The 115,343-nt window shown below is 54.1% G+C and carries 95 protein-coding genes and 1 riboswitch (2 of these 96 cut by a window edge); of the genes, 73 read left to right on the top strand and 22 right to left on the bottom strand.

Going from position 1 to position 115,343, the window contains the following annotated elements:
- The 8 genes from DNH61_RS18930 to rnhA all read left to right on the top strand — a co-directional run.
- Positions 1–326, top strand: the 3' end of a protein-coding gene (locus DNH61_RS18930) for a hypothetical protein (RefSeq protein WP_111148273.1). 799 nt of this gene lie to the left of the window's left edge; 326 of the gene's 1,125 nt are visible here — the last part of the coding sequence; its start codon lies beyond the left edge, outside the window; its stop codon occupies positions 324–326.
- Positions 327–676: 350 nt separating this feature from the next.
- Complete coding sequence (locus tag DNH61_RS18925) at positions 677–2,989, top strand: glycoside hydrolase family 65 protein (RefSeq protein WP_111148271.1); 2,313 nt, start codon at positions 677–679, stop codon at positions 2,987–2,989.
- Complete coding sequence (pgmB, locus tag DNH61_RS18920) at positions 2,986–3,657, top strand: beta-phosphoglucomutase (RefSeq protein ID WP_111148269.1); 672 nt, start codon at positions 2,986–2,988, stop codon at positions 3,655–3,657. The genes DNH61_RS18925 and pgmB overlap by 4 nt, the downstream gene beginning before the upstream one ends.
- A 556-nt stretch (positions 3,658–4,213) precedes the next feature.
- Entirely contained in the window at positions 4,214–4,948 is a 735-nt protein-coding gene (locus tag DNH61_RS18910; RefSeq protein ID WP_111148265.1) for an NAD-dependent protein deacylase, read from the top strand.
- 12 nt (positions 4,949–4,960) lie between these two features.
- Entirely contained in the window at positions 4,961–5,344 is a 384-nt protein-coding gene (locus DNH61_RS18905) for a (deoxy)nucleoside triphosphate pyrophosphohydrolase (protein ID WP_111148263.1), read from the top strand.
- Between the two features lie 455 nt (positions 5,345–5,799).
- The gene (locus DNH61_RS18900) at positions 5,800–6,783 is read left to right on the top strand and encodes a X2-like carbohydrate binding domain-containing protein (protein ID WP_146241086.1); all 984 of its coding nucleotides are present in this window, start codon (positions 5,800–5,802) and stop codon (positions 6,781–6,783) included.
- 307 nt (positions 6,784–7,090) lie between these two features.
- On the top strand, positions 7,091–8,239 hold the full coding sequence (locus DNH61_RS18895) for an N-acetylmuramoyl-L-alanine amidase family protein (protein ID WP_111148259.1): 1,149 nt from the start codon (positions 7,091–7,093) through the stop codon (positions 8,237–8,239).
- 63 nt (positions 8,240–8,302) lie between these two features.
- On the top strand, positions 8,303–8,962 hold the full coding sequence (rnhA, locus tag DNH61_RS18890) for a ribonuclease H (RefSeq protein ID WP_111148258.1): 660 nt from the start codon (positions 8,303–8,305) through the stop codon (positions 8,960–8,962).
- Between the two features lie 92 nt (positions 8,963–9,054).
- Here rnhA and DNH61_RS26865 read toward each other — a convergent pair whose 3' ends face one another.
- Together DNH61_RS26865 and DNH61_RS26470 are read right to left on the bottom strand one after the other, a co-directional pair.
- Complete coding sequence (locus DNH61_RS26865) at positions 9,055–9,195, bottom strand: hypothetical protein (protein ID WP_181438782.1); 141 nt, start codon at positions 9,193–9,195, stop codon at positions 9,055–9,057.
- A 274-nt stretch (positions 9,196–9,469) separates the two neighbouring features.
- On the bottom strand, positions 9,470–9,640 hold the full coding sequence (locus tag DNH61_RS26470) for a hypothetical protein (RefSeq protein ID WP_181438781.1): 171 nt from the start codon (positions 9,638–9,640) through the stop codon (positions 9,470–9,472).
- A 209-nt stretch (positions 9,641–9,849) separates the two neighbouring features.
- On the opposite strand from DNH61_RS26470, the gene DNH61_RS18885 reads away from it, so the two are divergent.
- Positions 9,850–10,059, top strand: coding sequence for a hypothetical protein (locus DNH61_RS18885; protein WP_111148257.1), 210 nt, complete (start codon positions 9,850–9,852; stop codon positions 10,057–10,059).
- A 24-nt stretch (positions 10,060–10,083) separates the two neighbouring features.
- Here DNH61_RS18885 and DNH61_RS18880 read toward each other — a convergent pair whose 3' ends face one another.
- Together DNH61_RS18880 and DNH61_RS18875 are read right to left on the bottom strand one after the other, a co-directional pair.
- A complete protein-coding gene (locus DNH61_RS18880) occupies positions 10,084–10,464 on the bottom strand; it encodes an aminoacyl-tRNA hydrolase (protein ID WP_245948251.1) in 381 nt (126 codons plus the stop codon).
- A gap of 130 nt (positions 10,465–10,594) precedes the next feature.
- Positions 10,595–13,024: a beta-propeller domain-containing protein gene (locus DNH61_RS18875; RefSeq protein ID WP_111148253.1), complete on the bottom strand. Its 2,430-nt coding sequence runs from the start codon at positions 13,022–13,024 to the stop codon at positions 10,595–10,597.
- Positions 13,025–13,257: 233 nt separating this feature from the next.
- Here DNH61_RS18875 and DNH61_RS18870 point away from each other — a divergent pair, with 233 nt between their 5' ends.
- A complete protein-coding gene (locus DNH61_RS18870; RefSeq protein ID WP_111148251.1) occupies positions 13,258–14,205 on the top strand; it encodes a proline dehydrogenase family protein in 948 nt (315 codons plus the stop codon).
- Positions 14,206–14,346: 141 nt separating this feature from the next.
- Here the strand turns inward: DNH61_RS18870 and DNH61_RS18865 are convergent, their stop codons facing one another.
- Positions 14,347–14,775, bottom strand: coding sequence for a PH domain-containing protein (locus tag DNH61_RS18865; RefSeq protein WP_111148250.1), 429 nt, complete (start codon positions 14,773–14,775; stop codon positions 14,347–14,349).
- A 325-nt stretch (positions 14,776–15,100) separates the two neighbouring features.
- On the opposite strand from DNH61_RS18865, the gene DNH61_RS18860 reads away from it, so the two are divergent.
- Positions 15,101–15,625, top strand: a complete 525-nt coding sequence (locus DNH61_RS18860; RefSeq protein ID WP_111148248.1) for a PadR family transcriptional regulator — start codon at positions 15,101–15,103, stop codon at positions 15,623–15,625.
- Positions 15,625–16,470, top strand: a complete 846-nt coding sequence (locus DNH61_RS18855; RefSeq protein WP_111148246.1) for an alpha/beta fold hydrolase — start codon at positions 15,625–15,627, stop codon at positions 16,468–16,470. Before DNH61_RS18860 ends, DNH61_RS18855 begins: the two co-directional genes overlap by 1 nt.
- Here DNH61_RS18855 and DNH61_RS18850 read toward each other — a convergent pair.
- On the bottom strand, positions 16,420–18,042 hold the full coding sequence (locus DNH61_RS18850; protein WP_111148244.1) for a carbohydrate binding domain-containing protein: 1,623 nt from the start codon (positions 18,040–18,042) through the stop codon (positions 16,420–16,422). The two genes, DNH61_RS18855 and DNH61_RS18850, sit on opposite strands and share 51 nt — an antisense overlap.
- Before the next feature lie 306 nt (positions 18,043–18,348).
- Here DNH61_RS18850 and DNH61_RS18845 point away from each other — a divergent pair, with 306 nt between their 5' ends.
- Positions 18,349–19,422 (top strand): sensor domain-containing diguanylate cyclase, encoded by a 1,074-nt coding sequence (locus DNH61_RS18845; protein ID WP_245948250.1) that lies wholly within the window; start codon positions 18,349–18,351, stop codon positions 19,420–19,422.
- A 110-nt stretch (positions 19,423–19,532) separates the two neighbouring features.
- Here DNH61_RS18845 and DNH61_RS18840 read toward each other — a convergent pair whose 3' ends face one another.
- On the bottom strand, positions 19,533–19,883 hold the full coding sequence (locus DNH61_RS18840) for a DUF2642 domain-containing protein (protein ID WP_111148240.1): 351 nt from the start codon (positions 19,881–19,883) through the stop codon (positions 19,533–19,535).
- 152 nt (positions 19,884–20,035) lie between these two features.
- On the opposite strand from DNH61_RS18840, the gene DNH61_RS18835 reads away from it, so the two are divergent.
- Entirely contained in the window at positions 20,036–21,442 is a 1,407-nt protein-coding gene (locus DNH61_RS18835; protein WP_111148238.1) for an outer membrane protein assembly factor BamB family protein, read from the top strand.
- Positions 21,443–21,573: 131 nt separating this feature from the next.
- Here the strand turns inward: DNH61_RS18835 and DNH61_RS18830 are convergent, their stop codons facing one another.
- Complete coding sequence (locus tag DNH61_RS18830) at positions 21,574–23,475, bottom strand: rhamnogalacturonan lyase (RefSeq protein ID WP_181438780.1); 1,902 nt, start codon at positions 23,473–23,475, stop codon at positions 21,574–21,576.
- A 408-nt stretch (positions 23,476–23,883) separates the two neighbouring features.
- Positions 23,884–26,892, bottom strand: a complete 3,009-nt coding sequence (locus tag DNH61_RS18825; protein ID WP_181438779.1) for a PAS domain-containing protein — start codon at positions 26,890–26,892, stop codon at positions 23,884–23,886.
- A 220-nt stretch (positions 26,893–27,112) separates the two neighbouring features.
- Between DNH61_RS18825 and DNH61_RS18820 the strand changes: the two genes are divergently transcribed.
- The 9 genes from DNH61_RS18820 (at position 27,113) to DNH61_RS18780 (ending at position 41,568) form a co-directional block, all read left to right on the top strand.
- Positions 27,113–28,072, top strand: a complete 960-nt coding sequence (locus DNH61_RS18820) for a calcium/sodium antiporter (protein WP_111148234.1) — start codon at positions 27,113–27,115, stop codon at positions 28,070–28,072.
- A gap of 224 nt (positions 28,073–28,296) precedes the next feature.
- A complete protein-coding gene (locus DNH61_RS18815) occupies positions 28,297–30,744 on the top strand; it encodes a helix-turn-helix domain-containing protein (protein WP_111148232.1) in 2,448 nt (815 codons plus the stop codon).
- 167 nt (positions 30,745–30,911) lie between these two features.
- Positions 30,912–31,889, top strand: coding sequence for an ABC transporter permease (locus DNH61_RS18810; protein WP_281272418.1), 978 nt, complete (start codon positions 30,912–30,914; stop codon positions 31,887–31,889).
- Positions 31,890–31,943: 54 nt separating this feature from the next.
- Entirely contained in the window at positions 31,944–32,795 is an 852-nt protein-coding gene (locus DNH61_RS18805) for a carbohydrate ABC transporter permease (protein WP_111148362.1), read from the top strand.
- A 66-nt stretch (positions 32,796–32,861) separates the two neighbouring features.
- Positions 32,862–34,448: an extracellular solute-binding protein gene (locus DNH61_RS18800; RefSeq protein ID WP_111148230.1), complete on the top strand. Its 1,587-nt coding sequence runs from the start codon at positions 32,862–32,864 to the stop codon at positions 34,446–34,448.
- Positions 34,449–34,591: 143 nt separating this feature from the next.
- Positions 34,592–35,896, top strand: a complete 1,305-nt coding sequence (locus DNH61_RS18795) for a hypothetical protein (protein ID WP_425452278.1) — start codon at positions 34,592–34,594, stop codon at positions 35,894–35,896.
- On the top strand, positions 35,893–38,136 hold the full coding sequence (locus DNH61_RS18790; protein ID WP_111148358.1) for a glycoside hydrolase family 88/105 protein: 2,244 nt from the start codon (positions 35,893–35,895) through the stop codon (positions 38,134–38,136). Before DNH61_RS18795 ends, DNH61_RS18790 begins: the two co-directional genes overlap by 4 nt.
- Positions 38,129–38,887: a DUF1961 family protein gene (locus DNH61_RS18785; RefSeq protein WP_111148228.1), complete on the top strand. Its 759-nt coding sequence runs from the start codon at positions 38,129–38,131 to the stop codon at positions 38,885–38,887. The genes DNH61_RS18790 and DNH61_RS18785 overlap by 8 nt, the downstream gene beginning before the upstream one ends.
- Positions 38,884–41,568, top strand: coding sequence for an exo-rhamnogalacturonan lyase family protein (locus DNH61_RS18780; protein WP_181438777.1), 2,685 nt, complete (start codon positions 38,884–38,886; stop codon positions 41,566–41,568). The genes DNH61_RS18785 and DNH61_RS18780 overlap by 4 nt, the downstream gene beginning before the upstream one ends.
- An 84-nt stretch (positions 41,569–41,652) precedes the next feature.
- On the opposite strand, the gene DNH61_RS18775 is transcribed toward DNH61_RS18780, so the two are convergent.
- The 4 genes from DNH61_RS18775 to DNH61_RS18765 form a co-directional block, all read right to left on the bottom strand.
- Entirely contained in the window at positions 41,653–42,840 is a 1,188-nt protein-coding gene (locus DNH61_RS18775; RefSeq protein ID WP_146241084.1) for an S-layer homology domain-containing protein, read from the bottom strand.
- A 100-nt stretch (positions 42,841–42,940) separates the two neighbouring features.
- Positions 42,941–46,918 carry a S8 family serine peptidase gene (locus tag DNH61_RS27050; protein ID WP_111148225.1) on the bottom strand — a complete coding sequence of 1,326 codons (3,978 nt, stop codon included), beginning with the start codon at positions 46,916–46,918 and terminating at the stop codon, positions 42,941–42,943.
- 412 nt (positions 46,919–47,330) lie between these two features.
- The gene (locus tag DNH61_RS26465; RefSeq protein WP_181438776.1) at positions 47,331–47,498 is read right to left on the bottom strand and encodes a hypothetical protein; all 168 of its coding nucleotides are present in this window, start codon (positions 47,496–47,498) and stop codon (positions 47,331–47,333) included.
- A gap of 151 nt (positions 47,499–47,649) precedes the next feature.
- On the bottom strand, positions 47,650–48,765 hold the full coding sequence (locus DNH61_RS18765; RefSeq protein ID WP_245948248.1) for an AI-2E family transporter: 1,116 nt from the start codon (positions 48,763–48,765) through the stop codon (positions 47,650–47,652).
- A gap of 933 nt (positions 48,766–49,698) precedes the next feature.
- On the opposite strand from DNH61_RS18765, the gene DNH61_RS18760 reads away from it, so the two are divergent.
- From DNH61_RS18760 to DNH61_RS18750, 3 genes are all read left to right on the top strand, one after another.
- On the top strand, positions 49,699–50,964 hold the full coding sequence (locus DNH61_RS18760) for an AAA family ATPase (protein ID WP_111148352.1): 1,266 nt from the start codon (positions 49,699–49,701) through the stop codon (positions 50,962–50,964).
- Between the two features lie 95 nt (positions 50,965–51,059).
- Complete coding sequence (locus tag DNH61_RS18755; protein WP_111148223.1) at positions 51,060–52,286, top strand: RtcB family protein; 1,227 nt, start codon at positions 51,060–51,062, stop codon at positions 52,284–52,286.
- Between the two features lie 45 nt (positions 52,287–52,331).
- Positions 52,332–52,541: a hypothetical protein gene (locus DNH61_RS18750; protein ID WP_111148222.1), complete on the top strand. Its 210-nt coding sequence runs from the start codon at positions 52,332–52,334 to the stop codon at positions 52,539–52,541.
- A gap of 398 nt (positions 52,542–52,939) precedes the next feature.
- Here DNH61_RS18750 and DNH61_RS18740 read toward each other — a convergent pair whose 3' ends face one another.
- Positions 52,940–53,851: a helix-turn-helix transcriptional regulator gene (locus DNH61_RS18740; RefSeq protein WP_111148220.1), complete on the bottom strand. Its 912-nt coding sequence runs from the start codon at positions 53,849–53,851 to the stop codon at positions 52,940–52,942.
- A gap of 99 nt (positions 53,852–53,950) precedes the next feature.
- On the opposite strand from DNH61_RS18740, the gene DNH61_RS18735 reads away from it, so the two are divergent.
- The 3 genes from DNH61_RS18735 (at position 53,951) to DNH61_RS18725 (ending at position 56,264) form a co-directional block, all read left to right on the top strand.
- Positions 53,951–54,415 carry a VOC family protein gene (locus DNH61_RS18735; RefSeq protein WP_111148218.1) on the top strand — a complete coding sequence of 155 codons (465 nt, stop codon included), beginning with the start codon at positions 53,951–53,953 and terminating at the stop codon, positions 54,413–54,415.
- A 63-nt stretch (positions 54,416–54,478) separates the two neighbouring features.
- A complete protein-coding gene (locus DNH61_RS18730; protein ID WP_111148216.1) occupies positions 54,479–55,672 on the top strand; it encodes an MFS transporter in 1,194 nt (397 codons plus the stop codon).
- Positions 55,673–55,694: 22 nt separating this feature from the next.
- Positions 55,695–56,264, top strand: a complete 570-nt coding sequence (locus DNH61_RS18725) for a YdeI/OmpD-associated family protein (RefSeq protein WP_111148215.1) — start codon at positions 55,695–55,697, stop codon at positions 56,262–56,264.
- Between the two features lie 164 nt (positions 56,265–56,428).
- On the opposite strand, the gene DNH61_RS18720 is transcribed toward DNH61_RS18725, so the two are convergent.
- On the bottom strand, positions 56,429–57,208 hold the full coding sequence (locus DNH61_RS18720; protein ID WP_111148213.1) for an HAD family hydrolase: 780 nt from the start codon (positions 57,206–57,208) through the stop codon (positions 56,429–56,431).
- Between the two features lie 190 nt (positions 57,209–57,398).
- Between DNH61_RS18720 and DNH61_RS18715 the strand changes: the two genes are divergently transcribed.
- A complete protein-coding gene (locus DNH61_RS18715) occupies positions 57,399–62,588 on the top strand; it encodes an S-layer homology domain-containing protein (RefSeq protein WP_111148211.1) in 5,190 nt (1,729 codons plus the stop codon).
- An 81-nt stretch (positions 62,589–62,669) separates the two neighbouring features.
- Positions 62,670–63,005: a DUF1904 family protein gene (locus DNH61_RS18710; RefSeq protein WP_111148209.1), complete on the top strand. Its 336-nt coding sequence runs from the start codon at positions 62,670–62,672 to the stop codon at positions 63,003–63,005.
- 78 nt (positions 63,006–63,083) lie between these two features.
- Here DNH61_RS18710 and DNH61_RS26845 read toward each other — a convergent pair whose 3' ends face one another.
- Positions 63,084–63,302, bottom strand: a complete 219-nt coding sequence (locus DNH61_RS26845; protein WP_245948247.1) for a cold-inducible protein YdjO-related protein — start codon at positions 63,300–63,302, stop codon at positions 63,084–63,086.
- A gap of 231 nt (positions 63,303–63,533) precedes the next feature.
- Between DNH61_RS26845 and DNH61_RS18700 the strand changes: the two genes are divergently transcribed.
- Complete coding sequence (locus DNH61_RS18700; protein WP_111148205.1) at positions 63,534–64,310, top strand: apurinic/apyrimidinic endonuclease family protein; 777 nt, start codon at positions 63,534–63,536, stop codon at positions 64,308–64,310.
- An 11-nt stretch (positions 64,311–64,321) separates the two neighbouring features.
- Here DNH61_RS18700 and DNH61_RS18695 read toward each other — a convergent pair whose 3' ends face one another.
- Positions 64,322–64,600 (bottom strand): hypothetical protein, encoded by a 279-nt coding sequence (locus DNH61_RS18695; RefSeq protein ID WP_111148203.1) that lies wholly within the window; start codon positions 64,598–64,600, stop codon positions 64,322–64,324.
- A 253-nt stretch (positions 64,601–64,853) separates the two neighbouring features.
- A riboswitch (PreQ1 riboswitch) is annotated at positions 64,854–64,897 on the top strand.
- Between the two features lie 53 nt (positions 64,898–64,950).
- On the opposite strand from DNH61_RS18695, the gene queC reads away from it, so the two are divergent.
- The 5 genes from queC (at position 64,951) to DNH61_RS18670 (ending at position 69,421) form a co-directional block, all read left to right on the top strand.
- Positions 64,951–65,613, top strand: coding sequence for a 7-cyano-7-deazaguanine synthase QueC (gene queC / locus DNH61_RS18690; protein WP_111148201.1), 663 nt, complete (start codon positions 64,951–64,953; stop codon positions 65,611–65,613).
- Complete coding sequence (gene queD / locus DNH61_RS18685; RefSeq protein WP_111148199.1) at positions 65,610–66,047, top strand: 6-carboxytetrahydropterin synthase QueD; 438 nt, start codon at positions 65,610–65,612, stop codon at positions 66,045–66,047. The genes queC and queD overlap by 4 nt, the downstream gene beginning before the upstream one ends.
- Positions 66,044–66,826, top strand: a complete 783-nt coding sequence (gene queE / locus DNH61_RS18680) for a 7-carboxy-7-deazaguanine synthase QueE (protein WP_111148197.1) — start codon at positions 66,044–66,046, stop codon at positions 66,824–66,826. Before queD ends, queE begins: the two co-directional genes overlap by 4 nt.
- Before the next feature lie 73 nt (positions 66,827–66,899).
- The gene (gene queF / locus DNH61_RS18675; protein ID WP_111148195.1) at positions 66,900–67,376 is read left to right on the top strand and encodes a preQ(1) synthase; all 477 of its coding nucleotides are present in this window, start codon (positions 66,900–66,902) and stop codon (positions 67,374–67,376) included.
- A 128-nt stretch (positions 67,377–67,504) separates the two neighbouring features.
- Positions 67,505–69,421: an MFS domain-containing histidine kinase gene (locus DNH61_RS18670; protein WP_111148194.1), complete on the top strand. Its 1,917-nt coding sequence runs from the start codon at positions 67,505–67,507 to the stop codon at positions 69,419–69,421.
- Here the strand turns inward: DNH61_RS18670 and DNH61_RS18665 are convergent.
- Both DNH61_RS18665 and DNH61_RS18660 read right to left on the bottom strand, forming a co-directional pair.
- On the bottom strand, positions 69,398–69,634 hold the full coding sequence (locus tag DNH61_RS18665) for an NHLP leader peptide family RiPP precursor (protein WP_111148193.1): 237 nt from the start codon (positions 69,632–69,634) through the stop codon (positions 69,398–69,400). The two genes, DNH61_RS18670 and DNH61_RS18665, sit on opposite strands and share 24 nt — an antisense overlap.
- 73 nt (positions 69,635–69,707) lie before the next feature.
- Positions 69,708–70,643 carry a hypothetical protein gene (locus DNH61_RS18660; RefSeq protein WP_111148192.1) on the bottom strand — a complete coding sequence of 312 codons (936 nt, stop codon included), beginning with the start codon at positions 70,641–70,643 and terminating at the stop codon, positions 69,708–69,710.
- Positions 70,644–70,912: 269 nt separating this feature from the next.
- Here DNH61_RS18660 and DNH61_RS18655 point away from each other — a divergent pair, with 269 nt between their 5' ends.
- The 3 genes from DNH61_RS18655 (at position 70,913) to nirB (ending at position 75,646) form a co-directional block, all read left to right on the top strand.
- A complete protein-coding gene (locus DNH61_RS18655; RefSeq protein WP_425452275.1) occupies positions 70,913–71,476 on the top strand; it encodes a ribonuclease H-like YkuK family protein in 564 nt (187 codons plus the stop codon).
- Between the two features lie 348 nt (positions 71,477–71,824).
- A complete protein-coding gene (locus DNH61_RS18650) occupies positions 71,825–72,679 on the top strand; it encodes a formate/nitrite transporter family protein (RefSeq protein WP_111148190.1) in 855 nt (284 codons plus the stop codon).
- A 165-nt stretch (positions 72,680–72,844) separates the two neighbouring features.
- A complete protein-coding gene (gene nirB / locus DNH61_RS18645; RefSeq protein WP_111148189.1) occupies positions 72,845–75,646 on the top strand; it encodes a nitrite reductase large subunit NirB in 2,802 nt (933 codons plus the stop codon).
- Positions 75,647–75,775: 129 nt separating this feature from the next.
- Here the strand turns inward: nirB and katA are convergent, their stop codons facing one another.
- A complete protein-coding gene (gene katA, locus DNH61_RS18640; protein WP_111148188.1) occupies positions 75,776–77,242 on the bottom strand; it encodes a catalase KatA in 1,467 nt (488 codons plus the stop codon).
- A 355-nt stretch (positions 77,243–77,597) separates the two neighbouring features.
- Here katA and DNH61_RS18635 point away from each other — a divergent pair, with 355 nt between their 5' ends.
- The 3 genes from DNH61_RS18635 to DNH61_RS18625 all read left to right on the top strand — a co-directional run bounded on the left by DNH61_RS18635 (position 77,598) and on the right by DNH61_RS18625 (position 81,424).
- Positions 77,598–80,381: a chitinase N-terminal domain-containing protein gene (locus tag DNH61_RS18635; protein WP_111148187.1), complete on the top strand. Its 2,784-nt coding sequence runs from the start codon at positions 77,598–77,600 to the stop codon at positions 80,379–80,381.
- A gap of 193 nt (positions 80,382–80,574) precedes the next feature.
- Complete coding sequence (locus DNH61_RS18630; protein WP_111148186.1) at positions 80,575–80,940, top strand: zinc ribbon domain-containing protein; 366 nt, start codon at positions 80,575–80,577, stop codon at positions 80,938–80,940.
- Positions 80,941–80,992: 52 nt separating this feature from the next.
- Positions 80,993–81,424 (top strand): hypothetical protein, encoded by a 432-nt coding sequence (locus DNH61_RS18625; protein ID WP_111148185.1) that lies wholly within the window; start codon positions 80,993–80,995, stop codon positions 81,422–81,424.
- A 55-nt stretch (positions 81,425–81,479) separates the two neighbouring features.
- Here DNH61_RS18625 and DNH61_RS18620 read toward each other — a convergent pair whose 3' ends face one another.
- Positions 81,480–81,833 (bottom strand): hypothetical protein, encoded by a 354-nt coding sequence (locus DNH61_RS18620; protein ID WP_111148184.1) that lies wholly within the window; start codon positions 81,831–81,833, stop codon positions 81,480–81,482.
- Positions 81,834–82,096: 263 nt separating this feature from the next.
- Here DNH61_RS18620 and chvE point away from each other — a divergent pair, with 263 nt between their 5' ends.
- From chvE to DNH61_RS18555, 13 genes are all read left to right on the top strand, one after another.
- Positions 82,097–83,203, top strand: coding sequence for a multiple monosaccharide ABC transporter substrate-binding protein (chvE, locus tag DNH61_RS18615; protein ID WP_111148350.1), 1,107 nt, complete (start codon positions 82,097–82,099; stop codon positions 83,201–83,203).
- A gap of 175 nt (positions 83,204–83,378) precedes the next feature.
- Positions 83,379–84,920, top strand: a complete 1,542-nt coding sequence (gene mmsA, locus DNH61_RS18610; RefSeq protein WP_111148183.1) for a multiple monosaccharide ABC transporter ATP-binding protein — start codon at positions 83,379–83,381, stop codon at positions 84,918–84,920.
- The gene (gene mmsB, locus DNH61_RS18605) at positions 84,917–86,110 is read left to right on the top strand and encodes a multiple monosaccharide ABC transporter permease (protein WP_111148182.1); all 1,194 of its coding nucleotides are present in this window, start codon (positions 84,917–84,919) and stop codon (positions 86,108–86,110) included. The genes mmsA and mmsB overlap by 4 nt, the downstream gene beginning before the upstream one ends.
- Positions 86,111–86,211: 101 nt before the next feature.
- Entirely contained in the window at positions 86,212–87,228 is a 1,017-nt protein-coding gene (locus DNH61_RS18600) for a substrate-binding domain-containing protein (protein ID WP_111148181.1), read from the top strand.
- Positions 87,229–87,261: 33 nt separating this feature from the next.
- A complete protein-coding gene (locus DNH61_RS18595) occupies positions 87,262–89,079 on the top strand; it encodes a cache domain-containing sensor histidine kinase (RefSeq protein WP_111148180.1) in 1,818 nt (605 codons plus the stop codon).
- The gene (locus DNH61_RS18590) at positions 89,079–90,287 is read left to right on the top strand and encodes a response regulator transcription factor (RefSeq protein WP_245948246.1); all 1,209 of its coding nucleotides are present in this window, start codon (positions 89,079–89,081) and stop codon (positions 90,285–90,287) included. Before DNH61_RS18595 ends, DNH61_RS18590 begins: the two co-directional genes overlap by 1 nt.
- Positions 90,288–90,408: 121 nt before the next feature.
- Complete coding sequence (locus tag DNH61_RS18585) at positions 90,409–90,717, top strand: ArsR/SmtB family transcription factor (RefSeq protein ID WP_111148178.1); 309 nt, start codon at positions 90,409–90,411, stop codon at positions 90,715–90,717.
- Between the two features lie 14 nt (positions 90,718–90,731).
- Positions 90,732–91,805 (top strand): cation diffusion facilitator family transporter, encoded by a 1,074-nt coding sequence (locus DNH61_RS18580; protein WP_111148177.1) that lies wholly within the window; start codon positions 90,732–90,734, stop codon positions 91,803–91,805.
- A gap of 223 nt (positions 91,806–92,028) precedes the next feature.
- Positions 92,029–94,428, top strand: coding sequence for a putative bifunctional diguanylate cyclase/phosphodiesterase (locus DNH61_RS18575; protein WP_181438775.1), 2,400 nt, complete (start codon positions 92,029–92,031; stop codon positions 94,426–94,428).
- A 69-nt stretch (positions 94,429–94,497) separates the two neighbouring features.
- On the top strand, positions 94,498–95,319 hold the full coding sequence (locus DNH61_RS18570) for a glycosyltransferase family 2 protein (RefSeq protein WP_111148175.1): 822 nt from the start codon (positions 94,498–94,500) through the stop codon (positions 95,317–95,319).
- Between the two features lie 91 nt (positions 95,320–95,410).
- Positions 95,411–95,887 carry a MarR family winged helix-turn-helix transcriptional regulator gene (locus DNH61_RS18565; protein ID WP_111148174.1) on the top strand — a complete coding sequence of 159 codons (477 nt, stop codon included), beginning with the start codon at positions 95,411–95,413 and terminating at the stop codon, positions 95,885–95,887.
- Between the two features lie 9 nt (positions 95,888–95,896).
- Positions 95,897–97,663, top strand: coding sequence for an ABC transporter ATP-binding protein (locus DNH61_RS18560; protein ID WP_111148173.1), 1,767 nt, complete (start codon positions 95,897–95,899; stop codon positions 97,661–97,663).
- Positions 97,656–99,500: an ABC transporter ATP-binding protein gene (locus DNH61_RS18555; protein ID WP_111148172.1), complete on the top strand. Its 1,845-nt coding sequence runs from the start codon at positions 97,656–97,658 to the stop codon at positions 99,498–99,500. The genes DNH61_RS18560 and DNH61_RS18555 overlap by 8 nt, the downstream gene beginning before the upstream one ends.
- 99 nt (positions 99,501–99,599) lie before the next feature.
- Here DNH61_RS18555 and DNH61_RS18550 read toward each other — a convergent pair whose 3' ends face one another.
- Entirely contained in the window at positions 99,600–100,136 is a 537-nt protein-coding gene (locus DNH61_RS18550; RefSeq protein ID WP_111148171.1) for a hypothetical protein, read from the bottom strand.
- A 297-nt stretch (positions 100,137–100,433) separates the two neighbouring features.
- On the opposite strand from DNH61_RS18550, the gene DNH61_RS18545 reads away from it, so the two are divergent.
- From DNH61_RS18545 to DNH61_RS18465, 17 genes are all read left to right on the top strand, one after another.
- Positions 100,434–101,132 (top strand): response regulator transcription factor, encoded by a 699-nt coding sequence (locus DNH61_RS18545; RefSeq protein WP_245948245.1) that lies wholly within the window; start codon positions 100,434–100,436, stop codon positions 101,130–101,132.
- Positions 101,129–102,598 (top strand): sensor histidine kinase, encoded by a 1,470-nt coding sequence (locus DNH61_RS18540; RefSeq protein ID WP_111148169.1) that lies wholly within the window; start codon positions 101,129–101,131, stop codon positions 102,596–102,598. The genes DNH61_RS18545 and DNH61_RS18540 overlap by 4 nt, the downstream gene beginning before the upstream one ends.
- Positions 102,599–102,687: 89 nt before the next feature.
- Positions 102,688–103,779, top strand: coding sequence for a TolB family protein (locus DNH61_RS18535; RefSeq protein ID WP_111148168.1), 1,092 nt, complete (start codon positions 102,688–102,690; stop codon positions 103,777–103,779).
- 35 nt (positions 103,780–103,814) lie between these two features.
- A complete protein-coding gene (locus DNH61_RS18530; RefSeq protein WP_111148167.1) occupies positions 103,815–104,060 on the top strand; it encodes a hypothetical protein in 246 nt (81 codons plus the stop codon).
- Positions 104,061–104,186: 126 nt separating this feature from the next.
- A complete protein-coding gene (locus tag DNH61_RS18525) occupies positions 104,187–105,182 on the top strand; it encodes a Gfo/Idh/MocA family protein (RefSeq protein WP_245948244.1) in 996 nt (331 codons plus the stop codon).
- Positions 105,183–105,244: 62 nt separating this feature from the next.
- A complete protein-coding gene (locus DNH61_RS18520; RefSeq protein ID WP_111148165.1) occupies positions 105,245–105,898 on the top strand; it encodes a fumarylacetoacetate hydrolase family protein in 654 nt (217 codons plus the stop codon).
- A 469-nt stretch (positions 105,899–106,367) separates the two neighbouring features.
- On the top strand, positions 106,368–107,288 hold the full coding sequence (gene ehuB, locus DNH61_RS18515; RefSeq protein ID WP_425452274.1) for an ectoine/hydroxyectoine ABC transporter substrate-binding protein EhuB: 921 nt from the start codon (positions 106,368–106,370) through the stop codon (positions 107,286–107,288).
- A gap of 4 nt (positions 107,289–107,292) precedes the next feature.
- Positions 107,293–107,949: an ectoine/hydroxyectoine ABC transporter permease subunit EhuC gene (gene ehuC / locus DNH61_RS18510; RefSeq protein WP_342771460.1), complete on the top strand. Its 657-nt coding sequence runs from the start codon at positions 107,293–107,295 to the stop codon at positions 107,947–107,949.
- Positions 107,950–107,952: 3 nt separating this feature from the next.
- Entirely contained in the window at positions 107,953–108,696 is a 744-nt protein-coding gene (gene ehuD / locus DNH61_RS18505; RefSeq protein WP_111148163.1) for an ectoine/hydroxyectoine ABC transporter permease subunit EhuD, read from the top strand.
- Complete coding sequence (ehuA, locus tag DNH61_RS18500; protein WP_111148162.1) at positions 108,693–109,541, top strand: ectoine/hydroxyectoine ABC transporter ATP-binding protein EhuA; 849 nt, start codon at positions 108,693–108,695, stop codon at positions 109,539–109,541. The genes ehuD and ehuA overlap by 4 nt, the downstream gene beginning before the upstream one ends.
- Before the next feature lie 62 nt (positions 109,542–109,603).
- Complete coding sequence (ectA, locus tag DNH61_RS18495; RefSeq protein ID WP_111148161.1) at positions 109,604–110,236, top strand: diaminobutyrate acetyltransferase; 633 nt, start codon at positions 109,604–109,606, stop codon at positions 110,234–110,236.
- Positions 110,199–111,500 (top strand): diaminobutyrate--2-oxoglutarate transaminase, encoded by a 1,302-nt coding sequence (gene ectB, locus DNH61_RS18490; protein WP_111148160.1) that lies wholly within the window; start codon positions 110,199–110,201, stop codon positions 111,498–111,500. Before ectA ends, ectB begins: the two co-directional genes overlap by 38 nt.
- Positions 111,501–111,564: 64 nt before the next feature.
- The gene (locus tag DNH61_RS18485; RefSeq protein ID WP_111148159.1) at positions 111,565–111,972 is read left to right on the top strand and encodes an ectoine synthase; all 408 of its coding nucleotides are present in this window, start codon (positions 111,565–111,567) and stop codon (positions 111,970–111,972) included.
- 84 nt (positions 111,973–112,056) lie between these two features.
- On the top strand, positions 112,057–112,959 hold the full coding sequence (thpD, locus tag DNH61_RS18480) for an ectoine hydroxylase (RefSeq protein ID WP_111148158.1): 903 nt from the start codon (positions 112,057–112,059) through the stop codon (positions 112,957–112,959).
- A complete protein-coding gene (locus DNH61_RS18475) occupies positions 112,959–113,480 on the top strand; it encodes a DUF2179 domain-containing protein (protein WP_111148157.1) in 522 nt (173 codons plus the stop codon). The genes thpD and DNH61_RS18475 overlap by 1 nt, the downstream gene beginning before the upstream one ends.
- A 171-nt stretch (positions 113,481–113,651) precedes the next feature.
- A complete protein-coding gene (locus DNH61_RS18470) occupies positions 113,652–114,467 on the top strand; it encodes a hypothetical protein (protein ID WP_111148156.1) in 816 nt (271 codons plus the stop codon).
- Between the two features lie 344 nt (positions 114,468–114,811).
- Positions 114,812–115,343: the 5' portion of a 3D domain-containing protein gene (locus tag DNH61_RS18465; RefSeq protein WP_245948243.1), read on the top strand. The gene runs 140 nt beyond the window's last position; the window shows 532 of its 672 coding nt (coding positions 1–532); it begins with the start codon at positions 114,812–114,814; its stop codon lies beyond the right edge, outside the window.

Below are 115,343 nucleotides of genomic sequence, written 5' to 3'. Positions count from 1 at the left end.
TTGCCAGACAGGACGAGGCGGCGATGAAGCCGTTCGCAGACTGGGTCAATCGTATCGGTACGGTGGAATCCCTGGTCATTGAGCCGCTTTACCGGGAGGAACTGGTGGAAAGCCGTGTCCAGGACTATGATGTCCGCTATGGGGATAACTGGCACTTCGTGGTCGTATGGGACAGTCTGGATGAGGCGGGTGCACGGGGCACCTACTGGATTCTGACGACAGAGCCTGACGGAACAGGCTACCGGGTGGAGCTGGCTTTCACAACGGAGCTGAACAGTATGTTATCAGCGGAATATTACAGGAATAATGAAGAGCTGGCTGGCTGAGGGAATAGGAAGCCGGAAAGCGGAATACCCAGGTGATATAGGTGAAGGGGGCGCTTCTACAGGGTGCTCTCTTCGACGTTAAGGCACCTGCAGCTTTGATTTTGTCCGGGGGCTGGAGCGGTTGCTGTCCAGGGATGACTGCGGACGGGCAGGGAAATCCACCTTTAATCAAACGTTTGCACAAAAGGGGGTTTAGTTTCGAGAGAAAATAAAAAAATCTAAGAATTTTTGTAGAAAAGCATTCTATTTTTGCTGTGAATTCATTATAATCGGTCTTAGAAACGAAAAAGCTGCACTGTTTAATGCAAACGTTTGCCTAATTGCTAATTAGAGAAAAGGGTGTGCAAACCATGAAGAGACTTAATCAAGTGGACAATTGGAAAATTATTGAGGAAGAGCTTCATAAGGAAGATTTTCGCTTGGCGGAGAGCTTAATGAGCCTTGGTAACGGACACATGGGCATGCGCGGGAACTTCGAAGAAGCGTATACTGGTGATTCGCACCGCGGTTCTTATATTGCGGGTGTCTGGTTCCCGGACAAAACACGCGTGGGCTGGTGGAAGAATGGCTATCCTCACTACTTCGGCAAGGTGATCAACTCGGTCAATTATATCGGTATCCGCGTATTAATCGACGGAGAGGAAGTGGACCTGCACAATGCGACAGTGAAGAACTACTACCGGGAGCTGGATATGCAGCACGGCGTTCTGAAGCGTACCTTCACGATTCTGCAGGGTGAGAAGGAAACCGACATAACAGCTGTTCGCTTCCTGTCTCTTGCGGAGAAAGAACTGGCGGTGATTCGTTACTCGGTGACACCGAAAAATTATAGCGGGACAGTTACCTTCATACCGTATTTGGATGGGGATGTGCGGAACGAGGATTCCAACTATGAGGAAGACTTCTGGCTCGGGGTAGACAGAGATGCAGGGGAATATGAAGCGCACCTGTCCGTCAAGACAAAGGAAAATCCGTTCGAGGCGCCAAGATTCCAGGTATCAGCTGCTATGAAGGTTGCCGTTGATGCTCCTGTCACTAGTGTAACCCATGCTCAGCAGGAGAAATATGTAGAGAACCGTGTAGACGTGAAAGCCGAGCAAAACCAGATGGTGACGCTTTATAAGTATGTGGCTGTAACGACTGACCGGGACCACGAAGCTGGCTTGTTGACGGCTAAAGGCAGGGAAATTCTGGCGCGTGCAGAGGGCAAGGGCTATGCGAAGCTGCTGGATGAGCATCAGCAGGCCTGGCTGCAGCGCTGGGAAATCGCCGATGTCGAAATAGAAGGCGATGCAGAAGCACAGCAGGGGATCCGCTTCAATCTGTTTCAGCTGTTCAGCACCTATTACGGGGAAGATGCACGCCTGAATATCGGTCCTAAAGGCTTTACAGGGGAGAAATACGGCGGTGCAACCTACTGGGATACGGAGGCTTATGCCATTCCGCTGTACCTGTCCACTGCCAAGCCGGAGGTAGCCCGCAATCTGGCGATCTACCGTCATAACCAGCTGGATGGGGCTTATCATAATGCGCGCCAGCAGGGCCTGCAGGGAGCGCTGTATCCGATGGTGACCTTCACGGGCGTAGAGTGTCATAACGAGTGGGAAATCACCTTCGAGGAAATCCACCGCAACGGCGCAATCGCTTATGCCGTGTACAACTATGTGAATTATACGGGAGATCACGACTACCTGCATCAATACGGCATTGATGTTCTGACGGGCATTTCCCGGTTCTGGACGGATCGTGTGCATTATCATGAGAAGAAGGGCCAGTATATGATTCACGGTGTGACAGGTCCTAATGAATATGAGAATAATGTCAATAATAACTGGTATACGAACCGCATTGCAGCCTGGACGTTGGAATACACACTGAAGGTTGTCGGGGAGCTGAAGAGCGGCGGCTACGGCGACCGTGTGCGCAACCTGTATATTACGGACGAAGAAACCGCCAAGTGGCAGGAGATTGTCGATAAAATGTATTACCCGTACAGCGAGGAGCTGGGGGTATTCGTTCAGCATGATACGTTCCTTGATAAAGATTTGAAGACGGTAGATAAGCTTAGCCCGGAGGACCGGCCGCTTAACCAGAAGTGGTCCTGGGACAAAATCCTTCGCAGCTGCTTTATCAAGCAGGCGGATGTACTGCAGGGCATCTACTTCCTGAATGATCAGTTCACAATGGAGGAGAAGCGCCGCAACTTCGAATTCTATGAACCGATGACCGTTCACGAATCCTCTCTTTCCCCTTGTATTCATGCCGTGCTGGCTGCAGAGCTGGGCATGGAGGAGAAAGCCTATGAAATGTACAACCGGACTGCACGGCTTGACCTGGACAACTATAACAATGATACCGAGGACGGCCTGCACATTACGTCCATGACAGGCTCGTGGCTGGCAATTGTCCAAGGCTTCGCGGGCATGCGTACAGCGAATGAGTCGCTCTCCTTTGCACCGTTCATTCCGGATGCATGGGACCGTTACAGCTTCAAGATTGTATACCGGGGGCATTATCTCACGATTAACGTGGATAAAGAGAATGTCACAATATCTCAAGAAGGTCCGGAGCTCATCTTCAGCTTGTACAATGTCAGCTGTACGCTGCCAGCGAACGGTGAGGTTAAAGCAGCCATTGAACGTAAGGCAGAGGTGGCGCTATGAGCAAGCTTCTGCAGGCATTTATCTTTGATCTCGATGGCGTCATTACAGAGTCGGCGGAATATCACTATCTGGCTTGGAAGGCGCTGGCCGAAGAGCTTGGCATTACATTCGACCGGGCATTCAACGAAGAACTGAAGGGTGTATCCCGAATGGAATCCCTGGAGAAAATTCTTGTGCTGGGCGGCCGTCAAGACGAGTTTACGCCTGAGCAGAAGGCCAGTCTGGCGGCGAAGAAGAATGATCATTACGGTACGCTGATCCAGCAGATTACACCGGCGGATATACTGCCGGGAATCGCGCCGCTGCTGGCTGAGATCCGCAGCCGGAATTTGAAGCTTGGGCTTGCTTCGGTCAGCAGGAATGCCTTTACGGTTATGGCATCGCTAGGGCTGAAGGATGAATTTGATGTCATCGTGGATGCTGCCGAAATCAAGAGAGGCAAGCCGGACCCGGAGATTTTCCTGACAGCCGCGCAGCTGCTTGGCGTAGAGCCATCGGCATGTATAGGTGTAGAGGACGCGGTTGTAGGCGTTGAAGCCATTAAAGGCGCAGGCATGTTTGCGGTAGGCATAGGGTCAGAGGAAACGCTGGCGAAGGCCGATCTGGTCTATGCGCACACGGGACTGCTGTCCTATGCGGAGATTGTAGAGAAATTCGATCAGGCCTAGTCTATACACAAAAAACAAGCGCTCCCCGGCATGTTCATTGTCCGGGGGCGCTTCTTTTGTACCCGGTGTGTGGGTTGTTAGAGGAAGATCATACCGAACAGCACCATGATAGAGCAGAAGGCGCTTAAGACGATACTAAGTACTATCGCTGCGGTAGAGACTGCCGCGGTTCTCCCGTTTCTCACTCCGAATAACCCCGCGACGCTGATCACAAGAGCCATTAAACTAAGATACAGAAGTACGTTGAACGGGGGGAGACCTGTCGCCTCTTCGAGCTGCCAAAGGACACTGCCGGACCTGGTCCCCGCATCCAGGAGAAGGAGCACACAGGCTAAAGGAAGAACCAGCGAGCCTATAGAGAGATGCCGGGCATAAGACTGAATAAATTTAGATATGGTAATCACCGCCTATTATTTCCTTATGCTGATCATACCGTGAAGGCTCCCATGGTACAAGGAGGAAAAGGAGGGTTTGCTGCGGATAAGCCGTATTTTTTGGCTCCTGGGATGTGGGGTGATACAATAGCTCTATAGGCTAGGTTAAGGAGGGAACGTCAGTGGAGGATCGGTATAATGAATTGAAGCAGCTTGTTGATGGCGGGGGCACGATCGTGTTTTTCGGAGGGGCGGGTGTTTCGACCGAAAGCCATATTCCGGACTTCCGCTCTGCCACCGGTTTGTATCAGATGGAGAACCAGCAGGCGTATCCGCCTGAGCGGATCTTGAGTCATAGTTTTTTTATGGAGCATACGGCGCAATTTTATGACTTTTACCGCAGCAAGATGATTTACCGGGATGCGAAGCCCAATCCTGCCCACCTGGCGCTTGCCAGACTTGAACAGGAGGGCCGTTTAAGTGCGGTCGTTACGCAGAATATAGACGGGCTGCACCAGGCGGCAGGCAGCAGGCGTGTATTAGAGCTTCATGGCTCCGTACAGCGGAATTATTGTATGGACTGCAAGGCCTTTTACAGCTTGGAAGATGTATTGGAAATGTCTGGCGAGATACCGGTTTGCTCCAAATGCGGAGGGACAATCAAGCCGGATGTCGTCCTGTATGAAGAGATGCTGGACATGGACGTGCTTGAGGAAGCAGCCAACGCAATAGCAGCAGCGGATATCCTGATTGTGGGCGGGACATCGCTTACAGTTAACCCTGCGGCAGGCCTTGTCCGTTATTACCCAGGCAATAAGCTGGTGCTTATTAATCAGTCGGAGACACCGTATGACAGCCGGGCGCGGCTGCTGATCAAGGACCGGATTGGTGCGGTTCTTGGCTCGTTGTTCAACTAAGGAGATGATCAAGTGATTGACGTAGGAGCGGCAGTTATAGAGGATGAACGCGGTTATATCCTTATTGCCCGGCGCAAGCAGGGAAAGCCTGAGGAGGGACTCTGGGAGTTTCCCGGCGGCAAGCTGGAAGAGGGGGAAACGGTACAGAGCTGCATTAAGCGGGAGCTTCTGGAAGAGATGAACCTGGACGTTGAGCCCGGCGAGCTTCTCGGTACGAATATCCATGCTTATGGGGAGCGTGTCATACGCCTGCATGCCTGCATGGCTGCCTATAAGGGGGGAGAAGTGCAGCTGACGGACCATGACCGGTATACATGGGTTGCGCGGAATGAGCTTCGCATGTTTGATTTTGCCCCGGCCGATATCAAGTTTGTCGACATGCTGGCAGCAGAATAAGATCCTCCTTGAAGAATGAATGATGGGCCGCATACATAATTGATTGATGAAGGTGTCAGACGGGAGGGTCTGATGACACATGAATGTCGAAGATCGCGGACACCAGTTCGGGGTTAGTGAGGAGATAAGAGGCTGGTAAGCCGGTCAAGCAGGGGCTGTCTCAGAAGTCATAAGGACCTAGGGACGCCCCTCTTCCATTGTCAAAATCTGAAGAAGACGTTGCTTAGCAAAGTGAAACCGGCCGAAAACTTTGATGAACCTTACCATCGCTATTCGCCTTCAAAAGGCCGATTCTGTTCTGTAACGAAAGTGAGCGTTGTTAGAGAAGTTCAGTGAAGAGGAGAGTTTCCTGAGAACATCTTAAATAATTGGGAAATCTGTAATTTACTAATGAAAATTGTAGAATTATGAAGGCACTTAATGAATGCGCTTACATGATATAGCGGCTTGTTGTTGTGTGCGGCGAGTGGAACGACCCGGAGAAAATGCTGGCGTCCTTCACCGCACCGAATGACCCCAATGTAGCTGTAACGGTACATTACTATCCGTATCAGTTCGCCTCGAACAGCTGGAATATGCCGGTATGGAATACGCCGGAGAACAAGGCAAGCGTGGCGGGCATCTTCAAGCAGCTGCATGACAAATATGTGGCGAAGGGCATTCCTGTTATCCTTGGCGAATATGCGATGATGAGCGACATCGTCTATTGGCCGGAAGCACGCTTCTTCATGGATAACGTGAACAAGGAAGCCTACAAGAACGGCATTACCACCATGTTCTGGGATGACGGCTGGAACAGCGGCTTTGACCGAGTGAACCTGAAGATGAAACCGGATAACTATATCAAGTACATTCTTAACGCCGCGCAGGGCATCCCGAATTCCTTCGTCTGGCCGGGTGAGTTCTATATCCGCGAAGGCAGTCCGGTAACGGATATTACAGCAGCGCTGGATCTGTACGGCAACACGCTGACAGATGTATACAATGGTACGGCCAGGCTTACGCGCGGTATGGATTACACGGTAAGCGGCACAACGTTTACCTTGAAGGCAAGCTATCTGAACAAGATTCTGGATGCGAGCAAGCTGGGCCAGCAGGCGGTGCTGACCTTCAAGTTCAGCCAGGGCGCGGATAACGAGGTCAATGTCATCCGTTACAAGCCAGCAACGGTGCAGCCGCTCCTTATTAATAAATCACAGCCGTTCACCGGCGATCTCGTGGTGCCGTTCAACTATAACGGCATGAAGATCAAGCATGCATGGGCGGTGGATGAGACCGGCCAGCCAGTGGATAAGGTGAACAACTGGACGAAGTATCTGGAATGGGGCGGCGACTATACGTATGACAATAAGAGCACGGTTACCTTCCGTAAGGATTTTGCGAACATGTTTGACCGCAATGCTACAGTAACCTTCGAAATGTGGCCGTCTGGAACGTAATGACTGGAGCACCTACACCCAGACCGATGACTATTCCTTCAATGCCACTGCGGCGAGTCATGTGGATGCAGCCAGGATTACTGGCTATATATCTGGCAGTCTGGAGTGGGGGATAGAGCCCTAAATAGAATAATTTATACTTGAGCCGATTAGAGGATGGTCAATTCTGGTTAATTCCAGAAGGGCCGTTCTCTTTTTTTTTTGCCGTCACGGAAGTAATTTGGTCAATTGGAATCTACGAACCTTTTGACCCTGCGGCCAAGATTGATATAATGATAGAACATTCTACCAACAAAGCGAGGTAATTATGCGAGCATTCATGTTGACAGTCTTTGTTGTATGCGTAGTTGTGAGCTTGACATGGTCTTCGTTCGGCGCAGCCGGAACAACGGGCACTCTGTACAAGGTTTATGCAGATTCACTTAATGTACGAAGTGAACCGGCCAAAGGCGCTGAGGTTGTCGGAAAGCTGAACAGTGGCGACTTGGTGAGAGTAACCAAGGAAACGCATGGGTGGATGAACGTAACGAACGAGCATGTAACCGGATGGGTGGCAGGCTATTATCTTAAGAAGGTAAATGGTGCCGCCGTTCAGACAGCAGCTGTTACAACCGCATCTGGAAGCAGTAAGGCATCCACAGCGGCGGCTGTAAGCACGAGCAGAACAAACGCCACCGTAACAGCGGATACGCTGCGTGTCCGGTCGGGCCCTGGGCTAGGGTACCGGGTTGTAACCGGGGTGAAGAAGGGAGACCTTCTGATCGTGCTGGAAAGCCGTGAAGGCTGGCTCAAGATACGTACGGAAGCAAAGGAAGAGGGCTGGGTGTCAGCGGATTATGTGGCGCTCACCAGCACATCAGCCGGCTTGGCTGTGACCACAGCCTCTATAAGCGGTGGAGGTTCCACAGGTTCTCTCAGTGGAAGAACGATCGTGGTCGATCCTGGCCACGGGGGCAGTGACCCCGGCATGATCGGTACTACATATGAAACTGTTGAGAAGGAAATTAACCTGTCCACTTCCATGTATCTGGCAGAGGAATTAAGAGCACGCGGTGCTAAGGTAGTTATGACACGGACAAGCGATGATGGCAAGCCATCTCTTGCCGAGAGGGTCAGATTAGCTTCAACCTCAGGCGCTTCTGCCTTCGTAAGCATTCACTATAATTCCTCTCCGAAGCAAACATCAGGAACGCTCACCTTCTACTACTCGAAGGATAAGGATGAGCCGCTTGCGCGGGCAATCGAAACCCGGCTTGGCCAAGCAGACACAGGCATCAAGAGCAATGGCATTGCATTCGGCGACTACCATGTTCTGCGGGAAAATGCTGTTCCGTCCGCCCTCGTGGAGCTTGGATTCCTTACCAACGAGCGTGATGAAGCACAGGTTCGTACAACGTCCTACCAGCGTAAGGCAGCAGCCGCCATTGCGGATGGACTGCAGGACTATTGGAAATGATGGGATCAAACGGGTCAGAAGCGATTCCGACCGCAGCCGGAATAAAAGGAGCCGAACAACCTAATGGCGCAGAGTAAATATTATGTTGTATGGGCCGGTCATAAACCGGGCATCTATACGAGCTGGGCGGAATGCCAGAAGCAGGTCAATAAGTTTCCGCAGGCAAAGTTCAAGTCCTACGGCTCGCAGGCTGAGGCAGAGAAGGCATTTAAGGAAGGGGCCGGAGCCCATTGGGGACAGGGAAGCGCCAAGAGCGGAGGCGGTTCTGCCAGCGGCTTCAGACGGCCGGCGGCTGTCACCCTGGAGGAAGCCGGTGAGATCGATTACGACAGCATCTCGGTCGATGTCGGCACGCGCGGCAATCCTGGGCCAGTAGAATACAAGGGCGTTGACACACGTACCGGTGAGATTCTGTTTGCATACGGACCGGTCAGCAAGGGGACCAACAATCTCGGTGAATTTCTGGCTATTGTCCATGCGCTGGAATATCTTCAGGAACGCGGCAGCAGCAAGACGGTGTACAGCGATTCGGTTAACGCGATGAAGTGGGTCAGGCAGAAGGCGGTAGCCACCACGCTTCCCCGCGATGCATCGACCCGCGAGATCTGGTTCCTGATTGATAAGGCCGAGCAATGGCTGCGGACTCACACCTACCCGAATAAGGTTTTAAAGTGGCAGACTCACCTGTGGGGCGAAATAAAAGCGGATTATGGCAGGAAGTAAGAAGGAGCCATGGACTCTTAAGACAAGAAGGCTGTCTCAGGCAGGAACCTGCCCGAGACAGCCTTCTTTGCGGTATACTCAGTCCGTCTGCATTAAATTACGAATGCGCGGGAGATGATTACCAGCAGAATGAACAGAACCAGAATTGCACCAGTCGATGTCCACAGACCTGCACCTGCTACTGGGGCACAACCTGCACCTACACCTGCACCTACGCCTGCTCCGTATGCCATTTGAGAATCACTCCATTCTTTAAGTTTAGAAGCTCTCACTTCTCAACACAGCATATGTGGAGGCATAGCTGCCGGTATAGACACATGACGGGGGATTTCTTATTTGGGCAGCAGCAAAAGAGTCAGCCGGCTGGGTGGGAAGCGTGCGGCACAAAAAGCGCCTGTATTCCGTGTACCGGAACACAGGCGCTTTTTTTTGGCATACATAGAGAGGGTTTGACACACAGGCAGCGGGGCTTCTAAAGGCGGCCGCTCTCTGTCTGCGAACACATCATTATTCAGTCAGCGTATTGTTTTGATTCAACTCGTACGAGGTATCCGGTTGTGTATCCGGACCATCCAGCGTCACATCATTATCGGCGTTACCGCAAGCGGCCGCACCGAAAGCAAGTGATACACTCATGACGGCGGTCAGAAGCAGCTTCGACCATTTCATTTTCAGCATCGGAACAACCTCCTTTCCAGAGTAAGGATTATCTGCTCTCTATAGATATAACCGCGCACCGTTTCCTCAAACTCAACTCACAGTTAGAAATGATTAATGTTTCAGTGCGCCCGCGGATGGATATCGCTGTCCGGCCCCCAGGATGCAGTGTCCAGGTTTTCATGATATGGTAATAAACAGGCGAATATAATGGTAAAGGAGAATACAAAGTGGTTCAGTGGCTGATTTATGCGGGTTTTGCATGCCTGGCGGTATCGGGCTTTGCGTTAAGGGGATTCTCAGGGGTAGACCGTGAGCAGGGACAGTACCGGACGGAGGAGCCGCAGGACCGGCAGCTGAAGCAGAAGCTTGTCAATTGGTCGGCACTGCTGGCCGTTGTCTTCTTCCTGTTGGCCGGTCTGGCGGCTTGGCTGATGTAGACAGCAAACGATATGGTGAACGTGCTACAGCAGAGAAAAGCGGCCGGTCAGCTTCTGTGCCTCGCTCTTCAGCATCGGAGGCAGCACGACAACTGTCAGGGAGCCCGAGGGGACCTCGGTATGCCCGGCGTCACGGATGGCCAGGTAACCGCTGCCGGCAAGCTCGGCTAGCTCATTGGCCTTGCCTTTCAGCACGATCTTGCGCTGTCCCGATTCGAGCCAGGCGCGGAACAGCTCCTGGCTGCCACCCTTTTCATTGAGCAGGGCATGCAGGGTAAGGGTAGTAGCGGCATGCGCTGTTTGAGCGGCAATTTTACCGGCTGACATGCCAAGATCATGGTTAACGATGTAATACTGTACGATGGGGTTATCCTTGCTGGCAGCTGAATCCATTAACAGGCTCATTCCTTTCGTGTCTCAGATCTATTATTCTATTACCAGTATACGACAGAGGACATAGATTTATGAGTGCCCTAGAAAACAGGGGGCCGTCGGGACAATGGATGTCCCGACGGCCCTTTTCGAATACAGCAGCTTATTCGATCTTCATGCCCGGGCTGCCGGAGCCCTCCTTCTCTGCAGGGTAGTGCAGTGTCCCCTGCTCTTCCATGGTCTTCAGGCTGTTCGCCTTCAGTACCTGCTCAGACAGGGTATACAGGGTGTCCCCCGCATACAGAATACGGCGTACGGATTTCTGGTCATTCAAGCCGTAATGCCCGCTTCTGGCATAATCCTTCTCTGTCAGATGGGTAATGCGCTCCCGCAGCTCGAAGCCCTTCTCCGTATCGATCCTGTAAACATAAGCGCCTTGGTACGTAAACTCCCCGTAGGCGGGAATGCCGCCGGTCTCAATTTCAGGAGAATCCTCCTTGATTTCCATTACGGTAACCGGGAAGGCGAGAAGTCCCTTGCTGCGCGAGAAGAGAAGCGCTCTGTGGTCATTCAGAAGCTCGGAATGAGTTCCCCGGTCGCCGATCACAGTCTTGAACTTCTCCTTCGGCTGCGAGACATCGGTGACATCGAATAAGGCGATCTTCATGCCTTGGTAGAAGGCCGTAACCTCATCCGGCCCGCTTCCCTTGGCAGGAAGGGTAATGGTTTCCTTGCCGAAGCCGATCAGGTGGTGTTCGTCATAAGGATGCAGATAGTCGCTGTAGCCCGGTATCTTCAGCTGGCCCAGAACGGAAGGCTCGAACGGATTCCGCAGATCAATGGCGAACAGCGGGTCGACATTTCGGAAGGTGACCATGTAGGCGCGTTCCCCCATGAACCGAACGGAATAGATTCGCTCCCCTGGCGCCAAACCCTCAAGTGTCCCGGCTCTGGCAAGCTGCTCATCGAGCACATAGAGATTGTTCCTCGAGGCAGCTTCCCCAGAAGCCCACATGTCACCGCTGGTCGTGGCGATACGGAAATAACCGTTGTGCTCATCCATGGAAAACTGATTCAGCACGCCTCCCGGTACAGAGCCTTCTCCAATATAAACCGTTTTACCCTGATCCAGCCTGAACTTGTGAATAACGGTCGTTTGTTTGACTGTATTGTGGCCATCCTCATACTTGGCAATTGCCACATAGAGGTGCCTGGCGGAAGCATAGACCGTCTGGCCAGAGCCCATATAGGCGGAGACCTGCAGCTCCTCTTCCGGCTTGCTCAGGTTGACAGAACCGACCAGGAGCATACTGCTTTCAGGCGATTCCGGAAAATAGCGGATTTTATCGAGAGGCAGAAGCCTCTGATCTCCAGTCCCGCCGGAGAGTGAATCGCTGTAGACCGGCTCATAGGCTGCGCTGTTGTTTTCTTCCCCTTCCAGTGCCCGGTAAGGATAATTAAATTTGTTCGTAAGCACATACAGCGAGCTGCCGATCTTGCGTGAGGTCAGATAATTTCCTTCCATCTGGGTCTGCCGCTTCAATGCGGGCTGCCCGCTGCCGGATATCTCATAGATAAGCGTGCGGATACTGCTTCTCATGGGCATCCACAGTTCACTGCTCCGCGTGCGCAATACCTCATTGTCCGCCGTAACAGCTTTATCGGTGCTGCCATCCCCGGGGCCCGGCTCAATAGCGATAGGCTGTTGATATTGCCCAATGACAATCAGATGCTTGCCGTCGGCGTACAGCTGCTGGGGGTAGAAATGGTCTTCTTCCTTGTAGGTCAATGTTGCGGCGAGCTTGGGGTCTGCCGCGTCACGGATATCGGTGATGAATACACGGCTGCCGCTGAGCTGATAGATGAACCTGCCGTCCGTCTTCGCCCAGTCCGCTTCATCCACACCCTCCACCTGCACATTCGTGGACGAGTGACTGTCTGTAACGCCCGCCGCTGGCGCAGCCGTGTCGGCCGCATTCTTGCTGCTTCCGCCGTCGGCCGCTCCAGCGCTCTCTTCTTTGACTGGCCCTCTGTCAAAAGCCTGGACGCTGCGCTGCTCAGATGCCTCCAGGAGCTCATTCATCTTCTCCATCGTACCGACGACAGGGAGCTCAGCCGGCTCCGAGATCTGCACTGTGCGGCTCTTCGCCTCCCAGGCCACAACAGCACCGAGCGATTCCGTAATGGCCCGCAGAGGAACCATGGTAACGCCAGCCTTTACGTATGGAGGCTGGTCCAGCTTAACCGTTACGCCGTCTGTCTTCAAGGTGGTCCCGCCAATTGTCAGAACGGCGGTCCGCCCTTGCCGGGCAAGCTGTACGGAAGCAGGAGTCCTATCATCTCCATGGCCGGTCCACTTCACTTCCGCCTGCATCGCTTCTGCTATCTGCCGAAGAGGCACCATTGTCGTGCCTTGATGCTTAACCGCCGGCGTGCTTAGCGCAAGCTCCTGGCCATTCACTACAATCCTTATGCCGGTTTCTGCCGCTGAGATGTGGGACTGTGTCCGCGGAGCTGATGCGGCTGCAAGTATCAGCAGTACAGCGAGAAGCGCCGCAAGGACTGGCTTGCTAAACCTTTTACCAATTGACATTTCAACATCAACCTCCCTATTAATGGATGCGGGTTTGCTATGCTCATGTCTGGTTTCTATTGTCTCTTACAGATGTCTCTTACAGGTACAGACGTTTAAGGGGAGGGGATTGTTGCAATTTATGGATTGGTTGTATACACAGGTTTCCTAGCCTACCCGGCCCGCTGGGCGCATACACTACGGTGAGGATCAGAACAGGGCGTAGACATGAATGAACCAAAGGGGGCAAACGGATGGGCCGTGTGCTATTGTTTCGCAAAGCGATATTGTCGGTGACGGGCAGCCGGCTGGTCAAGGGATTTGTTACCACATACGGCATGCGTCTAGGCGCAGGGAGATTTGTGGCGGCGGAATCGCTCGAGAATACAGTGGATAAGGTCAAGGAGCTGAATGCGCGGGGACTTGCGGTAACGCTTGATTATCTCGGGGAGAGCGTGGACAGCAGGGAGATGGCGGCAGAAGCGGCTGAGGTGGTGCTGCAGACGCTTGATGCCATTCATGCGCACAGGCTGGATGCCAATGTGTCCGTCAAGCTGACACAGCTTGGACTGCTGCTTGATGAAGGTTACTGCATAGAACTGATGGACCGGATTGTGGGCAGGGCGAGGGAGCTAGGCAATTTCATCCGGATTGATATGGAGGACAGCTCGGTAACCGAGGTTACCCTGCAAATCTATGAGCGCCTAAGGGAACGTCATGGCGGCGAGCATGTGGGAGTCGTCATTCAATCCTACTTGTACCGCACAGCCAGGGACCGGAAGCGCCTGGAGAAGCTGGATGCGAATCTGCGTATTGTAAAAGGGGCCTACAGCGAGCCTGCCGATATCGCATTCCCGGACAAAAGGCAGGTCGACAAGCAGTATATCGCATTGGCAGAGGAGCATATGCGGTCAGGCTGCTACACGGCGATTGCCACGCATGACCGGAAGATCATAGAGCGTCTGAAGAAGGTGAAGAGGACCCATTCCGGCAAGCCGGTCCGCTGTGAGTATCAGATGCTGTACGGCATCGCGGAGGATTTGCAGGATGAACTGCTGAAGGACGGTTATAAGGTAAGGGTGTACACTCCCTTTGGCGAGCAGTGGTACGCTTATTTCACCAGACGGATCGCAGAGCGGCCCGCCAACCTGTTCTTTGTGATGCGCGGTATGCTGGGCAGGAAGAGGAGGAGGGCGCGTTAACAGAGGCATCATGGGCACCCGGTGGTTGATGCGGATTTATACAGCTAGGCTGTCTGGAACGGCCCAAAAGAAGAGGGGCTGCCCGGTTGTCAGCAGGTCTGACAACGGGCAGCCCCATGCCATTGCCTGGTGCGGCAGGGGTTATCCATTCAAGCGCTTATGGTTATGGTGTGCAACCGTTAGGAGCGCTACATAGACAGGCTGGACATTAAATTTCTTGCCAAATTCAAACTTGTAAGTGCTCTGCTGAATGCTGCTGCCCTTATGGTAAGGACTCGAGATGTAGGTAATCGTAATTTCGCTGTCATCAAAGCCGGTGCCGCCTGTTTCCAGGGTAACCTCAAAGATGGAGCTCAGCGGTATGGAAGCGACTCTTGTCTTACGGCCTGTCACACCTTGGTGGTCAATGAAAATCAGCCGCTCGTCGGTAATCATGAATGTGTCTCTGACCAGCTTGAAGCCCATCTGAATTTGCTCATTCGGCATGAGATATTGGCCGTACTGACTGCCCAGCTCCTGCACCGAAACATCCGAATAGTTGCCTAATAGTCCGCTGAATAAATTTGCCATGATGTTCATCCCTTCAGGTCTTTAAGAATAATTGCTCCACATATCCAGGTAGGCAGCAGGCTGCGTGCTCGGATATACCCCGATTGTATTTCATGCCCACGATATTGTAAATCCGTAAGTTTTTAGGCCCCGCTGATGGGCTGCTGAAGACAAAGTGCCCGGATGAACGAATCGAGTTCGACAGCCTGCCGTACAGGCTGTCTTTTATTATAAAATAGAGGAAACGATTGACAATGGAGGCGGCTCTTATTAATATGTATCTAACAGATATATCTGTTAGATACATTGATAAGCGGGTGATTTTTTGGCCAGGAAGAACAACACAATGTTTGCCATTATCGGGATATTAACGCGAGGTCCGCAATCCGGTTATGACATCCGCAAGCAGTTCACCGAATCGCTAAGTTACTTTTGGAGTGAGAGCTATGGACAAATTTATCCCATGCTGAAGGAAGCGGTGAGCAAGGGATATGCCGAGATGCGTGTAACCGGCCATCCTCGGCAGAAGAAGGTCTACAGCTTAACGGATGAGGGACGTGCCGTATTTCGGTCATGGCTGGCCGAGCCTGTAAATCCAATTAATTACCGGGATGAACTGCTGCTGAAGGTGTCATTCGCGGGGATGGAGGAGGATGAGATTATCATGGGGCTGCTTCGCCAGGAGAAGGTGGAGCTGCAGCAGCGACTTGATATTCTTAGACTGCAGGAAGAAGATTTGAAGGCTGTGTATGAGACAAGAGAGTTCCCGACCTGGCTGCTCACGCTTCGCTATGGGATTCTCTCGACGGAGGCCAGACTCAGCTGGTGCAGGGAAGCCCTGCAATTATTGGAAGGGAGAGTGGGTAGCTAGTGGAATGGAGCGGATTCTGTGAAGTAAACGGCACGAAGCTAAGAACAGAGGTAAAGGGAGATGGGGAGGTGCTCCTGCTGCTGCACGGCGGGTATTCGAACATGACGGTATGGGATGGGCTTGCAGATCAGCTGGCCGTAAGCTATACCGTTATCCGGTATGACCAGCGCGGCTATGGAGAAAGCGCAGCCCCTTCAGAGCCATTTTTCTACTATGAGGATATCAAGGCCGTTCTCGACTACTTCGGCATCAGCAAGGCACATATCGCCGCTTCTTCCTTCGGGGGAGCAGCAGCACTCGATTTTACGCTGGCAAATCCAGAATATGTTGGCAAGCTTGTGCTTGTCGCTCCTTCAATCCACGGCTTGAAGTATCCGCTGCGCATGCAGTGGGAGGGCATGGCCGATTACCTGCTTGTGAACCGGGTGGGGATCGAGAAGGCTGCCCAGCGGTTTATGAACAGCAGGTTCTGGCGCTACCTCATACCGCGTAACGAGAGCCGGGCGCAGAAGCTGCTGGAGATGTACACAGCGAATAAGGTATTCTACAGCAGCCGCCCAACGCTTGCAAAGCCGCTGCAGCCTCACGCGCTTGGACGGCTTGAGGAGGTCAGGCAGCCGGTGATGATAATCGAAGCAGGGAGTGATCATCCCTTCAACAGAAAGGCCTGCCAGCTGTTGGATACCCGGCTTCCGGACTCGAGGAAGATCGTCCTGGCGGGAAGCGGCCACTATCCGCATCTTGAGTATCCTGTAGCAACAGTTGAGCTTTTGGCGGCTTTCCTGAACGGCTCCTTAGACCACATTGATAATGATATCATCCACCCAGAAATCAATTTGTCCTGAATCACAGACCGCACGAAGAATAAGCCGCGCCCTGCAGGCTCCCGCAGGTACAACGGAGAAGAAATTGGTGCTCTTGTTCTCCCAATCGCTGGACGACTCATATTTCGTGTAAATGGCTGTATCCATCATTTGTCCCGCATAGTTAAAGTACTTGATATCAACTTCGGCACGGCCTCTGCCGGTAAGCCGGACTTTTCTCCACAGCTGTCCGCACAGCAGCTTCTGAGGCAGAACGGGGAAGTCCTGGTAAACGCTGGAGGCAGCCCCGGCTGTGGAGGAAAGGTTGAAGGAGCCCCCGCCAAATTTCTTCTCCGCAAGGTCTACGGCAAACGACGAGCCCTCTGTGACAAACCAGCCATCCGTGCCATTGCTTGCATCCCCGTTATAAATCAGGTTTAACGATTCAGCCACTGCGAAGCTGTTGGAGTGGCTGCCTATGGAGAGGCCGTCCGCCTGTACACGTCCCCTGCCGCTGACCAGCAGCTGCCGGCCGCCACCGCTTTTCTCCATGCTTTTAAAGGGCAGGTAATTGCTGGATGGTGTTAACCGGATATTATGCAGGGTTAGGCCATGCTGCGTGTTATCGTCTGTGACATAGAACATCGTATCGAGGAATTCATCCACCTGGTCACCAGGAGGAACGATTACCGTATTATTTACATACACGGAGGCGCCAGGATGCTCGATGCGGATTCGGTGCGAGGTGGAAGCTTTGCTTCCCGGCCGTTCCAGGTGGCACTGCTCAAGGGTGACGACTGCATCCCCGTTGACCGTAATATTTGAGTTGTTGAAGGAGGTCATATGGAAATGAAAGGTGCCTGTCCCGATCACCCAATGGGCACCGTTATCGAAGAACGCACAGCGTTCAAAGCTGATATTCTCTCCCATATTCTTCAGCACGGGCGGCACATAGTGAGCTCCCCAGCGGCTGATGACCCGCACGAAGTTAACCCGCCAGGCATTATGCGTAAACCGGATATTGTAGGCGAAGCCCTCCAGATTAACATCCGATACTTCAAACATGGAATTGTTCGGCAGCTTTGAGTCGCCAATGAGCAGGCCGGTTGTTCCTTTGAGCGGGCTGTCCTGCTGGCTGGCGGCCTTAAGTGTAACCCCGTGAAGGGCAACATGCGTGTTCTGATACTGCTTCATATAGTCGGCAGAGGCAAACAGATGGATGGCGACAGAATCCCGCAGCTTCTTAAAGTTCAGCACGGTTCCAACGCCTGAGATGGCATAACGGGATACGTCGATCTTCACGGTCCGGGTCAAAACAAGCTCAGCGGCATCCAGTTGAATGACCGCGTACGGATACGACAGCGCTTGACGGATTGCCCGCTCCAGGCGGCTGTCATCCGTCCGTTCCTTGGTGAGCCGCCTGCCTAACGTTATGACAGCATTAGAGTTGGCTCCGGCGGGGGTCCGGGCACTCTCAGCATAGACCATATTCCCGGTTTCCATCCCTGTATCCTGCAGCACCCTATTTGAGGGAAAGAACCTTCCGCCTAGAAAGCTGGCCCCGGCTACACCAAGCAGGGCAACAAACTGTTTTCGTGTAAATTTCTTGGCCAAACCGCACACTCCTTCCACTTTCCATTACCATACCATGAGCGGCGGGCAATTCCGATGGGCTTTAGGCAGGATGTTTACGGTGTTGTTCTGGCTTGTTCGACAAAATGGGCTATTGACCTTCACGGGGGTTGGCGAATATCTGCTGCCGCGTCAACGCATTTAGTGAAGTGACGCATCCATATAACATTTGAGGAATCGTTATACAGGCGCAGACAAAAAGGTGTAGAAGTTGGTAAATTTTAAATGGGTGAAGGAGCTGGTATATGCTAAAATCAGGTATTGGCACCAAGGAGGCACATGATGGCTATGCATAATGAGAGGGTTGAATATTCATTAATTCCCGGCGAGCTGAACAGGCTTCAGGAGCTAAGAGAACTGAATTTAGTCGGGACCCTGCCTGAAGAATCGTTTGACCGTATAACCCGGATTATACAGCGGGTTTTCCATACTGGCGCTTGCGCCATATCTCTGATTACAGAGGACAAGCAGTGGTTCAAATCCTGCATGGGCCTGCCTCCAGAGCTGGAGGAAGCCCGTTCAACCAAACGGGAACAATCACTCTGTCAATATGTGGTTGCCTATAGAGAACCGCTTATCGTGAATAATGCGCTTGAAGACCCGAGATTCAGGCACAACCAGCTGCTGCAGAAGTATACCGTACGCTTCTATGCGGGTGTTCCGCTGATTTCCTCCAAGGGCAATGTGCTCGGCAGCCTGTTCATTATGGACGGGGAAAACCGGGAATGGACGGAAGCGGACACGAACCTGCTTGTGGAATTCAGCCGGTGGGTGATGTCTGAGATTGAGCTGCGGCACAAGAACCGCCTGCTTGACCGGGTGTCCGGTCAGCTTCGCGTACTTAGCTATACAGACCCGCTTACGGGGATGTATAACCGCAGATTTCTGGAAGAGCTGCTGGACAGCAGCAGCTATGCGGCAGAAGGCACAGCTGGCCCTGTTGCGGCTGTTATGATCGATGTGGATCACTTCAAGCAGTTCAATGATACCTATGGGCATATTGCGGGAGACCAGTGTCTGAAGCAGATTGCACAAGTCATGGCTTCTGTATTCCATCAGGATACCTGCAAGGTGGCACGGTACGGCGGAGAGGAGTTCGTCGCGGTGCTGGACAACACGTCTGCAGAGGCGGCCATGGAGCTAGCCGAGCTTGTCAGAACAGAGGTCCGCTCTCTGCAAATCCCGCATGCAGCTTCCCCTGTCAGCAGCTTCGTAACCTTAAGTATAGGGGTTGCGGCTGTCAACGCCTCGGCAGAGCCCGTATCAGAGCAGTTAATTTACCTGGCAGACCAGGCTCTGTATGCGGCCAAGCAGGCTGGCAGAGACCGGATCAGCTTGTTTGGCAGAGAAACGATTAAGTAGCCTATACATAGGAGAAAAAGAGGGAAGCAAGGCGTCCATAAGCCCTGCTTCCCTTTAGTTTGCCCGCATGGGCATGCCTTTAGGGCGGGCCCATATGCTGCCGCGGTCTTCTATGGATGAAGACCGCCATTCGCCGGATGTTCGTAGGTGATGGGCAACCCCTCGAAATAGACGATCTGGGCGATTCGCATATGTAATGCTTTTCCCCCTGCATTCAACTGGATATGGTCGACAGCCACGCCGCTTAAGATTCCTTCCACCCGGCCTGCTGTGGTCACGACGCCAATCTGCTGGCCGGTATGCCTGCTTAGATGGTCTACGAAGACAGGTTCGTAGCTTAGCCCATAGTGATGAGGCTGAGGCACAACCGGGATTGCACCGATCACGGTTCCGGCAGCCGGCTGATAGCCGACCTGCAGCGGCTGCACAACGGGACTCAGAGGTGCTGCTGTTTCGTCCATTGCTATTCCCCCTCGACTGCTTATTCTCCATTATATATGCCGCGGGAAAGCGGGTTATGTAGCTCAGAGCCGCAGGTCATGAAACCTTCCGCTTGGGCTGGGCGTCAAATGATTGGCGGCAGGTGCCGCAAGATAAGAATGGAGGCGCTAATATGAATGAGCATTCATCTGTGGCAAGCGATAAGAAGAACAGGAGCAAGAGGTTGTGGGCTAGAACGCTGCTGGCGGGTGCTGCGGCAGGCATCCTGCTGGTTCAGGCAAGCGTAACAATGATGACGGGCACAGCTCGGGCCGAGCAGGCTGATATTTCGGTGAGGCATAACTATCCGGGGCCTACACACTCTTCACCCGTCGTTAAACCCGTATGGACCGCCCAGGTCGATAATTATAAGAATCATGAAATGCAGTATGGACCAGTTCCACAAGCGGCGGCGGCGGATGGGAGGGTCTTTGCTTTCTCCGGCGGGAAGCTGGCTGCGTGGGACGCTTCAAGCGGCAAGCGCATGTGGACCTATGGCAAGGATTTGGTGCCGATGGTCACGTATGGTAAAGGAACTGTTTATGGGTTTACGGTTGACCACAAGCTGTATGCTGTTAATGCCAAGACCGGCAAGCAGAAGTGGGTATCGAAGGAATCCACCTGGATTGACACACGGGTACGGACTGAAGCGATTATCCCGGCGGAGGACACCATCTATGTGATTAAGGGAAGCATGACCTTCGCCTTTGATGCTACCAGCGGCAAGCTGCGCTGGAAGGCCAATGAGCCAATGGCCGATGATAATGGAACCGAGTATCTCGCGGAAGTGGACGGGGTTGTGCTTCGGACCTTTATGGTTCAGGGGGCGCTTACTTCGGTTCAGCTTGATGCCTTCGACAAGAAGACAGGCAAGAAGCTGTGGGGGCATTTTGGACAGGGAGAAGGGATCAAGGTAGAGAATGGAATAGTGTACTCTGTACACTACCGCTATATGCAGGATGAGGAAGATAAGCCGGAACACAGTGTCGTGATCAATGCTTTTAACCTGAAGACCGGAGACAAGAAGGGTGAGCGGGTATACAGCTGGAAGCTGGAAGGCGAGCCCCCATATTCGTACAGCTGGGGACAGATTTTACTTGAGGGGGATGACCTCTATGTCGAGCAGGATGACAAGATCGCTGTATATGATTTCGGAAGCTATAAGGAAGGTTCCAAGCCGGTTCGTACCTTCACCAAGCCAAATGACGACAAGCTGCAGCTGCTGGGGATAGCGCAGCAACGGCTTATGTACCGGGACTTTGAGACGGGTGAGCTAACGGGCGTTAAGACGGTAAACGGCCAGAAAATTGATTTGCGGGCGGAAGGGATGCCCGTGCAAATCGATATTTATGGTAAGGCATTGTTCAGAGGCCAGCAGAATGGTATTTTGCACGGGATGGATCTGATGTCCGGCCAATCGTTATTCCAGGTAAGAACGGGAGCAAGTGAATATGCACCTACTTTAAAGACAGATGGCATCATCATTATTCAGACACCGGGAAAGCTTACAGCCGTGAAGCTGCCGAAGGCACTTAGGTAGTGGGTTTTAAGGCGATCTGGCGGGCATATCCAGCTTACTCGCCTCTTTGATGGCTTTGATTCTACCTGAACTAACAAAAAGAGGGGACCCCACAGCTCATCTCTGATGACTGATGGGTCCCCTCCACGCAGTTACGGGGTATAAATATTAGGCTGGCCGGGTGCCGTCATGCCTTCGCCAAGATAGAAGCTGGTGTGCGGCGGCTGATTGTACCCGGTGTTCTGCCAGGCGATGCCGAGCCGATAGACCGGATCATGCATCAACGTGTGCAGCTTGTGGGAGGTTGCGGCAGTTGTCGTATACAGCCGGAGTGCATTGCCATCCGAACGCGGCCAGATAACCTCTTCCCGCCAGTCGCCGAGCAGGTCGGCCTGCAGACTTGGATTTCCCTTGGTATGATTGATGGAGTTGGTGCCTGAAGCGGTCAGAATGGTATTAAGGCGCTGGCTGTTGTAATCCCACTTGTCGATCCTGCCGACTCCTGTGGCACTGGAGCCGGACCAGTTGTGATCAAGCAGCTCACGCAGCAGATCACCGTCCCACCAAATGGCGAAGTTGTAGGAGGCGGGAGCGGTTGTGCTGATCCGCACGCCTTTAACCGTATGCAGACCGACTCCTCCGGAGGCCCACATTTCGGCGCCCTTGTGGCGGGGATCTATATCAGCCGCCATGCCGCGGCCGGTATCCGTGCCAGTATGCACACCCCAGATGATACGGCCGCTGCCTGCGTCATGCATCTCCGCACCATACTGTGCGCCTGCAGACTCATGAACCTGGAACGCCTCCAGTCCAGGACGGTCCGTGTCGAAATCGCTTACATGCATGGCGTCGCCGTGGCCCAGACGGGTGGAGTACAAGCCCTTTCCGTTATCGTCGACCGCCATTGAGCCGTAGATGATTTCGTCTTTGCCGTCGTTATCCACATCTGCAGTACTCAAGCTGTGATTGCCCTGACCGGCATAGGCTGAATTGCCCGAGCTGCTGCTGTCGAAGATCCAGCGCTTGGTCAGCTGGCCGCCCCGCCAGTCGTAAGCGGCAAGTACAGTTCGCGTATAATAGCCGCGTGCCATAACGATGCTTGGCCGCACCCCGTCAAGGTAGGCAACCCCGGCAAGGAAACGGTCAACACGATTGCCATAGCTGTCCCCCCAATCGGAGACCTTGCCGCGCGGAGGTTCATAGTTGGCAGTTGTGAGAGCGCGTCCGTTAGTACCGGCGAATACGGTAAGATACTCAGGTCCGTCCAGGACATAGCCCCCCGAATTCCGGTAATCCGCATTGGCATTGCCAATTGTAACGCCTGTGCCATCGACGGTTCCGTCAGCGGTTTTACAGACAACCTCAGCCTTGCCGTCTCCATCAAAGTCATAGACTAGGAACTGGGTATAATGGGCTCCTGCACGAATATTGCGTCCCAGGTTGATCCGCCATAAGCGGGAGCCGTTCAGTTCATACGCATCCAGATAGACCGGTCCGGTATACCCGCTCTTCGAATTGTCCTTGGCATTGGTCGGCTCCCATTTGAGAACGATTTCATAATCGCCGTCGCCATCCAGGTCGCCCGCGCTTGCATCATTCGGTAGATAGCTGTAGCTTACACCGTCAGGCGTTATACCGCCGTCCGGCTTCTGGACCGGAATATCCAGAAAGTGCTGCCCCCATACCGAAGCAGCAGGGGAGGCAGCCTGCTCCTGGCCGTTCACAACAGCCCGCACCGTATAGCTTGATGACGTGCTGCCCTGCGGATCGGTAAAACTGGTGCTGCCGGTAACCGGGCTGCTGTTCAGCTTCGTGCTTCCCCGGTACACATTAAACGAGGTAGAGGCTGCTTCGGTGCCGAGCAGCCGCCAGCTTAAGAATACGCCAGAATTAACCTTGACGGCTACCAGGCCGCGGTTCAGCTTCTCCATCTGGCGGGCATTGGCTGCGGAAGCAGTATCCGCGGCGGACAATGGAAGGGTACCCAGCGCAACAGCGGCCGCCAACAGCATCTTTGCTGTCAAGCGGTAAGGAGATGATAAACGGCCAAACATGAACATTCCTCCTTTAGAGTATTCGTTTTGAATAGCGGCTGAAAGTCTACAAAGTGTAATTTCCCTCCTTTCAGGATGAAATAAGGAAAAGACGGGAGACAGCCTGAACGGGCAGGTACAGGCTGTCCCATCATGCACGCACGGCATGATGGAGGGCGGTTGGCTCTCCAATTGTTACAGAAGCGTGACATGATATTCCGTCTTGATCGTATTGTAAACGATTACAAAAAGATGGAGTAATGGAAAATCAGACATAATTGTTCAAATATCCGAGATCTGCAGCAGTAAATAGGGGCTGTCCCTAAGTCCTAAGAACTTAGGGACAGCCCCGAACCAGCCTATGGGCTCTCCCGCCTGGCAAGCGAACTGATCCCAACGCTTCTCCATAGGTTTGGTGGTCCTGACGGCTTAAGCGATTGTGAAGGGGAGGATGAAGGTGAAGGTCGAACCGATCCCGTCCTCACTCTCTGCCGATATATGCCCGTCCATCAGCTCAATCAGCTTCTTGCAGATTGCAAGCCCAAGTCCCGTTCCGCCGTACTTTCGGTTCAGCGAAGGATGCAGCTGGGTGAATGACTGGAACAGCCGGGCCTGCTTATCCTCGGGAATGCCTATGCCGGTATCACTCACGCTGAATGCCAGCAGGCAGGTATGACTGCCGCTCAGCGCTTTAAGCGATACATCCACGGATACCGAACCTTCCTCTGTAAACTTCAGGGCATTGCCGACCAGATTGACGAGAATCTGGCGCAGCTTCATTTCATCTCCGGTTAACAGCTCCGGAATCCCGGTCCCAATGGAGCAGGACAGGGTAAGGTCTTTCTCAATCGCCCTGGCTGTGAACAGCTCCACAACCCCTTCGATTGTCTGCCGGATGCTGAACGGCCCCGCCGCAAGCTCCATCTTGCCCGCTTCCATCTTGCTGAAATCCAGAATTTCATTCAGCAGCCGCAGCAGTGCATCGTTGCTGTCCCGGATAATATGGACAAATTCGTGCTGCTCCTCGCTTAAGGGGGTATCGGCCAGCAGGTCGGTCATGCCGATGATGCCATTCAGCGGTGTGCGCAGCTCATGGCTCATAACGGCCAGGAATTCGGATTTTGACCGGTCAGCCTGTTCAGCATATTCTTTGGCCCGTATAATCTCCTTCTCGCCGGTCTTATCCCGGAAGACAATCACGGCGCCCTTGCGCTGGCCGCGGTCAGCCAGCGGTGTCACTTCATATTCAGCGAAGAAGCTGGACCCGTCCTTGCGCCAGAAGATGGCATCGCTGCTCTCAAGGGCAGTTCCATTACGCACCGCCTTGACCAGCGGAGATTCGCCGGGAGCATAGTGGGTTCCATCTGCATGGGTGTGCTGCAAGGAGTATAGAATCTGTTTGTTATGCCAATCTTGTGCTTCCAAGCCGAGCAGAGAGGAGGCTGCGGGATTAAAGAACATTACCGTGCCGTTCGTATCTATGCCCACAATCCCCTCGGATACCGAGTTGAAGATCAGCTCTCGTTCATAGCTCAGCTTCTCAACCTGCTCCAGATAACGTTTGCGTTCGGTGATATCGATTGCGATGCCGTAAACGCCGACGATATGATCATCCACAATGATAGGGACATTGGTAATGCTGGCCTCAAAATGCAGCCCGTCCTTGTTCGTAATACGAATCTCATAGGACTGGGGCTTTCCTTTCTTCACTTCTTCAAAGTGCTGGAGGGCGCGCGGCAAGTGAGCTTCATCGACCAGCTGCCGGAAATGCATGCCTGTCAGCTGCTGCCTGCTGTATCCGGTCATCAGCTCCATATTCACATTGCTGGAACGGAAATGGCCGTCAAGATCCAGAGAGAATACGCTGGACGGGTTGTACTCGAATAATGATTTAAAGCGCTGCTCGCTCTCCTGCAGACGCAGCTCGGATTGGCGGCGCTCGGTAATGTCACGGGAAACCGCAATAATATCCTGAACCCGGCCCTCTTCATCTCTGGTATACCGGATTGTTGATTCAAACCATATATGACTGCCGTCCTTCTTCATAAAGCGGAATATAATGGTACTGTTTGGTGCATTGTCCGATTGGCTGGCAGCCAGGAATTCCTGGACTGCATACCGGTCATCCGGATGGACATGTGTATAGCCGCTCGTGCCGACGAGCTCCTGCGGCATGTAACCGAGCAGAGGCAGGCATGCCGGAGATGCGTAGAGAAAGGTGACCTCATCATTGACGGCATGCCTGGAGATCATATCTCTGGAATGATCCGAAATCAGACGATAGTTGCGTTCACTATTCTTGATCTGCTCTTCCATGGCAACATGGGCTGTTATATCCTGTACCATTCCAATGACTTGAACGGGCTGCCCATGGTCACCGTACGTAACCTCCCACTGTGAATGGATGGTCTTGACTGTGTTGTCTGGCAGTACGATCCGGTACCGTGTTTGGGTGGTAGGCTCACCCTCAAGTGTCCGCCCGATAACATGCCCGACCTCCCGGGCGTCCTCCGGATGAATAGCAGCAATGAAAGATGCATAATCTTCTTCGACCGGCTGAATCGTATAGCCGAAGATTCGGCGTATTTCAGCTGAGAAATACAGTTTATTTGACAGCAGGTCCCATTCCCAGGAGCCGATTAGAGCAATCTGCTGGGCTCGGGCAAGTGTCTGTTCATTCTTAATTCGTGCCGTAACGTTGCGTCCAATCGCGAGCACCCGCGTAACCTCTCCTGCCGGGCTGCGCATCACCTTGAAGGATGTCTCAAACCACAGATAGTGCCCATCCTTATGGCGGAGTCTGCGCGTGAATACATCCGAGTCGGAGAATAGCGAGGTTTCACGCATAACCTTAGCATCCTCGGGATGGTAGAACTCCAGCCGATTCCGTCCAATGACTTCATCAGCAGCATAACCGAGTGTTTCTTCTGTGGAAGGTGAGATATACAGGATTGTGCCATCCGGGCTGCTTAATGAGATAAGATCCTGCGCATTCTTCGTAATCAAGTCATACAGGTCGCGGGCTTCCAGCAGCTTTTGGTCGTCAGCCTTCCGAGCGGTCGTCTCAATAAAATGGGTAACCAGATAGATTGGCATCCCGGTATCCTCGTCACGGATAAGCGAAGTATGCAGCTCAGCTGATATGATTGAACCATCCTTGCGGACATAGCGTTTCTCGGTTTGCATCACACCATCCGGGCTGTTCAAAAGGTAGGCCAGCGCTTCGTGGTGATTGGTTACTTCACGGTCTTCCGGGTAAGTAACATCTATATAAGAAAGCTTGAGAAGCTCGGATTCTGGATAACCAAGCATCCGGCAGAAGGCGGGATTAATCATTCGCCAGCGGCCGTCTTCCGGCGTCATGACGATAATACCGCCGGGTGCGTGACGATATATATATTCGTAGATGGATAATCGGTTCTTCGTTTGATCCCTCACATGATCCCTCCTTAGGATGCGGGACTGACGGAACATGGTGTTATACTCTATTCAGTATACGATATTTTCGAATATTTCCTAGGGCAGCATGAAGATATTCGGGAGGGAAAGAGCGGAAACTACGGCTTGGATTTATCCGGAAAAGTGGTTTAGTCTTGCCTGCTTGGGATCATAATAAGCTCATGTTATCGTTCAATATTTGGAAATGGGGTGAAGCAGCATGTCTTACGTTCTGCTGGTCATTGGATTTGCTCTATTGATCAAGGGGGCGGACTGGTTTGTCGAGGGTGCATCCAGCATAGCGGCCCTGCTGCGGATATCGCCAATGCTGATCGGACTTACCATTGTGGCATTTGGAACAAGCTCGCCGGAAGCGACCGTTAGTATACTCGCTGCGTTGAAAGGAAATGCAGATGTGGCGCTTGGCAATATCGTGGGCAGCAATATATTGAACACGACGCTTGCCATCGGGCTGACAGCCTTTCTAATACCAATGAAGGTGGAGAGTGCGACAATCCGCAAGGAAATCCCGTTTACAGTCCTCGCGAGTGTAGCGCTGCTGGTGCTGATTAGTGATGCTGCGCTGCAGGGGGCGGAGGCAGGAAACAGCTGGATTACCCGGGGGGATGGCATCATCCTGCTGCTGTTTTTTGCGATCTTCCTGTACTACATAATTGAAGCTGCGCTCAATAACAGGGAGCAGCCCAGTGAAGATTATGCGGCGGGGGCCAAGGGATGGGGGCGTAACATTCTGTTTACGCTGCTTGGACTGGCCGGCATTATTATCGGCGGTGAGCTGGTTGTCCGCAGCAGCACCCAGATTGCTCTCGCGCTTGGCATGAGCGAGACGCTGGTGGGGCTGACAATTGTGGCAATCGGCACCTCGCTGCCGGAGATTGTGACCTCGGTTACAGCGGCTCTTAAGAAGAGGGGAGATATCGCTCTTGGCAATATTGTGGGCAGCAACATCTTTAACCTGCTGTTCGTGCTGGGAACGGCCGCCACTGTTGCCCCGCTGGGCGTGGACCCCAAGATTGCGTCAGATATGCTGATTATGATCGGCTTGATGATCGTACTGTTCATCTTCTCCCGGACACGCTACACCATAGCCCGGTCGGAAGGGATCATCCTGGCCGCCTCGTACGTGGTTTACCTTGTCTACATTATTATTCGCAATTAGCGGAACGGTGCGGCTGTGCTGCCTGTCCGGGAAGACACTTAGACTTCCGGCAGGCCAGCACAGTCGCTCTATATTGTTGACCGGGAAGGGCCAGACCTCTGAATTTTGAACAAATATATCTGATTTTTAACGGCTCTTTCCTATTCATGGCACCATATAATTGAAGGAGGTATTCATTTCAATGTAAAATGTAAGCGCTTAACTAATATCGACGGGGTGATTCTGTGAAGTTTAACCAGCTTCTTGTCAAGCTTCCTGAGACAGCATGGCGCAGGTTGGGGGACAGGGGAAGATTCTACCGCCAGAGCTTGATTCTGTTTTTGCTCATCGCCAGTATTCCGGGCTTTATCACCGGTGTCTGTATCTATTTCTTTGGCGTCGGCGGAATGGAGCGGGATCTTAGCGATATGCACAGGGGCCAGGTCGCGGAGCGGGTGCGCAATATTGATGACCAGCTTGCCTATCTGGAGCTGGATTTGTCTCATTGGGCCTTCAGCCCGCGCTTCGGCTCAGAGCTTAAGGAGCTGGATTACGTGTACAGCTTTCAGGAAACCTACGACATTACGAAGACGCTGGTCATTGTGAACGGCTCACATCCGCTGATTGATAATGTCGAGCTGTTCATTGACCGTAAAGATCCGGTGCTGTTCAAGCCCGGCTACTATAAGTTGGCCGACACACAAGTCATACAGGCCTACCGGGGATTGCTGGCGGACCCGCGAAGCATTTATTGGACGGGCCGCACAGTACCGGGAGGCGTCTCTCGGGGCAATGAGAGAGGAGGCGGGGATGCGAGCGGGATCGAAGCCGTGACCCCTGCCGATGCCGCCAGGCCAGGAATGGATGAGCTGACCCTTGAGGCTGAGGCTGCTTGGGAGGATGCTGAGAATGAACCCATTCGGCTGGTTCACCGCATTCCGGGTGAAAGTCCAGCCCCGTTCGGTGTTCTTGTCGTGACGCTGAAGCAGGACAGACTCGCCAGCCTGCTGAAGACGATGACCCCCTACAACGAGGGGGCAACCTTCCTCCTTGATGAGGGAGGGCAATATGTTATCTCGGACAAGTCCGGGGGCAAGGAGCTTCAGGCCCATCTGCGTGAGGAAGTGCTGAAGCGCAAGGAGCGGGCAGGTACCTTCTTGTGGGAGGATGGCGGGGTAACCTATTCCGTATCCTATGGTCCCATGAGACGGGTGGAAGCAGAGTGGACCTACATATCGGCAGCGCCCGTAACGGCGATAACTTCGCCTGTTGTTACCCTCTCCAATATCATTCTGCTGATTAGCACGACGGGTCTGCTGCTTGCGCTGCTGCTCTCCTGGCTTGCATCTCGCCGGATGTACTCGCCTGTGGAGCGGCTTATCAGGCGGTTTGACAGCGATACAGGCCAGGCGCCCAGAGGCTTAGATGAATTTCAATATATAGAAAGTCAGTGGAGTCAGGCCGCTTCGGTCAGGCGCGACCTGGAGAACCGCTTGAATGACCAGCTGCCGAGCCTGCGGACCGGGTTTCTCTTCCAGCTTGTGCAGGGTCACCTGTACACACATTCCGAAGAACATCTGCGGGAGCGAATGAAGCGTTACGGCTGGGAGACGCCGGGCAGCCGGTTCTATATTGTCCACTTTCAGCTGACGGGCTGGGAGCAGGAAGGACGGTTCTCCTACGGGGATGAGAGCCTGCTGACCTTTGCGGCGGCCAACATTATGGAGGAGCTGGCGGCGGCACGGCTGGAGCAATACAATGTTCTCAACTTTCATGATCTTTCGGTTGGCTTGTTCGTTATTATGCCTGAAGAAGATGAGGGTACGGAACTGCTCAGCCAGCTTGCCGGAGAAGTAACATCTGCTGTGAACCGGCTGCTGCGTGTTCAGGTGGCGGCAGCTATTAGCCGGCCGGTGGATACGATAAGCCGTGTTACCGAAGCGTATATGGAGCTTGAACGGGCAGCGGGCTTCCGCCGCCTTATCGGACGCAACCAGCTGCTTAATATGCAGGACCCGGACAATTACGACCTGCCGGATGGCGGGGCGGAGTATCCGTTCGGCACGGAGCTGGAGCTTGTGCAGGCCATGCGCCAGGGCAAACGCGAGGAAGCGGAGGCAGCTGCCGGACGTTTCCTCGGGGAGGCTGTCAGGGCATGCCGGACGGAGACGGAGCTGCAGCAGACGATGCTGCAGCTGCTCGGAAGCATTCGCCACATGATGCTGGAATCGGGTGTGAACCCCCTGCGCCTGTCCGGCGGCGCCAATCTGTTCGGCCGGCTGTCCCAGCTGCGTGATCCGCAGCGGATGCTGAAGCTGTTGAAGGAGAAGGCGATTCTGCCGTTCTTATCCGAGCGGGAGGCACTGGCCGGTGTTGAACTGAGACGGCTGGTTGAGCAGACCATAGAATACATTCAGAGTCATTTCGCTGAGGATATCTCGCTTGAAAGCTGTGCTGATCTGGCCGGCACTAGCTCCTATACGCTGAGCAGGCTGTTCAAGCAGGTTACCGGCGTTAATTTCATCGACTATGTGACCGAGCTTCGCATTAACCGGGCGAAGGAGCTTCTGCGATGCACGGATATGAAGGTTACCGAGGTGGCGGAGGCGGTCGGCTACCAGCAGCGCTATTTTAACCGCATATTTAAGAAGCAGTCTGGTGTTACGCCCACCCAGTACCGCGAGATGGCCTGACAGGCAACAAAGTACAGGGTTGCAAAAGAGTACCACCAAGAGCGGAAAATCCTTATGGAACAAGGATTTCCGCCTGCAAAAATGTAGAATTGTAAGCCCTTACATTCATCCCTCATAATCGGTTCAAGGGGTTGCAACCACACACTCCAAACCGAAAGGATGAGCCGATGAAAACGACGATGCTGCCTGCCGAGCCCGTTATTGCCGCGGAACGTGCGGACCCGGTCCCGGTGAAGAAGAAACGTGGCTTAGCTGGCAGGCTGAAGAAGGACAGATGGCTGTATGTGCTTTTGCTGCCTGGGCTGCTTTACTTCCTTGTATTCAAATATTTGCCCATGTGGGGCGTGCTGATTTCCTTTCAGAACTATCAGCCGTTCATAGGCTTCTGGAACAGTGAATGGGTCGGCTTCGAGCATTTCCGCAACTTCTTCTCCAATCCGGACTTTGGAAGGCTGCTGCGCAACACCTTTATATTGGCCGTCTATGACCTGGTTTTCTTCTTCCCGGCTCCAATCATTATTGCGCTGCTGCTTAATGAGATCCGGGTGGGAATTTTCAAGCGGGTCGTCCAGACGATGGTCTATGTGCCGCATTTCATCTCGATGGTTATCGTGGCCAGCATGACCTATGTGTTCCTGACCACGCAGGGCGGCGTGATCTACGAGCTGGTTGTTCAATTGACCGGCGCCAAAATCAATTTCCTGTCCGATCCGGACTGGTTCCGGCCGCTGATTATTCTGCAGATTATGTGGAAGGAGACGGGCTGGGGCACGATTATTTTCCTGGCGGCATTGGCATCGGTCGATATGGAGCAGTATGAAGCAGCGGTTGTGGATGGTGCGAGCCGCTTCCAGCGGCTGTGGCATATCACCCTTCCGGCCATCAGCGGAGTTATTGTAATTCTGCTTATCCTGCGGCTGGGGAACTTCCTTGATAACGGCTTTGAACAGATTTTTCTGATGACCAACTCGCTTAACCGCACCGTCGCGGACGTGTTCGATACGTATGTCTATTTTGTCGGCATCACACAAGGCGCATTCAGCTACAGCACGGCGATCGGGCTGTTCAAGTCAGTGGTCGGAATCATTCTGATCTTCGGCAGCAACTGGCTGGCCAAGCGGTTCGGCAAGGAAGGGCTCTATTAATGGGAAAGGGGGCGTCTGCTCTTGAGAAGCAAGCATGACTCACTCGCGGAAAAAATGTTCGACGGGCTGAATTATCTGTTCCTTGCGGCTCTGGCGCTGGTCACCGTACTGCCGTTCATCTACATTATCGCCGGCTCGTTCGCAACCGAAGCGGAGCTGTCGGAGCGTTCCTTCTTCCTCATTCCCCGTGACTATTCGCTTAGCGCCTATCATTATATCTTCTCATCGGAGACGATCTTTCGGGGAATGGGGGTGTCGATCTTCATAACGGCAGTCGGCACGCTGGTCAATCTCGCATTCACGCTGACAATGGCTTATTCCCTGTCCCGGCGTGATCTGATTGGCAGGCGGCTGATTATGAATCTGATCATCTTCTCCATGCTGTTCAGCGGGGGGATGATCCCAACCTATCTCGTTGTGAAGGAGCTTGGTCTGCTGGACAGCTACGCTGCAGTTATTTTGCCCGGTGCGATCAGCGCATTCAATCTGATTATTATCCGCAACTTCTTCCAGGAGCTGCCGCCTGGCCTGGAGGAGTCAGCCCGAATCGACGGCTGTACTGATCTCGGCGTGCTGTGGCGCATCGTGCTGCCGCTGTCCAAACCGATCATCGCCACCTTCGGGCTGTTCTACGCGGTAGGCCATTGGAATAATTTCTTCTCTGCGCTGCTGTACCTCAATGATCATACGATGTGGCCGCTGCAGGTGCTGCTCCGGGAAATTGTCATGCTGTCGCAGATGGCGATAGGCGATGTGGGGAGCATGGACCCGAATTATGTGAAGCCGCCCGAGCAGTCGGTCAAAATGGCCGTCATCGTGGTGGGTACGATCCCGATTCTGCTGGTCTACCCGTTCCTTCAGAAGCATTTTGCCAAAGGTATGCTGCTGGGCTCCATTAAGGGGTAACAGCTGTTCATCCGTATGAAGCTGAACACCGGCCTTGGGCCGTAAAACAACCGAGGAGGACGATTCATGAACCTGTATGCGAACAAGAAGGGCCGTAAGGCCAAGGGCTTTGCTGTGCTGTTGTCTGTAGTTATGCTGCTGTCGGTGCTTGCAGCCTGTTCTGGAGGGGGCGGGAACAGCGGCGGGACCCAGCCGGCGGATACGAAGGCCGAGACGGCCGGGGAAGGCGCTGCCGCAGGCAGCACGGCAGAGGAGTCACCGCTGAAGCTGAGCATTATGGTACCGTCGTTCAAGACCGATCTGCCGGATAAGAACAGCCCGGTGCTGAAGGAGCTGGAGTCTTACACGAATACAGACATCACGATGCAGTTTGTGCCGAACAGCTCTTACCCTGACAAGATGAATATTACGCTTGCCTCCGGTCAGCTGCCGTCGGTCATGGTGGTTGACCGCACGCCGAGCTTCATTAATGCAGCACGGGCGGGAGCATTCTGGGAGCTGTCCCCTTACTTAAAGGACTATCCGAACCTCAGCCAGGCGAATGACGTGGTGCTGGCCAACTCCTCGATAGACGGCAAGCTGTACGGCATTTATCGTGCCCGGACGCTTGGACGGATGGGACTGACGATCAATAAGGATTGGCTTGAGAAGGTCGGCATGGAGCCGCCGAAGACGATTGATGAGTTCTACAGCATGCTGAAGGCGTTCAAGGAGCAGGACCCGGACGGCAATGGCAAGGATGATACCTATGGCCTTGTCGTCACGAAGTATGCAGGTCCGTGGGATATCATGCAGGTCTGGTTCGGCACGCCTAACAAGTGGGGCGTGGGGGAGGACGGCAAGCTGGTGCCGACTCATATGACACCGGAGTACAAGGATGCGCTGGCTTTCTTCCGCAAGCTGTATGAAGAAGGGCTTGTGAACGAAGACTTTGCGGTCATGGACCCTGCCGTCTGGATGGACCCGCTGGTCAACGGCCAGGCTGGCGCTGTGGTGGACGTTGCTGATATGGCCCGCCGGATCGACGGCCGGATGCAGGATAAGGCGGAGCGCGAGTCCTCCTATATGTCGGTGCACCAGGCGCCGGTCGGTCCGAAGGGCCATCGGGATATGCCGACACAGGGCTATTCCTCGATGCTTGCCATCTCCAAATCCGCGGTCAAGACTGAGGAGGAGCTGAAGCGGGTGCTGAAATTCCTCGACCAGATCAATGATCCCAAGATGCAGCTGCTGCTGTCATACGGCATGGAAGGACGTCATTACGAAATGAAGGACGGGTTCCTGGTCTCGACTGTTACAGAAGCTGATGTTGCGCTGGTGAAGGAATATGAAGCGATGAATCAGATGCTGATGTTTATCCCGCAGGTTCTTCCGCCTCTGGAGCAGACGGACGTGAATAAGCAGATTGAAGAGGTTTATAAGGCGAACGAAGCGATCATCGTGGCCAATCCGGCTGAACCGCTTGTGTCTCAGGTCTACGCGCAAAAGGGCCAGCAGCTTGACAACATCATCGCTGACGCAAGGATTAAATATATCGTTGGCCAGCTTGATGAGAAGGGCCTGGACGAAGCAATTGCCCTCTGGAGAAGCAGCGGAGGGGACGATTATATTGCTGAGATTAATAAGCTGTATGAGGAATCCAACTCTAAATAAGATCGCTTGTGCAATCTAACGGATAACAAGCAATAGGATGCAGGAAGGATTGCCTGCGGGACACGCGCTGCCGGGCAGCACACTCCCGCAGGCAATGCTGCTGTCAAGGCACGAACAATGAAGGGAGAAGGGCGATGAATACGATGAATACGATGAATACGGTAAGCAGGGATGCGGTTCTGCTGCGCAAGCTCGATATCCGGCAGGCTGGCGTGCGATGCAAGATGCTGCTCGGTGACATCAATGGCGACGGGCGTATGGAGATCGTGATGGTTCAGGCGGACGGGGGCATTGATGACCGGTATGTACCGCATCAGGTGCAGTGTATGACTGCCTATGACCTGGATGGAGGGCTGCTCTGGCAGGTTGGCACACCTGACCCGGATGCCGGCCGGCCCGGTTCGGACTACCCGGCGCAAATATGCGATATTGACGGGGATGGCATCTGTGAAATCGTATGCGTGATGAACAAGCGGTTCCGGGTGCTGGATGGCGCAACCGGAGAAGAGAAGCGCTCATGGGAGCTTCCGGGAGAGGAAGCCCATGACTGTATCGTCGTGGCTAACTTAACAGGAGGCAGTCATGCCGGGGATGTCATTCTGAAGGACCGCTACAAGAAGCTGTGGGCGATGGACCGGGATTTTCGCCTGCTGTGGACGCATGATGGCAACCCGGGTCACTTTCCCTGGGTATTTGATCTGGACGGCGACGGCCGCGACGAGGTGATGGCGGGTTATGATTTGCTGGATCATGACGGCACAATGCTGTGGTCCTGCCAGGAGCTGGAAGATCATGCGGACTGCATTTGGGTAGGGGATGTAGACGGTCAGGACGGCCGCGAGGAGATTGTAGTCGGCGGCAGCGTCACCGTTATGTATGACAGAGAGGGACGGGAGCTCTGGCGGTATGAAGGGTCGATTGAGTCGCAGCATGTGGCGCTTGGCAAGTTTCGTTCTGATCTGCCGGGCCTTCAGGTTGCCGGTCTCGACCGGATGGAGCGCGGGGACACGACCGGCGTGCTGACGGAGTCCGGGAAAGATGCACTCTTCCTGCTTGATGCGCAGGGACGGGAAATCTGGAAGGAAGACCGGAAGACTAGCGGCTGGCTGACCATCATTGAGACCCTCCGCAATTGGGACGGGGGGCCGCTCGACTACATTCTCGCTTACCGGCGGGGAGGCGGTGTCCTGCCAACCCTCTATGACGGATATATGCGGGAAAGCACAGTGTTCCCGGTTGACGGTTACGCGGCGCATGCGGATTTGACGGGCAGCGGACGGGAGCAGGTGCTGATCTATACGGATGAAGCGGTATCGGTTTTTGGCTCGGAGGCTGTAGAATTGACAGCCGCAAACCCGGGCGTTCCGCTGCCTCAGCCGAAGCGGCTGTACAGCTCTACCCTGTACCCAGGAGGGGAGTATCTGTGGAAGGGGGAGCCGGCGGAATGAATGAATGGACGGCCGAGACATACAGCAGCCCGGCGGAGAGCTTCGTTCGAGACGGGAATGACCCCCGCGAGACCATGCAGCTGGTGGCGGAGCGATATATCGCTGATCAGCCTGAAGCGCCGTTCGTATACAGGGGTTATTGGAAGGGCGGATTCCGGCGGGGAAGTGATTTCCGGTACACCTTCGACCTGGCATCCAGGTTCCCGCAGATGCGGGAAGGCCAGGCCGTGTATGTATGGGCGCAGCTCTGGAGCGGGGAGGCTGGCATGCGGCCGTTCAGCATCAGCTGCTTCGGTCCGGCTGTGCTGTATATAAACGGGGAGGAAGCGTTCAAGTCGAATATCGAGCAGGAGGTGTTTCCTGACCGCCGCTACTGGTTCCGGCATGGACTCCGGCAGGGCTGGAACCAGCTTGTGCTGCGGTTCATCAAGACCGGGATCGGCTGCGGGGGGCTCTTCGGCACGGGCTCGATCAAAGGAATGCCGTTTCATGTGATCATTCCCGCAGGAGGACGTGAAGGACAGGAGGGCTGGCTGTTCACAGAGCCGGTTGACTACAATGGCACCGACAGCCCGACGGACGCCCTTCTGCTGAACCCGGCGGTTGCTCAGCCCTCTCCGCTCAAGTGGCTGCCCGAGGCAGCTTGGACGGAAGAGGAGCTGGCAGTCGGCTCGTTTGTCAGGCTGTTCGGCAGGCAGGAAGGGAGGTCGGCTTACGGGTGGTCCCGGCTTGTGGCTGACTGGGATGCCGCTGAGGAGCGGCAGGTCCGGCTTCAAGGGTATGTGGCTGGCCAAGTCCGGGTATTCGTGGGAGGCCTGCCAGTCTATCAATCGGCTGGACCCGAGCGGCGCATGGTCATGCTGGAGCTGCCCGTCCGCGGCGGCACTCATGATGTGCTGATACATGCTGTATGTGCAGGTGGAAACTGGGAAGCAGAGCTGGCGGCTCTGCAGGCTTCAGGAGACTATCAGCTGGTCAAGCCGGTTGAGGTCCGTGGCGCGGACGCGGGACCCTGGCTGTTTCTTGGTCCTTGTGCAGCTGGAGCGGAGCCGGAGCTTGAGGCACTGTGCAGACTGGATATCCCTTATGAAGGGGAAGGGAGTGCCCTGGTATATTGGCAGGCGGACCAGCCGGATACAGTCATCCGTCCTTATGTGGAGACCACTCATTACGGGCGCTGGAATTATCCGCTCGGGGTAACGCTGTACGGCCTGCTGGCGGCGGCCGAAGAGCTTGGACGAACAGACTTCTCCGCTTATGCGCGCCGTCACATCGGTGCGTGCACGCAGATGGACCGTTATGCCTGCCGGGACAGGGAGCTCTATGGCGCACCAGGAATTAATCACCAGCTGGCCGCGATTGACAGCCTGGACGACTGCGGCTCCTTCGGGGCTGCGATGCTGGCGGCGATGGAGAACGGGGAGCTGCCGGGTGCACGTGCCGCTGCTGACCGGATTGCCGGGTACATAAGCCGGCGGCAGGACCGGCTGCCGGACGGGGCGCTGTACCGCGTGCGGGGCAGCACAGATTTCATGCAGCATACGATGTGGTGCGACGACCTGTACATGAGCGTGCCCTTCCTCACCCGTTATGCCGGGCTTACCGGCGATCCGTCTTATCTGGATGACGCAGCGAAGCAGTTCAGGCTGTACCGGCGTTACCTGTTCTTACCGGAGCAGAAGATCATGTCGCATGTCTATGACTTCAAATTCGGCAGGGCGACCGGCGTGCCATGGGGCCGGGGGAACGGCTGGGTGCTGTTCTCCCTGGCAGAGCTGCTAGCTGCCATGCCTGTAGAGCATCAGGACCGAGGCTGGCTGGAAGGGTTCTTCCGTGAGCTGTGCGAGGGATATCTGCCGCTGCAGGATGAGGAGGGGATGTGGCATCAGGTGCTGGATGATCCAGCCTCCTATGCGGAGACCTCCTGTACCTCCATGTTCGTGTATGCGATTGCGAAGGGCATGCGACTGGGATGGCTTGCGGCGGAAGACCGGTACAGGATGGCGGTACAGCGCGGCTGGCAGGGAATCGCCGGCAAGGCAGTTGATGATGAAGGGAATGTATACGGGGTATGCAGGGGATCGGGTTATTCATTCTCCCCGCTTTATTACAAGGAGGATCTGCCCTGGCTGCTTAATGATACCCATGGGATTGGGATTCTCATGCTGGCGGGTGTGGAGATGGCCCGGTTCAACCGCTGGCACAGCTTAAGGGAGAGGGAGGGAGCTACCCATGAATGAGCAGGCGCAGCGCCACGACGGGAAACGGTATAAAACACAGAGCGGGCTGGGGGCTGGCAGGCTGCTGTATGAGAATGCACTGTCGCGGCCGGGAGATGCAGAGGGCTTTGTGATGGAAGGCGACGGGGCTGTCACATTTCCACGCGGCCGCATGCGTCTGGAAAGCATCCGTAGTCCGGAAGACGGCCAGGCGGCTAACATCGTGTACTGGTGTCCGGTGACGCTTCCGGGACGGGTCGTAATTGAGTGGGATTTCTATCCGGTGAATGCCGAGGGGCTTGCGATGATGTTCTTCGCTGCCGCGGGAACTGGCGGGGAGGAGCTGTTTGATCCCCGGCTTCCGGAGCGGAATGGCCCGTATGACCAGTACCGGTATGGCAGCATCAACGCTTATCATATCTCGTATTACCGCAAGAGTAATCCCGAGGAGAGGAGGCTGCAGACCTGCAATTTGCGCAAGAGCAGAGGCTTCCACCTGCTGGCCCAAGGTGCGGACCCGCTTCCGGCTGTGTCATCCGGAAGCGGTCTGCTCGGCCCCTACCGGATGCAGATCGTGAAGAACGGCGGAGAGATCAGCTTCAGCGTTGATGGTATTGAGCTCTTCAGATGCATGGACTCTGGCAGCGGCTGCGGACCGGTACTGGGCGGAGGAAAAATAGGCTTCCGGCAGATGGTGCCGCTTATTGCCGAATACGCGAACCTGCGTGTACATGAGCTGCTGCCGCAAAGCGGAGAGGGGGAGCAGGCATGACCATCAAAACCACGGGGAGGAGTGCGAAGTCTGTTGCAGGTACAGGACCGGGTACAGACTCAGGGACAGGGCCAGCCTTAAGCTGGCTTGGCGGACACAAGCCGGATGCAGCAGCAGGTGTCACCTGGGGGGTTCCATGGAATCGCGGGGAGCTGAAGCGCGAAGATCAGCTTGCCCTGCGGGAAGCCGCGGGGGAGGAGGGCACTGCCAGTAATGGCGCTCCACTGCCGATGCAGAGCTGGCCGCTGGCCTACTGGCCTGACGGCAGTGTCAAATGGACGGCTCATGCGGCTGTCTTCACTCCCGGACAGACGGCGCAAGCCTACCGGGTGGTCCGGTCTGCAGAACAGCCCGCAGAAGTCACATCCTCCGGGGTGACTGTAACGGACAGCACGGCAGAGGTTGTGGTGGACACAGGCGCCATCCGCTGCATTCTGCCGCGCAGCGGGCCTTCCATCATCCGCGAGGTTATCCGCTCCGAGGAAGGCATGAAGGTGTGTTGCGGAGGGAAGCTGACAGGCATCCGCGAGGTACGGATACAGGAACCGGATGGCAGAACGGTCAGGGAAGAGCAGATGGTCAGCGAGGTTGAAGCGCTTCAGATCGAGCAGCAGGGCCCGCTCCGGGCTGTTATCCGAGTGAATGGGCGGCATGTGACAGCCAGCGGCAGAAAATGGCTGCCGTTCACTCTGCGTCTGTATTTCTACGCAGGCTTGGAGCAGATCCGGATCGTCCACAGCTTCGTGTACGACGGCAATCCGCATCAGGATTTTATCCGGGCAGTGGGTTTGGAGTTTGATGTGCCGATGCGCGGGCCTTCTTATAACCGTCATGTACGTTTTGCCGGCGAGGCGGGATGGTTCGCGGAATCGCCCAAGGGATTAATGATGTTCCGGCTGAATCCCCCGTATGATGAGCTGTACCGGGAACAGACAGCGGGGCGCCTAATTGAGCTTACGCCTGATAGAGACGCGAATTTTCTAAAACTCATGGACGACGCGGCTACGTGGAATGATTACAAGCTCAGCCAGCTGACGCCGGATTCCTACACCATGAAGAAGCGGACGGGAGAAGGCTGCAGCTGGATTAAAGCCTCCTCCGGCAGCAGAGCGAGAGGGCTCGTCTATGCGGGCGGCGAGGGAGGCGGTCTTGCCGCAGGCCTGCGGTATTTTTGGCAGAAGGCTCCGTCAGCGCTCGAGGTTACGGATGCTGCAGGCAGTGAGGCTAACATAACAGTCTGGCTGTGGAGCAGGGACGCGGAGCCGATGGACCTGCGCCATTATGACACAGAGACGCATGTGGCGTCGGCTTATGAGGGCGCAGAGGAAATGCGCAGCACACCATACGGCATTGCGAACACCAATGAATGCACGCTGTGGTGCCTGGCCGGTACGCCGGATTCGCAGGAGCTGGACCGCATGGCAGACCTGCTGGAATCGCCGCCGCTCCTGGTGTGCAAGCCGGAGCATTACCATGCTTCAGGCAGCCTTGGCGTCTGGAGCCTGCCCGACCGGAGCACACCGGTGAAGGCTCATCTGGAGGATACGCTGGCTGGATTATACAGCTTCTACGAGGACGAGGTGGAAAGAAGGGGCTGGTACGGCTTCTGGGATTATGGCGATGTCATGCACAGCTACGATTCTGTCCGGCATACGTGGCGGTACGACATTGGCGGCTGTGCCTGGCAGAATACCGAGCTGGCGCCCAACATGTGGCTCTGGTACATGTTCCTCCGGACGGGGCGGAAGGACATCTTCCGCTTCGCGGAGGCCATGACCCGGCATACGAGCGAGGTTGACGTCTATCATATCGGTGAATATGCGGGCCTTGGCAGCAGGCATAATGTGCTGCACTGGGGCTGCGGCTGCAAGGAGGCGCGGATTGCGATGGCGGGCCTGCACCGTTATTACTTCTACCTGACCGCCGACGAGCGGATCTCGGACCGGATGGATGCCGTCCGGGACGCGGACTACGCCACGGTGGGGCTTGACCCCATGCGCGCCTATTACCCGAAGGATCAATTTCCAACCCACACACGAAGCGGGCCCGATTGGTCGGCCTTCTGTTCGAACTGGCTGGTGCAGTGGGAACGTTATGAAGATACGGCTTATCGTGACAAAATGCTGCGCGGAATAGCCTGTCTGAAGCAGATGCCGGACCGGCTGCTGACAGGCCCTGTATTCGGCTATGATCCGAAAACAGGCGAGCTGCAGCATATGGGAGACGAGAACTGGGGCCATCATCTGATGATCTGCATGGGCGGCGCACAGATATGGATGGAGATGGCGGAGCTGCTGAATGATCCGGAGTGGTGCGACATGGCAGCGGAGTATGGAGCGTTCTATACGCTGCCGCCGGAGCGGAAGGCAGAACTGACTGACGGCCGCATTCAGGGCGTGGATTGGAACATTCCGATGCTGGCGACGTCGATGATGGCGTATGCGGCAGCCCGCCGGGATGACCGGCAGCTTGCAGGGGAGGCATGGGAGCTGCTGCTGCGGGGCGGCGACCACTGGTTCATAGCAGGGCCGCCCGAGCCGCTTGAAGTACCAGCGCGGGAGTATATGAAGCGAATGGCCGGGGTGCCCGGCATCTCGACGAATACGGTGTCCCAGTGGTCCATTAATGTGATCGTCTGTCTGGAGCTGATCGGCAGGTGGCTGGATAACGGGCAGGAGTAATCATCTCCACAAAAATAAAGCAGAGTGCCGTTATCTGGCTCTCTGCTTTTCCTTTTGCCGGAAAATCGCTGCACCCGCCTTATATTACTGCTTCAGCATCAGCCGGTGAATCATGACACAAACCTCGGCTCTTGTGGCCGGATTCTCTGGTGCGAACCTGCCGTTGCTGCCACCCGTTACAATTCCCGCTGCGGCCAGCTTCATGATGGAAGCGCGGGCCCAGTGTCCGGCCTTCACATCGCTGAAGGCTGCTCCCTCTGCAGCAGCTGCCGGGTTATCCAGGAGTCTTGCCAGAATCGTTGAGATTTCCGCGCGGGTTATCTTGTTATTCGGCTTGAAGCTGAGGGCGCCTGTTGCCTTGTCCTTGTAGCCTCCAACAGCACCTGCTGCAGCGGCAGCTGTTACCGCGTCGTAATACCAGTCTTCCGGCTTGATGTCAGTCAGTACTGTTCCGCCCGCAGGCTTGATTTCCAGTCCCATGGCTGCAACCAGCAGCTGAACGAACTCCGCCCGGGTCATCGCCTGCTTCGGGCCCATGGCATTGTGCTGGTTGCCCTTCAGCGCGCCGTAGTCCGTTAAGGCGGCGATCGCTTCCTGAGCCCACGGCAAGGATTCGATTTCCTTCGCATCCGAGTAGGCAGCGATGACCTCGGACGCAGTCCGGCTCTTGCCTGCCGGAGCGGCAGTGCCGACCTCCTCAATCTTCTCGGTTGGAGCCTTGTCCGATCCGATGTGGAAGGTCAGGCTGTTATGGGCATGCTTGACATTAACGCCTGCCAGCTCCGGAAGAATGACCAATGAATTTGTCATCTGGAAGGTGGAAGCCCCCTCCTTCAGCGCTTTGAAGGTAACGGAGCCGATCTTGCCGCTGCCTGTGAAATAACCGCTTTTGCTTTTGGGCGGAAGCGTCTGGGCAAAGGCGATTTTCCCCTTCTTGTCCACGGAGTTGCTCCAGGTAATCGGCTTGCTGGCTTCGGGGAACAGCTTCGCTTCCAGCTTGCCTGTGCTTCCGTCCATTACCGGCTCGACCAGAGCAGGATCAAAGACCAGGTGGAATTCAATTCCCTCTACGCGTTTGTAGTCGCCGACAAAGCCCTGCATCCAGAAATCCGCCTGGAAGGTGTCGTTTACCTTTGGGTTGGTGTCCGACAGCACGACTTTGAGCTGCGGCGTCTTAACCGGATAGGCTTGTCCGGCTGCAGCGGCGGCCGGGAATGGAAGGGAGCATAGGAGAAGTGCGAGAAGCATGATCCATTTCAACGATTTGTTCAAGAGTAGAACCCCTTTCAGTAAGCAGCAGGATGTATGGAATGAAAAGGACCGGCGGGGCACAGGCCCCACCGGCAGTTAGGTTAGAACAGCTTCGGAAACGTTACTCGTTTTCGCCGTAATTTTTGAGGATATACGAGATATCCAGGATGTTGACTGCGCCGTCACGGTTGATATCTGTCTGGCCAATGGACTTGGAGGACCATGGTGCGGATTTGCCAAAGGCTCTTGCCGCCTGGTTAAGGTCAGCCAGATCAATAACGGCATCGTTGTTAACGTCACCCGCAGTCAGCGGTCCGAAGCTTACGCTCTTCGCTCCGTCAACCTTCACGGTTTCCGACTTGCTGATGTGACCAGGTACGACAACGCGGATCGTGTACGTTCCAGCCGGTACGCTGATCGCATACGTGCCGTCCGCTTTCACAGTGCCCATCTTCACAACCTTGCCGGAAGCATCCAGGGCTTCAACAACTACCTGCAGCTTGCCGTCCTCGCCTTTGTACCATACGTCATCGAAGTTGACCTCATCACCGAATGCCTCGGCACTGATGCTGCCGCTGATCATGTGTTCGCCTGGTCCAGGGCCCGCAGGCTCCTCAACCACCTTCACACTGCCTCCGTTAATGGTGCCGGGCTGGATTTCCTGGCCTTCGCTTCCAAGGAAGCGCACATCTGACAGCTGGAAGTCATAGCTTCCCTTGACAGCTGCCGAGAAATTGAATTCCGCCAGTGTTCCGCTGCCGGTGAAGCCGCTGACGTCACCTACCATGGACAGGATGTAATCCGCACGATGCTTGCCGTTCCCGAGATCGACCAGCTTCTCATCATAAATGAGGGACGCGCCCGGATTAGCCTGTTCCAGATAAGTGGCCATCGTTACACTTGGCTTGACCGTTCCTTTCGTGAGTGCTGTGTCATAAGTCAAACTGAACTGCGCGGAGTACAGATCCGTCAGCTTGGCAAATTCGACCTCCACCGTGAAAGGATCACCAGCCTTGACATCTGCTTCAGGTGTCTTCACGGTTACCGATGCATCGGTCGGATCCGGGTTGGCTGTTGATGTATACGTAATGACTTTGGCAGGTACCGTCATGCCATTGCCTGCCTGGTCATAGACGTATACTTCGTAGATATTATCTCCTGCAAACACAGGAACAGGGATCGTGAACGCGCCATCTTCCGCAATTGTTCCATCGGCCTGCAGCCATTCCCCGTTACGCTCGTACATGGCTCCTGCTCCGATGCCGGAGTATTCGCCGAAGATATCGATCAGCAGATCGGAATCAACCTGGCCGGTAATAACTGCAGAATCCTCGGTAACTTTGCTCAGCTTCTCATCAACGGAAGCCTCGGGAGCACCCGTGTCAACGACGAAAGGTACGAGTTCATCATCGATAGGCTCAATATCCCCGCCATCGGTACCGGCCCACGGCACCATCACATACAGGGAATCGGGAAGAACCGATATTTCTCCTTCTTTGACGACTTCGCCGTTCCAGCCGCTCAGCTTGTAGCTTCCCGGTTCAAGGCCGTCTGTTTCAAAAATGGTTCCCAGCCATTTGCCGGTAGCATCATCGTAGGCATCAAGAGAAACATAATCATTCTTTGCGTTCACATTAAAGGTGATTGCCGAGGTATCAAGCGAACCATCCTCATTAGGAGAGAAGATATCCGGCGTAATCTCAACGTCCGACACAACGCTTGGCAGCTCGATCGTTTCCATCACATAAACAGCTACCGGGATGCGGAGGACGCGTTCTCCCGCGGTCTCGGTCAGGATGACCTCGCCTTCGTACCGGCCGTCAGGCATATCAGTATCAATGGCTAAATCAACTTCGAAGGAGGAGGTTTCGCCGGCTGCTGCTGTAACCTGGGCGCTGCTCGCTGCCAGGCTGCCTGGAGCAGTACCGTACCATACCGTTGTGATGTCATAGGAAACGCTCTTGCCGCTGATGTTCTCAACATCAACCGTACGGGATGCTTCGCTGCCCTGCTTCAGGACACCGTAGGATATGCTGCCCGTATGATATTCAGTCAGTTCCTCCGAAGCAACAGCTGCCGTTGTTTCCCGGACCATGGCAATTGCGTTTGCTTCCAGGACGGAGCCAAGATCAAGGCGTCCGGCGCCCTGCACCATGTGTGAATAGCGCTCACTGCTGCGGTCCTGCAGTTTGACAGCGGTGTTCATCATAAGCGATTTTATTTGGTTAGGCGTCAAATCCGCGTCATGGTCAAGCAACAGTGCGGCAGCACCGGCTACATGCGGAGCGGCCATGCTCGTTCCCTGGAAATAATCATATGCATATTCATAATTGCCGTCGAAGGCAGGAACGGAGGAGCGGATGGATACTCCTGGAGCGGATATATCCGGTTTGATTTCATACTCCGGCAGGGCAGGGCCGCGAGAGGAGAAATCAGCCATCTCGTCGCCGGGATCTTCATAGCTGCCGAACCCGGTCAGAGTGAAGGTTCCCTCGCCTGCTTTTTCTAGGGCTGCAAGCAGCATTCTGCCGTCGCTTCCCTTCATGTCAAAGGTCGGGATGTACTTCGGCGAGTCTTCCAGCAGATTGCCGGCATGACCCTCCAGATCGTCGCGGTTGAAAATGATAGCTGCAGCAGCGCCGGCTGCTTTGGCATTGGCGATCTTCTCTGTGAAAGCAATTTCGCCGCGCTTGATGAAAGCAATTTTACCGGTTAAGTCCTTGCCTGCAAAGTCTTCTGCTTTACCAAGCCCGGTGTAAACCAGCGGCAGACTCTTGCTTTTCAGTTCTTTATAATTGCTGTCCGATTTATAAGCCATAACACGCAGATCATAAGAGACCGAATCGGTCAGTGAGGATTTGCCGTCCGCGAGCGGAACGGTTCCAGGAGGTGTTGATGCCCCAACAGAGATGGCCAGCTCGGAGGTCGCCGGCGTGCCCGTTGTAGCGTCTCCAGGGCCCGCATTGCCGTTCGATGTAACAGTGACGACTCCAGCCAGTACGGAGTTGTTAAGAGCAATGGAATCAGCAGAGAACTGGTCGTTAATTTCGTCACCGAGCGACAGGTTGATGACGTCCATGCCGTCTTCAACAGAACGCTCAATAGCCGCTATTACATCCTCCGTCGTGCCGCTGCCGCCAGGACCCAGAACGCGGTATGCGTACAGGTCAGCGCCAGGTGCTACCCCGCGCACCCAGCCGGTAGAGCCGTCCGGATTCTCGGGATTTCCTCTGCCGAGTACCGTGCCGGAGACATGCGTACCGTGATTGGTAGCTGCTTCAGGATCATTCGGGTCTGGCTGTGTTTCCATTGGATCTGTATCATCGTCTACGAAGTCGTAGCCGCCTTTGTAGGCATCCTTCAAGCTGGGGTGATTGTAGTCGACACCCGTGTCGATAACGCCAACCTTAATGCCTTCGCCATCGTAGCCGCTGTCCCAGTAGAGGCCTGCACCGATATGGGGGGCGCTGTCATTCATCAATGGCTGCACTGTCATGGGGTCTACTGTGTAAGTATGGGAAGGGTAGACGGCCTTGACCCCAGGAAGCGCAGTCAAGCGGTCCACCTGGTTAGCCGGCAGTGTCATGGAGTAGCCGTTGAATACCTTGGTGTACTTATGCTTCAGCTTGGCGCCCGGTAAGCGGCTGGCTGCAGCTTGGAAGGAAGCCTGTTCCTTGGCGATAACGGTCTTATGATTGCTGGCAGCTTTCATCTTTCCTTGCTTCAGCTGCGCTTCATGCACCGCAAGCGGCTCAGATTGCAGCTCTACAATAACGGTAACCGATTTGCTGCTTTCCGATGAAGGGACGAAATTAAGCGCCGCAGACTTGCTTTGCACGGCGGCTGCAGCCTGATCCCCGCTTATTTGCTCAAGCTTGTAAGAAGCTTCCTCAGCAGAGCTGCTCTCGCCAGCGAGCCGAAGCTTCTCGTCTGTCTGCTTGAGAGTAAACTTGCCGGGAAGCTGCAGCTCCTGACTGGAAATTTGGGAGATCAGTTGTTTCCCTTCCGGTTTGGCGGCAGCAGCAACGCCTGCGCCCTGTGCGGTCAACGATACGAGCATTGCCGCGGTTAATAGTCCAGCTATCTTTGCTTTTTTCAATACGTTCACTCCTTATTCTGTATACTGTGTACATTGCTTTGCCTGTGCCTGACTCAGGGAGCGATGGATAAAACCGAGCTTGTCCCACCTTTCTCATGCATACAGCATAGTTATGTAATATAACCTGACCGCAAGGTTCAGGACTCGGCTTACTGTGTTATGATATCTAACACATACTTTCAGCCGTTTTCCAGTATTATACACCCTCTGGATACATCCCGTAACTGGGTTTTTTTGTCGATTTTTTGTACGACAAAATAAAACACCAGTCTACAAAGGGGATTGTAAAATTTTCAGGTTGCCGGCAAAGCCGCTTTTAGAGTGTCAGGATACATTACGTATCAATAATCAAGCAAAAAAAGCCCACTCCTTATCCAAGGAATGGACTTTCACGTAAGCTTTCATGAATATTTTAATCCCGGAAAAAGTAAGTGGCTGCTCGCTCCGCAACCTGTTCTTCCTCCTCTTTCTCACCGTAAAACACCTTATCCATCTCAATGTTGACTTGTTCGGTTTCGTTCTTATCGGATACACTGCTAAATTCAATTCTCGGTTTCTTGTCCTTATCCTTGTCCGCCATGCTCTGTTCACCTCCAATCCGCAGGAGGCTTCTACACATATCGTCCCTCGGACGGCTGGACGTGCCTGCGGATTTTATCTTCTCTAGCATTGCCCTGGCGGAGGCTGGATAACCGGATAAATTATGGCTTATTCAGTTTCTGCTTGCTTGGCTACACTTCCACATCATGCTTGCTGCCGGCAATCTCTATGGTCCCGCTCTCCTTACTGCGCTTCCAGATCTTGTATGCATGCTTGGCGATAATACGGACAACCATGTACATCGGGATGATGAGCAGCATGCCTACTATTCCGGCCAAGTCTCCGCCCACGAGCAGCAGGGCAACGACCGTGACAGGATGCATGGCCAAGCTTTTGCCATAAATGAGCGGTGAAACGACGTTATCCTGAATTTGCTGAGCAATGAAGATGATAATAACCGACCAAAGCGCCATCATGGGTGATTCGATTAGGGCTACAATAACAACCGGCACAGTGGCCAGCAATGCGCCAATGTAGGGGATAAAGTTAAGGACAATAGATACCAGGGTGAGCAGCAAAGAATAGGGCAGATCGATGATCAGAAAGCCAATGTACATAAAAACGCCCAATGCGACATTGACGACAACCCTGCTGACGATGTAGCTGCTTAAAGCCTCATCGATTTCTTCAAGCGCCTCTCCGCCTTCAGCGCGGTAGCGCCGCGGTATCATAGCTTCCAGCCTGGGCTGCAGCTTGCCGCCCTCCTTCAGCATATAGAAGAGCAGGATGGGAGCGGTGGCTATAACAATCACGAAGCTGGAAACGAACGAGACGACACGGGTCATATAATCGGAGGCGCCAGTAATGAAATTGTTCATGTATTCGCTTGCTCTTGTCCACAGCTCACTCTGCTGGGGAATAACGCCGTTAACCATGTCATTCTCCATGAAGCTGTTCACCTGCCGGGTTAAGTCATCCGCAATCTCCGGAGCTTGATCGATGAAGCTCTCAATTTGCTCGCGCAGCGGCGGCCAAACCCATATGCCCCCAAATACCAGAAGGGCAGCCGTGATAATGAACAGCAGAGGGACGGACCACTTGCGATGGAGGCCAAGCTTATCCAGCCATTTGATTAGCGGCCGCAGCAGATAGTAGAAGAAGCCGGCGAGCATGACCGGTATGAGCAGCAGATTAACAAGTGATACGAGCGGACGGAAAATAAAGCTGACCTTTGTGCCGAGATAGAGGATCAGCAGGATGCAGATAATTCTCAGACACCAGCGAAAGAACCGACTTTGCAGCAGCATGTACAGCCCCCCGTTTCTGTTTCTTCCTACTTACCCCTGGGCCTCCCGATTGATTCATGCGGGTTCAGCAAGCAGGGATCGCAGCAGGTTTATAAGCAGATGCCAGCGGTTCATTGTATAAGAGATTCAGGCGAAATAGTCGATAATTATTCATAATATTGGTTGACAAGCTTGAAAATGGCGTGCTACGATGTGTTCATTCTTACGACGGACGAAAGGGAGGTATGGAAAATGCGGAGCGTAACATGGACCTACGTGCAGCTGACTTTTGGCGATCAGCCATACGTGCAGGCTATCCATACCACCCCCGCGTCACGGACGCAGCTTACTGGTCTTCATGATTGATCTATAACCCGGCATCAGCCGGCATATCGGTTATTCAAACATGTGAAGAACGATACAGGCTGCGCTCCCGCAGCCTTTTTTCTATGGATTTTGGCCCTGGTGAGGGGCTGAATCAGGAAGAGAGACGGGGCGAAGCAGCTTCTTAACTATATTGAACAAAGGAGGCGGGTACAGTGACACTGCAGGAGAGGACAGCTGCAAAATTATATAATGAGACAGTATTGCTGCGGGCAAGCTGTTCTGCGGGAACGCGGTCAGACAGGCTGTACCTGCCTGCCGGCCGGGACGCAGAATGTCCGGTTTAAAGCATGGCGCTTATTTGGAGAAGGCTGCTTGTTCCTTGGAGAGCAGTGTTATCCGGCACCCAAGACTGTCTCGCATGATGCGGGATGGTCTTTTTTTTTGATATTCACCAACTACGAATTATATACCGGAAAGAGGATAACGACTTATATGACTAATAAAATGAACTCGAGCATAAACAGCACGCAGACAGGCGGCAGAGAAGCCCAAGCCGTGAACAAGCCGGATAAGGCTGCAGGAAAACAGGCACAAGCGGGAGATTGGAAGCCGGCCCTGGCGAGTCTGATGACCTACGGCGATAAGACGGTTCATGACCTGCCGCAGTACAATAATTATGCCGTGGCGATTGACCGGGTGAGTACCTTGCTGGAGAAGCGGTTCGGTTCTCCGTTCAATCTTTACTTCAGCGAGGATTCGGGCAGAAATGAATTTTGGGACCTGCTTGAGGAGGATATCCGCATAGGCAGCAAGGATGTCGAATACATGGCTCAGGTTTTCGACCGGATTGAGGCGAGGGCTTTCGAGTACCGCTCGGAACCGGACGATACCGGATACAGGGTTTACCCGGCGCTTCGCAACAATCTGTTTGCATATCCCGAGTGGAAGGTTGCGCTGGCGAAGGTGCCGGCCTTTAATGAGCATGGCGTTTACTGCGAGGATTATATTTTTGCGGAATCGGATGCTGCGCTGCATGCCTTCCTGGTGCATATGCAGAAGCGGGGCAGGGAGTCGGACCGCAGCAGGGTGACCGTGTTTACTGATGGGGAGCACGGCATTGTCCGGCATCAAGAGCCGATCACGCGGGCGGTTTCCAGAGAGCAGGTGCTGCTGCATGAACCGCTGAAGCGGGATATCTTCCGATCGATTGATGAGTTCTTCCTGGAGGACCGCGCATTCTTCCAAACGTACGGTATTCCCTACAAACGGGGGGTTCTGCTCTATGGCAAGCCGGGGAACGGCAAGACGACACTTGTCAAATCCATTGCGGGAAGCGTTCAGGCCCCAGTGGCATACTGGCAGATTACCGAGCATACCTGCAGCGGCTCCATTCAGGAGGTATTCGAGGAGGCAGTGAAGCTGGCTCCGATGGTGCTCGTCATTGAAGACATTGATTCGATGCCGGAGCAGGTCCGCTCCTTCTTCCTGAATACGCTGGACGGGGCGACATCGAAGGAAGGGATTTTCCTGATCGGAACAACGAATTATCCGGAGAAAATCGATCCGGCGCTGATGAACCGGGCGGGACGGTTTGACCGTGCCTATGAAATCAAGCTGCCGGATACGGCTCTGCGGGCATCATTCATGCAGCTGAAGGGCTTCGAGAAGCTGATTGGCGAAGAGCAGGCTGCAGAGGCGGCACGTCTAACTGAGCAGTTCTCGTTCGCTCAGCTCGGCGAGCTCTATGTGTCGGCGGCTCTGCAGAAGCATTACGAGGGCCGGGTGGATATGAAGGGTTTGATCAGCCAGATGAAGGAAGACCTGCACAAGGGCAGGACGAATGTCTGGGTGAAGGAAGGTGCTGACGGGCGGGTCGGATTTGTAACCGCCTGATCGGGGCTTTAGGCATGCCCCAGGCAGGTGGAGCCAGGGGGCAGCTACCGTGACCGGAAGCAAGCAATAATCATACAATGGAGGGTTTTCTACTCATGGCTTATCAAGTTATAGATGGAGTACGGGTATGGGGTTCGCCCGATCCAGGGGCTCTGCTGCAGGCGTTGACCTGTTCACAGACAGGCAGTGTCGTCAGGACACTGCTGATGGCGGACCATCACAAGGGCTACAGCCAGCCGATCGGCGGTGTCGTGGCCTATGACGGGCAGGTGTCGCCATCAGGTGTCGGCTATGATATCGCCTGCGGCAACAAGGCGGTGCGCACCAATCTGATGGCAGCTGATATTCGGGCACAGCTTCCGAAGCTTATGGATGCTATCGGGGCGCGGATTTCCTTTGGCGTAGGCCGTGTGAACAACGAGCGTGTGGATCACGAGTTGTTCGATGATCCGGATTGGGATGTATACCGCCGGATCGGACGACAGGAGCACGACAAGCTGAAGACGCTGGCGCAGAGCCAGCTCGGCACGGTCGGCAGCGGCAACCATTTTGTCGATTTGTTCGAGGAGGCGGCAACAGGCCGGCTGTGGGTGGCGAACCACTTCGGGAGCCGTGGCTTCGGGCATAAGACAGCGAGCGGTTTCATTAATCTGGCAGCCGGACGGGAATTTTCCGCCAAAGCGCCGGGCGAGACAATGGACCAGCCGCCTGTGCTGCTGGATCTTGCTTCAGAGGTCGGTGACATGTACGTGCGGGCGATGATGCTCGCAGGCCGCTATGCCTATGCAGGACGTGATTATGTCATCGCACAGGTGCTGGATATCCTCGGTGCAGCTGCAGATTTCGAGGTGCATAATCATCACAATTTTGCCTGGAGAGAGCGGCATGAGGGCCGTGACTGCATGGTCGTCCGCAAGGGAGCGACTCCATCGGCACCCGGGCAGCTCGGCTTCATAGGCGGCAGCATGGGAGATATATCAGTCATCGTCCGCGGCAGAGATACTGCCGAGAACCGGGATGCGCTTTACAGTACGGTGCACGGGGCGGGCCGGGTGATGAGCCGGACACAGGCCGCGGGCAAGATGAACTGGAAGACGCGCACCCGCTCCGGAGGAGCGATCAGTCAGGAGCAGATGCTTCATGCAGTGAAAGACTACGGGGTCGAACTGCGGGGCGCCGGTACAGACGAGAGTCCGTTCGTGTACAGGAAGCTGCAGGAGGTGCTGGATGCGCACAGCGAGACCGTTGAGGTGCTCCATGTATTGAAGCCGATCGGCGTCTGTATGGCGGGTGCGAATGAATTTGATCCGTATAAGGATTAACAGGCGTTAACTAACGGAATGGATAGAAAGAAGGATTGTGAACAAATGGGAATATTATTTGATATTATGACGTCAGAACCTCGTGAAGCGGGGCGTATTGCCGGACTGCCGGCATCGGGTGAAGGCTTCGCATGGAAGCCAGAGGGACGGGAGAATGCTACGGAGGCCCTGCCCGCCGCAGCAGGAAACCGGCTGCCTGCAGGCGGCAGGATGACAGGCAGCATGCCTGGTAACGCCGCGTGTGAAGAGGATTGAGCTTTCGCCTTGAACAGGCCAGAAGATTAAGCAGCTATTTAGCCGTACGGTGGGTTGTCCGTACGGCTAAAGGCGTATCTTTTGACATGTGATAGTCGAATGGGACTTCAAACAACACTTGGAGGATTATTTCTCAACAACAGTTCGTTGAGGCAATTTGGAAAAGGGGGGACACATGATCGGATTAACGAGGTGATCGACAGGCTGGCAGCTTCAATAAGGACCTGAAGCATGTTTTGTTCCGAACCTGCCCCAAGATCATTACGAACAGCCAGTTGTCTTTCTTAAACCAAGCGTTGCTTGTGGGTGAAGGATTGCCAACGGAATCAGGAGTAGATATTAAGATCTTCATGGCAGCTCCCTCCTGATTTTTTCACTATGCCGAGACGAGATCTCTATCAAGTATAGTTTTCCATCATTTGATGCAAGTAACTCCGAAAGTCTTCAACGTAGGATTGGGGCTCTGCAATTGTCAGATGAGTGCCGAAGCTTGCTAAGAATTGAAATCCCGTATGATTTTGAGGGACATACATGGTTGCTAATAGAGATCCAGATCTATGGTCTTCAATACTTCTTCGTCCATACCTTTCGATGATCTGATCTTTGATGCTGGGCGATATCCATGCCTTGATCGCGACAAGCTGCGGCAGATAACCTGCTTGATGTCCTTGCTCTGACCAATCATCTCTAGGTTGAAACGCACGTTCATCCACCGTAATATGATCAATCCGTGATAATTTAAATGTCCGATATCCCTGCCGATGCAGACAGAATCCTCTCAAGTACCAGCTCGACTCGCTAAAATGCAGCTCATAAGGCTCGATCATTCTGCTCGTTACAGCCCCGTCTTTATCTGTATATTCAAACGAAACAAGCCTTTTCTTCAAGATGGATTCTTGACATGTCTTTAAGGTTTCAAGAACCTCGGATCGGCCTTGCCAATTATAAAATGACAGCTGAACGGAACGATGCAGAGACAATGGGCTGACCATAGCCTCTATTTTTTTTATCGTTCTTTCCACATCTTCCGTAAGGAGAATCTGTTCCAATCCGCCGAGTGCCGTTAATATATTTTCTAAATCGGAGCTGCTTAAGAGGCGTTTGTCCACCTTGTATTCATCCATGATGCCGTAGCCGCCTTTGACCCCATTGACCGAATAGATCGGGATGTTCGCTAAACTCAATGTTTCCATATCGCGAAGGATCGTTCGTTTGGATACCTGGAACAGCTGCGTGAACTCCGTTGTCGAAACAACATCTTTTTTCAGCAGTATCATGATAATTGATATGAGTCTCTCCACTTTGTCCATTATGGCCCTCTTTTTTCTAAATGATATCGGAATGGTGACAATAAGATGTCACCTATTATCCATTATACTACATGTATCACAAGAAGGAGGTTATGTTGAATGTCTGCTATTGCGTATTTGAACTTTGATGGGGTTGCCGAACAAGCGATTGAATTTTACTCGGAGGCTCTGCAGGCAACGGAAGTGAAGAAGGTTAAATTCAAGGACTTTCCGCAAGATCCAAGCTACCCGCTGCCCGAAAATGAGTTGAATATGGTTATGGAGTCCTCGATCGAATTCGCGGGCGGTAAGCTCATGATGTCGGACGTACTGCCCTCCATGAAGCCGGTAACAGGCGAGCTGGTGAAAGGGAATAACGTTCTGATCAGTCTGGTCATGAATGACAAGCAGCAGCTGGAGAGTTACTTTAAAGGACTGTCGGCTGACGGCCATGTCATCATGCCATTATCCAATACGCCGTGGTCATCCTGCTTCGGCATGCTGGTGGATAAGTTTGGGATTAACTGGAAATTTAACAGCGATGCGGATCAGTTTCTGGACGACGTAATATCCAACAAACGGTAACTCATTCCAAAAAATGGCCTTGCAGTTGAAGGTCATTTTTTTATACCAATGGAGGCTCGAGTGATGAAAAATAGCTATTCTTCGCTTATCTTTTTCCTGGCCTTGGGTATATTCGGCATTATTACAACAGAAATGGGCTTGATCGGCGTTCTCCCGCAAGTCGCTCAAAAATTCAACATAACCCCTGCTGAGGCTGGGTACCTTGTGAGTGTCTTTGCGCTAATCGTTGCGATTACAGGACCATTCCTAACTTTGCTTGCTTCCGGCATGAATCGAAAGGCGGTCTTGCTAACCGCGATTCTGATGTTTGCCGTCTCTAATTTGGTCTATGCTTATACGAGCAGGTTCGAGGTTATGCTGGCCTTCCGGATTGTTCCCGCATTTTTTCATCCTGTCTTTTTTTCGATTGCGCTTGTGGCCGCTGCCAGCCTAGTTCCTCCTGAGAAGAGCCGCAATGCAGTCACTCGGGTTATGGCCGGAGTAACCGCTGGATTTGCTTTTGGCGTGCCGATTACGTCCTACGTCTCTACCAAAATTTCGCTGGAGGCTGCCTTCTTGTTTGGAGCCATCGTGAGCGTCCTTGCCTTTATAGGCATTCTGCTCTGGCTGCCCTCCTTGCCTGTTAAGGAGAGAATGTCTTTCGGCAAGCAGTTCCGCATCTTACGCAAGCCTCAATTGTGGTTAACGATCTTGATCGTGGTGATGATCTTTACGGCGATGAGTTCGGTATACAGCTATTTCGCTGAATATCTCGGAGAAGTCACCCATATGGACGGTACCTGGATCAGTGTGATGCTGATGATCTTCGGCGTCACCATGATCGCAGGAAACTTCTTGTTCGGGTACTTGGTAAACAAAAGCATGAAACTAACGGTTATCCTGTTTCCTCTCGTATACGCGGTCATATACCTATTTGTTTATTATTGGGGTTCTTATGTATGGCCGATGGCGGTTATCGTATTCGTGTGGGGAGCAGTACATGCCGGAGGCCTTATTGTAAGTCAAGCCTTGTTGATGAGGGACGCTCAGGAAGCTCCCGAATTTGGCAACAGCTTATTTGTTTCCTTCTCGAATGTCGGCATTACGATAGGGACATGGATCGGAGGCTTGTTTATTTCCCGGTTGGGCGCGCAGCAGCTTATCTGGAGCGGGATCCTGCTGCTGCTGATTACTTTCCTACTGATCATGGCAAAAGCGGCTGTTGTCAAAATACAGGTGGAAAAGGCAAGCTTGAATGAATTGGAATTTCATAAATGAAGATGGAGGTTCGTTCTCAACTATGGAAGTGGGGGAATTGATTTCTGTGCAATCGAGAGAAGACCTTCGGGTATGGCTGCAGGAGAACGGTAATGCTGAAAAGTCATGCTGGGTCCTGGTTAGTATGAAGCCCAAACCGGATACGCTCTTATATTTGGATGCAGTCGAGGAAGCGCTGTGCTTTGGGTGGATCGATGGCGTCAAGAAGAAAATGTCCGAAACGGAGCTGGCTCAGAGGCTTTCTCCCAGGAGCAAAAAGAGCTCATGGACGGAATTAAACAAAGAACGTGTCCGCCGCCTTGAAAGGCTGGGGTTGATGACAGATGAAGGAAGAAGGGTGCTGCCTGATTTGGATCCCCGGTCATTTCGAATAGATGAAGGAATTGAGCAGCGGATAAAAGAGGATCAGCAAGTCTATGATCATTTCAGGGCTTTCCCGGATCTATATAGAAGGGTTCGGATCGATACGATACAAAGCGTTAAGAACCAGCCGGAATTGTTTAGGAGCAGATTAGACAAATTCATAATTAACACGAGAGCAAACAAAATGTACGGTCAGTGGAATGATTATGGACGTCTGCTCGATTGCTAGCGGAGCACGCATTGTCCATGTTAGTTCAATAAAACAGCGGCAGCCCAGGACTTTCTTTTCGGTCCAAGGCTGCCGCTGCTTTATTTTTAAACCAGTCTAATCCATATTCTTCGGACAACCGCCCCTTCTTCATGCTAGCAAGCGTTGTACCGCGGCCCCAGCTGCTAGCTGTGCAGCAGCCGGCGGATGATCGCCGCTACGCTCTCCGCTTCATGTGCCGCTGCGGCTTTCACATCCGCGTGGCTGGCTGTCATCGCATAGCTGTGCGGAGTGCCGGCGAACATGGATATATCATTGAAGGAATCCCCGATACATACGGTCTCTTCCGGACTAATCTTCAGCCGCTCCTGCAGCACCTTGACCCCCGTTCCCTTCGAGACGCCAGCTGGCATAACGTCCATGCAGTCAATATCCGAAATGTAGGCGTCGATTGCGTCGCCGTGCTCGGCTTTCAGGCTCTGCATGAAAGCCCGCAGCTTCTCGACCTCGCCGAAGAACGAAATTTTACCGCTGACAATATCCTTGCCCAGACGGCTTCTCGCATCGGGGATGACGTGGAGGGGCGCCATCAGGCGGCTTCCGATCTCCTCAGCATGAGCCGTCATTTCCTCGACAAAATAGTGATCCGGTCCGCACATCATGGTCAGAAACGGCGTGCCCTCACCAGCTTTCGCCAGTGCAACCAGCTTGTCGCGGTCGAAGGCCTGCTCGGAGACCAGCTCGCCGTCTGACATATGAACATAGGCCCCGTTCTGTGAAATGGTGTGCACGCGCAGGTTCAGCTGCTGCATGACCGCTTCGATTTCGGGCTGCATTCTGCCGGATGCGAACGCAATCTGAACACCGGCCTCCGCCGCCTGATGGAGGGCGTCAATATCCTCCTGGTTGATGGTCGAATGGTTATGAATGATTGTGCCGTCGAGGTCGCTAATCAATAGTTTCATTGTATTCTCGCTTCCCTTCCTATCCTGCTGTTAATGTCTGTCTCTATAGCTATCATCATCTTGAAAACATCGCCGCTTGTCAAATCAGCCCGGGCTTTACGCTTTCTTATCATCTGCAAAATACGACACTGATCTTTGCCCGCCATACTGGGTAGTGCTTGTACAAGAGAGTGGAAACAGGAGGATTAGGATGAGAAATAAGATGGGAATGAAACATGATTACCGGGCTTCTCGCTTCATGCAGCTGTTCCTGGCGCTGGCAGTTCTGGTGTCTGCTCTTGTGCCGGCCGGTTACGCGGCACAGCTGCCGGAAACCGGGTACGGCCGTGTGCTGGATATGCGTACCGCCGAGCTTGCCCCGGGGGCAGGCTACAGCTGGTACAGCATGGAGACGGGGCGCGGATTGCAAAATATGCATGTCGTGACCTTTGATCCGCTCAACCCGAATTTGGAGCTCAAGGCGGGTACGAAATCGGGCAGGGTGTACGGAATGCAGGGGGTTACCCAGATGGCCCGTTATGCGGATGGTCCGGGAAGCCGTGTTATTGCGGGAATTAACGGTGACTTCTATGAGATCAGCGGCAATGCGACAGGCGTGCCGAACGGGCTGTTTATGGAGGACGGAACCATTCTCAACAGCGGGATTTCGTCTTTCGCCTTTGGCTTGAAGGCCGACGGGAGCTCTCTATATGGAATGCCGAAGCTTAGCAAAACCGTTACCATTGGCGGAATCACGAGTGAGCTGACTCATATCAACCGCTTCCGCGGAGATAACGAAATCGTCCTTTATACATCGGACTATCATACATCAACCAAGTCTGGCCAGTCAGGTGACGAGGTTGTGCTGGATATTGTGGATGGCGGGGTAAAGAGCGGCCAGACGCTGAGAATGACTGTGGCTGAGATCCGCAAGGGACATGGCGATACCCCGCTCGTCGAAGGGAGAGCTGTGCTGTCGGCTTCCGGGAGTGCGCGGGTGCTGCTGGAGGGGCTTCAGCCAGGTGATGAGGTGCAGGCCAGCTTTGCCCTGGATGGAGAGTGGGATGATGTGAAGGTGGCAATCGGCGGGCAAGGTCCGCTTATCAAGGATGGTATTGTCCAAGCTGGCATCGGCCCGGCGGGCGTCCATCCGCGAACGGCGATTGGGACCAAGGCGGATGGCTCTATTGTCCTCTTCGAAATTGACGGACGGGCGCCCGGCTTCAGCGAAGGTGTAGAGACAAACGAGCTTGCCCGTATTCTGGCGGATATGGGTGTCGTGGACGCCATGAACCTCGATGGGGGCGGCTCCTCGACCTTCGCTGCCAAGCTGCCTGGAGAAGCGTCGCTTCGCATGCTGAACCGCGGCTCGGATGGCGGTGAACGGGCGACCGGCAACGGTCTTCTGCTCGTGAACAAGGCGCCGGAAGGGCCTGCCGCGAAGCTGGTTGTGCAGCCGGGCATGGAGCGTGTGCTCGCAGGCTCAAGCCTCCCGCTGAAAGCAGCGGCTGTCGATGCCGGCGGGCATCCCGCCGCTTACAATGGCATGCCGGAATGGCAGGCAGAGCCTTCCATCGGAACGATTGATGGTGGGGGCCTGTTCCAGGCCGGACTTTCGGCAGGAGCCGGGACGGTAACAGCATCGGTCTACGGGCTGGAGAGCGGAAATGCAGAGATTGAGGTGGTGGATACACTCACTGGGCTGGTGCTTCCAGATCAGGTGCGCACCTTCACCTCGGGTGAGACAGCTGAACTGTCGGCTCAGGCTCTCCGCGGCGGCCAGATTGTTCATGCAGATGGAGCAAGCCTGCAGTGGCGGGTTGAAGGACCGATCGGCACCATCGACGAGCAGGGGATATTCCGGGCAGCCGAAGAATCGGGTGTGAGCGGAAGCATTCATGTCAGCTACCGCGATGTCCAGGCGTCGATGATTGTGCATGTCGGGCTCCCGCCCGCGTTGCTGGAGGACTTTGAGAGCGGACTGGATCGCTATATGGCTGGAAGTGCAGCGGCGAACACGGTGACGATTGAAGCGGAGAGCAATCCGGATTTTGTCCGCTATGGTTCAGCGGCTCTTAAGCTGTCCTATGATTTTACGGGTAAAACGGGCACATCAGGTGCTTATCTTCAGGCCAAGGGGGTGGATACGCGTATCCAGGTTCCCGGTTATCCGGAGAAGATTGGGATGTGGGTATACGGCGACGGTCAGAAGCACTGGCTGCGCGCACAGATGCGGGACGGCAGCGGGGCGGCATTCCCGATTAATTTTACAGATTCAACGACGGGTGTGGACTGGACAGGCTGGCGCTACATAGAAGCGGATGTGCCGGCTGGAAAGACAGCCCCGCTGTCAATGGATATGCCCGTCCGTTATATGGAGACGAGCAACAACAATAAGACCGCAGGCGCGATCTATATCGATCAGATAAGGGCCGTATATGGCCCGGTGGACGAAGACAGAACTCCCCCTGTATTGAAAGGCTTTAGTCCGGCTGATAATGCGGTAGTTAATCATACGAAGCCGACTATTACGGTATATGCGGAGGATGACGGATACGATCCGGTGAAGCATCCGGGAACAACACTGATTGACCCGGCTTCTATCCGGATGTATGTTGACGGAGTTCATGTTCAGCACGGCCTTTATCCGCCGGAGGGAAGAATAACTTACGTGCCTGCAGACCCGCTTCAGGAAGGTGTCCACACCGTGAAGGCGGCAGTTAGGGACCATGATGGGAACCAGACGATTCAGACCTGGATGTTCGCGGTGGATACCGGCTCGGCGAAGCTGACTTATACGACTCCGGACAACGTATTTGCCGGTCGTACTTACACCGTAGATATCGGCGCCAGGCAGCCGGAGGAGCTGCTGGGCGGTCATTTGGAATTTGGCTTAGATCCGTCGGTGGCCGAGGGAATCTCGGTTATAAGGGGCGGCAAGGTAGAGGAGCATCAGCTTCAAGCTGCGCTTGATCCAGCTTCAGGCGTTGTCCGCTTGACCTTCGCGGGATTGGATTCGGCCGTACTGACGGAAGAAGACAAGCTCGCCCAAATCTCGTACCGTGTGAAGCCGGCTGCGGCAGGCATCCATACGATCGCGTTCCGGTCGGGATCCAATCACTTGGCTGGCTCCGGGAGCCCGGCCGGGTTCACTGGTCTGCCGCTGAAATCTGCCATCGGACACGAGCTTCAGCTTGCTTGGGATGACCAGGTCGGACAGGGGTTCTCGACCACCTTCACAGTAACGGATGCCCAGGGTCGGCCTGTAGCTGACGCCGTACTGCTGGCAGATGGGATTGAGGTGGGCGATGGCTCGCTTCGTACGGATGCCGAGGGGAAGCTGAAGACCGACAGGCTCACAGCTGAGGTCAAGAAACACAGCATTCAGGCGAGCAAGGGCGAGCAGTACAGCCCGGTTGCAGTGTTCGAGGTGCTGAAGCTTGGCGGAGCAGTTAAGCCTTACAATATAACGATAGGGATGGGTCAAGATCCGAAATCGTCCAGACAGTTCAACTGGAATACGCATCCGCATACGGGCCGGACGGTTGTCGAGGTCGTGTACGGCGAGGAGCCATTCGAAGGGCCGACCGTGATCCAGACAGAAGGAAGCGGCTATACGCATAACACACTTGATACGGGCGTAATCCGTGTGCATAAAGCGGCAGTCACCGGGCTTGAACCTGGCACGCTATACCGTTACAGAGTTGGTGATGGTGAGAGCGTGTGGAGTGACGAGGGAACGTTCCGGACCGCTCCGGCTGACTCGGATCAGACAACCTTCCTGGTATTCGGCGATTCCCAGGCGGCAGACCAAGCCGGTTACCGGCTGTGGGGAAATACAGCTGCCAGAGCGTTCGAGGCTTACCCAGATCCTGACTTTATGATCCATCTTGGTGACATGGTGGATAACGGCTTTAAGGAGCAGGAGTGGAACTGGTGGTTCGACTCTGCCGCCGGGCTGCTCAGGAATAACACGATGGTCTCTGTAGTCGGGAACCATGAGGTGACAGGCACGAAGAAGAATGGTGATTTCCTGGCGCACTTCAATCACCCTGACGGCGGAATTGACAGTCAGAAGGGAACGAACTTCTCGTATGACTATAACAATATACATGTCGCCGTGCTGAATAGTGAATACGATTATGAGGAGCAAGCTGAGTGGCTGCGCAGGGACCTTGCCGCAGCGGACAAGCTGTGGAAGGTGGTAGTGTTTCACCGCGGGCCTTACGGCAGCATGTACGACACAGCTTCCATTAGAGAGCAGTGGGTACCGGTCTTTGATGAGTATGGGGTTGATCTGGTTATGAATGGCCACGATCATATCTACCTGCGTACGCATGCCATGAAGGGCGGCAAGCCTGCAGAAGAAGGGCGCGGTACCACTTACGTTATTCCAGGGCAGACAGGCCCGAAATATTATGGTCTGACCGTGCAGCCTTGGCAGAAGGTCACCGATACAGAGCAGACACAGATGTATGCGGCTGTTGAGGTTGACGGCCGGACACTGAAGTTTATCACGAGAACGGTCGCGGGCCGTGTAGTGGATGAGTTCGTGCTGGAAAAGAATGAAGTTGTACCAGAGCCGCAGCCAGAGCCACACCCAGAGCCGCAGCCAGAGCCGCAGCCGCAGCCAGAGCCGCAGCCGCAGCCGCAGCCAGAGCCACAGCCGCAGCCAGAGCCGCAGCCAGAGCCACACCCAGAGCCGCAGCCAGAGCCGCAGCCGCAGCCGCAGCCAGAGCCGCAGCCGCAGCCACAGCCACAGCCGCAGCCAGAGCCGCAGCCGCAGCCACAGCCACAGCCACAGCCACAGCCACAGCCACAGCCGCAGCCGCAGCCGCAGCCGCAGCCGCAGCCGCAGCCAATGATTCCAGAAGACATAACGGGACATTGGGCGGAGCAGAGCATAACCCGTGCGTTGATGGAGGGATGGGTGACCGGTTACCCGGATGACAGCTTCCGTCCGCAAGGGGTCATTACACGGGCAGAATTTGCTGTCATGCTTGCCAAAGCTCTCGGGCTGCCGGCAGGCTCCGGTACATTAGCCGTGTTCCAGGATGCGGCAGCAATCCCGGCTTGGGCTAGAGAAAGTGTTCAGGCAGCAGCTAAAGCAGGTCTCTTATCCGGATACGCGGACCAGACCTTCCGCGCTGGACGTCCGGTCACGCGCAGCGAAATGGCGGTCATTGTCACGCGTGCTCTGAAGCTTGATCTTCCAGAGAGTGCTTCCCTTTCATTCACAGATGCCTCAGCTGTACCAGGATGGGCCAGTGAAGCAGTGGCAGCCGCCGCAGAGGCGGGACTGATGAAGGGCCGGGGGGCAGGGCGGTTTGCTCCGAATGCTGAAACAACCCGTGCTGAGGCGGTGGCGCTTATTGTATCTATGCTTGATTACCGCGACTGAGAGGATGGTTGAGACAAGCTGTTGTCACAGACAGGCTGGAAACGTGTGCTATAATGTAGAAAAATCCCGGGAGGTGTTCAGATGCCGCAGTTAACCGTGAGAGGCATTCCTTCGTCGCTAATGGCTGTAATCAGTCTGCCGCTCGTGGAAGAGCTGGCCATTCTATGCGAATGCGGAGCCGATAATTTTACGGTGGATTGTATCGAGACAGTCAGCGTCATGGACGGCAAGAGGGTCGAGACCTTTCCGTTTATAGAAGTGGCATGGTTCGAGCGGGGCCGTGAGGTGAGAGACCGGTTTGCTGAAGCAATCAGCAGACATGCCAGGCTGGCAGGTGTTACGGATATGGAGATTGCCTTTAAAGTGTATCAAACCGACGCTTACTATATTAATGGCAAATCCTGCTCGGTCGTGTAAGGACAGGACTTGCGATTAGTCCATACAAAAGCAGCAGTGGCGCCCCCCTGACAAGGTGAGCGCCACTGCTGCTTTATTTTACCACAATGATTCTTCCTTCTTCTTGCGCGGAGCCTTATGCTTCTTCACAAGCTTGGGCAGATGCTTCATGCTGCGTCCCATTGGACCCTTGCAGATCGGACACTCCGGATTTGCGGAAGCAGTCAGCTCATCTCTGACCCAACTCTTGCATTCCTTGTTCTTGCAGCGCCAAATAGGAACTGGTATAAGCTCGGGTTTTTCATTTTCCGTCTCCAACTTTACCCACCCCCTGTTATAACATTGCCGAAAAAAGCGCCGGACATGCGGAGCATGCCGTATCTGTCTGTTCAGCGCACCTTGAGTAGCATACTGTAATCTGCTGCTGTATGGCAAGACCAACCAGTAAACTTGCAGCATCGGATGCCGCGGGATCGTGCAGCTGCCTTCACGGAACCTTAGCGTGCACCCCTGCACGCATATGGTATACTGGGCGGTGGGGTGATAGAGATGAACCTGATTCGCTTGAAGGCTAATTTAGAGATGAAGAGTATTGAGGACAGGCTGCAGTATAATCCGTCCATCATTGAATTTTTCTTAAGCGCGGATGACCTGAAGAACCCGGCGCTTATTCGTGAGCGAATAAGGCTTGTCAAGCAGAAGGGCTGCCGTGTGTACCTGCATCATCCGCCGAAATACGCAGGCCGGTTCCTGGATATTATGAGCACTGACCCGGTGATGGAGCGCTTCTATCTGGATTCTTCGAATCAGCTGGCGGAGATCTGCCAAAGTGAAGAGGTACGCTGCGTTATTCACGGCAACTACTCAGGCACCGAAAGCTGCGGCAGAGTCGACCGGGAGCTGACAGTGCGCATGCGTGATAAAATTGCGGCTATTGAGTCCTTTGCCCATGGATATTTTCTCTGGGAGGATTCCATTGAAGGACTGTTCAGCTATGCGAACCCTCATTTGATAGATGAGGTGATTGTTCCCCTGCGGCTGCCAGTGAACGTCGATGTCAGCCATACCTTTATTGCGTTCAAGGGTGACAATGACAAGCTGGAGGACGTGCTGAAGCGGACGAAGCCGTATGCGCAGTATTATCATCTGGTGGACAGCATGGGCCAGTCGCATGATGCGCTGCCGCTTGGACAGGGCCGGATCAATTGGCAGATGGTAAAGCCCTACGTTGCAGACAGTGATTTTATATTTGAGATTGGTCTATCGGGCGATCATACCGACTGTACACCGATGGTGGAAAGTGCGCAGTATTTTGAGCAGGTCTGACCAGGTTATGGTCACGGGCGGCTGTTGATTCTTGAACGATCCTGAAGCTTCTGCAGTGTATCTACAATCCATTTGGCCAACGAGCCCATGATGAGCAGGCTGAAGAATGACAAGTGAGCATTCCAGTCCTTGGTTGTATAGATCTCAACCCGCTCCATGAGCGGCAGGGAAAGGTAAGAGATGACAGCAGAAGCGGCTGCCAGTGCGATTGCGAATTCTTTCCATCCCGGCAGCCGGTGATACAATATCGTCAGCAGCGTGGGAATGGCGAACAGATTTGCAGGCAGCATCCAGGACAAGTGCACCCACACAGAGCCTATATAAATACAGGCAAAGTATTTGCTTTAAGAGACAGTTTTATGATAATCATCTGATTACGCGGTTTTATGTGACCGCAATTGTTACTGCAGGCGGCTCAATAGCCCTCGGCAGTATTTTTTTGTACAGTTAGCCGTAACTAATGGTTCCAAGCCTGCGGTTTCTGTGCTATAGTACGGTGTGCAACTAAAGAGATGCTGAGATGCGGTCTGCAAGACCTGCCGCTCAGGAGAGGTTCGCGAACTCCCTCTATAAAAAACTACGGATGAACGGCACCCTGATGCAGGCGATGCCTGTTTGTCCATCTTTAGGAGATGACATCATGAACAAGGATAAAGCGGTCGTCGTGTTCAGCGGCGGTCAAGACAGTACGACCTGTCTGTTCTGGGCGAAGCAGCGCTATGCCCATGTAGAAGCCATTACCTTCCAATACGGCCAGCGCCATGCTGCAGAGCTGGACTGCGCCGCCTCTATTGCTGAAGAGCTGGATGTTCCGCACCATGTGCTGGACATGTCCCTGCTTAACCAGCTGGCACCCAGCGCGCTTACGCGCGATATCCCCATTGAGACGATGGACAACGGGCTGCCCTCAACCTTCGTTGAGGGACGCAACCTGCTGTTCCTTTCTTTTGCCGCCGTACTGGCCAAGCAGATTGGCGCCCGGCATATCGTAACGGGTGTATGTGAGACTGACTTCAGCGGCTACCCGGACTGCCGGGACAACTTTATCAAGTCCTTATCCGTAACCCTTAATCTGGCGATGGATTATCCGTTTGTTATCGAGACCCCTCTGATGTGGCTGGACAAAAAAGAAACCTGGGCCCTCGCGGACCGGCTCGGTGCTTTCGATTTTGTGCGGACACGCACGCTCACCTGCTATAACGGCATTGTGGCGGACGGCTGTGGAGAATGCCCGGCCTGCCGGCTGCGCGCAGCCGGCTTGAAGGATTATCTTCTTGAACGGGAAGGCGGTGTGCGGTCGTGATGCAGCAGATCTATCCGCAAGTCGTTCACCCCTATCAATTTGAACTGAACAAGGATTTTCATTTTGCGGCTGCACATTATGTTCCGGCCGAGGCGGCAGGCAAATGCCGTCAGGTACACGGCCACACGTATTTCGTCAACATTACCGTTGCGGGCGATGATCTGGATGATACCGGTTTTCTTGTGAATTTCTCCCTGCTCAAGAAGCTGGTCCATGACCGTTTCGACCACACCCTGCTTAACGATGACAGTGAGCAGTTTGATGATACGGTTCCGTCACGCTTCCCGACAACGGAAGTGGTGGCGAAGACGGTGGCTGAGCTTGTCCAGCAGCAGCTGGATACCCAGCCGAACAGGCCGCGCTGTGTCCAGGTGTTCCTGCGGGAAACACCGACGAGTTATGTCGTCTACCGTCCGAAAGCAGGCAGCCTATGAGCGGACAGCCGCAGACAGCCATGACTCCGGCTAACAGCAGCAGGACGGTCCCGTCCCGGTTCCCTGTCCTGGAGATCTTCGGCCCTACCGTGCAGGGAGAGGGAATGGTCATCGGGCAGAAGACGATGTTTGTCCGGACGGCAGGCTGCGATTACGCCTGCTCCTGGTGCGACTCCGCCTTCACTTGGGACGGGACGGCCAAAGCGGATATCCGGCTCCTGGAGGCGGATGATATCTATGAAGAGCTGTGTGAAACGGCCGGCGGGGAGGACCGCTTTAGCCACGTAACCTTGTCGGGAGGCAACCCGGCTCTGCTTGCCGGTCTTGGCGAGTTCATTAGCCTGCTGCACAGCAGGGGCAAGCGGGCAGCTCTGGAAACCCAGGGAAGCCGCTGGCAGGACTGGTTTACCGAGATTGATGAATTGACGCTTTCACCGAAGCCGCCAAGCTCCGGAATGAAGACTGATTGGGAGATGCTGGACTCGATTATCCACCAATTGTCCGCAGCCGGATCGGCCTTCAGCTTGAAGGTCGTCGTATTTGACGTGTGTGATTTGGATTATGCTGTGCAGGTTCAGCAGCGCTACCCGGATGTGCAGCTGTTCATCCAGGCGGGCAATGACCGGCTGGATGAAGCGGATGCATCCGTACTGCTGATTCATCTGGCTGGCAGATATGAACAGCTTGTCTCAGAGGTCATAGAGCGACCGTCACTGAACCGTGCCCGTGTGCTTCCTCAGCTTCATGCATGGATTTGGGGAAACAAGCGGGGCGTATAGAGCGAGCGACATTACATTTGCAGAATGAAGAATTCATATAGATGGTTAAATTCGATATCAGGAGGATGACAGCATGGCAGGAAGAGAAGATCATGAGCTGGATGGCGTAACGCTGCTTGGCAATCAGGGGACCAGCTATTTGTACGATTATACGCCTTCGGTTCTGGAGGCTTTCGATAACAAGCATCAGGGCCGTGACTACTGGGTGACCTTTAACTGTCCGGAATTTACGAGTTTGTGCCCCAAGACGGGACAGCCGGATTTTGCGACCATCACGATTCGTTATATTCCGGACGTGAAGATGGTGGAGAGCAAGTCATTGAAGCTCTATCTGTTCAGCTTCCGGAACCATGGCGATTTCCACGAGGATTGCATGAATATAATTATGGATGATCTGATCCGCTTAATGAACCCCCGATATATTGAGGTTCAGGGTGTTTTTACACCACGCGGCGGCATATCAATTGATCCTTATTGCAATTGGGGAAGACCTGAAACCAAGTATGAACAGATGGCTGAATTCAGATTAATGCGTCATGAAATGCAATAATGATTAATTTTTTCCAGTAATAAGTAATTTTCTTGGAGGAGAAAAGGCGGATTCGTCGAACATCATACAGAGACTACTAACGTGATGCCGCTTGATGGCTCTCATGAACAAGGGGGTTCTATCTCATCGTGCCCAAGCTGACGGGACTGGCTTTTCTCCTCTTTATTGTTATTGTAGCCGCTCTGTCGGTTCCTTCTTTTTTGCTTACTGAGAGGAAGCCGCCGGGCCCGGTTGTTACGCAGTGGCAGCTGCAGTGGATCACGGATAATGAACCTGCCTATGCGCCGCACGCTTCCATAGAGAGTGGTGAGTGGATACTCGTGACCGCCGATCATCCGGTCACGGTGAGGCCCGATGGTGTTAATCGTGCATGGATTCGTTTCACGGTACCCCCAACCAGCCTTGAACGGCCCGGATTGCTTATTGATAAGCTGTACGGCCATGATATCAAGGTTTATAACAATAACCGGCTTGTCTATGAGAGCAATCGAACCTTCATGTTTGATAATAACAAGCTGCTGCTCCCGCTGGACAAGGACCTGGGGAACAGAGAATATTTAGTCGGCTTGACGACGATGAGCGACCGGATCGGCATTCAATCCGAGATTCGCATCGGTGATTTAACGGCACTTTCCGAAAGCTATGTCAAACGGGACCTGCCCGATCTGCTGCTTGGCGGGTCGGTCGTTTTCATCGCGAGCATTATGCTGGTGTGTTCTGGGTTTTTGACACGGCGGCAGCGTGATATCTGGATCTCACTGTGTCTTGTCGCGCTTTCGACAGGTGTCCTCCTCGTTGTCTATTCGCCGATCACCTATATGCTATTCGGGCAGTATGGCCATTCGATCCTGCTGCTGTTTGATGTATCGCTGTTTGTGCTTCTTCCTTCTGTAACGTATTTCTTTGACCGTGTATTTGAAGGCAAGTATCCGGTTATCCGCAAATTCTGGATGTTCCAGATGGGTTATTCCCTGTTCAGCATCGTCTTTTTGGTATTTAATGTGCTGACGGAGGACCGTTTCTATAACCTTTACTATTTCTTTACGGTTACGATAATGGGAATCGCCATGATTCTCCAATTTGTTCTGCTGACCGCCCTTGCGCTGCTAAATGCTGTTAAAGGGAACAAGGATGCCGTTATCCTGTCCGTGGGTATAGCAATGGTAGCGGTTGCAAGCATCGCGGACCTGGCGATCTTCTACTTCCGTTCCACCCATTATGAGCTGTTTCTATGGAAAATCGGGGTCATCTGCCTCATTGGCACGCTTGTGGTTCTGCTTGCGCGCCGGATCGCTGCCGATCATGACAAGCTGCTTGCTTATTCCAAGGAGCTGGAGCTGTTCAACCATAAGCTGCAGCGTACTGAGAAGATGCAGATCATTAGCGAGCTTGCAGCATCTGTTGCCCATGAGGTGCGCAATCCGCTGCAGGTAACGAGGGGCTTCCTCCAGCTGCTGTCAGAGAGGACGGATAATCAGAACCGAGTCTATATGCAGATGGCAATTGATGAGCTGGACAGGGCGTCGGGGATTATTACTGACTTCCTGACCTTCGCCAAGCCGGAGCTCGATGAGCTGGTTGTACTGAATGTAGCCAAGGAAATCAAACAAATAGAAGGCATATTATCGCCGCTTGCCACCCAGCTGGGCGCATCGCTGGTTGTTGATATCCCGGAAGATCTGCTCATTATGGGCAACTCCTCCAAGTTCAAGCAGGCTTTCATCAATATGATGAAGAATAGTGTTGAAGCCTTGAATGGCAAGGGATGCGTACAGGTTTGGGCATACGAGGCCAAGGACAAGGTGGTTGTCCATATCTTCGACAATGGCGAGGGAATGGATGAGCAAGAGCTCTCCAAGCTTGGAGAGCCCTACTTTTCAACGAAGACGAAGGGTACCGGACTTGGTCTTATGGTTACCTTCCGCATCATTGAGGTTATGAATGGAACAATCGAATTTAAGAGTAAGAAAGGGGCCGGAACAGAAGCTATCGTTAAGTTTCCGGCTGTTGACAGAAGCTCCTTACCAGACGGCGTTGGCGCCTGACTTTCCATCGTTAAGCTTCGCAGGGCTTGGCGGAATAACAAGATACACGTTATCCGCCGACTCTTCGACGGCCGTGATTTTTACCGACTCGGGAAACTGGATGCCGAAGGCTTCTTTCACGGCTGCAACCGGATCAGTCAGAAGCTTCTGCTTGAAGCTTGGGTCAGACCAGGCCTTTTGGATAATCTCCGATTGGATAGCTACAGCTGTCATACACATACCCCTTCCATAAAATAGATTTTTATTACAAATTTAGTATATCATGAATATATAAAGCTATCTACCATTATTTTACTAGTTTAGATAACCAGTAGGACAAGCCTCCCTGCTCAAGCATCATACGGCTGGATTCTATTTGCTTGGCATCCTCTTCAAGCCGGTTGCAAATATAGTCATGAAATGCGGTTAGATGCACGGGAGCATTCTCGATTTGGGCTAGACGTTCCCGATTGAGATTAGCCAATGATACATAGTCTGCCAGAGCCTTATCGACATAAACAGCCTGCTTGACAGCTTCTGCTGTTAACCGCTCGTCTTTCCCCAGTTGGAGCTTCTCCCGGATCAGCGCAAGCAGCGCATTATTGCCCTCCACATTCAGATCATCCTTCCAGTCCGCCCAATCGTCTGCCAGCTGCAGGGTGGTAAGTACAAGATCTACCGCTTCAGAGATATCAGGGATACGGTCGCCTGCTCCGCTTAATAGCAGCACAGCCGATGAGGAGAGCTTGAGCGGTCCGGCTTTGCGGGCAATTGCGGCCCAGTCGCCGGGTGAGGTGCCATTAATCCGTTCCGAAACGACTTGCTCCGCCCAGTCCCGTATATAGTTTTTGTAAAGCTCCCACAGGGGGGAAGCCGCGGGGAAATGCTGTCTGTAGCAGTCCTGGAACGCCTCGTAAAACAGCTGGCCTGCCGGTAAATACAGCCAGCGCCTGCCGTCATCCGTATCCATCGCGTCGTCGATAATGAAGAAGTGAAGCATGGCCATAACGTTGGCGGCGGCCAGGTCGCGGCAGACGGTGGGCTTGACATCAGCTTGTCCCATTAGCCAGAATGGAAGTAGGTAACAGATATAGTTCTTGCTGCTGTGCTCCAGACAGGGATCAAAGTGGCTCAGGTATGACAGACTCTCCCGATCGAGCGGTGCGGGAAAGCCGGCAGCCACATCCTTCACGCGGGCAAATACCCGTCTCAAATCTTCCTCATAGTTATTAAGCCATTCCATCTCTCCACCTGCCTGCTTTAGAATCGGTTATCCTCCGGCACCGGTTAAGCGGGGCTAAGCCATTTACCACATGTTAGTTGTCTGGTGCGGCGCATAATGCACCTGGCTTTGGCCACACTGTTGGTAAGCCATTTCTTAGAATGGAAATTATTGGTGCCAGTGAATCCAGCATAAGATAAAACAGCCGGGATGTAAATCCTGGAACATGCAGCAGTAGTCGCAGCCGCCTTATTGCACGTTTTACTAGAAAATGTGTGCAGGTGATGATGATGAAGCGGAAAATAAAGGCTGTAAGGTCTGACGAGCTTGTGTTTCAGAATGTGTCAGAAAGCGGAATGACGCTGGAGCAGGTTAAGGAACGGATTTTGGCCTTTATGGGCAAGGATCCGCAAAGTGAATACCATTTTGTTATCGGGACGGACAGTCAAGTGTTTCGCGGTCATACCAAGTTCGTTACTGGCATCATCATACGCCGGATGGGCAAAGGAGCCTGGGCCTGCTATCGTCAGGTAGTTGTACCTCGAGAGCTGCGCTCTATACGCGAGAAGCTGGCTGTCGAAACCTCCTTGTCACAGGAAATCGCCGCATGCTTCATGGGTGGAATACTGGAGGAGATGGAGGAAACGCTTCTCCCGTATCTGTATAAGGGTGCAGTTCTGGAGCTGTTTATCGATATTGATGCCGGCACACACCCGACGATCAATAAGACCTCACAGTATGTGAAAGAGATGGTGGACCGGGTCGAAGCAATGGGACTTTATGCGGCAAGGGTAAAACCGGAATCGTACGGCGCTTCAGCCTATGCCAACCGGTGGACGAAGAAGAGTGTGTAGCATGAATGGTATAGGACAAAAGAGCTTGTCACGGCATGTGAGAAACCGCCGGACGGCTCTTTTTTTATTTATCAGCAAATGTGCACCAGATCACAGACTTGAAAGGAACTGCCAAATGCTCCTATAATCTCAGGAATTCAGTTGTTTACAAGGGGATTGATGACCGCCTGTGGAGAAATAAAAGATTGTGAATTGATTCACATACTCATAGTTCCAAATATTCTATACTGTGACTATGCTAACAACTCATCTTCAGCGGCCCTAGTGGGTTTCGGCACCGGACAAGAGTGCACAGATACGGCAGCAGGCAGGCAAGCTGTTGGTGACTGATAAGGGGAGAGTGTTCGAATGTTTAAAGAAACCGTTGAAGCGGCGATCAAGAAGGCTGTTGAGAAGAAGGAGCTGCTGGACTCCAGCAGGCCGCGGTATTTGCTTGCGGCAGCATTGGCAGCAGTATACGTGGGGATCGGGATCATCCTGATCTTTACTATTGGCGCCCCGCTCGCGGCTGCCGGGTCTCCGGTAACGTCGATGCTGATGGGCATGTCGTTCGGGATTGCACTGACGCTGGTTGTGTTCGCTGGAGCAGAGCTCTTCACCGGCAATAATATGTATTTTACGATGGCTACACTTGCAGGCAAGACAACCTGGAAGGATACGCTCCGCAACTGGTTTTACTGTTATTTTGGAAACCTGGCCGGCGCGCTGTTCTTTTGCCTGCTTATATTGGGCACCGGATTGTTTGCTCACGTGGAGCCGGGCAGCCTGCTGTTCACAGCAGCAGCCAAGAAGATGCATCTCAGCTATTCTGAAGCGTTCTTCCGGGGCATTCTGTGCAACTGGCTGGTCTGTCTCTCGCTCTGGACGGCCATGCGGGCGAAGGAGGATACAGCCAAGCTGATCCTGATCTTCTGGATGCTGTTCGCCTTCATCGCATCCGGATATGAGCACAGCATTGCCAACATGACGGTTCTGAGTCTGGCGCTGATGCTGCCGCATCCGGATACCATTACACTGGCTGGCTGGTTCCATAATATGATACCCGTTACACTGGGGAATATAGTGGGCGGAGCTTTCTTCGTTGGAACCATGTACTGGCTGATTTCGCCCGTGAAGAGCAAACAGGCTGAAGCCAGGAAACGTACGCAAGCAGTCGAGGCCGGTGAAGCGGCGCCCGTTGCAAGACCTGTAGGCCATCACTAATGCGGGATGGCTGCAGGGCAGCGAAGTAAGATCATTGTCCAAATTGTTACAGCTTCCGGGTTTGCAAGCAGGAGGCGGGGAGACGTGTGTGATTTATCACATCGCGCATATCCCCGCTTCTTTATACTGTGGTTATGCTAAGCAAACAAGGAGGCACCGGACATTATGACGAACAACAACAGGAAGAAGCTGGTACTCGTCGGCAACGGCATGGCGGGCATTCAAACAGTCGAACATATACTCAAGCTTGCACCGGAGCGTTATGACATTACGATCTTCGGCAGTGAGCCTTATCCGAACTATAACCGTATTATGCTTTCCTACGTACTGGAGGGCAGCAAGAACATTGACGAGATCGTACTGAATGACTGGAGCTGGTATAAGGAGAACGGCATTACGCTGTATACCGACACGACAGTGGCCAGGGTGGATACACAGCTTAAAGAAGTTTACACCGCCGATGGACGGAAGGAAAGCTATGACAAGCTGATTCTGGCAACAGGCTCCAAGCCGTTCATACTGCCAGTGCCGGGCGCGGACCTGGAAGGCGTTGTCGGCTTCCGGGACATTAAAGATTGTGAAATGATGAAGGAAGCAGCCGGACAATACGGCAAGGCGGCTGTAATCGGCGGAGGGCTGCTTGGTCTGGAAGCTGCCAAGGGACTGAACAACCTTGGTATGGATGTAACGGTAGTCCATCTGATGAATGACTTGATGGAGCGCCAGCTGGACCCGGCAGCTTCGGGTATGCTGAAGGACGAGCTGGAGCGTCAGGGGCTCAAGTTCAGAATGGGAGCCCAGACAGCAGGCGTGCGGGGCGAGAACGGACGTGTTAAGGCGCTCCAATTTGCTGACGGCACAGAGCTGGAGACGGACTTTGTCGTCATGGCTGTCGGCATCAAGCCGAATACGGAGGTTGCTGCAGCGAGCGGAATCGGCATCAACCGTGGCATAGTCGTTGATGACTATATGCTGACGAGCGCACCGGATGTCTACGCGGTAGGTGAATGCTGCGAGCACCGTGGTGTATGCTACGGTCTTGTAGCCCCGCTGTTTGAGCAGGGCCAGGTTCTGGCGAAGCGTCTTGCACAGGCCGAGACTGCACCTTATGAGGGCTCGGTTACCTCAACAAAGCTCAAGATCTCTGGCGTGGATGTATTTTCCGCAGGGGAATTCCAGGATGCGCCTGACCTTCGGGTCGTCAGCATGCGGGATGACTGGAAGCGGGTCTACAAGAAGCTGCTGCTTCGGAATGACAAGATCGTCGGCGGAATCCTGTTCGGTGACGTAACGGAGTCATCGCGTCTTCAGAAGTGGGTTCGGGAAGAGGCTGAGCTTACAGCCGATATTCATGCCGCATTAATGGGCGGCGGCGGATGCTACGGCGGCGGCCAGCCTGCCAACCTGGCAGCTGTAATGGAAGATGATGAGATTGTCTGCGGCTGCAACGGTGTGACCAAGGGAGCGATTGTCGGCTGTATCAAGGACCAGGGCATGACAAGCGTGGATGAAATCAAGGCGGCAACAGGGGCGACCCGGTCGTGCGGCGGATGCAAACCGCTCGTTGAGCAAATTTTGTCCCATGTGCTGGGTGATTCGTTCGATTCCGCTGCTGCCAAGCCGGCAGGGATCTGCGGCTGTACGACAATGGGCCGCGAGGAAATCGTCGCAGCTATCCGCGACAAGGGACTGCGGCATGTGCGAGAGGTTATGAATGTGCTTGGCTGGAGCAATCCTGAGGGCTGCTCGAAATGCCGCCCTGCGGTGAACTATTATCTCGGAATGGTCTATCCGGCTGAATATGAGGAAGCACGTGATTCGCGTTTCGTTAACGAACGTCTGCACGGCAACATCCAGAAGGATGGCACCTTCTCCGTCGTACCAAGGATGTACGGCGGTGTTACCTCACCGGATGAACTGCGGCGTATCGCAGATGTAGCTGACAAATACCATGTCGGTATGGTAAAAGTGACAGGAGGCCAGCGGATTGACCTTCTGGGCATCAAGAAGGAAGACCTGCCTCACATCTGGGAGGATCTCGGCATGCCTTCGGGTTATGCCTATGCGAAGTCGATCCGGACCGTTAAGACTTGTGTTGGCTCACGCTTCTGCCGCTTCGGCACCCAGGATTCGATCGGCGTAGGCATTGATATGGAGAAGAAATTCGAGCGTCTCGATATGCCCGCGAAGTTCAAGATGGCTGTTAACGGCTGTCCGCGGAACTGTGCGGAGTCGGGTGTAAAGGATCTTGGTATCGTGGGCAATGACGGCGGCTGGGAAATCTATGTTGGCGGCAACGGCGGCATCAAGATGCGTGAAGCCGATCTGCTGTGCAAGGTCAAGACGGACGAAGAGCTGATGGAGATATCGGCAGCATTCATCCAATACTATCGGGAAACGGCTAACTACGCAGAGCGTACATCGGATTGGGTAGAGCGCGTCGGTCTGGAGGCTGTGTCTGAAGCCATCGTGAATAACATTGAGAACCGGAAGGCACTTGTTCTGAGGGTGGAAGAAGCGTTGGCGATGGTAGCTGATCCTTGGAAGGTCATGCGCGAGACAGGCAGCCTGCGCAAGACATTCTACGAGAACATTGAGCTTGAGGTCGACGGAGCTGAGCTGAGCGCTCAGGCGGCTGGCAATGTAATCGTTGAGACCCGCATCGGAGGGGCGGATGAATTCCCTTCACTGGTCGGCAAGACGGTACGTGCGGGAACGAAGGAAGCAGCTGTGTTCCGCCTGGCAGATGGCAGACTGTTCGCTGTAGACAACACCAGCCCTCACCAGAAGGGCGGCCCTCTGACAGAAGGTATTGTCAGTGGAGAGTACCTGTATGAGCCATTGCACGACTGGAAGATTCACCTGCCAACCGGAGAAGTTCAAGCACCGGACCGCGGTCAGGTTCGAACCTACCCGGTTCGCGAGGACCGCGAGGGCGTTCACATCGGCTGGAGTGCAGCAAAGTAAGCATTCCATACAGCAATAACAGAGAGGCTGACTCCATATTATAAACAAGGGGGTGCCCCATGTCATTTTGAATGACTTATGGGACACCCCCTTTGTTTGTTCAGTTAAGTATCGCGGATGACAATAATATTAGGCCTTGGGTACTTGCAGTCCGAGTCCTTCGGCTACACGCTGTCCGTATTCGGGGTCAGCCTTGTAGAAATGGGCAATCTGACGCAGCTTGATCTCGTCATGCTCAACCGGCTTCATAGCGCCGACGACATTGGCGACAAGGCGAGTGCGCTCATCCTCACTCAGCAGACGGTATAAGTCACCGGCTTGCGTGTAGTGGTCGTCATGATCATAAGCTGTACTGTTCGCATAACCCGACACCTCGAACGGTGAAATGCGGTCCTTAGGCGATTCAGTTGGTCCTCCGAAGCTGTTCGGCTCGTAATAGGTGGAGGAGCCTCCGTTGCCGTCGGCACGCATCTGGCCATCACGCTGGTTATTGCGCACTTCGGCCACCGGACGGTTAATCGGCAGCGTATTGTGATTAGCGCCGACGCGGTAGCGGTGCGCATCCGAATAGGCGAACAGGCGGCCCTGCAGCATTTTGTCAGGTGATGCTTCGATACCCGAAACGAAGTTGCCAGGCGAGAAGGTAGCCTGCTCGACTTCTGCAAAATAGTTTTCCGGATTGCGATTCAGCACCATGCGTCCCACTTCAATCAGCGGATAGTCCTTCTGGGACCATACCTTCGTTACGTCAAACGGATCGAACCGGTAGGTATCCGCATCCTCCAGCGGCATGATCTGAACATATAGCTTCCAGGCAGGGAAGTCTCCCTTGTCGATGGCGTTGAACAGGTCCTCGGTATGGTAATCGGGATTCGTGCCTGCAATCTCTGCCGCCACGTTAACATCCAGATTTTTGATACCCTGCTCTGTCTTGAAATGGTACTTCACCCACACGCCCTTGCCTTCCGCATTGACCCATTTGAAGGTATGGCTGCCGAATCCATGCATATGGCGGTATGTAGCCGGGATGCCGCGGTCGGACATCAGGATAGTAACCTGGTGCAGCGATTCAGGTGAGAGCGACCAGAAATCCCATACGGCATTCGGGTTTTTCAGGTGGGTCTGGGGATGCCGTTTTTGGGTGTGGATGAAATCCGGGAATTTAATCGCATCACGAATGAAGAAGACAGGCGTGTTGTTGCCAACCAGATCATAGTTTCCTTCTTCGGTGTAGAATTTAACGGCAAATCCGCGGGGATCGCGTACCGTATCGGCTGAGCCGAGCTCACCGGCAACGGTCGAGAACCGGATGAACATAGGCGTCCGCTTGCCGACTTCAGAGAGAAACGCTGCTTTGGTGTAGCGGGATACATCCTGGGTTACCTCAAAATAGCCGTGTGCTCCTGCACCCTTGGCATGCACGACTCGTTCTGGCACACGCTCTCTATTAAAATGAGCAAGCTTCTCAAGCAGGTGTACATCCTGAATCAAGACCGGCCCGCGCGGTCCGGCAGTCAGCGAATTCTGGTTATCGCCTACGGGAGCACCTGTGCTTGTAGTTAGTTTATTCGGACTATTCTGATTACTTGTACTCAAGATCGATCACCTCATCGTAAAATGTTGTCTCCATACAGGTATATGGAAGCGAAAGTAACTTTAGCCCTGGAGGGAATAAGAGACGGAATCCATGGAGCAGGCAGCCGTCTATCAATCCTTCATTTGCCAAAGCCAATCAAGCTAGATTTACTATATCACCGATTTTTGGGGCTGTCGATAAATGTAGAAGGGAATCGGAGAGATGTCATAAATCGACCATTTATGAAGCTTAAATGAGGGATAAATGAATAAGTGTTCCGGACGCTGCCAATTTACAAAATCTATATCATCTGTTGGGAGAATCCCATGATAGAATGGTGGCGCAGTGCAATTTAGCGATTAGTAGGAGGTAATGATGAGACAAGCAGGAAAAGGTAATACGTTGTGGTCGAAATGGTTAGTTGCCCTGACGGTCGCGGTTACCCTTGTAACGGGCTTGCCTGGCGGTTTGGCCCCGGTTAAGGCGGAAGGCCCGGCAGATCCAGCGCCTTACATTGAGCCCAAGGTAGTTAATGCTAACGCGGGTAAGAAGGTTCTCTTCGACAACACACACGCCCAGACAGCCGGCGCAGCCGACTGGGTCATCGACGGCGGATTTTCGGATTTTGCGAACGCACTGGCTAATGACGGTTATTATGTGAAAGAGCTGCGCAAGACGGGGCCATTTACGTATGACGACCTGAAGGCGTATGACGTCTTCGTTATTGCGGAGCCTAATGTTCCGTTTAAGCAAAGCGAGCAGGCAGCCATGGAGCAGTATGTCATGGACGGCGGCAGCATCTTCTTCATCGGCGATCATTATAATGCAGACCGGAATAAGAATCGCTGGGACGGTTCGGAGGCGTTCAACGGCTACCGCCGCGGCGCATGGGAAGATCCAGCCAAGGGCATGAGCACAGAGGAAAAGAACTCGGCTGCGATGCAGGGAGTCGTAAGCTCTGACTGGCTCGGCACCAAGTTCGGTGTCCGCTTCCGCTACAATTCGCTCGGCAACGTCACAGCGAATCAGATCGTAGCGCCTGACCAGGCGTTCGGTATCACGGAAGGCGTATCGGCGGTTGCGATGCATGCCGGTTCCACGCTTGCTATTACGGACCCGGCAAAAGCAAAGGGCATCGTCTATGTGCCTGAGACGAATGAAGCATGGCCGCATGCCGTGGACCAGGGTGTATATAACGGGGGCGGCATTGCAGAAGGGCCTTATGTAGCGGTATCCAAGCTGGGAGCAGGCAAGGCGGCTTTCATCGGGGATTCCTCACCGGTAGAGGATGCTACGCCTAAATATTTGCGTGAAGAGACAGGCGGCAAGAAGACAACCTATGATGGCTTCAAGGAAGTTGATGACGGCGTGCTGCTTGTGAATCTGATTAACTGGCTGTCCGAGCAGGAGAGCTATACAAGCCTGGAGCAGGTAGAAGGCCTCAAGCTGGATACCGCTACAAAGCTGCTGGCCTTCGAAGAACCGGCGGCCTCCACGGAGCCGCAGGCTGAGCCATGGTCTGCGCCAGCGGCAGGCTACAAGTGGTGGGATCCTTCGACGTTCAAGCCGGGTTCTTACGGCAGTCAGGGTCCTGTCGTCCAGAATCCTGTCTACAGCTTCGTGCATCAAGCTCAGCTGCCTAACGCTGAGACCTTCCAGATTCGTGTGCTGATTGAGAATCTGCCAGCGAATACGACAGTTTCGGGACTCAGCGCCGGTATTTACTTGGCGGGCGGCACGCAGGTTGCCCAGGTTCAGAACGAGAACGGCAGCTGGCCGGCAGCTTACGGATACAGCAGCGCATTCAGTGCGACCTCTGACAGCAAAGGCCGTGCGTATAAGGATTTAACAGTCCGCATCAAGCCGGGTACAAGCGGAGCGGCGAACCTTCGCCTCCGGCAAAATGGAAGCAACCTGCTGACAAAATCCGTTACGCTTGCTAATGTTCCGGCCGAGCCGCTTCCGGCAGAAGGGAATCCGGCTCCGGCGCTCAGCACAATTGCGGATGCCAGAAGCAAGTCGGTTGGCACAGTCGTTACCGTGGAGGGCACAGTTACCACTGTGCCCGGTTCTTTTGGCGGACAAGCCTTCTACCTGCAGGATGAGACAGGCGGCATCTATGTCTATCAAACCCAAAGCGGATTTCAACAAGGGGATGTGCTCAAGATTACAGCCCCGCTGACGCTGTATAATACGGAGCTCGAGCTGGCAGATGTTGCGGCCATTGAGAAGACAGGTACGGCAGAGCTTCCGGCAGCTGCACCGGCAGATAGCGTGAACGATGCTAACCAAGGCCAGCTGATTGCACTCAGCGGTGTGGTTGTAAGCAATATCATAACAGCCAGTCCTTCCGGCTCCTTCGAGTTCGACGCGGTCAAGGACGGCGTGAGCACGCATGTCCGCGTGGATGTCCGGACAGGGCTGAGTCTGGAAGATTTCCCCTATCAAGAGGGTGATGTGCTCGACATTACTGGTGTTTCCGCTATTTTTAAAGGTGTCTACCAGCTTAAGCCGCGCGGCTTATCCGATATAACGCTGCATGAGGTTATTCAGACTCCTGCAGCGGCGCCGGGCAAGCCGGTATTGCGAGATAACAATGGCCATGACAATGGACTTCGTGACGGCAGCTACACGATCACCATGAACATGTGGTGGGGAGAGAACGGCACGGAGTTCCGGCTGTATGAGAACGGCGAGCTGGTCAGCACGCAGAAGCTGACAGCGGCTTCTCCGTCCGCCCAGACGGCGTCTTATGAAGTAACAGGCAAGGTGAACGGTACATATACGTATACCTGTGAGCTGGTGAACGCAGCAGGCAAGACGGCATGCCAGGAGCATGTGGTCGTTGTCAAGGACGCGAATCCCGGCAAGCCGGCCCTGTTCCAGGACAATTGGGATCGTGACGGCAATTACACGGTAACGATGAATATGTGGTGGGGGACAAACGCCACGGAATACCGGTTGTATGAGAATGACGTGCTGGTGGATACACAGCAGCTGACAGCCGCAACGCCATCCGCCCAGAAGGCCGAAACGGCCTTTGCGGATAAAGCACCGGGAGAATACAGCTACCGCTGTGAGCTTGTAAATGCGGCAGGTGTTACATCAAGCGAAACCATTGTCGTAACCGTGCGCGAGAGCAGCAAGCAGGCAGCTTAATTGAACATAGGATTTCATTAAGGAGCAGGCAGCGGAAAACCGCTGTCTGCTTCTTTTTTAGGTAAATTTAAGCAGATGGTCATTGTGCGCGGGCTTCAGCACAGGTATAGTGGGAAGGCAGCGTGAAAACAGACAGAATCAACCCTTTTTCGACATGGGGTTGTACAGGAAGTCAGCGAGGAGGAGTCAGGCCGTGAGTTTCATGGATAAGTTCAAGTCAGGTGTGAAGGAAGCTGGGAACAAGGCGAAGATTGTTGTTGAGGTAAACCGGCTGAAGATGCAGAACAGCTCCAAGCAGGGGGAAATCGACAAGCATTTGCAGGAAATTGGACGAATGGTGTATGAGGCGGAAACAAGCGGCGGCGGCACAGCCGGACTGAATGCCGACCTGGCCGTCAGATGGGCCCCGCTTGTTGACCGGGTCAATGTGCTGAAGGAAGAGATTCAGGCCAACCTGCTGGAGATCAGACTCATCACGAATGAGAAGAGCTGCCCCAAATGCGGCTATAAAGCAGCGGCGGATACGCAGTTTTGTGCGCAGTGCGGCAGCGACTTTTAGTATAAAGACAAATCAATTACAAGAATGAACGTATCAGGGAGGGCAATCAGTAGTGCAGCAATTTTCCAATGTATTAATTCATCTGCGCAAATGGTTTGAGCAGTTCAGATGGTTTCATCTTATCCGTCAGTATGATATGCATATTTTGTTCGGCAGTCTTGGACTCATTACGCTCCGGACGCTGCTTTATCGATTATTCTGGGACAGCTACGACGGCATCAACGCACTGAATACGCTGTTCTATGATATTCCGCTTGCCGCATTGTCGGATCAGACTTTCCTGCTCGGCATATGGATCACACTCGTATCCCGCAATATCAACTATGTGCCCTACGCCATGTGGATCTATGCGGTTGTCACGCTGTTCCCGTTCACGGATTTATCATTCGCGGGGCTGCTGAAGGCGGCTATCTATGCGTTCCTAGGGTACTGGCTGTTCCGTTATACAGCATCGGCGCATGCCAACGAGTCTGTCGCTTCATAATGTACATACGCGTAATAAGCACCGCAGAGGAGTTCACTCCATGCGGTGCTTTTTTTTACTCTTCCCGGTTGTCACGGACGGTATCGAATCTTCGGTCGAATTTCTCTTCACCCGGATCGGCCCCGGCTCCATTCAGCAGGTCTGTTCCATGAAAGTGATCATGGGGTGAAGCAGGGTCCACCGGGCTTCCGGCGGCTATCGTGTCCGCATCCGGGACGTCCGCAATACTTTCGCCTGACTCATCGCTTGCTGCTTCCCTCCGCACCTTCTCCTCGGGATAGCTGCTTAGCAGCTCCTCCTCTGCGTCTGGTACTGCCTGGCTTACGCGGTTATCTTCAAACAAGCCGAACCCCGGATCAATATCACGTTCGGTGGCGAGTGAATGTTTGATTTCGTTGTTATCCTTCATGACCGTTGCCTCCTTATTGAAAATCCGATATACCCCACATTACCCCAAGAGAGCGATGCCCGAATCTTCGTTAGTATGGGCGTTCCTTCCACCTGCTTATTCAGAACTCCCGGATTCCGGGCCTAATGGTTGAAAAAGTATAAAAAACCGTTAACAGATTGGAAAGACCGGGACCCCTCCAGTCCTTTATGCTGATATCAGCCGGTTAGCAGCCAGACTGCGGCAGCGGCAGCCAATGATGAAGAGAGGGGTTCGATTACATGATGAAGAGAACGCTTACAATGATCGTGCTGGTTGTAGTGATGGTTTGGACAGCCGCATGCGGAAACAGCGGCGGAGGTACAGAGAGCAGCGGTGGAGCAGGCGGCAGTGCAGAAGGCTCAGGCGGTAAAGTCGGGATTTCCATGCCGACCAAGTCCTCTGAACGCTGGGTCAGTGACGGGGCCAATATGCAGAAGGAATTTGAGTCGCTGGGCTATGAGGTTGATCTTCAGTATGCCGAGGACGTGGTGGAGAATCAGGTATCCCAGATTGAGAACATGATTACCAAGGGTGTTGATGTGCTTGTCGTCGCACCGATCGACGGCCAAGCGCTGACGGATGTGCTGGATAAAGCCGCGCTATCTGAAATTCCGGTCATTGCCTATGACCGGCTGATCAAGCAGAGCGAGCATGTCGACTACTACGCAACCTTCGATAACTATAAGGTGGGTGTGCTGCAGGCTTCCTATATGGAGGACAAGCTTGGACTGAAGGAAGGCAAGGGTCCGTTCAACATTGAGCTGTTTGCGGGTTCTCCGGACGATAACAATACGTATTTCTTCTATGATGGCGCAATGTCCGTCCTGCAGCCTTACATTGATAAAGGCCAGCTTGTTGTACAGAGCGGACAGACGGATGTGGAACAGGTAGCTACCCTCCGCTGGGATGGCGCAACCGCCCAAGCCCGTATGGACAACCTGATCAGTGCCTACTACTCCTCGGAAAAAGTTGATGCCGTACTGTCACCGTATGACGGAATCAGTATTGGTATTATCTCTTCCCTGAAGGGCGTCGGCTATGGTTCCGAGAGCAAGCCAATGCCGATTATTACCGGTCAGGACGCAGAGCTCGCTTCAATCAAATCCATTATGGCAGGCGAGCAGACGATGACAGTCTTTAAGGATACGCGGGAGCTGGCGAAGAAAGCCGTCGCAATGGCTGATAGCCTGCTGAAGGGCGAAGAAGCGGAAGTTAATGATACAGAAACCTATGACAACGGCGTAAAGGTCGTGCCAGCCTATCTGCTCGAACCGGTATCCGTAGATGAGGATAACTATAAAGAAGTGCTCGTCGAGGCGGGCTATTACAGTGAAGACCAGCTGAAGTAAGGAACAGGAAGCAGGCTTTGCTGGCAGGCAGGATACGCGGGCAGCTGCTTCGGCTGTCCGCAATCCGTATGCAGACGCTCAACAGTCCGGCAGGCCGTGTTCAGATATTTAGATCCCTTAGAGTGAGAAGCGGCCGCACGCAAGCGGCACAAGTTAAGGAAGGCGGGTGAATATTATGGCGGACATCTTACTCGAAATGCGCGGCATTACCAAGACCTTCCCGGGTGTTAAAGCGCTGAGCGATGTCAATCTTCAGGTGAAGGAAGGTGAAATCCACGCGCTGATGGGCGAGAACGGGGCCGGCAAGTCAACGCTGATGAAGGTGCTCAGCGGTGTCTATCCGCATGGCTCTTACAGCGGCGATATCTTATTCAAGGGAAAGGCTTGTGAGTTTCGGGATATTAAGGACAGCGAGGAGCTCGGCATTGTCATTATCCATCAGGAGCTGGCGCTTATCCCGCAGCTGTCCATAGCGGAAAATATTTTCCTCGGCAATGAGCGGGCAAGCCGGGGCGTGATCAACTGGAATGACACGATCGTCAAGACGCGGGAGCTTCTGCAAACCGTGGGGCTGCATGAGCAGCCGGACACGGTTGTGTCCACGATCGGTGTCGGCAAGCAGCAGCTGGTGGAGATCGCCAAGGCGCTGTCCAAGAAGGTGAAGCTGCTTATCCTCGATGAGCCGACCGCGGCACTCAATGAGGAGGACAGCGAGAATCTGCTCAATCTGATGCTGAGCTTCAAGCAGCAGGGGATTACCTGCATTCTCATCTCGCACAAGCTGAATGAAATTACGAAGGTGGCCGACTCCATTACCATCCTGCGGGACGGACAGACTATTGAGACGCTTGATATGAAGAAGGACAGCATTAATGAAGACCGGATTATTAAGGGCATGGTTGGACGGGATCTTACGCACCGCTACCCGGAGCGTGAGCCGAAGATCGGACCGGTGTTTTTCCAGGTAAAGGACTGGACCGTCCATCATCCGGCACAGCAGGAGCGCAAGGTCGTTGACGGTGTCAATCTGCAGATCCGGCGTGGTGAGATCGTTGGGATAGCGGGGCTGATGGGAGCGGGACGAACGGAGCTTGCGATGAGCATATTCGGCAGGGCATACGGCGGACGCATCAGCGGACAGCTGTTCAAGGACGGCAAGGAGGTCATCTTCCGCAATGTGTCACAGGCGATCGAAGACGGGATAGCTTATGTAACAGAGGACCGCAAGCATTATGGCCTGATTCTGATGGATGACATCAAGCGGAATACGACGCTGGCTAATCTGGGGAAGATCTCCAAGTCCCTGGTGGTGAACGATAACCAGGAAGTCGTGGAGGCGGAGAACTTCCGGCGCAAGCTGGCGATCAAGACGCCGAGCATTCTGCAGAAGACCGGCAACTTGAGCGGCGGAAATCAGCAGAAGGTCGTGCTGAGCAAATGGATTTTTACCGATCCCGACCTGCTGATTCTGGATGAGCCGACACGCGGAATTGACGTCGGAGCCAAATATGAGATCTATACAATCATCAATCAATTGGCCGACAGCGGCAAGGGAATCCTGATGATCTCCTCGGAGCTGCCCGAGCTGCTTGGGATGTGCGACCGGATTTATGTCATGAGCGAGGGGCGTTTTACCGGCGAGGTACTGCGTAAGGATGCCACTCAGGAAGTGTTAATGAAGTGGATGACTAAGGGCAAGGGGGCTGGTGTGAAATGAGAGCGGAATTATCCAAGGGACAGACCGGCTGGTCGCTGGGCCGGCTATTCAAAGGAAATATTAGGCAGTACGGCATGTTTATTGCTCTGCTGCTCATTATGCTGCTGTTTCAGATCCTGACGGACGGGATCCTGCTGAAGCCGATTAATATTACGAACCTGATTCTGCAGAACAGCTACATTCTTATTCTGGCAATCGGCATGCTGCTTGTCATTATTACCGGTCATATCGACTTGTCCGTCGGCTCGGTCGCGGCCTTCGTTGGTGCCATGTCTGCGATCATGATCGTGGAATGGCAGATGCATTTTGTACCGGCGATGCTGCTGTCCCTCTTGATGGGAGCTCTGATTGGAGCCTGGCAGGGCTTCTGGGTAGCCTACGTGCGCATCCCGTCGTTCATTGTCACGCTGGCCGGCATGCTCCTGTTCAGGGGGCTTACGCTGATCGTGCTTGAGGGACAGTCGATATCCGGTTACCCGCGCGCCTTTCAGAAGATGAGTGCGGGCTTCATACCGGATATTCCGGGAGACTATGGCTTTCATATGGTAACGCTGCTGGCAGGGGTGGCTGTCTCGCTGATCCTCATTTTCTTCGAGTGGAAGGGCAGGATGACGCAGCAGCGTTACGGCTTCGATGTACTCCCGCTGCCGCTGTTCATCGGCAAGCTAGCCATTCTGCTGGTCATTATTAATCTGTTTACGTATGTGCTGGCTTCGTATGCGGGCATTCCTAATATCCTTGTTATGCTGTTCCTGCTCATTGTGATCTACACATTCTTCATGCGCAAGACGATCATGGGACGTCATATATATGCCCTTGGCGGCAATGAGAAGGCGGCGGCATTGTCCGGGGTGAAGACCAAGAAGATGACGTTCTGGGTGTTCGTCAATATGGGCGTCCTGGCCGCGCTGGCTGGTCTGGTGTTCGCCGCAAGGCTTGGTGCTGCCACGCCGAAGGCGGGCGTCAACTTCGAGCTGGATGCCATTGCAGCCTGCTTCATTGGCGGCGCGTCAGCGACTGGCGGTGTGGGAACGGTAATCGGCGCTATTGTCGGGGGCCTCGTAATGGGAGTCATGAATAACGGGATGTCGCTGGTCGGTCTGGGCATTGACTGGCAGCAGGGCATTAAAGGTCTGGTGCTGCTGCTCGCTGTTGCCTTCGATCTCTACAACAAAAACAAGACAGCTTAAGGCATATGCCGGCTGGCAATGGAAATGATTGCGATTTACCAATGCTGCAGGCGCTGTATAATAGAAGCGGAACTGTCATTTCAAGTCGAGGGGCGTACGAGATGAAGAAAATGCTGCTGCTGTACACACTGCTCATTGCCGGCTTTATGATTTTCTTGTACTTCTTCTACTTCCGGAGCCTAACGGCTGATTCGGGTCTTCCTCCAGACGAGCGCCTGCAGGGCACCATGGAAGAAAAATATGTAATGGTTACCTTCCAGTCGGGCATTGACTACTGGAGGACCGGACTGAAGGGCTTCGAGGATGCTGCCCAGGTGCTCGGTGTTTCAGTCGAATACCGGGGTGCCACCCAGTATGATATCAACGAGCAGATTACGGTATTGGAGCAGGTCATCGCCCGCAAGCCTGCCGGCATTGCATTATCGGCGATGGACCCGGAGGCGCTGGTGCCGACGATTGATAAGGCGGTTGAGGCTGGAATCCCTGTTGTGCTGTTCGATTCGGGCGCTCCGTCCAGCAGAGCCTACTCATTCCTTGGGACAGACAACTACAATGCGGGTGAAGCGGCTGCGCACAAGATGGCGGAGCTGATTGGGCAGCGGGGGGCCGTGGCAGTTGTAACCAGGCCCGGCCAGTTGAATCATCAGGAACGGACAGCAGGCTTCCGCTCGGTCATTGACTCGGAATATCCGGAGATCGATATCGTGGCTGTAACAGACGGGGAAGGTGACCAGCTTGAATCGGAAGAGGTAGCCCGTTCGCTGCTTGCGGAATACCCGGAGCTGGTTGGAGTCTTCGCTACGGAAGCCAATGGCGGGGTTGGCGTCGGACGGGCCGTAAAGTCGGCAGGAATGCTGCCGCAGGTCAGGATTATCAGCTTCGATACGGATAAGGGCACCCTGGATATGGTGAAGGAAGGGACTATAGCGGCGACTCTCGCCCAGGGAACATGGAACATGGGGTATTGGGCGCTGATGCATCTGTTCCATCTTGAGCATGATATCGCACAGCCAGGGGCAGAGCGGAAGAGCAGCCGGGTTCCGCCGCTTCCTGTGTATGTGGACACTGGTATATCCATCGTGACACAGGGCAGTGTGGACGACTATTACGCCAAATGAATCATGCGCCAGCAGACCGGGAGGATGACATCGATGCGAAACAATCCGCTTGCGCTTAACAACTGGCCGATCAGGTACAAGCTCATCCTTCATTTTATTCTGATCAGCATACTGCCTGCAGCCACAATCGGGGGACTGATTGCCTGGGCGACTGATACCATTATCGGCAAGCAGGTCAACAGCCAGACCGCAAGATTGATCGGCAGTGTAAGCCAGTCCCTGGATTTCTACGCGCAGAATCTGCAGAATCATACGTATTTTATATCGTTCAATCCTTCTATTATCCGGTTTCTGGAAGAGGGTGAGGCAGCCCTGGAGCAGGGGAATGAGCGGTACGAGACCAAGAAGTTCCTGCAGGGCTTCACCACCCTCTACCCGGAGATTGCCGGCATTATGGTCGTCGGTGCTCATGGTGATTACATCAGCAATGAAATGTATGCCCGAACCAGCCGCAGCCTGACCGAGGAGCAGTGGTACAAGGAAGCGGTAGCAGCGAAGGGCATATTCAAGATGATTGGCCATCCGTCAGAGCGCAATGTCATCACCCATGTAAACTACAGGGACGATGAGGTTGTCTCTGTCGTTCGTGCCATTCTGGACCCTGAGCGTCAGGTGCCGCTTGGTGTCGTGCTGATTGATCTGAAGCTGCGCGTCATAGCGGAGACCGTGAAGGATGTGCGTCTTGGCAAATCCGGCTACCTCATGGTCGTCGATGACAAGGGGGACAGCATCTATGCGCCGCGCTATTCCGTTGCGGCATCACTGGATAAGGATCAGCTGAAGGATATGTCAGGAACGTTTGCCGAGAAGATCGGTGACCGTTCCTTTCAATTCATCTATGCCCGTTCGCCGTTTACAAACTGGGCAACAGTCGGGGTATTCGATGTGCGGGAATCGGCGGCCGAGGTCAGGCAGATCAACCTGTTCCTGCTGATCTTCGTCTTCGCGGCCTGTCTGCTCGGCATCACAGCTTCTTATTATTTGTCCTATTCCATATCCCGCCCTATCACACAGCTGGCCTCCACCATGCGCAAGGTGGAAGAAGGGAATCTGACGATCCGCTATCCGGGTACACGCCAGGACGAAGTGGGCATACTCGGACGCAGCTTTAACGGCATGCTTACGCAGATCAACCGGCTGCTGGAACAGGTCGGGGAGGAACAGCGTCAGAAGCGCGAAGCGGAGCTGCGAAGTCTGCAGGCCCATATCAAGCCGCATTTTCTGTACAATACGCTCGATACAATCCAGTGGCTGGCCCGCAAGGACGGGGCGGCTCAGGCTGCGGAGGTGGTGGAGTCGCTGTCCCGCCTGTTCCGCATAGGGCTCAGCAAAGGACGGGAGCTGATTCTGCTGCAGGACGAGCTTGCCCATATTCGCAGCTATCTGGAAATCCAGAAGACCCGGTATAAGGACAAGCTCAGCTACTCGATTGATTCAGAACCGCAGTCCAGTCACCTGCTGGTGACGAAGCTGACGCTGCAGCCGATTGTCGAGAATGCTATCTATCACGGCATTAAGGAGCGGAGGGGGCCGGGAATGGTTCGTATTCGCGCAGCTGTAAAGGGTAAGAGCCTGCTGCTTGTTGTGGAGGATGATGGAGCGGGCATGGATGCGGCAGCCCTGCAGTCCCTCCGTACTCAGCTGGATAGGGCAGGCAAGCTGGAGCGGCGGCAGAGCCATGGAGAACCGGCGCAGGAAGGAACTGGCGGATACGGGCTTGTAAACATTCAGGAACGAATCCGTCTCGCCTTCGGATGGGATTACGGTATAGAGGTGGAGAGCGAACCGGGCAAAGGGACGGCCGTATCGATCCGGCATCCGCTGCTGGAGGAAGGAAGGGGAGAAGACTAGTGGAACAGGAGCAGCTGTGGAAGGTGTTGATTGCCGATGACGAACCGATTATCAGGGAAGGCATTCGCGGCTCTGTACCCTGGGAGAAGCTTGGCCTGACCATTGCCGGGGAAGCGGAAGACGGGGAGGAAGCACTGGAGATAGCTCTTCGGGAAAAAGTGGACATTGCACTGGTTGATTTGAACATGCCGATCATGAGCGGCCTTGTCTTGATCGGCAAGCTGCGTGAGCAGCATCCCTCCTGCAAAATTATAATTATTACCGGACATGATGAATTCGGCTATGCCCAGGAAGCAATCCGGCTCGGTGTGGATGATTATCTGCTCAAGCCGGTAAATCCGGGCCAGCTGTTGGAGCTGCTTGAGAAGACTGCGGCCAGACTTAGGGCAGATAAGCAGCAGGAGGAACGGATGGCTCTCGCCTCCAGGCAGCTTGAGAAGAATATGGACATGCTGCGGGAGAGATTCTGCCTCGAATGGATAGCCGGCGAGCTGTCCGAGGAGGAGCTCCGGGAGCAGCTGGCCTTCCTGGATATGCCGGTCCGGCCGCCGGAAGCGGTAGGCGTGATCCGCTGGCCTGAAGGCTCCAAGGGCAAGCAGTTCCTGTCCGAGAAGGACCGTCAGCTGCTGCTCTTCGCGATTGAGAATATTGTGGAGGAGGTGCTGGCTTCCTGCCGGTTCATTCATTACCGCGATGACTTTGGCATGATCGTGCTGCTGTTCTGGCAGCAGCCGGACGAAGAGGCATGGGAGAGAATAGGAACTGCGGTATCTGACTGCCTGAATATTCAGGTTCAGGCCAGATTAGCCGCCAATACAGGGGGATTGACCGATGTGTACAAGTGCTATGCGGAAGCGAAGGCGGATGTGTTCAAGTCGGCCAAGCTGTCCCCGTTAATCCGGCGCGCCAAGGCGGCTATCGCTGAGCGCTATGCCGAGCCGGAGCTGAGTCTCGAGGCTGTTGCTGCCGAGCTGTGCGTATCTTCTGTTTATCTAAGCAGGCTGTTCAAGCAGGAGACCGGTGTTTCATACAGCACACTGCTCACTGAGATGCGAATCAAGGAAGCCATCAGGCTGCTGCATGACACCGATCTGTCCATGAATGAAATTGCCCAGCGGATCGGGTATGAGACCCAGCATTATTTCAGTACGGCATTCAAGAAAGCTACGGGTGTGCCGCCGGCTCATTACCGCAAGGTTCATACGTGAGCCGGCCCTTCCCTGCGAAGGACGAAACGGGCTAGTTGACACAGGAGCTTAAATGTAATATAACTCATATATGAGCATATGCTCATATATGAGTTATATTTTGTTATGAGGTGGTATGACTATGAAAGCTGAAGAGCATTCTTTCTTACGTCCTGAGGTTGTGCTGGATGTCTCACAGATCTTCAGGGCACTTGCCGATCCGACAAGAATACGGATTCTGTATATGCTGTCCCAGGAGGAGTGTTCGGTCAACCATATCGCTGAAGTGCTTGAGATATCGCAATCGGCAGTTTCGCATCAGCTGGCTACGCTTAGGGCGATGAGGCTTGTAAAGTACCGCCGTGAGGGCACGGCCATGCTGTACAGCTGTGATGACGCCCATGTCATTTCGCTGCTAAGGCAGGCCATCGACCACGCGGAGCATAGGTAGAGGAGGACGGGGCGATGGTTAAACACACACATGACGGTCATACTCATGGGCCTGAGGACAGCTGCTGCCAAAACCACAGCAACAGCGGCAGTCATAGCCGCGGAGAGCAAAACCGCCACACACACCATCATGGACATCAGCACGGACATCATGGATATCATGGACATCATGGACATCATGGACATCATGGACATCATGGACACCATCACCATGTTGACTTAGAAGGGAACAAGAAGGGGCTTATAATCGCTCTGGCGATTACGTTTGGCATCATGCTGCTGGAATTTTTCGGAGGTCTGATTACCGGGAGTCTAGCCCTTCTGTCGGATAGCGGGCATATGCTGAGTGACAGCAGCTCGCTTATCCTGAGTCTGGTTGCGGTGTGGTTCGCGGCCAGGCCGGCTTCTCCAAGGAAAACTTACGGCTACCACCGCTTTGAAATTGTGGCGGCGCTGTTTAACGGGTTATCGCTGTTTGTCATTGCGGGCTTCATCGTGTGGGAGGCTGTTGAGCGCTTCGCGAATCCGCCAGCTGTATCAAGCGGCTCGATGATGGTAATCGCGCTGATAGGTCTCCTGGCCAATCTGCTGAGCGCCTATTTTCTGATGAGCAAGGGTGATGTGAAAAACAACATTAATCTGCGAAGTGCCTACCTGCATATTCTGGGTGATGCGCTTGGTTCCATCGGGGCGATCGGCGCGGGTCTCGTGATGTGGCTGTTCGGCTGGTATATTGCGGATCCGATCATTAGTGTGGCAGTGTCCCTTCTGATTTTGCGAGGAGCCTGGGGTGTGTTCGTAAACGCCCTGCATATTCTGATGGAAGGTACTCCTGGGAACATCGACCAGCGGTCCGTAAGAGCGGCTCTCGAGCAGATCGACGGTGTTCTTAACGTACATGACCTCCACATCTGGACGATTACATCGGGGATGGACTCTCTGAGCTGTCATCTGCTCATTGATGATGCAGGGGACAGCCAGCACATTCTGCAGCAGGCAATCCGGCTGATCGATGAACGTTTCGGAATCCGTCACACAACGATTCAGGTTGAAAATTCCAATGTTGAGCACGAAGGGCTGCACCGGTAAATTGGGGGTTGGGCAAGCGGACTTTCAGGATCAAAGGGTCAAATAATAAGGGCGTAAAGGATAGTTCTGTGGTGCTATTAAAAACAGTCAGGTGCATCTACATTACCGGTGTCTTTCATCCGATATAGACATTGAGTGTTTTGAGCGTGTGCCTTTTATCACCTGTTGTTACATATTCAGCTTGTCCGCATCTTCTGAGAATACATTAATGGAGCTGATCCCCATGACCGATCTATTCCTCCCCTTAATCTTTTTGCTTGGCCCCTACCTGCTGCTCTTCTATATGTCCGCGGAAATTTACCTGCGGAATCCGAGCAGTATCAAGCATCGCTTGACTGCCCTGCTTGTTATCTCTATCAGCTTTTTATTCTTGGGTGAATTCTTGTTCAATGTGCTGCCATACGAAACGGCTCTGCTGGCGGCAAGATATATTAAGCTTCCGTCCGCTTTCACCACGATGACGATAGGCTTGTATTTTGTCCGCTTGTTCACCTACACCAAGATCAGCCGCCGTTATCAGGTGCTGGCTCTTACCCCGCTTGCTGGACTTATACCGCTGTACATTCCGATTCCGGGATTCGAGATTTCCCTTCAGAAGCAGTCCTACTGGTATATCGAAGTATACAGCCCTGCTATGATAGCTGTTCTTATGATAACTGGCTGCTATGCCGTACTGCTGTTCCTGGTTCAGGTCATCAAAGCGCTGCGCAGCAGCGGGCCCAGGCTGCGGGTTCTCAGAGAGAAAGACCGTTACCGGGTTATGCTGCGTGGCGCGGTGTTAACCTGTGCATGGTCGGTGCTCACCCTATTCGTATTCCGGCCTTATGCTGAGCATGTACCGATTCTGCCGCCAGGCGCTATGTCGGCTTATAGCGTGCTGTTCCTTATGTACGCAATCCGGCACGTCATGGTTAACTATGACTTCCTGTCCACAACCGGCAGACGATATGAGATGCTGTTTAAGCTCTCGCGCAACGGCATTGCGCTGGTGGATCAGGACGGATATATGGCTGAGACGAATCCCGCATTCATCCGCATGCTCGGCATTACCGACCAGAGGGATGCCAGCTGGAAGGGCCGCCGGATCTATTCGTTCATTACGATTGAGGACACCAGGCTGTACGATTGGGTAAATGAGAAGTTTACCAGCAAGGAGCCCTTTCACGCGGAAGTCCACGTCACGAATTTCCTGGGTGAAAGCTATATTATGGAGACAGATGTTGAATATATTGAAGTGGACGGGCAGATCTGGTCCTTCATGATGACCAAGGACATTACGCAGCAGAAGGACAGTGAATCGAAGCTGGAGTTCCTCGCCTATCACGATCCGCTTACCGGTCTTGGCAACAGACGGAAGTTTCAGGAGAAGCTCGGCGAGTATCTGGGGCAGATGAATCCCGAAACCGATAAGCTGGCCGTGCTGCTGATCGACTTGGATCAATTCAAGTGGATTAATGATACGCTCGGTCATTCCGCTGGGGATGAACTGCTGCGAATGGCCTCAGACCGGCTGCAATCCATTATTCCGGGCAAGGCATGTGTTTCCCGCATGGGCGGGGATGAGTTCATTGTCCTTCTGCCCTCTCTGTCGGATACGGATGAGGCACTGGACTGCGCGTACCGTATCATCCGTGCTCTTCGGGAGCCATTCCTGTTTCAGAACAGCCGCTTCCAGATATCAGCCAGCATCGGGATCTCAATAGCGCCGAGGGATGGTACCGAGGTGGAATTAATAGTAGGCAGCGCCGACTCTGCCATGTATGAGGCCAAGCGTGAGGGCCGCAATCAGTTTCATCTGTTCCGCCCTGCCCAGAAGGCTAATGCCGAGAAGGCCTTGAAGCTGGCGAGTTGTCTGCAGCGGGCGCTTGAGGAGGAGGAATTCTCGCTTCATTATCAGCCGCAGATTGACATCCGCACAGACCGGGTGATCGGGGTTGAGGCGCTGCTGCGCTGGCGGTCGGAGGAGATTGGCATGGTGTCACCGGGAGATTTCATACCGCTGGCCGAAGAGACCGGGGCTATCGTGCCAATCGGAGAATGGGTGATTCGGACCGCACTCAGTGAGGGAAGGCGATGGATCAGCCCGGACCGGGAGGATTTTGTTATATCCGTTAACTTGTCTGCCCGCCAGTTGAAGGATCCGGCCTTTGCAGCGAAGCTGAGAAGCATGCTGGTGCTGTATCAGTTCCCTCCGGCTAATCTGTGTCTTGAAATAACGGAGAGCACGATGATCGGGGATGTGGAGCAGACGCTCAAGGTATGTGAGGAGATCGTCGATATGGGCGTTGCTTTGGCAATTGATGATTTTGGGACGGGCTTTTCCTCGCTGGGCCTGCTGAGCCGGTTTCCATTCGGTACCATCAAGATCGACAAGTCGCTAATCCGCGATATTGAAACCAGCAGCAAGGATGCCGCGGTTATTGAGACCATTATCCGCCTTTCGCAGCATCTGGAGATGGACGTGCTGGCTGAAGGCGTGGAGACGGAAGCGCAGCTGGTTATATTGAAGCGGCTCGGCTGCCATGAGGTACAGGGATATCTGTGCGGGCGTCCGTCTGAGCCGGATGCCATTGACCGGCTGCTGAAGCTTGATTTTGCCCAGGGGTCAGATTCTGCAGGCTGATCTGGATTTTCATATCGGAAGCGATTATGATGGAAACAGACGAGCAAGTTTACAAGGAGGAAGAGCCGCTTGGAGCAGCCGCTGGTATCGGTCATTATTCCCACCTATAACCGCCCTGTACAGCTTGGGGAGCTGTTGGAATCGCTAACGAGACAAACCTACAAGAAGTTGGAAATTATTATTGCCAATGATGCCGGTGAGCCGGTGGATGAGGTAGTGGCCCTGTATCCCGAATTGCGGGTTAAAGTCATTCATCTGCCGGAAAACCGCAAGCATGTTCATGCACGTAATGCTGCTCTTGCTCAAGCGGCTGGAGAGTACATTCTGCTGTGCGACGATGATGATCTGCTGCTGCCGATTCATATCGAACGGATGCTGGCGGCCATTGCCGATTATGATCTGGTGTATTCGGATGTTGAGATCTTTGACTATGAGCTTGTGGATGGAATACGCAGGCCGCTGTCGCGGCGGGTGTTCGCCTACGAGCATGATCCCGCGGAAATGAGGAAGTTCTCAACCTTCGTGCCATCAGGCTGTCTGTACAGACGCAGCCTTCATGATACACTTGGCCCGTTCGACGAGGCGATGAATCATTACTGGGACTGGGACTTCTATTTGCGCGCGGTGGAGAAATTCCGGGTAGCCCGCGTGCCGAGCGCAGGCGTGCTGTATGCCTTTTCCCAGCAGGGGGGCAATATCTCCGGGGCACAGGGTGATTCGCATAGAAGACATCTGGATTTGCTCTCTCAGAAGCATGGGCTGGGAAGCCTGCCAACGAAGAACTTCTTCGTGCTGCTGGAGGAGCCTGATGTGAAGAAGCGGGAGGCTGCAACCGAGGTGCTGTGGGACGGCCAGCCAATTCCTTCCCGCGGGGCGCAGCCCCGGCCGTGAGTGGAGACAGCAAAAAGGCTTGACTGCAATGCTTAACGCGTTGTAGTCTGGAGATATAGTTAGTCGGCTAAACATATGGAGGAGGATTCCGATGGAATTTGATATTCGCCAATCGACAGGACATCTGATGGTTCATGTCATGAAGCTTCACCGGCATACCTTCCACAAGCTAACGGAGGAATACGATATCTTCCCGGGCCAGCCGCCGCTGCTGTTCCGCCTGCATGAGAAGGACGGGCAGAGCCAGAAGGAGCTGGCCGAGAGTATGCGGGTCAAGCCCGCCACCTTGACCGTGATGATCAACCGGATGGTTAAGAACGGCCATGTGGTCCGCAGGCCTGATCCGGTTGATCAGCGTGTCTCCCGCGTATTCCTCACGGACCGGGGACGCAGTGTCATGGATTCGGTCAGGGAAGCGCTAGCACTGCTGGAGGAGATATCCTTCCGCAGCTTTAGCGCGGAGGACAAGCAGCTGTTCCACCGGCAGCTGCAGCAGATGGCCAAGGACCTGTCAGGGTTTGACGCTGGCAGGCATCCGGAGGGCGGCAGTACAACAGAAATGGAGTGACGTAGAAGCATGGGACGATTGGCGGTTTATCTGAAGCCTTACCGGGCTGCGGTGCTGCTGGCCCCGCTGCTGATGATCCTGGAGGTATGCATGGATCTGCTGCAGCCAAGGCTGATGGCCTCGATTGTGAATAACGGCATTATGGAAGGCGACCTGTCAGCCATCTGGGCGACAGGTATGCTTATGATTGGCGCTGCCATCATCGGGCTGATCGGCGGCTTCGGCTGTACGGTCTATTCCTCAAAGGCGGCGCTTGGATTCGGAGCGGACCTGCGGCTCAGCCTGTTCCGCAAGGTACAGACCTATTCCTTCGACAATCTGGATCGCTTTTCGGCTGGTTCCCTGGTAACGAGGCTGACAGGTGATGTGGTACAGCTGCAAAATATGGTCCAGATGTCGCTGAGAATGTTTGTCCGCGACATCTCGCTTACGGTGGGCAGCATTGTGATGATGTTCATGCTGAATGCCCGGCTTGCTCTTATACTGGTTATCATTGTTCCGCTGCTGATCCTTATTCTGGTGGTGCTCGGACGGTTCGCGGCTCCCTTGTTCGGCAGGGTGCAGGAGCGGCTGGATAAGGTCAATACGGTACTGCAGGAGAATCTCTCTGGCATCCGCGTGGTGAAGGCATTCGTTAGGGAACGCTTCGAACGCAGCCGGTTCGGCCGGGCCAATACCGATTATCTGGAGATGGCCCTCAAGGCGGCACGGACCATTGCGCTTGGCATGCCGCTGATGATGCTGGTGCTCAACTTCGGTATCGTGGCTGTCATCTGGTTCGGCGGCATCAGCACGTGGGACAGCGATTTTCCAGTCGGCAATCTGGCGGCGTTCATCAGCTATATGACCCAGATGCTGTTCGCCATGATGGCGCTCGGCATGCAGCTGGTCATGTTCTCGCGGGCCAAGGCATCTGCTGACCGGGTGAACGAGGTGCTGGAGGAAGTGCCGGGTATTGCGGACCGGCAGTCTGCAAAGGATGAAATCCGGGAAGGGCACGGGCAAAAGCAAGAGTCTGGCTTGCAGGGCAGCATCACCTTCGATAACGTTACGTTCGCTTACGGGAAGGAAGAAGCGGCTCCTGTGCTTAAGGACATCACACTGCATATCCGGGCGGGAGAGACGGTCGGCATTCTGGGGGCTACCGGTTCAGGCAAGACATCTCTCGTCAGTCTGATTCCGCGATTGTATGATGTCACCGAAGGCGCTGTGCTGATCGACGGCGTCAACGTGAAGGATATGGATGCCCGTCAGCTGCGCAGCCGGATCGGAATGGTGCTGCAGCAGGCGGTCCTGTTCACAGGGACGATACGCGACAACATCCGGTTCGGGCGTCCGGAGGCGACGGAGGAAGAAGTCATGGAGGCTGCCCGGGCGGCTCAGGCTCATGACTTCATCATGAAGCTGCCAGCCGGGTATGATACCGAGCTTGGTCAGCGAGGCGTCAATCTCTCCGGCGGACAGAAGCAGCGCATCTCGATTGCCCGGGCGCTGATCCTGAAGCCGGATATTCTGATTCTCGACGACAGTACGAGCGCCGTCGACCTTACGACCGAGGCACGGATTCAGCAGGCTCTGGGCAGGATGATGGAAGGATGTACCCGTGTGGTTATCGCCCAGCGCATCTCGTCTGTGGAGGATGCGGACCGGATTATTGTGCTGGAGAACGGCGCTCTATCAGCCATTGGAACGCATGATGAACTGATGCGCACAAGCAGTGTTTATCAGGAAATTTACGCATCCCAGCAGCGGAAGGAGGCGGTGAGCCATGGCTGAGCCCCGGGGAAGCATGGATACTAAGGAAGACAAGCGGCCGCCGATGCCGACGTTCGGTGCCGGACGGGCACGCGGGCCGATGGTCAAGGTGAGGGCGCGCAACACCCGGGCTACGCTGGTCCGGCTGTGGAAGGTGCTGCGGCAGCAGCGGGGCGGGCTCTTGGCAGTTCTCCTGCTGGTAATCGGCGGAGCAGCCGCATCGCTGGCCGGACCATATCTGATTGGCCGGGCGATTGACGATTTCATTCTGCAGCACGACCGAAGCGGGCTGCTCCGCACCTGCCTGATTCTGCTGCTCGTGTATGTAATGGGCGCGATCGTGACCTGGCTGCAGGCTTACCTGATGGTCGGGATATCAGGACGCACAGTCTGGACGATGCGCCGTGATCTGTTCGGTCATCTCCAGAAGCTTCCGCTGCGGTTCTTCGACAAGAAGACGCATGGCGAGCTAATGAGCCGGACGACCAACGATATTGAGAATGTATCGAACACCTTGAACCAGAGCCTGGTGCAGCTCATTAACAGTGTCATGATGCTGATTGGCTCACTGACAATGATGCTCGTGCTGAATGTGTGGCTGACGATTATCGCGATGGTGACCATCCCGCTGGTCATGCTGACGGTGAAGCTTATCGCTGCCCGTACGCGTCAGCAGTTCGCGAATCAGCAGCAGCATCTTGGCGACCTGAACGGCTTGATCGAGGAGACGATTTCCGGCCAGAAGGTCGTGAAGATGTACAACCGGGAGGACAAGGTGGTCAGCCAGTTCGGCGCCATCAACGGCCAGCTTGCCGCTGCAGGCATCAGGGCTCAGATACTGTCCGGCGCACTCGGCCCGGTCAACAATATGATGAGCCATTTCAACTATATACTGCTGGCGGTCGCAGGAGGCTGGATGACGCTGAACGGCTATGCTTCCATCGGGATTATCGTCAGCTTCCTGACGTATTCGCGGCAGTTCAGCAATCCGGTCAACGAGCTGGCGAATCAGTACAATATGATCCAATCCGGTGTAGCCGGTGCGGAGCGCGTGTTCGAAATTATGGATGAATCTACGGAGTATGAAGATGACAGGCAGGGTGAGGAGCTCGGCGATGTTCAGGGCGAGGTGCGCTTCGAGCAGGTGACCTTCCGCTATGGCGATAACATTACGCTGAGGGATGTGTCCTTCACAGCGAAGCCGGGAGAAACCATCGCGCTGGTCGGACCGACAGGTGCCGGCAAAACGACTGTCATCAACCTGCTGACGCGATTTTACGAGATTGAGTCAGGTGCCATCCGGATCGACGGGCGCGATATTCGTGAGGTCAGCAAGGACAGCCTGCGCAGCCGGATCGGAATGGTGCTGCAGGACGCTTATCTGTTCGCTGGAACCGTAAAGGATAATATTCGTTATGGCCGGACGGATGCATCCGAGGAGGATATCCGCCGCGCTGCTCAGCTTGCTGGTGCCGAAGGCTTCATTCTGAAGCTGCCTGACAGCTACGACACCGTTCTGCATGCCGAGGGCGGCAACCTCAGCCAGGGGCAGCGGCAGCTGCTGACGATTGCGAGGGCCATTCTGGCAGACCCGGCGATCCTGATTTTCGACGAGGCGACGAGCAGTGTCGACACCCGGACGGAGATGCAGATACAGGATGCCATGAACAAGCTGATGCACGGGCGCACCAGCTTCGTCATAGCCCACCGGCTCAGCACAATCCGTAATGCGGATCAGATTCTGTTCGTGCTGGACGGCGAGATTGCCGAGCGCGGCACTCACGATGAACTGCTCGCCAGGGGCGGCAAGTATTACGGGCTGTATGCCAACCAGCTTACACAGCCTGAGACGGGTTAGCGGCGAAGGTATTCGCTACATGATGAGCATGCAAGTTGATTCAGGCGCAGGATTGGCGTAAAGGGTTACGCTGTCCTGCGCTTTTTTAATAGGGAGGTCTTATGCTTCCTGTCCATATTGAAGAACCTGAACAGAACTCATACTGCGGGTACGGGCATTTTGAACAGCATGGACAAACATGATCTTGTCCCCGTTTTTGCTATAATACTCCACACTCAAGTCAAAATCAGCATTTCCCTTGATTTGTTGTCCTTCATCATGGTTTAACGGACCTGCGATGAACATATGGGTCTCGAAGTACACTCCTCCATTTGCAAATTTGGCCACTGGCACAACTGCTGTTCCATAATGGCTGCGGGAACGTTCAGCCACTATGGAATTAAGCGGAGTTGCCTTCCATCTCCCAAAGCTTGCTTTCTCGGCCACCAGAATTCCGGTATTGTGCTGGTCAGCCAGTAAAAAAATGTGATATGTCTGGTCATCGGGCATGGCTAGGCTCTTCGTTGTGATCGTGTCTTCCTTATAAAATCCATATTTATGGATTATTGAGGATAGACTCCACCACTGTTGGTAAACAAGCAAGGTTCCCGTTAGCAGGAGTACCCCGGCTGTGACGATGATCAGAATTTTCTTCATAACATTCCTCCGCCCCTTTTATATGTAATGGCTTGTTTAATTATAAGACTCTTCTAACAGTTACAAGGTAACAAATAGTTTAGCACGGCTTTGTTCCCGGCAGGTGAACCTTCTGCACGCATGAATCGTCGAATACATGTCTCCAGCATTCTGCATTTGTTTACAACTTGGAAACAAGTTCGACATGATGAGGAGACATTGTGCAGGCATACTTGTTGGTATAAGATAGAATATCTATGCATATATAGGATCGCTAACAGACCGAATGGCCCGTTGCAGGAAGCGGAGGGACACCGTTTGACACAACCGAAGAAGCTGCTCGTCGCGGACGATGAGCCGAATATAGCGAATGCTGTCGCCTATGCCTTCCGCAGGGAAGGGTACCTGGTAGAGACGGCCGGTGATGGCGAGGAGGCAGTTGCCAAGGCGGGGATATTCCAGCCTGATCTGATGATCGTGGATGTCATGATGCCGAAGCTGACCGGCTATGATGTATGCCGCAGGCTGGAGGACCGCAGGGGAATGGGCATTATTCTGCTCACCGTCAAAAATGATATCGTTGACAAGGTGCTGGGCCTGGAGCTTGGCGCCGATGATTATATGACCAAGCCGTTCGATATCCGGGAGCTGATCGCCCGCTCCAAGGCGCTGCTGCGGCGAATCGAGAAGAATGGTAAAGCGGAACAGAAGGCAGATGAGATTGCGATTGGCAGCGTCAGGATCAGGCCGGCGCAGCGGCTGCTTGCAGTCGATGGAGAAGCAGTGGAGCTGACTCCCAAGGAATTTGATCTCGCCGCTCTGCTGATGACACATCCGGAGCGGGTGTATACGCGTGAGGAGCTGCTGGAGCTGGTATGGGGAATGGACTATGCCGGCGGAACAAGAACCGTGGATATTCATATTCAGCGGCTGCGCAAAAAGCTGGGCCCGGGCTCCCAGCATCTCCTGCAGACCGTATATGGCATCGGCTATAAGGCCTCAGGTGCATCTGTATGAAGATCAGCATCAAGCTGAAATTCAGCCTTGCCATCGCTGTCCTGCTGGCCCTGACCGTCGGACTGCTCAGCACGCTTGTGCTGCAGGGGATTGAGCGCAACCAGCGCGAGCAGATGGAAGCGGAGCTCGCGAAGCACAGCCAGGTGGCCGGGCAGTATGTGAGGCAGACTTATGTTACAGGCGAGAACCGGCCGGAGCCGCTGGCGTTCATGGCGAGCCGGGGCCAGCGTATGGCCCAGAATATCGCCATGCTCAGCGGGCTGCAGACCGTCCTTTATGATCAGCAGGGCAGGGAGGCTGGCAGTTCTTCGCTCGCAGCGGAGAAGATGGAGATTGCCGATACACTGGGTTACGCCCTGCAGGGGAAACTCGCCTATCAGACATCTCCCGGCGGGGATTCGCTGCTTTATTTTGCCCCGATTGAGGGAGAGTCAGGACTGCTAGGCGCTGTCCGCTTCCAATACCCGCTCCGGCAGGACCGCGAATTTCTCGCTCAGATCGAAAGGCAGTTCTGGACGGTGGGAATCACTGTGCTGTTGGGCGGTTTTCTGGCGGGCTACGGTTACTTCTACCGGTTCGCCGCGCTGATTGGCCGGCTTCGGAGTGCATCCAACCGGATACGGGCGGGGGAGTATTTGGAACAGCCGCCTGTGAAGAGGCGGGATGAGCTGGGTGAGCTTGGACGTGATATTTATTATATGAGCACAGCCATCGGAGACAATATCCGCAGCCTGGAGGCGGAGAAGCACAAGCTGGAGCTGGCGGTACAGAAGCTGCGTGAGCTGGAGCGCCAGCAAAAGCATTTTATCGGCAATATCAGCCATGAATTCAAGACGCCGCTAACCTCTATCCGGGCATATATTGATCTGCTTGGCATGTACCGGGATGATCCGAAGCTGCTGGAGGATGCCGTTGGAAGTATCGGCCGGGAAACGGCGAGGCTGCAGGATATGGTGGATAAGGTGCTGCGACTGTCCGCTCTTGAGAAGTACGATTTTGAGCAGCATGCGGAGCCGGTCGATATGCTGGAGCTGCTGTATGATGTCGTGAGCCGGATGAGCGGCAAGGCAGCGAGATTTGATATCCAGATAACGACTGACCTGAAGCCGGCCGTGGTGCTGGCAGACAGGGAGAGCCTTCTCCACATTATGATTAATCTGCTGGATAACGCGGTGAAATATAATAAGCCGGGGGGCAGCATCCAGCTGGCCGCGGCCCCGGAGGATTCCAGACTTCGGATCGATGTAACGGATACGGGTACCGGGATTGCAGCTGATGCACGGGATAAAATATTCGAGCCCTTCTTCACCGGAGGGAGCGACCGTTCACGTGAAACAGGCGGAACAGGGCTCGGCCTGCCGCTGGTGCGCGAGCTTGCTGAGAAGCAGGGGGGATCGGCGGAGCTTACTGCGACAAGTGCCGGCGGCTCAACCTTTACGGTATACTTGCCGCTGTATAAGGCCTGAAAAAGTTTACAACTTCGAAACAATCGGATATGCGGACGAAACATTGGGGCTGCATAATGGGTGCATAACTGATTGGAGGGAGCATACGTATGAACAACATGTGGGGCAAGACGATAAAATTTGCAGCTGTGGTGACGATCACCTCGGCACTGAGCGCTTGTGGAGGCGGTGCGGAGGAGAACAGGCAGACGGTTCAGAAGCCGGATAAGACGATAACCGTAATTGAATCGGGGGAAAAGGCGCAGGACCAGGTAACGGTTGATTCGATTCAGACGGTCGATAATGCGAGAGGAATGGATTTTCTCAGCGAGGATGTGCTCATTATCAGCCGGCCGAATCCGGACGCCGAGCCTGTTCACACTGAAGGTGAGCAGAGCCAGCCAAGCAACCTCTATACGTATAATATGAAGACGAAGGAAGCCAAGGCGCTGAACCCGGCTGATGAAAATCAGGGATTCGCGGTGCTGTCTCCTGACCGGCAGCATCTCTTCTATAAGACCTTTGTAGAAGCTACGAGCCACGGCCATATCCTTAACATGGAGACGGGTGAAAGTGTGAAGCTGGATACAGACCCGGTCAATGTATACGCGGGGGAGTGGATCGATAACAGGACGGTCATGTTTGAGACGATCAGCGGCCAAGTGATGACCGGGAGCGTGGACGGCAGTACCGAGAAGCTGCTGCCGGAGGAGACGAAGTCGCTCTTCACTGCGGTTAAGGGCACGGACGGCATCTATTATGTAGCCGATGAGCAGCTGTACATGCAGCCTGATGATGGAGGCGAGCCGAAGCTGCTTGCCGGTGAAAGGGTCGTCTGGGTAATACCTTCGCCGGATGGCAAGCAGCTGGCGGTGGTTAAACGCAGCTCGGACACCGAGATGACGATGTATGTGACAGACCTGCAGGGGAATGAATTAATGAAGCTGGGTTCTGCGACACAGCTGTTCGGCACGAGCTGGTCGCCCGACGGCACCAAGCTTGTCTATAATATGATTTCCGAGGACGGCGGGGAGAAGGGGATTTTTGCAGCGGATACCATTACAGGGACGACTACGCCGCTGACGGTTGATCTGCAGTATGCCGCCGACAAAATCCGCTGGAGTCCATCAGGAACGAAAATTGTCGCTTCTACGGCAGCAGGACACAATCATTTTGTGACGTATGTGATGACATTGAAATAACGGACCGGCACAGGCCGGAGACAGGATGTGAGCGTATGGAGAGCAGAGAGCGGATTGAACGGCTGCGTGAGGTGGAGAATGCCTGCTACCGGATGTGTTATCTTCTTATGGAGGATGAACAGCAGGCCCATGAGGCCGCCAAGCAGACGCTGATAAATTTGTATGCCTCCGGCGCTTTTTTGGCACCTGCAGCTCCGGCTGCAAGGCAGAAGCTGCTTAAGCAGGAGGCCATTCGGGTATGCTGCGCAATGCAGGCGGGGCGTTCCCGGATAGGCGCCTGAGCAAGCCCTCACAGCAACGATGAAGGGACGCCGCGAGGCGTTTTTTGTCGTCGAATGTTAGGATGGGAAAGATCGGCGTCATGAAGTATAATGGTTCCATTACGTGGAAGGAAGGGGTGTAATCGCGTGTCCAATAAACTGCGCTGGGGAATCATGGGGGCTGCGGGTATCGCCAAAGGCGCTGTTATTCCAGCGATCCAGCAATCGGAGACAGGCGTTGTGACAGCGCTTGCCAGCCGTGACCAGGATAAGGCGGAGGCTGCCGCCAAGGAGATGAATGTTCAGACGGCCTATGGCAGCTATGAAGCGCTGCTTGCTGACCCTGATATTGATGCGGTCTATATTCCGCTGCCTAACCATCTGCACAGGGAGTGGGCCATCCGGGCTGCGGAGGCGGGCAAGCATGTATTATGCGAGAAGCCGCTCGCGCTGAATGCGGGACAAGCCCAGGAGATGGTGGATGCCTGCGCACGAGCTGGCGTTCATCTGGCTGAAGCGTTCATGTACAGGCACCACCCGCTGTATGAGCTGGTAGCGGAGATTATCCGTTCGGGCGAGATCGGTGAGATTCGGGCCATTCACAGCGCCTTCACCTTTAACAACGCCGACGATAAGTCGAATGTGCGCTACCGCAAGGATTGGGGCGGCGGTTCCTTGTACGATGTCGGGTGCTATCCGCTAAGCGCAGCGCGGCTTCTGCTGGGAACCGAGCCTGAAGCGGTGACCGTTCAGACCTTCGTATCGGCAGAGCATGACAACGTCGACATGATGGCATCGGGCCTTGTCGAATTTGCGGGAGGCGTAGCGCTGACGTTCGACTGCGGCATGTGGGCCTCCTTCCGCAATGTGCTGGAGATTGTCGGTTCGGAAGGCAGGATTGAGCTGCCGCAGGCATTCGTCATTAACAGCGATAATCCGGTCTTTCATGTACATACCGCAGACCAAACGCGGGAGATTAAGGCACCGCAGGTCAATGCGTATACGATGCAGGCGGATGACTTTGCGGCAGTGGTAAGGGGCGAACAGCCGCCGCGCTTCGCTGCTCAGGACGCCGTTGCCAATATGCGCCTGATTGATGCCTGTCTGCTGTCGGCTGAGCAGCGGAGCCGGATAACGCTGTAACCGGCTGAAGCTCCAATACCGATGAGACCACCGGATAGTAAAGTGACAAGGAGGTAGGTGCAGTGGGTACGCTAAGTACAGAAGATTTACAGTCCATCCGCAATATTTATTGCGTGGGACGGAACTATGCGCAGCATGCGAAGGAGCTTGGCAATGAGGTTCCGGCTGAACCGATCGTTTTCCTGAAGCCGACGCATGCGGCTGTGCCGCTTGACGGCGGTGCGGTTCAAGTGGAAGGCAAGCGGGGTGCGGTGCATTATGAAGTGGAGCTGGTGCTGCGGATCGGCAGACGGTATGAGCCTGGCGTGGAGCCGGATGCCATCATAGACGGCCTGGGATTGGGGCTGGATCTAACGCTGCGCGATGAGCAAAGCACAGCCAAATCGGCCGGCCTGCCATGGCTGAGTGCCAAAGGCTTTCCCTCTTCCGCTCTGCTGACAGGCTGGCAGGAATACCCGGGCAAGCAGGCACTGTACAACCGCGAGTTCTCGCTGAAGCGCAACGGTCAGGAGGTTCAGCGCGGTTCTGCATCCGAGATGCTCTTCCACACGAGTGAGCTGATCCGGTATATCGGCCAGCGCTTCGGCCTGGATGCAGGCGATATTATTTTCACAGGAACGCCTGCTGGAGTAGGTGCATTAGAGGACGGCGACCTGCTGGAATGCTTCCTGGCGGAAAAGCTGCTGGGCAGCTGCCGAATCGCACTTCAGAAATAGGATCCAAGTTGAATACGCTGGTGATAAATGGCTAAGGCCGTGAAGCTCCGAGGGGCTGCGCGGCCTTTTCTCATGGGGAAATTGAACACCGAAAACTCCTCCTGTATACCCCGAAATTTAGCCGGAATTGATCTAATTATCTGATTATAACTTTTGCTTATGGCTGAGAAAATTCTGACTGTGTTTAAAGCCCATATAAATCAACAATTTTTCCGTCCTAACTTGGTTAACGATTTATAAGTTTTGGTTATTTAACATAGTCAGCAGGGCATGTAAACCGACGAATCGGTCACGATATGGCCCTTATCGGGAGCAATAAGCAGAACCAACCGGATAATGTCCCCTCATCCCAAGTGAGCCACGATAAGCCCTGTATATGGTAGCTGACTGGAAATGACCCCTATGGAAAACCGTGTTAACATAATAAGCGTCGGAAAGAACGATAACGTAGAAAGGTTGTGGGAGTCACGTGAGAAAGGGAATGTTGTATGCAGTGCTCGCCGCCATCATGCTCGTTACAGGCTGCGGGTCTAGCGGTACGAACAATGGCGGCAGCAATAATGCCAATGTACCGGCAGCAGGAGAAGTGTCTGACAATGCAGGTGCAGCAGGGGGAACGCTCGGCGAAGCGATCGAGCAGGGGTACATAACGATTGGGTTTGCTAATGAGAAGCCATATGCATATAAAGAAGCAGATGGAACGTTGACAGGTGAGGCTGTTGAGATCGCTAAGACAATCCTAGAGCGTCTCGGTGTGCCTGAGGTGCGGGGTGAACTGACTGAATTCGGCGCCTTGATCGGGGGGCTGCAGGCCGGACGGTTTGATATGATTACAGCCGGCATGTTCATCAATAAGGACCGGTGCCCGGCAGTGGCATTTGCTAATCCGGAGTACAGCATCGGTGAGGCGATTGCGGTTAAGAAAGGCAACCCGCTGGACATCAAGAGCTATGAGGATATTAAGGAAAAAGGCGCGAAAGTAGCAGTTATGTCGGGTGCGGTCGAGATTGGCTATCTGGACAAAACCGGTGTGCCAAGTGACCAGATCGTCATCGTACCGGATCAGGATGCGGCGGTAAATGCACTGCAAACCGGCCGTGCGGATGTCATGGCTATGACGGGTCCGGCCCTTCAATCCCGCTTGGATGCAGCTAACGATGATAACTTGGAGCGGGTAGCTGATTTTACCCAGCCAGTAATCGACGGTGAAGACGTGCGCGGTTATGGCGCCTCGGCCTTCCGGATCGATGATACCGAATTCCGGGATGCCTTCAATGCGGAGCTTGAGAAGATGAAGGAATCCGGCGAGCTGCTGGAGATTCTGCAGAAATTTGGATTTACCGAAGCTGAGCTGCCAGGGGATGTAACGGCAGAGGAGCTCTGCAGCTAACACGATGATGGATGTACCGTGGAATGACTTTTATCCCCTCCTCTGGGAGGGGCTGAAGGTAACGGTGGAGGTGGCCGTTCTGTCCGCATTGGCGGCCCTGGTCCTCTCCCTGGTAATCGGACTTTGCCGGGTTTCAAAATTCAAAACTGTGAGGATTATTTCACAGATTTGCACGGAAGTGTTTCGGGGATTGCCGCTGCTTGTACTGCTGTTCTGGGTGTACTTCGCACTGCCTTTCCTCGGCGTTGAGTTTGACAAGGTAACATCAGCAGTGGTTGCCATCGGGCTAAACTATGGGGCCTTCGGCTCGGAGATTGTCCGTAGTGCTATCCTCGCTGTGCCGAACGGGCAGTCGGAGGCGGCCCGGGCGCTTAACTTCAGCCCGCTGCAGCGGATGATCTACATTATTCTGCCACAGGCGGCGCTGCGAATGCTGCCGCCGTTCGGCAACCTGATGATTGAGCTGATCAAGGGCACATCCTTGATTTACTTCATCACCTTGTCCGACTTGACCTACCAGGCGCTGATCCTGCGTAATAACTTCCTCAGCATGACGCCTTATATTTTCTTGCTGCTGCTCTTGATCTATTTTGTGCTCTCGTCTTTCGTATCGGTCACCGTCAGACTGCTTGAGCGGAAGCTTGCGGCGGGGAGGTTGTAACCGATGTGGAATTGGGAGTATGCATGGAGCATTTTACCAGATCTAATTGCGGCGCTTAAGACGACATTCTGGGCAACATTCGGCGGATTCATATTCGCAGCAATCGGCGGTCTTATCCTGGCGATGCTGGGCAGGTCCCCGATCTGGATTGTCCGGGCCGTTAACCGGCTCATCATTGAGTTCATCCGGAATACACCGCTGCTCGTACAGCTGTTCTTCCTGTACTTTTACATTTTGCCCACGATGTTCCCGACTGCACCGACTGCACTGGTGAGCGGGATCATTGGACTCGGTATTCATTACAGCACGTACATGTCGGAGGTGTATCGCTCGGGGATTGATGCGGTCCCGAAGGGACAGTGGGAAGCGGCCAAGGCGCTTAACTTCTCCAGGACCAAGACCTGGTCAACGATTATTCTGCCGCAGGCGCTGCCGCCGACACTGCCGGTTATGGGGAATTATCTGATCGTTATCTTCAAGGAGACGCCGCTTCTGTCGGCCATCACACTTGTTGAAGTGCTGACAACAGCGAAGAATGCAATTTCAATCTCCTACCGTCCTTTCGAAGCCTATACACTGGTTGGCGTTCTGTTCCTGATCATCAGCTATGTGTTCTCGGTGCTTGTCCGAATGATGGAGATCCGCTTGAACAGGGAACAGAGTGCTTCATCCGGAACGGATTCCTCATCGAAGCCGCAATCCGGAGGCAAGGGTAGATTAGACAAGGAGGTGAAGCAGCAAGCATGAATGCAACTGAATTGGAGAAAGCGGCCGGGCAGGAAGCTCCAGCCCGGACCCGCAAGAGGCAAGCAGACACGGGGGTTCAGCCGATCGTTCGCTATGAGCATGTCAGCAAATCATTCGGCGACCTGGAGGTACTGCATGATATTAATCTGGACATCGCTCCTGGTGAGAAGGTGGCGATGATCGGTCCGAGCGGTTCCGGGAAAACAACGCTGGGCCGCATGCTCATGACGCTGGAAGAACCGTCCGGAGGTATGATCACAGTTGACGGCGAGCCGCTCTGGCACATGAAGTCCAAGGGAAGGCTTGTGAAGGCGAATGAAGCGCATTTACACCGCATGCGGGGCAATATCGGCATGGTGTTTCAGCACTTCAACCTGTTTCCGCACATGAGCGTGCTGCGCAACGTTACCATTGGCCCGCGTAAAGTGCTGGGCATATCCGCAGAAGAAGCGCATGAACGCGCGGTAACAATGCTGGGGAAGGTCGGGCTTGGCGACAAGCTGGATGTTTATCCATCGATGCTGTCGGGGGGACAGAAGCAGCGTGTGGCAATTGCCCGGGCGCTAGTGATGAATCCGAAGATCATGGTATTCGATGAGGTGACATCCGCACTCGACCCCGAGCTGGTCGGCGAGGTGCTTGAAGTCATCAAGGAGATTGCTCGTGAAGGCGAAATGGCGATGATGCTGATCACACACGAAATGGACTTTGCCCGTGATGTAGCTGATCGTGTGATATTCGGTGCGGAAGGCCATATCGTGGAACAGGGGCCGCCGGAGCAGATTTTCGAAAATCCGCAGAGCGAACGGCTGCAGTCCTTTCTAAGCCGGTTCCGGCTATCATAAAAAATTGAACATTCCATCACCAAAGGAACAAACATAAGGGCTGCATCATGAGGAGGTGACGTATGGAATTGAATAAAGCGAAGGATAACGTCAAAATCAGACGCTCCACGAAGAAGGACGGAGCCGCTGTCTATCAGTTAATCAAACGCGCAGGGACGCTCGATCTCAACTCGGCTTACTGTTACCTGCTGCTGTGCGACATGTTCAAGGATACCTGTGCTGTAGCGGAGGCGGACAACAGGCTGCTCGGGTTCGTATCGGCATTTCGCCGGCCGGATCAGCCGAACACCTTGTTCGTATGGCAGATCGCTGTTGATCCGGAAACCCGGGGACTTGGGCTCGGCAAGCGTCTGTTGAAGGAAGTAACAGCGCGCGGCGGTGAAGAGATCCGCTATGTGGAAGCGACAGTAAGCCCGTCTAATCAGGCTTCGAACCGTCTGTTCCGCACCTTCGCGGATGCGATGGGAACGAAGCTGGACGTAGCGGCTGACGGCTACCCGTCCACATTATTTCCACCAGGAATGACACATGAGGATGAACCGCTGCTGCGGGTAGGTCCTTTTCGATATAAAGGCAAGCAAGAGCATGCAGGAACAACTGGTCAGACCAAGGAAACCAAACCACTCAAGGAGGGATTCGGTGAACAACGTACAGGGAATGAAAAACGCAGACAAACCGTCCATGCAGGTATTTGAGCAATTGGAATCTGAGGTGCGCAGCTACTGCAGAAGCTTCACGACCGTCTTCTCAAAGGCGACAGGAGCGAAGATGTGGGATGCGAACAGCAATGAATATATCGACTTCTTCGCAGGGGCAGGCTCGCTGAACTACGGCCACAATAACCCGGCAATCCGCCGCAAAATCGTGGACTACATGCTGGAAGACGGCATTACGCACAGTCTGGATATGGCTACCAAGGCCAAGGAATCATTCCTTACCACATTCGACGAAACCATTCTTGAACCTAGGAACCTGACCTATAAAGTCATGTTCCCGGGACCAACGGGAACGAACTCAGTGGAAAGTGCCTTGAAGATTGCGCGCAAGGTGACTGGGCGCAACACGGTTATCAGCTTTACGAATGCATTCCACGGGATGACGCTTGGCTCACTGGCTGCTACAGGCAACGGTTATAAGCGCGCCGGTGCCGGTGTTGCACTTGGCGGAACAGCCTTCATGCCGTATGACGGTTATTTCGGTGACAATGTGAACACGGTGGAATATCTGGCCAAGATGCTTGAGGACCCGGGCAGCGGCGTTGAAACGCCGGCGGCGGTTATTCTGGAAACCGTTCAGGGCGAAGGCGGTCTGAATGTAGCATCCCGCCAGTGGCTTCAGGATATCGAGAAGCTCTGCCGCAAGCATGACATTCTTCTGATCGTTGACGATGTTCAGATGGGCTGCGGACGTACGGGTACGTTCTTCAGCTTCGAGGAAGCGGGCATCAAGCCGGACATCGTGTGCTTGTCCAAGTCGATTGGCGGCTACGGTCTGCCTCTGGCGCTGACGCTCATTTCTCCGAAGTATGATATCTGGAAGCCGGGCGAGCATAACGGAACCTTCCGCGGCAACAACCTTGGTTTTGTGGCAGCGGAAGCTGCACTGGCTTACTGGAAGGATGACAGCTTTACCCGAGACATCAAGGGGAAGGCAGACGCAATCCGCAGCACCCTGAACAGACTGATCGAGAAGATGCCAGAGGGCTCTGTGAAGCACAAGGGCAAGGGCATGATTCAGGGTCTGTCGTTCACCGAGCCGGAGATGGCCTCGAAGCTTTGCGGGCTGGCTTTTGAACGGGGTCTGATCATGGAAACCTCCGGTCCGTTCGATGAAGTGGCGAAGCTGATGCCGCCTCTGACCATTGAGCCGGCTGTCCTGGAAGCGGGTCTGAAGATCCTCGAAGGCTGTGTAGATAAGCTCGCAGCCAAGGAAGAATTGGTTGGCGCCGGCCAGGCTTAACATGAATCGGATATAGTGCCGCGCGGCGCGGCATGATTATATATGAGAAGGAGCGTAATCGCAAATGATCGTCAAACATTTGGAAGACGTGCTTGGCACTAAGCATGACGTAGACACAGAGACATGGAATTCGAGAAGGCTTCTGCTGAAGAAGGATGGCATGGGCTTCTCGATGCATGACACGCTGATTAAGGCCGGGACGGAGACGCAGATCTGGTATAAGAACCATCTGGAAGCCGTCTACTGCATCGAAGGCGAAGGCGAGATCGAGCCTGAGGGGGATCGGATTTATCCGATCCGCCCAGGTACGCTCTACGCGCTTAACGGCAACGAGAAGCATCTGCTTCGCGCCAAGAGCACGATGCGCATGATCTGTGTCTTCAACCCGCCGGTAACAGGCGAGGAAGTGCATGATGCAGACGGCGTATACCCGCTGCCTGAAGAGGATAAAGCCGAAGCGCCATCCGCCTGACGGCAATGCTTCCGCCAGCAGCAAATCAATGTGTTTCATGCATGCTTATCATCCAAACTAATCCATGAATAGGGAGCTGATCGTATGACTATGGAAGTAGGTAACCACTCTACAATCGCGGACAAATATCCTTCCCGCGTATCAGACACGCCGGAGATTACAGATCGTAAGGACCCGGTCGTCTACTCCTCCTGGACAGAGGACAGCCCGCTGACGAAGGAGCAGTCGGATTTCTTCGAACAGAACGGTTATCTGTTCCTGGAAGATTTCCTGCCTGCCCGTGAAGTGGAGGCACTGCGTGCTGAGCTTCGCAAGATGCTGGAAGAGTATCGCGAGAAGGATGCCGATGGCGTTATCCGTGAGCCGGGAGGCAGAGAAGTACGCTCGGTCTTTGAGGTGCACAAGAACAATATGCTGTTCAAAGCACTTTCGAAGGATCCGCGTCTGACAGGGATCGTGAGCTACCTGCTTGGCGGCGATGTTTACATCCATCAGTCCAGAATCAATTTCAAGCCTGGCTTCAAGGGCAAGGAGTTCTACTGGCACTCCGACTTTGAGACCTGGCATGTAGAGGATGGCATGCCTTCCATGCGTGCGCTCAGCTGCTCGGTTGCACTGGAAGATAACTATGCAAACAACGGACCGCTGATGGTTGTACCTGGATCACATAAGAAGTTCGTATCCTGTGTCGGCAAGACGCCGGAAAACCACTTCAAGGATTCGCTGCGCAAGCAGGAATACGGTGTGCCGGACAACGACAGTCTGACGAAGCTTGTGAAGGAGCATGGCATTGACACGCCAGTAGGCAAAGCAGGTTCTATCCTGCTGTTCGACTGCAACATCATGCATGGCTCCAACAGCAATATTACGCCATATCCGCGCAGCAACGTGTTTATGGTGTACAACAGCACGGAGAACAGATTGACGGAGCCATTCTCCGGTCAAGCTCCGCGGCCTGCCTATATTGCTGAACGCGGCAACGGCTAATGCTGATCGACTGGCAGACGGTCGTTACGATCATCGCCATTAATGTTGTATATGTTTCACTCTTTACGCTGCGCCTCATTCTGGTCATTAAAGGCCGGACGGGCGCAGCCTCTTTTCTGGCGATGATCGAAGTGTTCGTATATCTGGTCGGTCTTAATCTTGTGCTGCAAAATGTCACGAACCCGGCCAATATGATTGCGTATTGTCTCGGCTTTGGGATAGGGGTGTACCTCGGAAGCAAAATCGAGGAGTTCCTGGCACTTGGTTACCTGGTCGTACAGGTGATCGTGGATTCCCTGGCCGTTGATCTGCCTGGCAAGCTTCGGCAGCTTGGCTACGGAGTAACCTCCTGGCCGGCTGATGGGCGGGACGGCCAGCGTCTGGTTATGCAGGTGCTGGTCAAACGCAGCAACGAGCGCAGGCTGATGAAGGCGCTGGCGGAAATTGCCCCAAAAGCGTTCGTCATCTCGCATGAGCCGAAGTTCTTCAAAGGGGGCTTCTGGACCAAGATGACGCGCTAGCAGACAAGCTGCATTAACAGCTTGGAGCATGTCTCAAGAACGGTCTGGGCCGGTCTGCCTATGCAGGCCGGCTATCTGTCTAAATTGGGAATTGACCGTCGGGCTTTTTCCATATATCATTGATAATGATTCTCAGTTAAGTTATTAGTGGAAATGGGGTGCTCGAACCAGATGTTCTCGCATGGGGCCAAGCGTTCATGGGAAGAGATTCAATATCCGCTTTCCTCGGTAAAGGTCGTCGGGGAAGATGCTATATATGCCGCTACATTGGGAAAGGGCGTATACCGGAGAAAGGCTGGCCTGGACTGGAACCAGCTCAACGACGGACTGCCTGATGCCACTTCAGTCAACCGGCTGATTCTTCAGCAGGACGTTCTGCATGCCTGCACGGACCAAGGATTGTTTTACTTGACGGGGGACAGCTGGCATTCGTCGGATATCGCAATCCCTTGTTTTCAGTACAGACGGCAGGGCGGCTGTAATCTGGCTGCAACCCAGTATGGTATCTGGGAAAATTCGGGGGCAGGCTGGGACAGGCTGGCCATGCCCAATTCGGTCGTTTATGATATTCTGATGCTTCCCCACTATATCATAGCGGGTTATGATCAAGGGATTGCGCTCTATGACCGTTACACAGACGCCTGGGCGGAATTTCCGCTTGACGGGGCAGTCACCGGTCTGACCGTATACGGAAGCAGGGTGCTGGGTGTTACCGAGCAGGGAGAACTGGCAGTTGGGAATATGCGCGGCGGCTTTGAGAAATACCGGTTCGGCAGCCTGTTTATGTTCGCCGTTCGGACAGTTGGCCATGACAGCTTTGTGTGTACGGATCGCGGCGTATATCGGATTTGCGGTTTTCAGGGGACGATTAGGCTGCAGTCGGTACAGCTTGGCATGCCTGTGACTGATGTGGATTTCAGCGGTGACCGGATTCATATGGCAACCCTGTTCCAGGGAGTTCAGACGGTGGCAAACCCGGTTTGTTAACACACATAGCGAATGGAAAGGCCTGACTGGTTCAGCTGTACACAAGCTGCCGTCGGGCCTTTTTTTGCCATATTACATCAATTAGTAAATTCTCATATTCGCTTCGTACTGCGGGTTTGGGTCCAATTGGTCGGTTTTTCCTCTACTTTCGCCCAAAAGCCTGTGGTATCCTCGGTTGGAGCCTAAGCGGGAACGGTACTCCTAACCGTTTCCATCCGACTATGTAATCTAAAGGCTGCCAAATGAGGGAGGAACACATGACCGGAACTCGTCAACTACACAACCAAACACATAACGATATTATTAATTCTTCTACAAGGAGCGGCTCTGCCAGGAAGCACGGATTGTTCCGGAGAGTATGCGTAACAGCAGCCTTGCTCACGGCAATCACAGCTGGCCAGCTGGCATCCTCAGCCGCAGCAGCTGCGACTTATACCACCGAGCCAGGAGACAGCTTCTGGAAGCTGTCGCAGCGCTTTGGCGTAAAGCTTGAGCAGATGCTCGAGAGCAATCCGGAGATAGATCCACACAATCTGCCTGCGGGCATTGATATCCATATACCCGATGCCGGTCCGGCACCGCTCGTTATGTCAGCTTCTCCCAAGATGCCAACGATGATGAGTGCCGTGACTTACCAGGCAGCTGCGGCTGCTTCCAGTCAGCAGAAGGCGGGAGCGGCAGGCATGAAGCCGGCCAGCTACAAGAAGGTCATTCAGGCTAAGGCCAGTGTCTACACGGCGTCAGCTGCTGAGAACGGAAAGTGGGGAGCAGTTGATTATTTCGGCAAGCCGCTGGCAATTGGTACCGTTGCAGTAGACCCGAAGCTGATACCACTTGGAAGCAAGCTGTATATCACCGGCTATTCCTACAGCGGGC

Origin of the sequence: Paenibacillus sambharensis, from assembly GCF_003233845.1 — a bacterium.
Lineage (GTDB): Bacteria > Bacillota > Bacilli > Paenibacillales > Paenibacillaceae > Paenibacillus_I > Paenibacillus_I sambharensis.
This window is presented reverse-complemented; position numbering and strand designations above follow the sequence as displayed.

Excerpts from the sequence above, each read along its gene's own strand:
- DNH61_RS18575 (WP_181438775.1), top strand. The coding sequence starts at position 92,029 with ATGACCGATCTATTCCTCCCCTTAATCTTTTTGCTTGGCCCCTACCTG.
- DNH61_RS18830 (WP_181438780.1), bottom strand. The coding sequence starts at position 23,475 with ATGTTTGGCCGTTTATCATCTCCTTACCGCTTGACAGCAAAGATGCTG.
- DNH61_RS18585 (WP_111148178.1), top strand. The coding sequence starts at position 90,409 with ATGAAAGCTGAAGAGCATTCTTTCTTACGTCCTGAGGTTGTGCTGGAT.
- DNH61_RS18765 (WP_245948248.1), bottom strand. The coding sequence starts at position 48,765 with ATGCTGCTGCAAAGTCGGTTCTTTCGCTGGTGTCTGAGAATTATCTGC.
- DNH61_RS18485 (WP_111148159.1), top strand. The coding sequence starts at position 111,565 with ATGATCGTCAAACATTTGGAAGACGTGCTTGGCACTAAGCATGACGTA.
- DNH61_RS18550 (WP_111148171.1), bottom strand. The coding sequence starts at position 100,136 with ATGAAGAAAATTCTGATCATCGTCACAGCCGGGGTACTCCTGCTAACG.
- DNH61_RS26465 (WP_181438776.1), bottom strand. The coding sequence starts at position 47,498 with ATGGCGGACAAGGATAAGGACAAGAAACCGAGAATTGAATTTAGCAGT.
- DNH61_RS18560 (WP_111148173.1), top strand. The coding sequence starts at position 95,897 with ATGGGACGATTGGCGGTTTATCTGAAGCCTTACCGGGCTGCGGTGCTG.
- DNH61_RS18710 (WP_111148209.1), top strand. The coding sequence starts at position 62,670 with ATGCCGCAGTTAACCGTGAGAGGCATTCCTTCGTCGCTAATGGCTGTA.
- DNH61_RS18735 (WP_111148218.1), top strand. The coding sequence starts at position 53,951 with ATGTCTGCTATTGCGTATTTGAACTTTGATGGGGTTGCCGAACAAGCG.
- DNH61_RS18565 (WP_111148174.1), top strand. The coding sequence starts at position 95,411 with ATGGAATTTGATATTCGCCAATCGACAGGACATCTGATGGTTCATGTC.
- DNH61_RS18725 (WP_111148215.1), top strand. The coding sequence starts at position 55,695 with ATGGAAGTGGGGGAATTGATTTCTGTGCAATCGAGAGAAGACCTTCGG.
- mmsA (WP_111148183.1), top strand. The coding sequence starts at position 83,379 with ATGGCGGACATCTTACTCGAAATGCGCGGCATTACCAAGACCTTCCCG.
- DNH61_RS18530 (WP_111148167.1), top strand. The coding sequence starts at position 103,815 with ATGGAGAGCAGAGAGCGGATTGAACGGCTGCGTGAGGTGGAGAATGCC.
- DNH61_RS18660 (WP_111148192.1), bottom strand. The coding sequence starts at position 70,643 with ATGGAATGGCTTAATAACTATGAGGAAGATTTGAGACGGGTATTTGCC.
- DNH61_RS18470 (WP_111148156.1), top strand. The coding sequence starts at position 113,652 with ATGTTCTCGCATGGGGCCAAGCGTTCATGGGAAGAGATTCAATATCCG.
- DNH61_RS18535 (WP_111148168.1), top strand. The coding sequence starts at position 102,688 with ATGAACAACATGTGGGGCAAGACGATAAAATTTGCAGCTGTGGTGACG.
- queC (WP_111148201.1), top strand. The coding sequence starts at position 64,951 with ATGAACAAGGATAAAGCGGTCGTCGTGTTCAGCGGCGGTCAAGACAGT.
- DNH61_RS18650 (WP_111148190.1), top strand. The coding sequence starts at position 71,825 with ATGTTTAAAGAAACCGTTGAAGCGGCGATCAAGAAGGCTGTTGAGAAG.
- DNH61_RS18655 (WP_425452275.1), top strand. The coding sequence starts at position 70,913 with ATGAAGCGGAAAATAAAGGCTGTAAGGTCTGACGAGCTTGTGTTTCAG.
- mmsB (WP_111148182.1), top strand. The coding sequence starts at position 84,917 with ATGAGAGCGGAATTATCCAAGGGACAGACCGGCTGGTCGCTGGGCCGG.
- DNH61_RS18555 (WP_111148172.1), top strand. The coding sequence starts at position 97,656 with ATGGCTGAGCCCCGGGGAAGCATGGATACTAAGGAAGACAAGCGGCCG.
- DNH61_RS18580 (WP_111148177.1), top strand. The coding sequence starts at position 90,732 with ATGGTTAAACACACACATGACGGTCATACTCATGGGCCTGAGGACAGC.
- DNH61_RS18800 (WP_111148230.1), top strand. The coding sequence starts at position 32,862 with ATGAACCTGTATGCGAACAAGAAGGGCCGTAAGGCCAAGGGCTTTGCT.
- DNH61_RS18785 (WP_111148228.1), top strand. The coding sequence starts at position 38,129 with ATGAATGAGCAGGCGCAGCGCCACGACGGGAAACGGTATAAAACACAG.
- DNH61_RS18880 (WP_245948251.1), bottom strand. The coding sequence starts at position 10,464 with ATGAGCCTGTTAATGGATTCAGCTGCCAGCAAGGATAACCCCATCGTA.
- DNH61_RS18595 (WP_111148180.1), top strand. The coding sequence starts at position 87,262 with ATGCGAAACAATCCGCTTGCGCTTAACAACTGGCCGATCAGGTACAAG.
- DNH61_RS18475 (WP_111148157.1), top strand. The coding sequence starts at position 112,959 with ATGCTGATCGACTGGCAGACGGTCGTTACGATCATCGCCATTAATGTT.
- DNH61_RS18865 (WP_111148250.1), bottom strand. The coding sequence starts at position 14,775 with ATGGCAAATTTATTCAGCGGACTATTAGGCAACTATTCGGATGTTTCG.
- DNH61_RS26865 (WP_181438782.1), bottom strand. The coding sequence starts at position 9,195 with ATGGCATACGGAGCAGGCGTAGGTGCAGGTGTAGGTGCAGGTTGTGCC.
- queE (WP_111148197.1), top strand. The coding sequence starts at position 66,044 with ATGAGCGGACAGCCGCAGACAGCCATGACTCCGGCTAACAGCAGCAGG.
- DNH61_RS18695 (WP_111148203.1), bottom strand. The coding sequence starts at position 64,600 with ATGCTGCCTGCAAATCTGTTCGCCATTCCCACGCTGCTGACGATATTG.
- DNH61_RS18620 (WP_111148184.1), bottom strand. The coding sequence starts at position 81,833 with ATGAAGGATAACAACGAAATCAAACATTCACTCGCCACCGAACGTGAT.
- DNH61_RS18750 (WP_111148222.1), top strand. The coding sequence starts at position 52,332 with ATGGGAATATTATTTGATATTATGACGTCAGAACCTCGTGAAGCGGGG.
- ehuD (WP_111148163.1), top strand. The coding sequence starts at position 107,953 with ATGTGGAATTGGGAGTATGCATGGAGCATTTTACCAGATCTAATTGCG.
- DNH61_RS18540 (WP_111148169.1), top strand. The coding sequence starts at position 101,129 with ATGAAGATCAGCATCAAGCTGAAATTCAGCCTTGCCATCGCTGTCCTG.
- DNH61_RS18925 (WP_111148271.1), top strand. The coding sequence starts at position 677 with ATGAAGAGACTTAATCAAGTGGACAATTGGAAAATTATTGAGGAAGAG.
- DNH61_RS18760 (WP_111148352.1), top strand. The coding sequence starts at position 49,699 with ATGACCTACGGCGATAAGACGGTTCATGACCTGCCGCAGTACAATAAT.
- DNH61_RS18860 (WP_111148248.1), top strand. The coding sequence starts at position 15,101 with ATGTTTGCCATTATCGGGATATTAACGCGAGGTCCGCAATCCGGTTAT.
- DNH61_RS18870 (WP_111148251.1), top strand. The coding sequence starts at position 13,258 with ATGGGCCGTGTGCTATTGTTTCGCAAAGCGATATTGTCGGTGACGGGC.
- DNH61_RS18720 (WP_111148213.1), bottom strand. The coding sequence starts at position 57,208 with ATGAAACTATTGATTAGCGACCTCGACGGCACAATCATTCATAACCAT.
- ectB (WP_111148160.1), top strand. The coding sequence starts at position 110,199 with ATGAAAAACGCAGACAAACCGTCCATGCAGGTATTTGAGCAATTGGAA.
- DNH61_RS18820 (WP_111148234.1), top strand. The coding sequence starts at position 27,113 with ATGTCTTACGTTCTGCTGGTCATTGGATTTGCTCTATTGATCAAGGGG.
- DNH61_RS18805 (WP_111148362.1), top strand. The coding sequence starts at position 31,944 with ATGTTCGACGGGCTGAATTATCTGTTCCTTGCGGCTCTGGCGCTGGTC.
- ectA (WP_111148161.1), top strand. The coding sequence starts at position 109,604 with ATGGAATTGAATAAAGCGAAGGATAACGTCAAAATCAGACGCTCCACG.
- DNH61_RS18700 (WP_111148205.1), top strand. The coding sequence starts at position 63,534 with ATGAACCTGATTCGCTTGAAGGCTAATTTAGAGATGAAGAGTATTGAG.
- DNH61_RS18665 (WP_111148193.1), bottom strand. The coding sequence starts at position 69,634 with ATGACAGCTGTAGCTATCCAATCGGAGATTATCCAAAAGGCCTGGTCT.
- DNH61_RS18715 (WP_111148211.1), top strand. The coding sequence starts at position 57,399 with ATGAGAAATAAGATGGGAATGAAACATGATTACCGGGCTTCTCGCTTC.
- pgmB (WP_111148269.1), top strand. The coding sequence starts at position 2,986 with ATGAGCAAGCTTCTGCAGGCATTTATCTTTGATCTCGATGGCGTCATT.
- thpD (WP_111148158.1), top strand. The coding sequence starts at position 112,057 with ATGACTATGGAAGTAGGTAACCACTCTACAATCGCGGACAAATATCCT.
- DNH61_RS18810 (WP_281272418.1), top strand. The coding sequence starts at position 30,912 with ATGAAAACGACGATGCTGCCTGCCGAGCCCGTTATTGCCGCGGAACGT.
- rnhA (WP_111148258.1), top strand. The coding sequence starts at position 8,303 with ATGGCGCAGAGTAAATATTATGTTGTATGGGCCGGTCATAAACCGGGC.
- ehuC (WP_342771460.1), top strand. The coding sequence starts at position 107,293 with ATGATGGATGTACCGTGGAATGACTTTTATCCCCTCCTCTGGGAGGGG.
- DNH61_RS18845 (WP_245948250.1), top strand. The coding sequence starts at position 18,349 with ATGCATAATGAGAGGGTTGAATATTCATTAATTCCCGGCGAGCTGAAC.
- DNH61_RS18780 (WP_181438777.1), top strand. The coding sequence starts at position 38,884 with ATGACCATCAAAACCACGGGGAGGAGTGCGAAGTCTGTTGCAGGTACA.
- DNH61_RS18835 (WP_111148238.1), top strand. The coding sequence starts at position 20,036 with ATGAATGAGCATTCATCTGTGGCAAGCGATAAGAAGAACAGGAGCAAG.
- DNH61_RS18840 (WP_111148240.1), bottom strand. The coding sequence starts at position 19,883 with ATGGACGAAACAGCAGCACCTCTGAGTCCCGTTGTGCAGCCGCTGCAG.
- ehuA (WP_111148162.1), top strand. The coding sequence starts at position 108,693 with ATGAATGCAACTGAATTGGAGAAAGCGGCCGGGCAGGAAGCTCCAGCC.
- DNH61_RS18730 (WP_111148216.1), top strand. The coding sequence starts at position 54,479 with ATGAAAAATAGCTATTCTTCGCTTATCTTTTTCCTGGCCTTGGGTATA.
- DNH61_RS18740 (WP_111148220.1), bottom strand. The coding sequence starts at position 53,851 with ATGGACAAAGTGGAGAGACTCATATCAATTATCATGATACTGCTGAAA.
- nirB (WP_111148189.1), top strand. The coding sequence starts at position 72,845 with ATGACGAACAACAACAGGAAGAAGCTGGTACTCGTCGGCAACGGCATG.
- queF (WP_111148195.1), top strand. The coding sequence starts at position 66,900 with ATGGCAGGAAGAGAAGATCATGAGCTGGATGGCGTAACGCTGCTTGGC.
- DNH61_RS18790 (WP_111148358.1), top strand. The coding sequence starts at position 35,893 with ATGAATGAATGGACGGCCGAGACATACAGCAGCCCGGCGGAGAGCTTC.
- DNH61_RS18895 (WP_111148259.1), top strand. The coding sequence starts at position 7,091 with ATGCGAGCATTCATGTTGACAGTCTTTGTTGTATGCGTAGTTGTGAGC.
- DNH61_RS18795 (WP_425452278.1), top strand. The coding sequence starts at position 34,592 with ATGAATACGATGAATACGGTAAGCAGGGATGCGGTTCTGCTGCGCAAG.
- DNH61_RS18635 (WP_111148187.1), top strand. The coding sequence starts at position 77,598 with ATGAGACAAGCAGGAAAAGGTAATACGTTGTGGTCGAAATGGTTAGTT.
- chvE (WP_111148350.1), top strand. The coding sequence starts at position 82,097 with ATGAAGAGAACGCTTACAATGATCGTGCTGGTTGTAGTGATGGTTTGG.
- DNH61_RS18755 (WP_111148223.1), top strand. The coding sequence starts at position 51,060 with ATGGCTTATCAAGTTATAGATGGAGTACGGGTATGGGGTTCGCCCGAT.
- DNH61_RS18600 (WP_111148181.1), top strand. The coding sequence starts at position 86,212 with ATGAAGAAAATGCTGCTGCTGTACACACTGCTCATTGCCGGCTTTATG.
- DNH61_RS26470 (WP_181438781.1), bottom strand. The coding sequence starts at position 9,640 with ATGCTGAAAATGAAATGGTCGAAGCTGCTTCTGACCGCCGTCATGAGT.
- DNH61_RS18875 (WP_111148253.1), bottom strand. The coding sequence starts at position 13,024 with ATGTCAATTGGTAAAAGGTTTAGCAAGCCAGTCCTTGCGGCGCTTCTC.